Raw genomic sequence first — 86,992 nt, forward strand, 5'->3', positions numbered from 1 at the left:
CGTGCTGCGCCTCGGTCGCCTTCGCACCGGGGCCCGCCAGGGCCTGCGCACGGATCTCCCGGAGTTCCGCCGTACGGTGCGTCATCGCCTCGCCCCTCGCCGCTCGCCCGGCTTCTGGACCACGAGGCACGACCAGGTGAATCCGCCGCCGCCCGTGAGGACGAGGGCGAACTCGCCGGGTTCCAGAAGGTTTTCCCGGTCGATGTCCGCGAGGTTGGCCACGACGTCGCCACAGCCCAGGTGGCCGGTGCGGCTGCCGAAGTGCCGGGGCGCCGCCCGGAGCAGCTGCCGTACGACCGGCAAATACATCAACTCCAGCACCTTGGGCCCCAGTCGGGGCAGCGCGACGCACCGTATCCGCGGATCGTCGGGCGCCAGGCCGCTTTCCTGGAGGGCTCGCAGCAGTACGTCGCGTACGGCCTCGGGTCCGGTCTTGGCGAACCGGTCCATGCCGCCCGCCTCGAGGAAGGCGCGCTTCGTGCGGCGGATGTCGATGGGGCGGCTGTGGGCGAGCGGCGCGGGGCTGAAGGCGTCGTCGCCCCGGTACATGGACTCCATCTCCGGCGCGGCACGCACGGCGTGCGCGACGAGCCGGAGGCCGTGGCCTGACCGGTCGAGGACGGCCGCGGTGGCGCCGTCCCCGTAGGCGACCTGGTAGTCACCTCGCCAGCGGTCGAAACCCTGTGAGGCGAAGCGGTCCGCCGTGGTGACCAGCGCGGTGCCGAGCGAAGGATCGGCGCAGAGCTGCACCGCGGCGGTGTGCAGGGCCATGGCGCCGGCGTGGCACATCTGCTGGACACCGAACGGGACGGCCGCGGTCGCGCCGAGGTTGTCGGCCACGTAGTGGGCCGGGGACCAGAAGTCGTGCCCCTGGTGATAGATCCAGCCGTGCAGCAGAAGGCCGATGTCGGCGGCCTCGACTCCGGTCTGGGACAAGGCCTTTCGTCCGGCCAGCACAGCCATGTCGGGGGCCGACGTGTCGTGCGAGACAGGGACCTCGACCACCCCGGCGGAGGCCGGGTCGTCCGGATCGAGGAGGCCGTCGGCCACCAGGGCGTACGCGCTCTCGGTCGTCTCCGGCAGCCATGTCACCGCCGCCCTGATCGTCAGGCCGTCGCTGAAGCGCATCTCCGGCTCCTGTCCTGGGCATCGCCCGTCGACGAGGCCGGCCCTCGTGGGCCGACGCATCAGGACAGAACCCCGGGCAGGCGGGGGAGATACAGCTGCCGATACGGCTACCGGGGCGGAGCGGGCGTGGCCCGGTCCCCGGGGAGACGGAAACGGTCGCGGCCGGGTGTACGCACGCCGACGCGGCGCGGATCTGTGCGGGCGGCCGGTGGCGTCAGCGTGACCAGTTCTCGACGGGCAGCGCCACGACGCAGGCCTTGGCCCAGGGCTCGTCAAGGCTCCAGAGGTCCATGGCGGCCATGTCGTTCAGCATCATGCCCAGGGACAAGAACTGTTTGACCGTGACGTCGTCCGCGCCCGAATTTTCCTGCACGACATGCCACATTCGACCGAAACCATTTTGTACGGCGGTCCGGATCTTCGGCTCTTCACAGGCGGCGAAACCGTGCAGCTGAATAAGGAGGAACGTTCGGTTGTCGCGCACCAGATTCCGGTACCGGTTACCCATCGAGACCAGCGCGTCCACGCCGCTCAACCCGTCGCTGGCTTGCTGGAACGTGTCGACGATCTTCTCGAAGGAGTCATCGAGGACGGAGATGAACAGACCCCTCTTGGTGCCGAACAACCGGAATACGTACGGCTGGCTGATCTCTGCCTTTCGGGCAATTGTCTCAACCGAAGTCCCGTAGTAGCCGGTGCGCGCAAATTCCTCGGCGGAGATGCGCAGGATTTGGGCTCGGCGATCATCGGCCGTCATTCGTTCCATGTTCACATGTAACCACGCATGCCCCCCGCGCAGTACCCGCCGGGGGCCTTTCAGGGCCGCTTGACTGAGTAGTGACTAACTACTACCTTGAGGTCGTGGCCGCCCCCTGGGTGTGCCGAGGAACGCCGCCTGGGGTCCGAGTCCCCCGCAGGGCCCCAGGCGGTTCGCTCACCCCTCGATCTCCCTTTTTCCGAGTGCGAACCGTAGAGAGGTGTCATCCATGACCGGATCCGCCCAGACCGCACCCAGCGCGACCACCACCACGGACGCGGCGCAGGCCCGCGCCCTGTGGGCCAAGTGGAACGCCCTGTGGAACGGCGAAATCGACCTGTCCCGAGCCGACGAGGTGATCGCGGACAGGTTCACCGTTCACGGCACGAGCCTGGCGGGGCGCATGAAGACGGCCGCCATCGACGAGATCCGCGACCGGGACGGACTCGTCTCGTGGATCGCCCGCACCCGTGCCGCCCTCGAGGAACTGCACTTCACCGACGAGCCCGGCCCCATCGTCGAGGGTGATCTCGTCGCGGGCCGCTACCGCGCCACGGCCGTGCACCGGGGCGGGACCCCCGGCGCCACCGCCCCGATCGGCACGCCGACCGAGCACGTCGGGATGAACATCCTCCGCATCGAGGACGGCCGGTTCACCGAGTACTGGACCGTCGCCGACACCCTCGGCCTGCTCACCCAGCTGGGCCTCATCACTTCCTGACCAGCCGTCACCGTCCTTCTGGAAGGTCTCCCATGACCACGCAACCCGTGACCGGACGCCCGGCCGCCCAGCCCGCGGGTGAGAACGCGCGCCGGGACAGGCGCCGCGCCCTCGCCGCCGGCACGATCTCCGCGGGCATCCTCATCTCGACCCTCGACCTGACCATCGTCAACGTCGCCTTCCCCGCCATCGGCGCGGACTTCAAGGGTGCGTCCGTCGCCGATCTGTCCTGGATCCTCAACGGGTACGCCATCGTCTTCGCGGCCCTGCTCATCCCCGCCGGCCGGTTCGCCGACCGGTTCGGCATGAAGAACGTCTTCCTGGCCGGCCTGGCCGTCTTCACCCTCGCGTCCGGACTCTGCGCCGCCTCGGGCTCGGTGGACGCGCTCAACGCGGCGCGCGTTCTGCAGGCCGTCGGTGCCGCGGCGCTCGGCCCCACGTCGATGGGCCTGCTCATGGTGACCTACGGACCCGATCAGCGGGCCAAGGCCATGCGGGTCTGGGCCACCGCCGCTGGTGTCGCGGCCGCCTCGGGCCCCTTGGTCGGCGGCGTGCTGGTCAACGTCGACTGGCCCTGGATCTTCCTGGTCAACCTGCCGGTCGGCGTCGTCGCGCTGATCGTCGGTGCCAAGGTGCTCGCTCCCGGCCGGGCCGCGGGCGACAAGAAGCCCGCCATGCCCGACCTGCTGGGCTCCGCCCTGCTCGCCGCCGCCATCGGCCTCCTCTCACTGGGCATCGTCAAGGCCCCCGACTGGGGCTGGGGTTCGGGCCGGGTACTGGGCTCGCTCGCCGGGGCCGTGGTGCTGGTCGTGCTGCTGCTGGTCCGCTCCGCCCGGCACACCAGCCCGGTGGTCGACCTCGCGCTGCTGCGGATCCGTGACTTCTCCATCGCGAACATCGCGTCCGCCCTCTACTACATGAGCTTCGCGGCGACCGTGCTCTCGGTCTCCCTGTGGTGCCAGGACATCTGGGGCTGGTCGGCGCTGGCCACCGGTCTGGCGATGGCCCCGGGCAACCTGATGTTGCCCTTCCTCTCGGTGCTCTCCGGCAAGCTCGTGGCCAGGATCGGACAGGTGCTGTCGATCGTGTTCGGATCGACGGTGATCGCACTGGGCGCGGCCTGGTGGGCGCTCGCCGTAGGCGTCCACGCCAACTACGTGGTGGCCATGCTCCCCGGCGTGCTGCTCACCCGTATCGGCATGGGGCTCTCCCTCGCCCCGCTGATGGGTGCCAGCACCCGCGACCTCCCGCCGGCCTCGGTGGCGACCGGTTCCGGGCTCAACAACATGGTGCGCCAGGTCGGCTTCGTGCTCGGCGTCTCGATCCTGGTGGTGCTCATCGGCAGCCCCGGCGGCCCGGACGCGGCCCTGACCGCGTTCCGCCACGGCTGGTGGTTCACCGCGGCGGCCTCGGCGGCCACGGCCCTGACGGCGCTGGCACTGCGCTCCGACCGCCCCCGGAACACCTAGTCGGGTCTCCGCCGGCACCGGCGCGGTGCCCGGCGAAACCAGTTGTCGCCCAGCGGGAGGCCGGGTGGCGCGGCCTCTGTGGTCGCCGCCACCCGGCCTCGTCGTCTTCGGGCGGCGGCACGGTGTATCCGGGACCCTTCGCGCCGCTCTGTACGGATGCACGAACGCACGGATGCACGGATGCACGGATACGAACGCACGGATGCCGGCTCCGCACACGCCGGATGCCGGCTGCACGGACGACCACAACGCGCCCTGGGAGCACGCATGACGGACACCCTGACCGCCGAGGACCTCCGCCCGCAGGCGGTCCTGTGGGAGAAGTGGATGGAGCTCTGGAACGGCAACCGGGACCGGGCCGAGGAGATCCTCGCCGACGAACTGACGGTCCACATACCGCAGTACGGGATGCCCGACCCCGCCGCCCTGCGTACCCCGCGCCAGTTCACCGCCTGGATCGAGGCGTTCCGATCCTCGTACCCGGACGCCCGGATCAGGACCGCGCTCGGCCCCTTCGTGGACGGTGACCATGTCGTCGCCCGATGGATCTTCGAGGGCACCTGGCAGTCGGGCCGCCCCGCCGGAGTCACGGCGGCACCGGGCACCCCGATCACGCTGCGCGGGGCCGACGTGCTGCGGCTGGACGAGCGGGGACGCATCGCCGAGTACTGGCTCTCGGACGACCTGATGGACGTCTACGTGCGCCTCGGCGCCCCGCTTCCCACGCCGTGACCCCCGCGTCCCACGCCGTGACCCCCGCGTCCTGGTCCGTGACCCCCGAACCGCCCGGACGACCCGCTCGCGAAGGAGCCCTCACCATGCACGACGGTCAACGAGGCCATGTCATCGTCACCGGAGGATCGCGCGGTATCGGCCGCGCGATCGCCGTACAACTCGCCGCGGAGGGATACGACATCACCTTCTGCGGCCGGAGCGCCTCCGCCGCGTCGGAGGAGACCGCCGAACTGGTCCGCGCGCAGGGAGCCCGCTGTTTCCACCAGGCCTGCGACGTGGCCGACGGACAGGCCGTGGACACCTTCGTGAAGCGGGCGGAGAGCGAACTCGGGCCGGTGTACGCCCTGGTGAACTCGGCCGGCATCGTCAAGGACAACCATCTGGTGATGATGTCGGTCGAGGACTGGACGTCGGTGATCGACACCAACCTCACCGGCACGTTCAACTTCTGCCGCACGGTCGGGTTCGGCATGCTCAAGCGCCGTACCGGAGTGATCGTCAACGTGTCCTCGGTGGCCGGCGTCTACGGGCACGCGACGCAGGCCAACTACGCCGCCTCGAAAGGCGGAGTGAACAGCCTGAGCCGGACCCTCGCCAAGGAACTGGCCCGGTACGGCATCCGTGTGAACGTCGTGGCACCCGGCTTCATCGAGACGGACATGACCGGTGAACTCGGCGACAAGGCGCGCAAGGAAGCCCTCGCCGCCGTGCCGCTGCGGCGCTTCGGTACCGCCCGGGAAGTCGCGGACCTCACCGCGTTCCTCCTCTCCGACAAGGCCTCCTACATCACCGGCCAGGTCCTCCAGATCGACGGGGGCGTGGCTCTGTGAGCATGCCGCGCCCGCCGGCCGGTCCGGACGAGCTGCACCTCTGGTGGCTCGACGTACCGCCGCCGGGTGCGGCCACGCGGAGCGCCGCCCGGCTGCTCGACGCCGGGCAGCAGGCGCGGGCGGCGCGGCTGCGCAGACCCCTGCACCGGCACCGCAAGGTGATGGCGCACGCGGGTCTGCGCGTCCTGCTCGCGGGCTACACGGGCAGAGATCCGGCGGAGCTGACGATGCGGCGCGCGGCGTGCCCGGCCTGCGGCGGACCGCACGGCCGCCCCCGTACACCGGCCGCTCCGGGCCTCGAGTACTCGATGGCCCACTCGGGCGACGGCGTCCTCTACGCCTTCGCGAACCGGCCCGTGGGCGTGGATCTGGAGACGTCGTCGGTCAGGCCCCGGACCGTGCGCGCTGTCTCCCGATGGCTCTCCGCCGACGAGCGGACACTGCTCGAAGGGCTTCCCGAGGCAGCGGTGCCCGCCGCGTTCGCCCGCTGCTGGGTGCGCAAGGAGGCGTATCTCAAAGGGATCGGGACGGGGCTCGCGCACGGCGTCGACGTGAGTCCGGACCGGAACTTCGGCGCCTGGCGGCTGATCGGCCTCGACCCGCCCGAGGGATACGTCGCCGCGGCGGCCCTGCCCGGCCCACCGGAGGCGGAGGTCCGGGTGTTCAGCGGGACACTGCCTTCGGCACGGATGGCGGAGCTTGCGGATCTTGCGGATCTTGCCGAGCGGACCGAGACCGCGGGAGGTGGGGATGGCGCAGCACGGATCCGGGCGACACGAACCCGATGACGAGGAAGTCCTGCTGGATGACGAGGAAGCCCTGCTGAACGAGGTGCGCGCCGTCGTGGGCGCGCCGCCGTACGCACTGGTGCGAGCCGTGGCGGCCTGGCCGCTGCCGCTGCCGCTGCCGCTGCCGCTGCCGCTGCCGCTGCCTCCGCCGGCCGACGCCGCGGCGGGCGTGGTGGGCGTGGTGGGCGGCCCGGCATCGGACCGGGCGGACGACGGCCCGTCACATCGCGGTGGCGGGCGCGTTCTCGCTCTCGACGATCCGCAGCTGCTCGGCGAGGCGCCGTAGCGCGCGTCCGCGCAGCGGGCCCACGGAGCCGCGGGCGATGCCCAGGCGCCGGCTCACCTCGTCGTATCCCGGCGCGGGGTCGGCGCTGAGCAGCGCGAGCAGCCGCTGGTCCCGGTCCGGCAGCCTGGACAGGGCGGTGAGGACCTCGGCGCCGCGCTCGCGCACCAGGATGCCCTCCTCGGGACCGGATCCCGTCGTCGTGGGCCGGTCGAGGGTTCCGCCGTCGCCCACGGGCACGTAACGCCGGGAGCGCTCGTACTGCTTGAGGCTCTCGCGCCGGGCGCAGGTCGTCAGCCAGGCCGGGAACCGCTCGGGTGTGTGCAACCGGGTCAGGCTCCGGTACACCCGCAGCCAGGTCACCTGGAAGACCTCCTCGCAGTCGGCGTCGGAGAGCCGGTGCGAGCGGGCCACCGTCCACACCACCGGTCCGTACCGTGCCACCAGCGCCGACCAGGCCTCCTGGGACCCGGACAGGCACAGGGCGATCAGCTCGCCGGGGCTCTGGGCCCGGGCGGCGGTTTCCGCGGGATGGGTCCGCGTCGCAGACATGGCTTCCTTCCGGCCGTTTCGCGGGGATGGTCGAAGGGCCGGGGAGCGGGCATCGACGATGCTCCCCGGCCCTCGCTTTCGGGTGGCGGTGCTCCGCGTCAGCCGGCGAGGGAGCCGGCGTCGAGGACGACGCAGCCGACCTGGCCGTCCCTGGACACCGCTGTCACGACCGCGGTCCGCGCGGAGCCCGCGCCCTCCCGCTGCCACAGCCCGAGCAGCCCCGCGATCTGCAGGACCCCGCCGGCGCTGCAGCACTCGCCGACCGATTCCTTGACCCGTACGACCTGATCGGGCAGGCGCCCGCCGAGTGCCGTGCGCAGGGCGCGCTCCTCGACACGGTCCAGGCCGACATGACCCGTGGAGCCCAGTGAGGCCGAGGTGATCCCGGCGGGTGCGGTGCCACTGCGTTCCAGAGCCGAGCCGATCACCGAGGCGAGGCCCTGGGCCAGGCCGCCTCGGCCTGCGTAGCCCGTCTCGCAGGCCAGCACCCGGGCGAGCACGCGGCGCCCGGCGGCGTGTGCCGCCTTCTCGGGCTCGACGACCAGGACGGCCGCGCCCTCGCCCACCGCGGCGTCCGCGGTCAGCGAACCCGACTGGTGCCAGCCCCACGCGCTCTGCGCGCAGAACTCCTCGACCCCGCCGACCAGCAGACGGTCCGCGTGTCCCTGACGCAGGGCGTTGCGGGCGTAGCGCAGCACCTGCACACCGGCCAGGTGGCCGCCGGCCAGTGTGGCGTTGACGCCCTTGAGGCCGTGCCGGATGGCGATCTGGCCGGCCGCGCAGTTCATCACCGTGTTGGGGAACAGGCTCGGGTTCACCAGATAGGGGCGTTCCTGGCGCAGGGTCTCCAAGGAGTACTCGCTGGAACTGCGGATGCTTCCGGTGCTGGTGCCGAGGACCACGCCGGTGCTGCCGCCGCCCACCGGAGCGGGCAGCGAGTCCAGGGCCAGCCGGCAGGCCACGAGGGCGAGTTTGGTCGTGCGGTCCAGGTGCCGGGTGCCCTTTCGGCCGATCAGTTCGGCGACCTTCAGGTCGGGCACCGCGCGGACCGGACGCGGAGGCAGGGTCTCGTCCTCCTGCACGGGCGGCTCGGCATGTCCGGGCAGGCCGGCCGCCACGGCGCGGCCGAGCGCCTCGAGTCCGAGGCCGGCCGGGGTCACCGCGCCCACGGCGGTGATCGCGAGCGGCGACACGGCCGCCGCGGTGTGGATCGCCGGAGCTTCGGCGGTGACGGTGCTCATGCGACCCTCCCGAGAACGGTGATGGCGTTGTTGCCGCCGAAGGCGAAGCCGTGGTTCTGCACGACCTCGGGCCGGGCGGGCCGGGCGGTTCCGGGTACCGGGTCGACGCCGGGGCCGAGCCCCGGGTCGATGTCCTCGACGCCCGCCGTGGGCGGCAGGAACCCCTCGTACAGCGCCTGGCAGCAGATCAGCGCGCCGAACCCGCTGGCCGCGCCCATGGTGTGGCCGATCATCGACTTGATGGAGCTGATCGGCGGGATGCGGTCGCCGAACACCTCGCGGGCGGCGGCCACCTCGGTCGCGTCGTTGGTGCGGGTGCCGGTGCCGTGGGCGCAGATGTAGTCGATCTGCTCGGGTGTCACGCCGGCGCTGCGGTGGGCCGCCCTGATGCAGGCGGCGATGCTGGTCGGGTCCGGGTGCACCATGTGCTCGGCGTCGCAGTTGACGCTGTAGCCGAGCACCTCGGCGTAGATCCGGGCCCCGCGGGCGACGGCGCGGTCGTACGGCTCCAGGAGCAGGGCGACCCCGCCCTCCGCGGTGAGGATGCCGGAGCGGTTCGCGTCGAAGGGGCGGCAGACCTCCTCGGCCAGCGCCCCGAGCCGGTAGAACCCGGCGTGCGCCCAGCGGTTCACCGAGTCGGCGCCTCCGGCGAGCATGTAGTCGGCCTCTCCGCCCGCGACCATGTCGTAGGCGTAGCCGAGCGCGTAGTTGCTCGCCGAGCAGGCGGTGGCCAGCGTCAAGGCCTCGCCGTTCAGGCCGAGTTCGCTGTTGACGGCGGCCGCGATCCGCCCGGCCGGGACGGCTGCCACCCGCCCGGCGTCCAGGGACTTCAGACCGTCGCTCGCCCACTGGGCGACGAGCTGCTCGATGACGGCCGACTCGCCGCTCGTGGTGCCCATGACCGAGCCCGCGCGGGACCCGGCCAGGTCGTTCTCCTGGAGACCGGCGTCCGCGACCGCGAGCCGGGCGGCCGACGCCGCGAACTGGCTGCTGCGTCCCCACCGTCCGGGCTCGATGCGGCGCAGCCACTCCGCGGGGTCGAAGTCGTGGACCTCGCCGGCGTGGACGTGCGGGAAGCCGGTGGTGTCGAAGGAGGCGATGGGAGAGGTGGAACGGAGGCCCTCCCGGATCGAGGCGGTGAACTCGGCCGCGCCGATGCCGGCGCTGCTCACCGCTCCGAGGCCGGTGACCACCACGCGGCGGGTGCCGGACTCAGGCATGCTCACCGCTCCCGAGGTTGCGGACGACGACGGCGCGCACGCCGTCGAGGTTGCTCATCTCGGTCAGGTCGTCCTGCGGGATCGTGACGCCGAGGTCCTTCTCGATGCGGGCCAGGATCTCGATGGCGAGCAGCGAGTCCGCGTCGTGGTCGTCGATGAAGCTGCTGGTGTCGGTCAGTTCGTCCGCCTCCAGCTCCAGGACCTCGATGATGATCTCCCGCAGCTGAGCGTCCTGCTCGGGGGTGAGGGCGGTGGTGGTGTCGGTGCTCATGGGAGGGACCTTTCCGGTGGGTTGCTGCCAGGGACGAGTCGAGTCGGAGGGGCGGCGGTCATGAGCCGGTGTGCCAGGGGCGCGGGTGACGGTCATGAGCCGGTGTGCCAGGGGTGCGCGGGTGACGTCATCAGCCGGTCGGCGAGGCGTGCGCGGCTGACGGTCATGAGCCGGTGTGCAAGGGGCGTGCGGGCGGCCCGGCCACGCCGCGATGGCGGACGTTGACGGCCGAGGCCTTCGCCAGCGCCACCGGGTTGAGGAAGCGCAGCGGGCCGATCAGCCGGGATGCGAACAGATGCATGTGCCGGGCCATCGACTCGTCGCGGGCCGCCGCCGAGAACATCAGCCGTTCGAAGGGGTTGAACGGCCGGGCCTTGGCGTAGTCGGCGGCCAGATGCTGATGTCCGCGCAGGCCACGCCGGTGCCGACGCGCGTACGCCATCAGCGACTTGTCGAGGTCGCCCCGGCCGGTCGCGGCGGCGGCGACCGCCTCGGCCAGCCACTGCGCGGACTGCAGGGCCCAGCCGCAGCCGACGCCCCACAGGGGATCGCCGGTGATGGCCGCGTCGCCGATGAACGCCACGCCCGGCGCGGTCGGCTTCCGGCTGTGCAGCGGGTAGTTGACGGTACCGGTGATCTTCGTGATGCGCTCGGCGGAGTCGATGGGCGGCGCTTCGGGAAGGCTCCGGACGAACTCGAGGAAGCTGCCTTCCAGGTCCTCCCGGAAGTCCGGCAGCCGCTTCTTGTCCGGGATCACCGCGACGACCGTCACCCCGTCGTCGTTCGGCATCGCGTACGCCATGTCGGGTTCGAGGAACCACGAGTGGGTGATCCCGTCCCGCAGTGGGAGATCGCGGAAGTGCGCGAAGTAGCTGAACCGCTCGTTCGCGTGCTGCCGCGCCGGCACTCCCGCGAACTTCGCCACCGAGGAGTCCTTGCCGTCGGCTCCGACCACGAGGCGGGCCCGTATCTCGCGCTCGCCCTCGGGTGCCGACACGCGGACGCCCACGGTCCGCCCGCCCTCCTGCAGCACTCCGGTCACGTTGTGGCCGAGGAGCAGGTCGACGCCCGGGGTCTGCGCCGCGTGGGAGCGGATCATCGGATCGAAGGTGCTGCGCCGGACGTTGTACGCGTACGGCAGCTCCGGGCCCGCGGGCGCGGCCTTCGGCTCGATCCATCCCCAGCGGGTGTACCAGCGCGCCTCGTTGCGGACCGCACCGGCCTTCTCCAGAGCGGGGACGAGTCCCAGCTCGTCGAGCACGGGGTAGGCGCACGGCTGCAGATAGTGGGTGCAGAGCACCTTGTACGCCGAGGGGTCCGAGCGTCGTTCCAGCAGTGCGACGCGGACACCGCGGCGGGCGAGCAGGACCGCCGCCGCGCTGCCGGCCACGCTTGCCCCGCTGATGACGACGTCGTAGTCGTACGCGTCGCTGTCGAGCCTGGTCATGCTTTGGTCGCCTCCTTGGAGGTGTGGTGCGGTTCGTCGGAGTGGTGCAGGCCCACCGTCGTCAGGAAGGCGAGGATCTGCTCGGCCACCTGGTCCGGCTGCTGCATCTGGCAGAAGTGACTGAGGCCCGGATCCTGATGGACCCTCACATCGGGCAGGGAGCACCTGAGTTCGTCGACCGCCGCGGCCGGCGCGGACGGGTCGTGGGTCCCGCTGACGATCAGGACGGGAGCCTCGACGAGAGCCAGCGGGAGGTGCGGAGTGCGACTGAGCGTCGCGTAGAAGTGCAGGAAGCCGTGGGGTTCGACCCGTTCGCGGACCTTGCCGATCATCGATTCCACGATGTCCGGGGGGACCCTGGTGCCCCGCGGGCCCAGCTGGGCGCGCAGGCCGTCGGCGAGCACGCCCCGGAACCGGTCGACGGCCTCGCCGAAGAACCGTGGATCGACGGGTACGTCGTGCGGCCGGTAGACCGGCGCCACCAGGGCGGTGGGGATGGCCGAGAACCGCGTGCGCCGGGTGAGCAGTTCGAGCTGCGTGGTGGCGCCGAACGAGTGGGCCACGATCGCGTCGGGGCGTACGGGCAGGAGTTCAAGAGCGCGTTCGAGCCAGGTGGACGAGGTGCCCGCGTCCGTCCAGCGGTGGCGCGAGCCGCCGCGCCAGGGCAGATCCAGGGCGAACAGCCGGAGTCCGGCCGGCAGTCGGCGGGTGAGCGGCCGCCAGCTCTCCCAGCTCTCCTCGAAGCCGTGGACGAGGACGAGGACCGGCCCTTGCGGGGCGTGTGCGGGGCTCTCCCACACGCGCAGCGGTTCGCCGTCGACCTCCTGGCCGACGATCTGCCGCCACGGGGCACCGTGCAGTGCCTGTCGGTCTGCCAGCAACACTTGTGTCACCTCTCGACTCACCTCGTGGACGCGATCCGGCTGACCGGCCCTGGACGGCCGACCGGATGCCGAGACAGTAGGCACCCGGCCGCCGCGCGGCGGAGGCCGTTCTCGTGGGGTGCGAGGCGTTCTGGAGCCGGAGGGCAGACGGGCTTCAGACGTGGTGCAGACGCCGTCCGTACCGGCTCCGCACCGGCGACAGCGAGAGGGACTGCGGGTACGACGCAAATGTCTTTGACAGAGCTTGACGTATTGCCACTAAACCGGCTCCGACCTGGCCGGTTCTGACGGGATGTGGCCGACGTCAAGTAGTTTGGCGTTGACAAACCGACGGACGGATTTTTATCGTCAGTGACGAGTGACTAACGACTAACTGGGGGTAAGTCGATGGAGATCTCGGTACTGGGTTCGTTCGCCGTTCACATAAATGGCACGAATGTCACGCCGACCGCGGTGAAGCAGGCCAAATTGCTCGCCTTGCTGGCCATGAACCGGGGCACGACCGTTTCGGTCATGGAAGGCATCCAGGAGCTCTGGGACGGGAACGCGCCCCGCAGCGCGGGTGCCGCGATTCACACGTACATCCGGAAGTTGCGGGAGCTCATCGGGACCGCGCAGCCGGGCCTCGATCCCAAGAAGGTCATCTGTACCCGTCCCGGCGGCTACCTGCTCGATCTCGACGCGGGCTCGGTGGACTGCGAGGAGTTCGAGCGCCTGGCCGAGCGTGGGCACCGTGCCGTCGCCGCGGGCGACGACACGCTCGCCGCGTCCCGGTTCCGGCAGGCGCTGGCGCTGTGGCGCGGGCCCGCGCTCGCGGATCTGGCGACGGGTCCGTTGCTGGTGATACGGCAGCTGGAGCTCGAGGAGCGGCGCAGGTCCGCGCTCGACCGGTGCATCAGTGCCGAGCTGCGGCTCGGCCGGCACTTCGAACTGCTGGGAGAACTGGTCGCCCACGCGGCCGGCGACCGCACCCACGAGGCGATGCACGCGCAGCTCATGCTGGCGCTCTACCGTGCGGGCCGCCGCGTCCAGGCCCTCGAGGTCTACCGCGAACTGCGTACGGAGCTGTCGGGACGGCTCGGTCTCGAGCCGTCACCCCGGGTCCAGGCGCTCCACCGGGCGATCCTGTCCTCCGACGGGTCGCTCCACCGGGAGGTGGGTGAGCGCGTGCAGGGCCGCACTGCCTGACATCGCCTCGCGTGGGATCGAGGTGCTGTTCGCGAGGAATCCTCCTGGGACGGGGGGAGAGAGGATGCGTATGAGCAAGCAGGAGCGGGCCGAGCGGACGAGGGCCCGCCTCGTGCGGGCCGCGGCGGAGGTCTTCGACGAGCGCGGCCTGGCCGCGGCGAACATCGAGGCCATCAGCCGGCTCGCCGGGGTGTCCAAGGGGGCTCTCTACTTCCACTTCCCCTCCAAGGAGGGCCTGGCGGCCGCCGTCAGAGGGGCGTGCAGCGATCGGTTCAGCGACGCCGCGGCCCACATGCTCGCGACCGGGCGGCCCGCTGTCCAGGTGCTCAGGGAGTTGTCCCTGCTCATGGTGGAGTGGATCGCCCAGGACGTGATCGTGCGGGCCGGTCTGCGTCTGGGGCGGGAGCAGCAGCATGTACGGCCCGCTGCGGCGGAGCCCGCCCGGGACTTCGGCGGTGAGCTGCAGACGGTCGTGAACCAGTGTCTGCAGGTCGCCGCCGAACGCCGGGAGGTGCGCGAGGGTCTCCCGCTGCAGACCTGCGCCTGGCTGGTGGTCGGCCTGCTGCTGATGGTGGAACGCCGCGCTGCGCCCTGGGCCACCCGGGACGACCTGCTGGAGTTCACCGACGAGGCATGGTCCGTGCTCATGCCCTGCATCACCCCGGATCCGGGTGCCCGGTGGGCGGGCTGACCGCGCGTCGCGGAATTCATCCGGAGCGGGCCGCCGGCGAGCCCCGCCGGAGATTTGTCTCGAGCGGGAGAATTCTCGGTTTCGGCCGATAGGTGGTGGCCGAAATCTTTCCGTGGATGCGCGCGCGGCGTATCGGTGTCGAATTGCTTGAAAATTCTCCCTTTTCTGTGAGGCGTATCACGTTCGCCCGGGTGTCCGTGCCCGGGCGATGACGGGCTCTGTTTCACGGAAGTCGCGGCGACGGACACCGACGAAAGGGCGACCTGAATGCGGTTCGGGAAGGAAATCACGATACGGGCGGTGGCCACCTGGCTGCCGCCGGACCGGCAGACCGCGGAGGCCGCCGTGCTCGCCGGGCTGACGACCGACGCCGACGCCGCGGCGGCCGGGGCCCTCGAGGTCCCGGTCTCCGACGGCCCCTCCGGTCCGGAGATGGCGGTGCGCGCGGCCCACCGGGCCCTGGCCGGGGCCGGGGTGACGCCCGAGGAGATCGATCTGGTCATCCACGCCTGGATCCATCACCAGGGCCACGACTTCTGGTCCCCCGCCCATTACGTCGCCGACCAGCTCGGCGCCTCGGACGCCGTCGCCTTCGGCGTCCAGCAGATGTGCCACGCCGGCGCGATGGCCCTGCACACGGCGGCGGTACGGCTGGAGGCGGACCCGTCCGTGCGCAACGCCCTCGTCACCACGGGGGACCGCTTCGCCGCGCCCGGCTTCGACCGGTGGCGCGGCGACTACGACGCGGTGTTCGGGGACGGCGCCACCGCGGCCGTCGTCGGCCGCTCGGGCCCCGGGCTGCGGATCCTGTCGTACGCCCTCGGCTCCGCACCCGAACTGGAGTCCATGTACCGCGGCCGGGACGAGTTCAGTCCGGCGCCGCTCACCCACTCCGTGCCCATCGACGCACGACGCACCAAGAAGGCCTTCCTCGCGGACGGCGGGATGGCCCGGTTCGCGGAGGTCGGGCCCTCGAAGGTGCGCGCCACGCTGCTGACCGCGCTCGCCGAGGCCGGCCTCGCGCCCGACGACCCGCGCATCCGGCTCGCGACCCTCTCGCGCCTCGGTCCCAAGACGCTCGACCTCCTCTACCTGCCGATCCTGCGGGACGTGCTCAAGGCGGAGGTCCTCGATCTCGGTGGCCGCACCGGACACCTCGGTGGCGGCGACGCGATCGCCAACCTCGCGGACGTCCGGGACCGGCGACTGCTCGCGCCCGGGGAGTTCGCCATCGGCTTCAGCGGGGGCGGGGGCTTCACCTGGTCCTGTCTCGTCGTGCAGTGCGTCACCGGCTGAACGTCTCAGGCCGCGGAGGGCCGGGGGAGAGCAGATGACGGATCGCGAGTTCTTCGAGGAGACCTGAGATGCCCAGACCGCCGCGAGCCGCCCTGCCCAGGAGCACCTCTCCCATTCGCTTCGGTGTGCACGGGCCCTCCACTCTGGCCGAGGGCCTCGCCACCGCCCTCGGGTACGGCAAGGAGGAGATCGAGTACGTGCCGTACGACGTCATGGATCCGTTCCGTCCGCTGCGGGACGGCCGCACGGACCTCATGACCGTCGAGTTCGGCCTCCTGGAGCCGGACATCGTGTCGAGCCGGCCCGTGGCCTTCGACGGACGGGCGGTGCTCGTCTCCGCGCACCATCCTCTCGCCCGCCACGACGAGGTGTCGGTCGAGGACATCGCCGCCTACGACGCCTTCGCGTGCCCCGGGGCCTTCCCACCGTACGTCTGGGACAAAATCGTGCCGCCCGTCACTCCGGGCGGCGTCCCGATCCGGCGGGTGCACCCGATGACCACGCTGCGGGCGATGTCCACGGTCCTCACCCGGACGGACTCCGTGCACCTGTCGTTCCAGTCCCTCGACGCGGTCGTGCCGCCCGGGATCCGGGTGGTGCCCGTCCATGATCTGCCGGCCGCGCCGGTCTCCCTCGCCTGGCTTCGTGAGCGCAGGCCGTCGCCCACGGTGGCCGCGTTCATCTTCGACGCCGAACGAAGGATGGAGCCGTGACCCGCCGTACACGTCGGCCGCTTCCCCGTGGCGTCGGGAAAACCGACGTAAAATCGACGCAAACCACATCGGCGTCAGGACACCGGCCGCCCTTGGGGCAACATCTTGGTGAACGACGGGAACGCCGTCGTCGGCCGGATGGGGTGAGGGACGTTGGTGGAACCGAGGATCGCCGTCGCCGTGGTGACCATGGGCAACCGCCCCGCCGAGGTCGACGCGCTGCTCGAGTCCGTCGCCAAACAGGACCTCGCCCCGGCCCGCATCGTCGTCGTGGGCAACGGCTGCGCGCTGCCCGACCTCACCTCGCGGCTCGCCCTGCCCGGTGAGGTCACCGCCATCGACGTCGACGACAACCTCGGCTGTCCGGGCGGCCGCAATGTCGCCCTCAGCCGCCTGCGCGCGTTCGGTGACATCGACCTCGTGGTGGAACTCGACGACGACGGGCTGCTCGTCGACGTCGACGTGCTGCGCCGCGTCCGCGACCTCTTCATGGCCGATCCGCGCCTGGGCATCGTCGGCTTCCGCATCGCCGACGAGCACGGCGAGACCCAGCAGCGGCACGTGCCCCGGATCGGCGGCTCCGACCCGATGCGCGGGGGGTACGTCACCTCGTTCCTCGGCGGCGGCCACGCCCTGCGTCTGGAGATGCTCGCCGAGACCGGCGACTGGCCCGGCGCCTTCTTCTTCGCGCACGAGGAGACCGACCTCGCCTGGCGCGCCGCCGACGCCGGCTGGCGCATCCTCTACGCACCCGAACTGCTCCTCCGGCACCCGAAGACCTCACCGGCGCGGCACGCCATCTACCACCGGGTCACCGCACGCAACCGCGTCTGGCTGGTCCGCCGACGGCTGCCGCTGCCGCTGATCCCCGTCCACCTCGCCGTCTGGACCCTGCTCACGCTCGCGCGCACCCGCTCGTTCGCCGGACTGCGGGCCTGGTTCGGCGGCTTCGTCGAGGGGGTGCGCGAGCCGGCCGGGGAGCGGCGGCCGATGCGCTGGCGGACGGTCTGGCGGCTCACGCGGCTGGGGCGGCCGCCGATCATCTGAGGGCGACGGCTGTCCGAGAAGCGGCGGTCGTCCGAGGGCCGGCCGTCGTCCGGTGGTCGTCCCACGGCCGGCGGTCGTCCGAGGCCGGCCGTGATCCGGTGGCCGATGGTGGCGTGACCGAGTCGTGCCTCGCGACGAAGGGTCCCGGTCGCACACCTCCGCCGACCGGGACCCTCGCGCACAACGGATCCGGCCGCGGCGGCGTCACTCCCCCGAGGTGCGCGTCCCGCGCGCGCCGTCGGGCCGGCTCCGATGAAGTGATCACATCAGATCGCGCCAACGGATCGCTAACATGTGGCCAGCGTTGGGCGCCGACCGAGGCGTGCCGGGCCGGGAGAGGCGCTCCCGCCCGCAAGGCGCGGTGCGCGCGGCGGCGCGGAAAGGCACGGGCGGTGTGATGCGGCGGCGCGAGCTGCGGTTCGGACTGCTGGGACCGCCGGTTCTGTACGGTCCTTCGTCCCTGGGGGAGGGCGCGGGTACGGATCCCGATTCGGGGGCGGGTGCTGATCCCGATTCGGGGGCGGGTGCGGGTGCGCGTGCGCGTGCGGATTCCGGTTCGGGTACGGATTCGGGGGCGGGTTCCGTCGTACGGACCGTTCGCAGCCCCAAGGCCCGTGCGCTGCTCGCCGCCCTGCTGCTCGAAGCCGGGCGGGTCGTCTCCGTCGAGTCGCTGAAGGACGCACTCTGGGGCGGTGCGCCGCCCGCCTCCGCGCACGCCTCCCTGCACAATCACGTCGCCCGGCTGCGCCGCCTGCTCGACGACCCGGAACGGTTGCGCGCCGTGCCGCCCGGCTATCTGCTGCGGGTCGCCGACGGCGAGCTGGACGTGCACGTCTTCGAGCACCACGTCACCGAGGCGCGGGCCGCGCACACCGCCGGGCGGTGGGAGGCGGTGCTGCGCGCGAGCCGCGCCGCCCTGGCCCTCTGGCGAGGGGCCCCGTTCAGCGGGCTGCCCGCCGAACTCGGCGGCCACGCCTACGTACAGCGTCTGGAGGAGGCCCGCCTGTTCCTCCTCGAATGGCGCTACGACGCCGAACTCGCCCTGGGCGGCGGGCGACTCGCCCGCTGCGTACCGGAGCTGGCGGAACTCGTCGCCGAGCATCCGCTGCGCGAGGCCTTCCACCGGCAGCTGATGCTCGCCCTGCACCGCACCGGCCGGCAGGCCGAGGCGCTCGCCGTCCACCGCGACCTGCGCACCCGTCTCATCGAGGAACTCGGCGTCGAGCCGGGGCCCGCGGTACGGGACGCCCACCTCGAAGTGCTGCGCGATGACCAGGGGGCCGTGGGCCGCCCCGCGGACGGAGGGTCCGCGCAGGGCCGGAGGCCGCGGCAGACGCAGGTGCATGTGCAGGCCCAGGTCCAGGTCCAGGTCGAGGCGCAGGCCCAGGTCGAGGCGCAGGCCCAGCAGCAGGCGCAGGCGCAGGCGCAGGGGCATGAGCGGGAACGGGAGCAGGAGCAGGGAGAGGGGGCCGGGGCAGGGGAGCTCTCGGTCGCGCCCCGGCCCGCCCAACTGCCGCCTCCGCCCGCCCACTTCATCGGCCGCGGCGACGTCCTCGCCGATCTGCTCCGCACCGTGGCCGGTGACGGTGACCCTCGCCGGGGCGGGGGCCGGGCCGCTGACATCGGCGGCGGCACCCCCGTCGCCGTCGTCAGCGGCATGGCAGGCGTCGGCAAGAGCGCGCTCGCCCTGCATGCCGCACACGCCATGAAGGAACGTTTCGCCGATGGGCAGCTCTATGTCCGGCTGCTCGGTGCCACCCCCGGCATGACCCCGCTCACCAGCGCGCAGGCCCTCCGCGCGCTGCTGCGCGACCTCGGCGCCGACCCGCGCCGGATCCCGGAACACCCGGACGCGGCGGCGGCCCTGCTGCGTTCCCTTCTCGCGCCGACCCGCACCCTGCTGGTCCTCGACGACGCCGCCAGCGCCGCGCAGATACGGCCGCTGCTCCCGGCCGGGCCCGGCTGCGCGGTGATCGTCACCAGCCGTTCCCCGCTCGCCGCGCTCGACGGCGCCCGCCGCTTCCCGCTCGCGCCGCTGACCGGCGAGGACAGCGCGGCCCTGCTGCGTGCCGCCTCCGGGCGTACCGGGCTCGACGCCGGTCATCCGCTGGTCCGGCTCACCGGTCGGCTCCCGCTCGCGCTGCGGGTCGTGGCCGCCCGGCTCGCCGCCCGCAGCGCCCTCACCCCGGACGTCCTCGCGGGTCAACTGGCGGCGACGGAAAGCAGGTTGCACCATCTCGAGTACGACGACCTGAGTGTCCGCCGGTCCCTGGCCGTCGCCCACGACGCGCTGGCCGCCTCCGAACGCCGGGCCGACCGCGACGCGGCCCGCGTCCTGTGCCGCATCGGCGGCCTCGACCTGCCCGACTACGGCGCACCCCTCATCGCCCGGCTGGCCGGTGTCGACGAACTCCACGCCGAGGCCGCCCTCGACCGCCTGATCGACGTCGCCCTCCTCCAGGAGACGGCGTACGGCCGCTACACCCCGCACGACCTCGTCCGCGACTTCGCCCGCGAACTGGACACGGCGGCCTGCGGGGGCGACGGCCATGGCCCCGGTGCCGCCGACCCGGCCGACGCCGACCCTCCCGCTACGGCCCCCGGCATCCGTGCCGCCGCCCCCGGCACCCGCGCAACGGCCCCCGGCCTCCTCGCCGCCGCCGACACCCGCGCCCCCGGCACCCGCGCCCCCGACACCCGTGCCGCCCTGATCGCGCTCCGCTGGTACGCCGCCGTCGGCGATCGCGTCCTCACCGCCCTCGTCGAGCCGGGCTTCGACCGGGACGACCGCCGTCGGCCGACCGCCGCCCAGCCCCGCGAGGACCCGGCGTACCTCGCCGCCGTCCCGCCCTTCCCCACCCCGGAGGCCGCCTTCGCCTGGGTCGACGCCGAGCTGGAGAACATCCTCGCGCTGGCCCTGCGGCACGGAGCCGAGGAATCGGGGGAGGTCGCGGGCGCCCGTCCGGAAGCGGGTGCGGAGAGCGCGGACACCCGGCCTCGCGGCACCGCCGGTTCCCTCGCCCGCGTCTCCGTCCTCCTCCGGCTGCTCTTCCCCGCCCTTCAACGCGCCGGCCGCGTCGCCGAGATGGCCGTGCTCGGGCGGGTCGCGCTCGACACCGCCCGGCGCCTCGGCGATTCCGCCGCCGAGGCGTACGCGCTGGGCGACCTCGCCGGGATGCACTTCCTGAACGGCTGCCAGAGCGACGCCCTGCTCCTCAACGACCGGGCCCTGGCGATCTGGCAGCGGCTCGGCGTCGTCTCACGACAGCGGCGCTGCCTCAGCAACCGCGGGCTGCTGCTCGAAGGGCTCGGCCGGCACGAGGAGTCCGCCGACGCGCTGCGCCGCAGCCTCGAACTCTCCCGCAGCCTGGACGACCCCTACGGTGAGGCCGTCACCCACAGCCACCTCGGCAACCTCTACGAGCACACCGACCCGCGGGCCGCCATCGAGCAGCACCGGCGCTCCCTCGCCATCGGCGACCGGCTGGGCGCGGTCCTCGTGCAGCACTCCGCGCACTGCAACATCGGCTACGCCCACCTCACCCTCGGCGAACCGGCCGCCGCGCTCGGCCACTTCGAGGAGAGCCTGCGCATCCTCGGCGGCCAGGCCGACTGGCACGGCGAGTCCCAGACCCGGCTCGGTCTGGTCCGCGCCCTGCGCCTGCTGGGCCGTACCGAGTGCGCGGGCCACGCCTGCGCGGAGCTGTTGCGCCGCGCCGACGCCCGCGCCGACCGCTACATGGGCGCCCTCGCCCGTCACCAGTACGGCCTGCTGCTGCGCGACGAGGGCCGGACCGAGGAGGCGTACGCGCAGTGGCGCACCGCCTTCGTCGCGCTGGACGGCACCGACGAGAAGGCCGTGCTCGCCGAGCTCGGGGAGCTGCTCGACCGGCGCCGCGAACCGCTCGGCGGCCCCGCGTCTCACTTGGCGTCGGCGTAGCACTCCACCACCGCCGTGGTGAACGGGAACCGCACCGGTGTCTCGCCGAACGTCAGCTGCCCCGCCTGCTCCGACGCCTCCCGGATCGCCGCCACCACCGTGTCGGCCTCCTTCTGCGGGCAGTGCACGATCACCTCGTCGTGCTGGAAGAAGACCAGCTCGGCCGCCAGCCCCGCGCAGGCCCTGCGCAGCCCCGCGAGCAGCAGCAGCGCCCAGTCGGCGGCGCTGCCCTGGACGACGAAGTTGCGCGCGAAACGGCCCCGGGCGCGGGAGTCGCTGGACGCGTAGCCCGGCACCCAGCGCTGGTCTTCGGGGTCCCCGGTGGGCCGGGAGCCCGTGGGCTCCTCGGCGACCGGGATCCCGGCCTCCTCGCCGCCGTCGCCCGAACCGGCCGCGGGCGGGCAGGTCCGGCCCAGCCAGGTGCGCACCAGCCGCCCCTCCTCCCCGGCGCGCGCGGCGTCGTCGACGTAGGCCACGGCGCGGGGGAAGCGGCGTCTGAGGGCCGCCAGGTTCTTCAGGCCGTCGCCGGACGTCTGGCCGTAGACCGCCCCGAGCACGGCGAGCTTGGCCTGGGCGCGGTCGCCGGAGAAGGCGCGATCCGACACCGACTGGTAGAGGTCGCTCTCCCGGCCGGCCACCTCCATCAGCCCGGGATCGCGGGAGATCGCCGCCAGCACGCGCGGTTCCATCTGGTCGGCGTCGGCCACCACCAGCCGCCAGCCGGGGTCGGCGACCACGGCGCGGCGGATGACCTTGGGGATCTGGAGCGCGCCCCCGCCGTTGGTCACCCAGCGCCCGGTGACCGTGCCGCCCGCGAGGAACTCCGGCCTGAACCTGCCCTCGCGCACCCAGTCCTGGAGCCAGGACCAGCCGTGCGCGACCCAGATGCGGTACAGCTTCTTGTACTCCACGAGGGGTGCGACCGCGGGATGGTCGACCGACTGGAGCTCCCAGCGGCGGGTCGAGCGGACCTTGATCCCGGCCTGGGCGAAGGCCTTGACCACGTCGGCGGGCAGATCGGGCCGCACCCGGCGCCCGAAGGCCGCCGACACCTCGTCCGCCAGCTCGGCGAGGCGGGTCGGCTCACCGCCGCCCGTGTACCGCTCGCCGAGGAGTTCGTGCAGCACCGCGCGGTGTACGTCGGCGCTCCAGGGCAGGCCCGCGCGGTTCATCTCGGCGGCGACCAGCATCCCCGCCGACTCGGCGGCGGTCAGCAGCCGCATCCGGCCGGGGTGCGCGGTCGCCTGGTGCCGGCGCTGCTGGTCGGCGTAGACCGTGAGCAGGTCGGCGAGCGGCAGGCGCGTGCCGCTCGGCTCGAACAGCGGGGACTGGGCGCCCGGCTCGGCCGAGCGCTGCGGCGGGTCCGGCGGCACCGGGCCGCCGCGCAGCCGGGCCAGGGCCGCGGCCGCCGAGCGGGGTTCGCCGTGCCGTCCCTCGTGGCCGAGCAGAAGGGTCTCGGCGTCCTCGATGTCGTAGCACCGCTCCACGCGCACGCCCGCGGCGAGCAGGTGGGGATAGACCTCGGAGGTGGAGCGCCACACCCATCGCGTCACGTCCGGGCGGTCGCGCACCGCCGCGGCGAGGTCCGGCTCCCGGGTGACCGGTGCGGCGGGCAGCCCGTCCGGACCGAGGGGGGCGACGTCCGCGCCACCGTCCTCGGCCGGAGCGAGCGCCCACCGACCGGTCATGCGTACGAGTCTGGCAGGGGGCACTGACAACGCCTTTGACTTGCGCTTTCATCGCCGCTCGCCGGTCAGCCGCCCTCCGTCCAGGCCCTCACGCTTCGGGTCGGCCCGATTCCGGCGTCCCGTCCTGGAGCACGGCCAGGACCCGCGCCACGAACCGCTCGGTCTCGTCCTTGCGTACGCCGAGGCCGTTGAGGACGCCCTCGCCGTTCTCGTGCTCGAGCAGGGCCAGCAGCAGATGTTCGGTGCCGACGTAGTTGTGGCCGAGGCGCAGTGCCTCGCGGAACGTCAGCTCCAGGACCTTCTTGGCGTCCGGGCCGTACGGCACCAGCTCGGGCGCGTCGGGCACGGCCGGCGGGAGCGCGGCGGTGGCCGCCTCCGCCACCGCGTCCAGGGAGACGCCCTGCTCCCGGATCGCCTTCGCGGCGATGGCCTCGGGCTCGGCGAGCAGGCCGAGGACGAGGTGCTCGGGCAGGCCCTCGGCGGCGCCCGCCTCGACGGCCCGCGCGTGCGCGGCCATGACCACGCTCCGCGCGCGCGTCGTGTAGCGGCCGAAGTTCTGCGCGGGGTCGGCTCCGGCGGTCTCCTTCGGCACGAAGCGCTTCTGGGCCGCCTGGCGGGTGACGCCCATGCTCCTGCCGATGTCCGTCCAGGACGCGCCGGAGCGGCGGGCCTGGTCGACGAAGTGCCCGATCAGATGGTCGGCCACGTCGCCGAGATGGTCGGCGGCGATCACCGCGTCCTGGAGCTGGTCGAGGGGTTCGGAGTGAACCTTCTTGATGGCCGCGATCAGGTCGTCGAGCCGGAGGGATGGCGTGAAGGACGGATCGGTCGTCATGTGTCAACCGTAGGTTGACAGTCAAGGGGTGTCAACCCATGGTTGACACCCCTTCGTCGGGTGACTGTCTGCGGAGCTACGCGGCTACGCGGCTACGCGGCCACGGGGCTACTTCGGGGCGGCCGCGAGCCGTAACGCCAGTCCCGCGAAGACCGTCCCACTGAAGATGTTCAGGCCCCGCGCCACCCGTCGGCTGCGGCGCAGCAGCGCCGCGAGCCGGCCGGAGAGCAGGCCGACCGTGCCGTCCACCGCCAGCCCCATCACGGTGATCGTCAGGCCGAGGAGCAGGAACTGCTCGCGCACGTGCCCGAGGCCCGGGTTCACGAACTGGGGCAGGAAGGAGACGTTGAAGAGGATCACCTTGGGGTTCAGCAGATTGGTGACGGCGCCCCGCCAGAAGGCGCGCCGCCGCCCGGCCCCTGCCGCCCCGCCCTCCTCGACCGGGGCCTCGGCCCGGTCCCGGAACGCCTTCACCGCGAGGACCAGCAGGTAGGCCGCGCCCGCCCAGCGCAGCACGTGATAGAGCGTCGGCAGCGTGAGGAACAGCGCCGACAGACCGAGTGCCGCCGCGACCGAGTGCACGAACATCGCGCAGGCCACCCCGACGGCGGCGGTCAGTCCGGTGCGAGGGCCGCCCCGACCGCCCATCGCCACGATGAACATCATGTCGGGGCCGGGTGTGACGCAGAGCGCGAACGCGGCGACGAGGAAGGCCGCGTAGAGAGAGGTGTCCACCATGACGCCATGCTCGGAGCCCCGCCAAGGGCGGGGGCACAATTCCGGGGAGTGAGACGCGCCCCGGCCCGCGCCGCCGTGACACGATCGACGCGTGAGCAGTACGACCAGCACGGTGGAGCGCGCCTTCGCGGCAGCCCTCTACGACGACTCCGACACCGGCCTCGACACGGGCGCCTCACTGCTCGCGGCCGACCCGGGCGCGGACACCGAACTCGCCCGGCGCGGACGCGAGTTCGTCGCGGCGGCCTGGCGGCGCGGCTGGCAGCCCGCCGACGTCGTACGGCTCGTGCGCCGCGAGCTGGACGCCGTACACGTACGACTTCTCGCGGAGGCGATCCGCGCGCAGGCGCCCGACGACCGGTCGCGGGGCCGGCGCTGGGCGGCCCAGCTCGCGGAGCTGGACGCCGGGCAGGAGCCGCGCGCCGACCGGTTCTCGTACGCCACCGCGGTCCTGGAGCTGTACCGGCTGCTGCTGCGGCTGCCCGCGCTGGAGCCGCTGGAGGAGCCGGTGGCCTCGCGCGCGCCGGAGTCCCGGATGCTCACCCGGATTCGCGCGCTGCTCGCCAAGGCCGAGGCGACCGGTTTTCCGGAGGAGGCGGAGGCGCTCACCGCCAAGGCGCAGGAGCTGATGGCACGGCACAGCGTCGACGACGCGCTGCTCGCCGCCGGGGCACCGGCCGGGGACGCGCCCGGCGCCTGCCGCATCGGGGTCGAGCCGCCGTACGAGCAGGCCAAGGCGGTGCTGCTGAACGCGGTCGCCGACGCCAACCACTGCCGGGCGGTGTGGAACGAGCCCTTCGGCTTCGCCACCGTCGTCGGCTTCGAGGCCGACCTGGAGGTGGTCGAGCTGCTCCACGCCTCGCTCCTCGTGCAGTCCGAGCACGCGATGACCACGGCGGAGGCCGCGCAGCGCGCGGGCGGACGCAAGCGTACGAAGACCTTCCGGCAGTCCTTCCTCGCCGCCTACGCCCACCGGGTCGGCGACCGCCTGGCCGTCGCCGCGCGGACCCAGGTGCCCGGCGATCTGCTGCCCGTCCTGGCCACCCGCGAGGTGGCCGTCACGGACCGGCTGGACCGGATGTTCCCGGAGACGACCACCACACGGCTGCGCGGGGTGACGGACGAGGCGGGCTGGACGGAGGGGGCCCGGGCGGCCGACCGGGCTCAGGTGAGGTCCCGGCGCCGCCTGGACCAGGGGAGCTGACGCGCCTGGACCGGGGGAGCAGGCGCACCTGGGCCAGGGCGGCTGACGGACCCGTCGTCACTGCCGCCGTGCCCCCCGGCGGCCGCCGCGCTCCGGCCTCGGCTCCCGCCGGTCTCCGGCCGATCTCCCGCGTCAGTCGCCCGCCTGGGTGAAGGCGCTGACCGAGGCGTTCGGGGTGGTCGCGCCGCCCTTGCCGGCGACGGGGCCGTACGTCCACGGGTAGGTGCGGGTGTCCGTGCTGCCGGGCAGCCCGATCTTCATGCTCTTGGCCTGGAGCGCGGCGCTGTCGCCGTCCTTGCCGCGCACGTACGAGATGGTGAAGGTGGCCGACTCGCCCTTGGCCAGCGTGAGCTTCTGCGCCTTGGCGCCCTGCTGCGAGGACATCTTGGCGGACGTGCCGCCGGCGATCAGGGTGACGGAGGGGAAGCCGTCCAGGGTGCACTTGGCGCTCTGGTTGGTGAGCGAGACCGTCACCTCGCCGGTGTCCCCGGCGGCCGGCGCGGCACTCGCGGGCCCGACCTGGAGGCCGACCGTGTCGAGTTCGCACCCGGAACCGTGGCTCTTGCTCCCGCCGCCGCCACTGTCGCAGCCGGTGAGAACGAGGGCCGCGGCGAGCGCGGCGACGGTGAGCGGAATGGCGCGCATGAATGTGTCCCTGCTGACGTCGTGGCGTGTCCGACCATCATCACGCCGGCGCGGGACGCCCCTTCGCGCGCCCCACCCCTCGCCGCGCGCGCCGGGAACGAGACGCTGTTCCGGCGCCGCCCCGGTCAGGACCCGGTGGTGGCCGTCGCCAGGCCGGCCGGCAGCTTGCCGCCCTGCGCCTTGGTGTACGTCTCCTTGCCGATCTTGCCGCCCGACCAGGTCACCGTCATCGAGGACTTGCCCAGCGAGTCGACCATGCCGGTCGTACGGTCCTTCGCCGCGTCCCCGGAGCACGTGAGGTGGATCATGCGCATCCCCGCCTCCTCGCCCGCGGTGCCGCTGCACACCGTGCCGCCGGTCGCGAAGAGCCCCGCCTTGGTGCCGGTGACGACCAGGGCCACCGCCTTGCCGTCGGTGGTCGCGAGCCAGCTGCCCTGGAGGCCGGACGCCTTCGTCGACGACGCCGTACCGCCGGAGCCGTCCGAGCCGCCGCCGGTGGCCGTGGCGGAGGTCGCGGACGTGCTCGGCGTGGCGGAGGAGCCGTCGTCGGAGCCGCCGCCGCTGCACGCGGTCAGCGCGAACACGCCCGCCAGGCCCGCGGCCGCGGCCGCGATCCGCACCGTCGTAGTCGCCGAAGTCACTGGACGCTCCCAAGCAGTAGCCGGCCGGTCCGCGCGGACCGGAAGGACATCGGCAAGTTACCAGGGGTACCCGAGAGCCCCCCAGGCCCCGGCCGCCGGGGGCGCCCGGTGCCCCGCACGCTGCCCGTCCGCTGCCGCACGACGCCGGGCGGACGCTCCGCCTCCGCCGGACCGACGCGGATCCGGACGATTCCGCGGACCGGACACTTATCCGGACCCTGGAACAGGAAGGGCGCGGCACGCGTCTGTTCCTAGTGCACGAGGGGTTCGATCCGGACGACCCCGCGCAGCCGACGGCACGGCGGATCATGGACGGGGGGTGGCGGACGCATGTCCTGCGGGCTTCGGGGCAGACGCTGGAACGACTTTGACAAGGCACTCGTTCTGCTGTCGGTGCTCCTTGCGCCTCGTACCGCGTTCGACATCACGTGCAGAGCCGCCTTCGGTAAAGCGGTCGTCAAAGCTGTAACCGGAGGAACACCCCGCGTGCACGTGCATCTGCTCGCGCATCTGCACGTGAACAGGGTTATGATCCGGGTCAGTTGACCATTGCATCTATGGCCTCACCAGCCAGTGCACCACCGGGGAGCGACCTGTGGACCACGACGTGTACGACGTGTACGACGTTGCCGACGCGTCCGGCGTGTACAACGGCATGGCCGCCGCGCAGTTGCACGGGGTGGCCTGGCAGAAGAGCCGGCACAGCAACTCGCAGGGATCCTGCGTGGAGTTCGCCCGGCTCCCCGGCGGTGATGTCGCCGTACGCAACTCCCGCTTCCCGGACGGTCCCGCGCTCGTGTACACCCGAGCGGAGATCGAGGCCATGCTGCTGGGCATCAAGGACGGCGAGTTCGACCACCTGATCGTGGGCTGATCCCCGGGACATCCGGGGATGAATCTCGTATTGCGGGCCGTAACGCGCGTAGAATCGCGGCGCCAGAAGGCGCCGCGATCCGTCACGAGGTGGGGGGCAGCCGGAACAGTGCCCAGACCACCTTGCCGTGCAGGGTGCCGGCCAGCGGGTGCCAGCCCCATCCGTCGCTGAAGGAGTCGACGAGGAACAGGCCGCGGCCCGACTCCGCCGCGAAGTCCTCCGAGTCGCACGCGACCGGGCTGTCGTGGCTGGGGTCCCGCACCGCGCACACCAGTCGCTCGGTCCAGCGCATCAGGTGCAGCCGCACGGGCGGGGCCTGCTCCGGGTTCCGGGGCGCACCGGCCGGCAGCGCGTGGCGCAGGGCGTTGGTGACGAGTTCGGAGACCACCAGACAGACATCGTCGAAGCGCTCGCCTATCGACCACTGGTCGAGGGTCTTGCGGGTGAACACCCTTGCCTCGCGCACCGCTTCGAGGCGGGCGGGCAGGGCGCACGATGCGGCGCTGGACACGGCCGCGGGATCGAGCGGCGGAAGGCCCTGCCGTAACGGCTCGAGCATGGTCGATCCATTCGTCCCCATGCGAGGCACTCCCGGGAATTCGCGGTCGTTGCTCAGCGGTCGTTGCGATGCAGCGGTGGCGCGAGACCATGGTTTCGGAAGCGCACATCAGATGCAAGGGCAGATGCACGTGCAGCTGACCGAATTGGACGCTCCCGTACCGCTTGTTGGCCATTTTTTCCGCCAACTTCCCGTGTCCCCCTTGCCCTCTGCTCGCGTAGTTCTGCACGAAACCTTTGGCTGCTTTCCGTTTCCGTAACCGAGCGAGTACTGCTCGAAGTGTTTTAGTGGCAGACTGCGGCCCCTGAAGACGTTGGGGAGGCTGGCGAACGTGAGCGCGGGAGAGCCCGGATCGGTGGTGCGGCGGATGCTGCTCGGCTCGCAACTCAGGAGACTGCGAGAGGCACGGGGGATCACGCGAGAGGCGGCGGGCTACTCGATCCGCGCCTCCGAGTCGAAGATCAGCCGGATGGAGCTGGGCCGGGTGAGCTTCAAGACGCGGGACGTGGAAGACCTCCTGACGCTCTACGGCATCACGGACGAGATGGAACGCACCTCCCTCCTCTCCCTCGCGCGCGAGGCCAATGTCGCCGGCTGGTGGCACAGCTACTCCGACGTCCTGCCCACCTGGTTCCCCACCTACGTGGGCCTCGAAGGCGCCGCGTCCCTCATCCGCGCCTACGAGGTCCAGTTCGTCCACGGACTGCTCCAGACCGAGGCCTACGCCCGCGCCGTCGTCCGGCGCGGCATGAAGGGCGCCAGCGAGGCGGACGTCGAGCGGCGCGTGGCGCTGCGCCTGGAGCGCCAGAAGTACCTCGTCGCCGAGAACGCCCCCGAGTTCCACATCGTCCTGGACGAGGCCGCCCTGCGCCGCCCCTACGGTGACCGAGAGGTCATGCGCGGCCAGCTCCAGCACCTCATCGACATCTCCGAACGCTCCAATGTGCGGCTCCAGATCATGCCGTTCAGCTTCGGCGGGCACTCGGGCGAGAGCGGCGCCTTCACCATCCTGAGCTTCCCCGAGTCCGACCTCTCGGACGTCGTCTATCTGGAGCAGCTCACCAGCGCGCTCTATCTCGACAAGCGCGAGGACGTCGCCCAGTACGAGAAGGCGATCAAGGAACTCCAGCAGGACAGCCCCGGCCCCGACGAGAGCCGCGACCTGCTGCGCGGACTGCTCCAGCTGTCCTAGGGCGTGTTGCGAAAGTCCCGCGGCAGGAGACGGCACCGGTTCCGCCCGCTTCGCGACCCGGAGGGAAAACCCTCGGTTTTCCTGTGGATGTCGCGGGGGTTGGCCGATGAGCACCCTCAACTCCCCTATGACGCAAGTACGATGACGTGTGATCAGACCGGGAAGTTGATCAGGTGTCTGCTGCGACTGCGCCGACCGCCTCGGCAGCAGGGGATTGAGGGATCACATGTCGTCGTCCTATTTCACCGACCTGGCCCAGCAGTACATCGACGGTGAGTGGCGCCCGGGAACCGGCTCCTGGGACATCATCGACTTCAACCCGTACGACGGCGAGAAGCTGGCCTCGATCACGATAGCCACCGTCGACGAGGTCGACGAGGCCTACCAGGCCGCCGCGCGCGCCCAGAAGGAATGGGCCCGCACCAACCCCTACGCCCGCCGTGCCGTGTTCGAGAAGGCGTTGCGCGTCATCGAGGACCGCGAGCCCGAGATCACCGAGGCGATCATCGCCGAACTCGGCGGCACGCACCTGAAGGCCGCGTTCGAGCTGCACCTCGCCAAGGAGTTCCTGCGCGAGTCGATCCACCTGTCGCTGCGCCCCGAGGGCAAGATCCTGCCGTCGCCGACCGACGGCAAGGAGAACCGCCTCTACCGCGTGCCGGTGGGCGTCGTCGGCGTGATCAGCCCCTTCAACTTCCCCTTCCTGCTGTCGATCAAGTCCGTGGCCCCCGCGCTCGCGCTCGGCAACGCCGTGGTCCTCAAGCCGCACCAGAACACGCCCATCACCGGCGGCTCCCTCGTCGCGAAGATCTTCGAGGACGCCGGTCTGCCGGGCGGTCTGCTGAACGTCGTCATCACGGACATCGCCGAGATCGGTGACGCCTTCATCGAGCACCCCATTCCCAAGGTCATCTCCTTCACCGGCTCCGACAAGGTCGGCCGCCACGTCGCCACCGTCTGCGCCTCGCAATTCAAGCGCTCGGTGCTCGAACTCGGCGGCAACAGCGCGATCGTGGTGCTCGACGACGCCGACATCGACTACGCCGTCGACGCCGCGGTCTTCAGCCGCTACGTCCACCAGGGCCAGGTCTGCATGGCCGCGAACCGCGTCCTCGTCGACCGCTCCATCGCCGACGAGTTCACCGAGAAGTTCGTCGCCAAGGTCAAGACCCTGAAGACCGGCGACCCGCGCGACCCGCAGACCGTCATCGGCCCGCTGATCAACTCCTCGCAGGCGGACTCCGTCTCCGGCACCGTCGAGCAGGCCATCGCCGACGGCGCCACCGCGCTGGTGCACGGCGCCACCACCGACAACCTCGTGGAGCCGTCGGTCCTCACCGGCGTCCCCGCCGACTCCGCCCTGCTGCGGCAGGAGGTGTTCGGCCCGGTCGCCTTCCTCATCCCCTTCGACGGCGAGGAGGAGGCGGTCCGCATCGTCAACGACACGCCCTACGGGCTGAGCGGCGCCGTCCACACCGGTGACATCGAGCGGGGCGTGGCCTTCGCCAAGCAGATCGACACCGGCATGTTCCACGTGAACGACGGCACCGTCCACGACGAGCCCCTCGTACCCTTCGGCGGGGAGAAGAGCTCTGGCGTCGGCCGCCTCAACGGCGAGACCACGCAGGACTCCTTCACCACCCTGAAGTGGATCTCGGTGCAGCACGGCCGCAGCGGCTTCCCGTTCTAGCCTCCCTCCCCTCCTATGGGTGATGACGTGTCTTACGGGTGATGGCGAGTCGATCTCCCGCCACGGGCCATTGAGGACAGAATCTGTCCTCAATGGCCCGTAGCTTCGTCGGTACCGGACGGGGACGAGCCCCGGCCGGGAACCGACGAAAGGCGGCTGCCATGGTCATGCACGTACCTGCCGAGGCCCCGGGCGACGAGCGCGGTGCCCTTCTGTCCTTCATCGCCGAGCAGCGCGGCGGCATCCGGCGGGCGGTGCTCGGCCTCACGGACGAGCAGGCCTCGTCCCGGCCCACCGCCGGTGAGCTGTCCCTGGCCGGCCTGGTCAAGCATGTCGCCGAGGTCGAGCAGAGCTGGCTGGCCCGGGCCCGCCAGGAGCCGCCCGCGGTCCAGCGCGACCAGTCCAACTGGCACGAGACCTTCCAGCTGATCGGTGACGAGACCCTCCAGTCGCAGCTCGCCCACTGGGAGAAGATCGCCGCCGAGACGGAGGCGTTCATCCGCTCCGTCCCCAGTCTCGACGACACCTTCCCGCTGCCCGATCAGCCCTGGTTCCCGCCGGAGGGCCGGGTCTCGATGCGCTGGCTCTGTCTGCACCTGATCCGCGAGACGGCCCGGCACGCCGGCCACGCCGACATCATCCGCGAGTCGATCGACGGCAAGACCGCCTTCGAACTCGTGGCGCTGGAGCAGGGCACCTCCTGGGGGTGAGGCCGGGCTCAGTGGTGGAAGCTGGTCGCCACCGCCGCGTCCTGGCTCAGCGGATGGGCCTGCTTGCGCAGCTCCGGCAGGAGGCGGGTCAGATCGTCGACGAACATGTCGGCCAGGTCGGACGAGAAGCCGTTGCGGCACACCACCCGGACCACCGAGAGGTCCTCGCGGTTGGCCGGGAAGGTGTACGCCGGTACCAGCCAGCCGTTCTCCCGCAGCCGCCGGGAGACGTCGAAGACGTCGTACCGCGTGACGTCCGGGCCCGTGGTGAAGGCGAACACCGGCAGTTCGTCGCCACGGGTCAGCAGCCGGAAGTCGCCCAGGGCCTCGATCCGGTCGGCGAGGCTCATGGCCACGTCCCGGGTGGACTGCTGGACCGCCCGGTAGCCCTCACGGCCCAGCCGGAGGAAGGTGTAGTACTGCGCGACGACCTGCGCGCCCGGCCGGGAGAAGTTGAGGGCGAAGGTCGGCATGTCGCCGCCCAGGTAGTTGACGCGGAAGACGAGCTCCTCCGGCAGGGACTCCTTGTCCCGCCACAGCGCCCAGCCGACACCCGGGTACACCAGGCCGTACTTGTGGCCCGAGGTGTTGATGGAGGCGACCCGCGGCAGCCGGAAGTCCCACACCAGGTCCTCGTCGACGAACGGGGCGACCATCGCGCCGGAGGCGCCGTCCACGTGCACCGGGATGTCCAGGCCGGTCCGCTCCTGAAGGGCGTCCAGCGCGGCGCACAGATCCGCGATCGGCTCGTAGGACCCGTCGAAGGTGGAGCCCAGGATGCCGACCACGCCGATGGTGTTCTCGTCGCACATCGCGGCCGCGGCCCGCGGGTCCAGGTGGTAGCGGTCGCCCTCCATGGGGACCTGGCGGGCCTCCACCTCCCAGAAGTTGCAGAACTTGTCCCAGCAGACCTGGACGTTGACCCCCATCACCAGGTTCGGCCGGACCGTACGGCCGGGGTAGCGGTCCGCGTTGCGCTGCGCCCAGCGCCGCTTCAGCGCCATCCCGGCGAGCATGCACGCCTCGCTGGAGCCCGTCGTCGAACATCCCACGGCCGCCGACGGGTCCGGCGCGTTCCACAGGTCGGCGAGCATCGCCACGCAGCGGCGCTCCAGTTCCGCCGTGCGCGGGTACTCGTCCTTGTCGATCATGTTCTTGTCGCGGCACTCCGCCATCAGCACCCCGGCCTCGGGCTCCATCCACGTGGTGACGAACGTGGCGAGGTTCAGCCGGGAGTTGCCGTCGAGCATCAGCTCGTCGTGCACGATCTGTGCCGCCGTCATCGGGGGCAGGGGCGAGTCCGGCAACCGGTGCTTGGGCGGCGCCTCGATCATGCCGGCCACCGGGTTGGCCTCCCCGATGAAGGGATTCACGGCCATCGGGCGTTCGTCGGGCTTCTTGTCGCCCTTGTGCAGCGGCATGGAAACTCCCCTGGGTGGGTGTGCTGTGGATGGATCGCGCGGTCGGGTCCTGCTGCCTCGGTCTTGTCTTGCTCTCGCCTGCTCTCGCCTGTACTTGTTCTGCTCTTGTTCTGTTCTCTTCGGCTCTCGCCTGTTCTCTTCGGCTCTCGTTGGCTCTCGTCCGTTCCCGTCCTGGGCCCGTTACCTCCTCATCGGATCGGCACGGCCGAGCGGTTCACGGATCGCCGCTTTTTCTTCCCCGCCGTCGAACCCAGGCGAGGCCGTCGTCGCACCGCCGTCCGGGCCGGTCGTCGTACCGCCGTCCCCGCGGGTCATCGCACCGCCGTCCCGTCCGGCCGCAGCTGCATCTGCGGCCGCCCGGTCACCAGCAGCCAGGCCGGCAGGGAGGCGATGCACAGCAGGGCCAGGATGCTGGTCGACGACACCAGCACCGCGGCCGTGAAGAGGCTGATCCAGCCCTGCCGGGTGATCGCCAGCAGCACGCCCAGGACACCCGCGCTCACCGCGACGGCGGGCGGGACGTCGGGGACCAGGGCGTGGGCGCACAGGCCGAGGGCGGTCCCCACGAACACCGAGGGGAAGATCCGGCCGCCCCGGAAGCCGCTCGACGCGGCGATCAGCAGCGCCGCCAGCTTGACCACCGCCATCGTGGCGAACTGCCCGGCCGACCAGCCGTCGGGGTCGTGGGCCAGCACCCCGACCTCGTGCAGCCCCTTGAACAGGGTCAGATGCCCGCCCACCGCCGCCAGCCCCCCGAGCACGACGCCGCCGAGCGGGAGCATCAGCAGGGGATGGCGCAGCCGCTGGAAGGCCCGGTGTACATAGGGGAAGGCGTACACCGCGCACAGGCCGAGCAGCGCGCCCGCCGCCGCGATGACGACGGCCGCGAGCAGGTTGCGGCCGTCGGGCTGGTCGACGGGCGGCAGGTGCAGGTCGAAGCTGGGATGGGCCACCAGCGTGGTGGTCGTGGCGCCGACCGCGGCGGCGGCCAGCGGCGCGAAGAGGTTGTCCCACAGCAGCCCCCTGGTCTTCCGCCCGGCCAGCGCCTCGGAGATGACCAGGGCCGCCGCCACCGGGGTGCCGAACAGCGCACCGATCGTGGCCGCCTCCGCCAGCGCCGCCCACAGGTTGTCGGGTACCCGGGGGATGAACCGGCCGCCCAGCCAGATCGCGACCCCGACGTTCACGGCGATGATCGGGTTCTCCGGTCCGAGGCTCGGCCCGCCGGCCAGCATCAGGCAGGTCGCCAGCACCAGCCCCGGCAGCACCGTGGGCGGCAGCGCGGGCGCGTCCAGCCCGAGGGTGGCGGGGTCGGGGCCCGCATGGCCCGGCACCTTCCACACCACGAGCCCGACCGCGACGCCGGTCGCCGTGAGCATGATGAGCATCCACAGGTCCGAGTAGGCGCCGATCCCGAGTGCCTGCGGCAGGACGTTCCACAGCACGTGCTGGAGTTCCTCGGCCGCCTTGCTCACGCCCACGAACAGCAGGCTCGCGACCACGCCCACCACGACCGAGGGCAGGATCAGCGGCAGCAGGATCCGGGCGGGCGTCGCCGGGGAGGTCGTCGGCGCCTGCGGCGCGGTGTCCTGAGCCACGGGCTCACGATAAGCGGGCAAAAGGTACGGAACATCCCGGGAGGGGCCGGACGAACCGGCTTGCACCTCACGCAGCGGGAGGCGGCAGCGTGGACGCATACCGAGAAAGGAGGCGGAAGTGAGCTACTCCGTGGGTCAGGTCGCCGGGTTCGCCGGGATCACGGTGCGTGCGCTGCACCACTACGACGCCATCGGCCTGCTGGTCCCGAGCGAGCGCAGCCACGCGGGCCACCGGCGCTACGCCGAGGCCGATCTCGACCGGCTCCAGCAGATCCTCTTCTACAGAGAGCTCGGCTTCCCCCTCGAAGAGGTCGCCGTCCTGCTCGACGACCCGGACGCGGACCCGCGCGCGCATCTGCGCCGCCGGCACGAACTGCTGTCCGCCCGGATCGAACAGCTCAGGAAGATGGCGGCGGCCGTGGAGCACGCCATGGAGGCACGCAGGATGGGCATCAACCTCACGCCCGAGGAACGGTTCGAGGTCTTCGGGGACAAGGACCCGGGACAGTACGACGAGGAGGCCGAGCAGCGCTGGGGCGGCACGCGGGAGTACGCCGAGTCGCAGCGCAGGGTCGCCCGCTACACGAAAGAGGACTGGCGGCGCATCCAGGCCGAGGTCACGGACTGGACGGAGCGCTACGGCGCCCTCATGGCGGCGGACGAGCCGCCCGCGGGCGAGGCGGCCATGGACCTGGCGGAGGAGCACCGGCGGCACATCAGCACGTACTACTACGAGTGCTCGTACGAGATGCACCGCCGCCTCGGCGACACGTACGTCGCCGACGAGCGCTTCAAGGCGTTCTACGACTCCACGCGCGCGGGTCTGGCCGAGCACCTCAAGGAGGCGATCGCCGCCAACGCGACCCGGCACGGCGGGTGAGCGGCGCGGGCGCACACGAGGCGATCGGTGCGCCCGCGTGCCGGACGCCGTGGTCCGCGCGGTGCGCGCTCACTCCTCCGCGAGGACGACCGCGGTGCCGTAGGCGCACACCTCGGTGCCGACGTCCGCGGCCTCCGACACGTCGAAGCGGAACGCGAGCACCGCGTTCGCCCCACGCGCGCGTGCCTGCTCCACGAGACGTTCCATGGCCTGGTTGCGGGTCTGCACCAGGGTCTTGGTGAGGCCCTTGAGCTCACCGCCGATCATCGACTTCAGGCCCGCCCCGATCTGGCTGCCGAGATGCCGGGAACGCACGGTCAGCCCGAAGACCTCGCCGATCACGCTCTGCACGCGGCGGCCGGGCACGTCGTTGGTGGTGACGACCAGGACGTCCGGGTGGGGGCCCTGGCCGCCGCCGTAATCATCGATGCTCATGGCTCACAGCTTTGTCCCAGCGAAGGCACAGTGCATCCTGGGAGCAGCCCTGGAACCTGCTCCTGTGGCGCCGCGTTGTAGCTTTGGGCGGTCCTTCCGCCGCACCGATCGCCCTCACCCCTCAGGAGCCCGGAACTCGTGACTACCACCCTCGCCCTAGGCCCCGAGTGGATTACGCCGGACTATCTGATCTCGACCTTCGGCCTGATCGGCATCCTGGTGATCGTCTTCGCCGAGTCGGGCCTGTTCGCCTTCCTTCCGGGTGACTCGCTGCTGTTCACGGCGGGCCTGCTGGTGGCCGACGGCAAGTGGATCCATCAGCCCCTGTGGCTGGTGTGCACCCTGATCGTGGCCGCGGCCGTCCTCGGTGACCAGGTCGGCTTCCTGATCGGCAAGTTCTTCGGGCCGAAACTCTTCAACCGCCCGAACTCCAAGCTGTTCAAGAAGGAGAACCTCGACAAGGCGCACGAGTTCGTCGAGAACTACGGCCCCAAGGCGATCGTCCTGGCCCGCTTCGTGCCGATCGTGCGCACCTTCGCGCCGATCATCGCGGGCGCCGGCCGCATGAAGTACCGCACGTTCCTGACGTACAACGTGGTCGGGGGCGCCCTGTGGGGCACCATCGTGACCGTCGCGGGCTACTTCCTCGGCCAGATCACCGTCATCAAGAACAACGTCGAGGCCATCCTGGTCCTGATCGTCGTCATCTCGCTCGTCCCGGTGATCATCGAGTACATGAAGGCCCGCAAGGAGGGCCGCGAGGCCTCCCAGGAGAGCGACGGCCAGGACGCCGAGGCCCACGGGCACGGGCAGGACCCGTTCCCGCCGCACCAGCCGCTCATGGACGACGCCACCACGCGCCTGCGCCCCGTCCCGGCGGCGGACCAGCCGTACGGCCACCAGGGCCACCGGAGCCACCAGGGCCACCAAGGTCACCAGGGATACGACGAGCAGCCGTACGACCAGCAGGGTCACCGGCAGCAGGGTCACCACCAGCAGGGGCACCAGCAGGGCTACGACCACCGGAACCACGCGCACCAGGGATACGGCCAGGACGGATACGCCCAGGACGGTTACGCCCAGCAGAACCAGCAGGCGTACGGCCGTCAGGACCCCGACCCGCAGGACTACGCCCGGCAGCTCGACCAGGCCTACGCCCAGCAGCCCCAGCCCCAGCAGCACCAGCCGTACGCCCAGCAGCAGCCGTACCAGCAGCAGCCGCATCCGCAGCACCAGCAGCAGCCGCAGCAACCGTACGGCGCCCGCCAGGGACACCCGCAGCAGAACGGCCAGTACCCCTACGACGAGGGCTACTGAGCCGTCCCGCGCGCCCGCCCGCGACAGCGGGCCGGGCGGGCGCTCAGAAGCCCCTGGTCCGCTTGGCGGCCCGCCGCCCCGCCGCGCGCCCGGCTCCCGGGACGCGCAGGAACAGCCGCGAGATCTCCGAGCCGAGGTTCACGCCGATGGCGATCGCCATGGCCAGCGCCGCGGCCTTGGACAGCGACACCAGCCCCTTGTCGATGTCGTTCTGGGCGATCGCCAGCAGCCCGAAGTAGGTCGCGGAGCCAGGCAGCAGCGGTCCGATCGCGGCCGTCGTGTACGGCAGCGCCGACGCGAACCGGTAGCGCGAGAGCAGCTGTCCGAACAGGCCCACCAGGCCGGCCGCCACGGCGGTGGAGGCGACCGGTGAGAAGTTGCCGGCGTAGTGCATGGCGCCGTACACCGACCACGCGACACCGCCGTTGAGGGTCACCGCCACCACGGTGGATCGTTCCTGCTGGAGCAGGACGGCGAAGGTCAGCGACAGCAGCATCGACGCGCCGATCTGCCACAGCGGCCGCTCGCTGCTGCCCAGCGCCACGTCGGGGTTGAGCTGGGCGCCCACATACACGCCGAAGTACAGCACCACGAGCACGCCGACGACGATGCCGACGAACAGGTACATGACCTCCAGCAGGCGCGCGGACGCGGTGATGTAGAAACCGGTGAGGCCGTCCTGCACACCCGCGACCAGCGCCCGCCCCGGCAGCAGCGCGAACAGCCCACCGGTGATCACCGCGGACGCCTTCACGTCCACGTCGGCGAGGGTGAGCGCGATCCCTATCACCGCGGGCGGCATCGCGGCCACCGTGAACTGGTAGAACTCCGGCAGCCCGCGCCCCGCGCACAGCCAGGCCAGCCGGTCGCCGAGCATCGCGCCGAGCGCGGCGGCGACGAACACCACCGGGTCGCCGCCGACGAGCACGGAGGCGGCGCCGGCGAGCAGCCCGGCGGCCGCGGTGAGCACCCAGGTGGGGTACGGGTGCCGGTTGCGCCGGATCTCCACCAGGCGCCGGTAGGCCTCCTCCAGGGAGACGTGGGTCTCCGGGTCGCTCAGATCGGCGACGAGGGCGTAGACGGCCGCCAGGCGCGTGTAGTCGGTGCCCCGGCGGCGGACCGTGCGGGACGCGGAGACCGGGTCGTCGACCAGCGAGGGCTGGTGGGAGATCGCCAGCAGCGTGAAGGTGACGTTCGGCTCGCAGCGGTCCAGGCCGTAGGAGCGGCACACCGACAGCATCGCCGCCTCGACGTCCTCGGCGCCCTCGCCGCCCGCCAGCAGCAACTCTCCGATGCGCAGCGTCAGGTCGAGCACGCGCGGGACGGCCGGACCGCCCTCCTCGGCCTTCTGCACCGGTTCGGGCGCGGGCCGGTCGGTCACCGGCATGCGCAGCATGGTGCGCATCCGGTCCTGCCAGGGCGCGTCCTTGGTCAGGCTGACCAGGGGCATCCCGGTCGCCGGGGTGAAGGCGGGCGGGGCCTGTCCGCTGTTGTAGGTGCTCGGCAGGCTGAACGCCGACCCCTCGGGCTCACCGGCCGCCGCCGGGGCCTCCAGGCCCCGCGGGAGGGCGAACTCCGACGTCGTCTCGGACTCGCTCGGCCCCTTGGGGACGTCCAGCCCCTCGGGGAGGGCGAACTCCGACGTCGCCTCGTCCGACTGCGGCTTGCGGTCCTCCGCCTCCGTCACTGCGAAAACGCTCCCTGGAACGACACCTTCCGTGAGCATCAGTATGCGCATCCGTACCCCGGGCCGGGCGAACGGGCCACCCGTAGCGCGCGCGGACGCGAGAACGGGCCGCACGCGTGCGCGTGCGGCCCGTTCTCGGGAGTTCCGGGGCGAGGGACCTCGCGGGGGAGGCGTGCCCCTGGAGGGCTCAGTGGCCGCCCGTCTCCTTGAAGCGCTTGTACGACCGCTCGATCTCGATCTCGGCGTCGACGCGGCCGACCCAGTTGGCGCCCTCGACGGACTTGCCGGGCTCCAGGTCCTTGTAGACCTCGAAGAAGTGCTGGATCTCCAGGCGGTCGAACTCCGACACGTGGTGGATGTCGCGCAGGTGCTCCACGCGCGGGTCCGTCGCCGGGACGCACAGCAGCTTGTCGTCGCCGCCGGCCTCGTCCGTCATGCGGAACATGCCGATCGCGCGGCACTTGATGAGGCAGCCCGGGAAGGTCGGCTCGTCAAGGATGACCAGCGCGTCCAGCGGGTCGCCGTCCTCGCCGAGGGTGTTCTCGACGAATCCGTAGTCGGTCGGGTAGGCGGTCGAGGTGAAGAGTCGACGGTCGAGGCGGATCCGACCGGTCTCGTGGTCCACCTCGTACTTGTTCCGCGAACCCTTCGGGATCTCGATCGTGACGTCGAACTCCACCGGTGGCTCCTCCATGATCAGCACATAGTTCTGGTGATTAAGTGTCCCTCACGCAGGTGGGTGATCGCGAAAGGGGCTGGTGGTCGTGCCAGAGCTGAGGCCTTGGCGAGCCGCGAGACCGCACGTGGTGCGGGCCGCGAACGCCGTACGACCGCGTCTGGCGAAGGCCGCGGACGTCGTACGACCGCGCCTCGGACGTGCCACGGCAGCCGTGCGACCGCGGGTCGCGCGGCTGGCGAAGGCCGTGAAACCGCAGGTCGCGCGGGTCACGCGGCCCAGGCCCGGCAAGACCTGGCAGTACACCGCGGGCGCCGCAGGCGCCGGACTGGCGCTGGCCTTCGTCGTGGTGAACGCCGCCGGCCCCTGGGATGCCACCGGTCAGCGTACGGCCGAGCGGGACTGGGCGGCCGCCCGGGAACGGACGGGTGGCGCAGATCACGGAGACGGGGCCGCGACGGCCTCCAGGCCCCGGACGCCGAAGCCCGCGCCGAGCGCGGCGACCGTCCTCGCCGGCCTGGGCGGCGAGGACGGCACCACGAAGGCCGCCGGATCCGCCGCCGGGGCACCGACCTCCCAGGCGCTCACAAACGTCCTGCGCCCGCTCCTCGGCGACTCGGCGCTCGGCGCCGGCCACGCCGCCGCCGTCGTCGACGTGGCGACCGGGAAGCGGCTCTACGGCAGCGGCGCGGACGACGCCCTCACCCCCGCCTCCACCACCAAGATCGCCACTGCGGTCGCCGCGCTGTCCGCGCTGGGCGCCGACCACCGCTTCACCACGCGCGCCGCCCTCGAACCCGACACCCAGGAACTCGTCCTGGTCGGCGGCGGCGACCCCACCCTCACCGCCCGCGCCAAGAGCGACGGCTGGGCCAGCCTGCGCACCCTCGCCGCCGACACCGCGAGCGCCCTGAAGAAGCGCGGCGTGCACAAGGTGACGCTGTCGTACGACACCACCCTGTACGCGGGCCCCGAGGTCCATCCCATCGGCGTCAACCCCAACCTCGCGCCGGTGAGCGCCCTGACGGCCGACGAGGGCCGCACCGACGACTCGGTCAGCGGACCGGTGACCCGGGTGAGCGACCCGGCCGCCGACGCGGCGCGGAAGTTCGCCGGCTTCCTCGCCTCCCACGGCGTCACGACGACCTCCCCCGGTCCCTCCAAGGCCACCGGCCGCGCCACCACCCTCGCCACGGTCTCCTCGCCCCCGCTGTCCACCGTCGTCGAGCGGATGCTCACCAACAGCGACAACGACATCGCCGAGGCGCTCGCCCGCCAGACCGCCGTCGCCACCGGCGAACGCGCCTCGTTCGAGGGCGGGGCCACCGCGATCGCCGCCCAGCTGAAGAAGCTCGGACTCCCGCTCCAGGGCGCCCGGTTCAACGACGGCAGCGGGCTCAACCGCAACGACCGGCTCACCGCCGACCTCCTCACCGCGCTGCTCGTCAAGGCCGGCGCCGCCGACCACCCCGAACTCCGCCCGGTCCTCACCGGCCTGCCCGTCGCCGGCTTCACCGGCACCCTGAGCAGCCGTTACACCGACGGCGCCGCGGGTGTCGTACGCGCCAAGACGGGCACCCTGACCGGCGTGAACACGCTGGCGGGCACGGTCGTCGACCAGGACGGGCGGCTGCTGGCCTTCGCCTTCCTGGCGTCCGGCACCACCGACCCGGCGGCGGCGCAGTCCGCCCTGGACCGGACGGCGACGGCGCTCGCGGGGTGCGGCTGCCACTGAGCCGACGCCTGGTCAGCGGCCACCCCCTGCGCCCACCCCCTGCGCACGCCCCTGCCCACCCGCCTCTGCTCAGCGGCCTCCGCCCACCGGCTCCTGGCTCGCGGCTTCGTCCCTGGCCTGCGGTCCCGGCTGTCCCGCTCCCCGGCCCGCGGGTCCCGGCTGTCCCGCTCGCCGGCCTCCGGCTCCCGGCTGCCGCCCTCACCGGACTCGGCGCCGCCCGAAGGCCCCCGCAGCCCCGTCCGTCACCCGCGGCACGCCGTCGGAGGCACCCGCCTCCGCGGCCTGCCCCAAGCGGCGGCGCTCACGTACCGTTGACGCATGACGAGCATCGGTGGTGCGGAGATGGTCGACTGGAATCTCGCGGTGGCGACCGCGACCCGACTCCTGCGGCCGGGCCCCGAGGTGAGCCGCGACGAGGCCCGCGCCGTCGTCGCCGAGCTGCGCCGGCACGCCAAGGCATCCGAGGAACACGTCCGCGGCTTCACCGGAATGGGCACCGAGGAGACCCACGACACGCCCGTCCTCGTCGTCGACCGACCCGGCTGGGTCCGGGCCAACGTCGCCGGGTTCCGGGAGATCCTCAAGCCCCTCCTCGACAAGATGCAGGAACGCCGCGGCAGCAGCACCGGCGGTGCCGTCCTCGGCGCCGTCGGCGGCAAGGTCACCGGCGTCGAACTGGGCATGCTGCTGTCCTTCCTGGCCTCCCGCGTCCTCGGCCAGTACGAGACCTTCGCCCCCGCCACCCGCGACCTGCCCGCGGGCGCGAACGGCGCCGGACGGCTGCTTCTCGTCGCGCCCAACATCGTCCACGTCGAGCGCGAACTCGACGTCCAGCCCCACGACTTCCGGCTCTGGGTGTGCCTCCACGAGGAGACCCACCGCACCCAGTTCACCGCCGTGCCCTGGCTGCGCGCCCACCTGGAGGGCGAAATCCAGTCGTTCCTCGGGGAGACCGACGTCGACCCCATGACCGTCCTGGAACGCATGAGGGAGGCCGCCCAGTCGCTCGCCGGCGGCCGCCCCGAGGGCGAGGAGGACGACGGCGGCCGCTCCTTCGTGGAGATCGTGCAGACCCCCGTCCAGCGCGAGATCCTCGGCCGGCTCACCGCCGTCATGTCGCTCCTGGAGGGCCACGCCGACTACGTCATGGACGGAGTCGGCCCCCAGGTCGTGCCGAGCGTCTCCGAGATCCGCGAGAAGTTCCAGCAGCGCCGCGCCAAGGGCGCCTCCCGCCTCGACATGGCGCTGCGCAAGCTCCTCGGCCTCGACGCCAAGCTCCGGCAGTACCGCGACGGCGAACGCTTCGTGCGCGCCGTCGTGGAGGAGGTCGGCATGGACGGCTTCAACCGCGTGTGGACCTCGCCCAACACCCTCCCGACCAAGTCGGAGATCGCCAAACCGGCGGACTGGGTCGCGCGGGTGCACCGCAGGGCCGAGCCGTGACACCCGTCCGAGCGGCGTGAATCGGATCCGGCCTACGGCGGACGAACGCCCCTTCAATCACCCGTCCGAGGGACCGTGAGCCATGGGTGGGCGTGCAATGCTCGGGACACCGCCCGTTTCTGTCACCATCGACACACTCTGAGTGACCGGTCTCGGGTTCACCCCCCGACAACTTCATGAAGGGAACCGGACATGGGTCCCCATCCTGCGGTCGCGGCGATACGCCTGGCGGTCCGCCGCGTACTCCACGACATCCTCACCGACCACCACGCCACCCCGGCCCACGCCGCCCCGGCCCCGGCCGGACACGGGCGCGCGCCCGCGCCGCTCGTGCTCGTGGCCTGCTCCGGCGGTGCCGACTCCATGGCGCTCGCCTCCGCCCTCGCCTTCGAGGCGCCCAAAGTCGGCGTCCGCGCCGGCGGCATCACCGTCGACCACGGCCTCCAGCACGGTTCCGACCTGCGCGCCGAGGAAGTCGTCCTCAGGCTGCGCGGACTCGGCCTCGACCCCGTCGAGTCCATCGCCGTGACCGTCGGCCGTGACGGCGGCCCCGAGGCCGCCGCCCGCGACGCCCGCTACGCCGCCCTCGACGCCCTCGCCGAGGACCACGGCGCCGCCGCCGTCCTGCTCGGCCACACCCGCGACGACCAGGCCGAGACCGTGCTGCTCGGGCTCGCCCGCGGCTCCGGCATCCGCTCCCTGTCCGGGATGGCCGCGGTCTCGGGGGCCGACGGCCGTTACCGCCGCCCCTTCCTGCACCTCGACCGGCAGACCGCCCGCAGGGCCTGCATGGCGCAGTCCCTCACGGTCTGGGACGACCCGCACAACACCGATCCGGCCTACACCCGCTCCCGGCTGCGCCACGAGGGCCTGCCCGCCCTGGAGAAGGCGCTCGGCAAGGGAGTCGTCGAGGCGCTCGCCCGGACGGCCCAGCTCTCCCGCGACGACGCCGACGCGCTCGACGCCTGGGCCAGCCAGGCCGAATCCACCGTCCGTGACGCCACCGGACTGCTGGAGTGCGCCAAGCTCTACGCCCTGCCGCCCGCCGTACGCCGCCGCATCCTGCGCCGCGCCGCCATCGAGGCGGGCGCGCCGGCCGGTTCGCTGTTCGCCCGGCACATCGAGGAAGTCGACCGGCTGATCACCGGATGGCGTGGCCAGGGAGCGATCAATCTCCCGGGCAAAGTCGTCGCTCAGCGGCAGGGTGGCAGACTGGTGATCCGGCAAGGCTGAGAGCCGGCCCTCTCTCCGGAGGACCCCGGACGGGCCGGAGCCGTCAGTGCGGGACGACCGAAAGTGATGCGGGTGGACGCGAAAGACATGGGTGCCGACCTCAAGACGGTGCTCATCACCAAGGAAGAGATCGACGCGAAGCTGGTCGATCTGGCCGCGGAGATCGACGCGGAGTACGCGGGCAAGGACCTGCTGATCGTCGGCGTCCTCAAGGGTGCCGTGATGGTCATGGCCGACCTCGCGCGAGCGCTGTCCACCCCCGTCACCATGGACTGGATGGCCGTGTCGTCGTACGGCGCGGGCACCCAGTCCTCCGGGGTCGTGCGGATCCTGAAGGACCTCGACACCGACATCAAGGGCAAGCACGTCCTGATCGTCGAGGACATCATCGACTCCGGCCTGACCCTGTCGTGGCTGATCTCCAACCTCGGCTCCCGCGAGCCCGCCTCCCTCAAGGTGTGCACGCTGCTGCGCAAGCCCGAGGCCGCCAAGGTCGCCATCGACGTCGAGTGGGTCGGCTTCGACATCCCCAACGAGTTCGTCGTCGGTTACGGCCTCGACTACGCCGAGAAGTACCGCAACCTCCCGTTCGTCGGTACGCTCGCGCCTCACGTCTACGGCGGCTGAACCCGCCTGCCGACGTCGGCGGTCGGCGGCCTCGGCTGCCGACCGGGCGAGGGCCTTCGAAGGGCCCGAGCTTCGCAGGACCGTCGGGAACCCCAGCGGGGTTCGCGCCGTTGGAGCATGCAGAGGACGGGAACCCCGGCCCTCGGAGCGGCCAGGTGCGGCTTCGGGCAACAATGCTGGGGTACCGTCAGAAGAACTGTCTTATCAAACTCACTATGGCAGGAGGGACGGGGCGGCATCGCTCCGTATGGATGGACGTGAAGCGATACTTCCGTGGGCCGGTCATGTGGATCGTGCTGGCCGTCCTTGCCGTGGTCGTGTTGATGCAGGTCGTCGGCTCGTCCGGCGGCTACAAGACGGTGGACACAGGCCAGGTCGTAGCAGCGATCAACGACAACAAGGTGCAGTCGGCAAAGCTGACCACCGGTGACGAGCAGACCATCAAGGTCACGCTCAAGGACGGCGTCAAGGTCGACGGCAGCTCGAAGATCGAGGCGAGCTACATCGGCGACCAGGGCGTGACCATCGCCGGCACGCTGCAGACCAAGTACCAGGACAAGCAGATCCCGGACGGCTACACCGTCTCGCCGTCCAAGCAGAACCCGTTCCTCAGCGTTCTGCTCTCCCTGCTCCCCTTCGTCCTCATCGTGGTCGTCTTCCTGTTCCTGATGAATCAGATGCAGGGTGGCGGCTCCCGGGTCATGAACTTCGGCAAGTCCAAGGCCAAGCTCATCACCAAGGACACGCCGAAGACGACCTTCTCCGATGTCGCGGGTTGCGACGAGGCGGTCGAGGAGCTCCAGGAGATCAAGGAGTTCCTCCAGGAGCCGGCCAAGTTCCAGGCCGTCGGCGCCAAGATCCCCAAGGGCGTGCTGCTGTACGGCCGCCCGGGTACCGGCAAGACGCTCCTCGCGCGCGCCGTCGCCGGCGAGGCCGGGGTGCCCTTCTACTCGATCTCCGGCTCCGACTTCGTCGAGATGTTCGTCGGTGTCGGTGCCTCCCGGGTCCGTGACCTGTTCGAGCAGGCCAAGGCGAACGCCCCGGCGATCGTCTTCGTCGACGAGATCGACGCGGTCGGCCGCCACCGCGGCGCCGGCCTCGGCGGTGGGCACGACGAGCGCGAGCAGACCCTGAACCAGCTGCTCGTCGAGATGGACGGCTTCGACGTCAAGGGCGGCGTGATCCTCATCGCCGCGACGAACCGGCCCGACATCCTCGACCCGGCGTTGCTGCGTCCCGGCCGATTCGACCGCCAGATCGCGGTCGACCCGCCGGACCTCCTGGGCCGTCTGGAGATCCTCAAGGTCCACCAGAAGGGCAAGCCGGTCGCGCCGGACGTCGACCTCGCGGCCGTCGCCCGTCGCACGCCGGGCTTCACCGGCGCGGACCTGAGCAACGTCCTCAACGAGGCCGCCCTGCTCACCGCGCGCAGCGACCGCAAGCTGATCGACAACTCCATGCTCGACGAGGCCATCGACCGCGTCGTGGCGGGACCGCAGAAGCGGACCCGGATCATGTCGGACAAGGAGAAGAAGATCACCGCGTACCACGAGGGCGGACACGCCCTGGTCGCGGCGGCCTCGCCGAACTCCGACCCGGTCCACAAGATCACGATCCTGTCGCGCGGCCGTGCCCTCGGCTACACGATGGTGCTGCCGGACGAGGACAAGTACTCGACCACGCGCAACGAGATGCTGGACCAGCTGGCCTACATGCTGGGCGGCCGCGCGGCCGAGGAGCTCGTCTTCCACGACCCGACCACGGGCGCGGCCAACGACATCGAGAAGGCCACGACCACCGCTCGCGCGATGGTCACGCAGTACGGCATGACCGAGCGTCTGGGCGCGATCAAGTTCGGCGGCGACAACACCGAGCCGTTCCTCGGCCGCGAGATGGCCCACCAGCGCGACTACTCGGAAGAGGTCGCCGCCCTGGTGGACGAGGAAGTCAAGAAGCTCATCGAGAACGCGCACAACGAGGCCTGGGAGATCCTGGTCGAGAACCGCGACGTCCTCGACAACCTGGTGCTCCAGCTGCTGGAGCGGGAGACGCTCGGCAAGGAGGAGATCGCCGAGATCTTCGCCCCGATCGTCAAGCGCCCGCCGCGGCCCGCGTGGACCGGTTCCTCGCGCCGCACGCCGTCCACCCGTCCGCCGGTGCTCTCCCCCAAGGAGCTCGCACTGACGAACGGCGCCAACGGCGCGACGCCCGCGATCAGCACGGTCAAGTCGACGGCCACGGAGTCCGCCCCGGTCACGGAGCAGGCCCCCGAGGACCGCACCGACGGCTGACGGCCTCACCAGGCCCGGAATGCACGCCGCGCCCCCCAGGTTCTAGCCTGGGGGGCGCGGCGTTTTCGTATGTCCGCGCTGCACGACACAGGGACGTACAGAAACGAGGCACCACATGACCGACCCCGTGACGCTCGACGGCGAGGCCATCATCGGCGAGTTCGACGAGAAGCGCGCCGAGAACGCCGTCCGCGAACTGCTGATCGCGGTCGGCGAGGACCCGGACCGCGAGGGCCTGAGGGAGACTCCCGCACGGGTGGCGCGGGCCTATCGGGAGATATTCGCCGGTCTGCGGCAGCAGCCCGAGGACGTGCTCACGACGACCTTCGATCTCGGGCACGACGAAATGGTGCTGGTCAAGGACATCGAGGTGTTCTCGACGTGTGAACACCATCTGGTGCCCTTCCGCGGTGTCGCGCACGTCGGATACATCCCTGCGACGTCCGGGAAGATCACGGGCCTGTCCAAGCTGGCCCGGCTCGTGGACGTCTTCGCCCGCCGTCCGCAGGTGCAGGAACGACTCACCACGCAGATCGCCGACTCGCTGATGGAGATTCTGGAGCCGCGCGGAGTCATCGTCGTGGTGGAGTGCGAGCACATGTGCATGTCGATGCGGGGCATCCGCAAGCCCGGGGCCAAGACCCTCACCTCGGCCGTGCGGGGGCAGTTGCGGGACGCGGCGACGCGCAACGAGGCGATGAGCCTGATCATGGCGCGTTGAGGCGTTGAGGCGTTGATGCTTTGAACCGTTGAGGTGGGCGCCCGGTGTCGTGGCAGCTGTTCAGGACACCGGTGCCGCGCCCGGGTGGTTCTCGTCGTCGTCCTCGGGGAGCTTGCAGACGCGTTCCAGGAACAGGGCGGCCGCTATCACGCCGATGCCCGCGACGACGGAGAAGCCGGCGTAGAAGGCCTGGTCCCGGCGGGCGGGGATGTCCAGGAGCTGGAGCAGGAAGACGCAGGTGCCGCCGTACATGCCGGCCACCAGGGCGGCGACCAGCGCGCTGGCCTGGCCGAAGACGACCGCGCGGGCGGCCATCAGCGGGTCGACGCCCTTCGCGCCGGGGCGGCGCTCACGCTGGGCCTTCAGACGGGCGCGCAGCGAGAGCGCCGTGGACAGCAGCACCACGGCGATCAGGGCGAGGACGATCGGTGCGGCCAGGGGCACGCTGGGCAGGGTCCCGACCGCGTTCCACAGGCGGGCGCCCGCCCAGGACAGCACTCCGGCCACGACGAACACGCCGACCAGCACCCTGATGCGCAGCTCTCTCACGGTGTTCCTTCAGCTCCCCCGGGACTGGGTCCGGCCGGCCGGTGCGGCCCGGACCTTCGCGGCCTGTGACGCCACTGACCTTAACGACTACTCGGGCAGCCGGAGTTCCAGGTCCTGGCGGGCCGCGACACCGTCGCGCGTCACGGCGCCCAGGAGATCGGCCACCGCGCCGCGGCCGGGCAGCTGCGCCTCGGGGTCGAGGTCGTGCCAGGGGGCGAGGACGAAGGCGCGCTCGTGGGCGCGTGGGTGGGGCAGGGTGAGCTGCGGGTCCCCGGAGACGACATCGGCGTAGGCAACGATGTCGACGTCGAGCGTGCGGGCGCCCCAGCGTTCGTCGCGGACGCGGTGGAAGGCCTCCTCCACGGCGTGCGCCCGCTCCAGCAGGGAGGACGGGGGGAGCGTGGTCTTGAGGACGATCACGGCGTTGAAGTACGACGGCTGGCTGCCGGGCTCGACGCCCCACGGCTCGGTCTCGTAGACGGGGGAGACGGCTTTGACGCGGACGCCGGGGGTGTCCTCCAGGGCGTCCACGGCGCCCTGGAGGGTCTCCAGGCGGTTGCCGAGGTTGGAGCCGAGGGAGAGCACGGCGCGCCGGGGGTTGCTGAGCGTCGTGTCGGCGGCGTCCACCGTCTCGACGACGGAGGCCGGCACGGGCTGTACGGTCGGGTCGCTGGGGCCCGGCATGAAGGACGCGGTCATACTCGGCTCCGGGTGATCGTGACGGTCACGTCGTCGAAGGGCACGGTGATCGGCGCGTCCGGCTTGTGGACGCAGACTTCGATCTCCTGTACCCCTTCGTGCTTCAGACAGGTCTGGGCGATCCGTTCGGCGAGCGTCTCGATGAGGTTGACGGGCTCGCCCTCGACGACGGCCACGACCTCCTCGGCGACGATGCCGTAGTGCACGGTCTTCGTGAGGTCGTCGTCCGCCGCGGCCGGACGGGTGTCCAGTCCCAGGACGAGGTCCACGAGGAAGGTCTGGCCCTCCTCGCGCTCCTTGGGGAAGACACCGTGGTGCCCGCGGGCCTTGAGGCCCCGCAGCGCGACACGATCCACGCGAATCACTCCTGAAGTCGTCGGTGGCGGCCGGTCCGTGCCGTGTGCGGGCGGCACACCGGTCATGACCGAATCTACCTGCGGGCACTGACAGGGCCGGGCCGCCGGGGGTGGGCCCCGAGGCCGGGTCCGGGAGGATTCATCACGCGTTTCCCTTGGGGCGCCCGGCGGCTCATGGGTTGGTAGCCGCACATACCCGGGGGGTGGTGATCCCAACCACTTCTTGGTCCCTGCGGGGTTCCTACCCGTTCAGGACGGGGTGTCGTCCTCCTGCTCCTCACCGTTCTCGGCGAGGACCGGGGAGGCGTGGTGGGACCAGAGCTTCCAGCCCTCGGAGGTGCGGCGGAAGACGTTCGTCGCGACGACGAGCTGGCCGACCAGGGGGCCGAGCTCGTCGTTCCCCTCGGGTGCGGGGCCGCCGCTGAGGATGTTCTCGGTGCAGTTCACCAGGGCGGTGTCGCCGGTGACGGAGACGTGCACGTCCGTGAGGAAGAACTGTATGTAGTCGGTGTTCGCCATGATCAGGGCGTACGACCGCAGGACCTCGGCGCGTCCGGTGAGGACCGGCCAGCCGGGGTGCACGCAGGAGATCACCCCGGTGTCGGCCGGGTCGTGGTACGACTCGTCGACGCCGAGGTCGGCGGGGGTGAGCCAGAGGGCGGACAGCTCGTCGAAGTCGCCTCGCTCGAGTGCCTCGTAGAAGGCCGTGTTCGCGGCCTCGACCTGTTCGACGTCGGTGTGTGCGGTGCTCACCGGGCTCCTTCGGGGCGGTCCGCGCCCGGCGCGTTCCCTCCGGCGCGCGCTCCTTCCACGGCGCGCGCGACCCGTACGGCGTCCGCTGTAGCGCGCACCTCGTGCACGCGCACCGCCCACGCGCCGTTGTGCGCCGCGATCGCCGACACCGCCGCCGTGGCCGCGTCGCGTTCGCGCGCGGGCGGCGGGGCGGCCTGCGGGCCGGCCAGGACGCGGCCGAGGAACCGCTTGCGGGAGGCGGCGACGAGGACCGGGTGGCCGAGGGCGAGCAGCCGGTCGAGGTGGGCGAGGAGGATCAGGTCGTGTTCGGCCTCCTTGGAGAAGCCGAGGCCGGGGTCGACGACGATCCGGTCGGGGGCGATGCCGCCCGCCAGGACGGCCTCCACGCGCCCGTGGAGCTCCGCGACCACTTCGGCGACGACGTCGTCGTACGTCCCCTGGACGTTGCCGCCCTGGAGGAAGCCGCGCCAGTGCATGACGACGAAGGGGGCGCCGGAGTCGGCGACGACCGGGATCATCGCAGGGTCGGCGAGGCCGCCGCTGACGTCGTTGACGAGGGCCGCGCCGGCGGCGAGGGACTGCTCGGCGACGGAGGCGCGCATGGTGTCGACGGAGACGGTGACGCCCTCGGAGGCCAGCCCCCGGACCACCGGGATGACCCGCCGGAGTTCCTCGGCCTCGTCGACGCGGGTCGCGCCGGGCCGGGTGGACTCGCCGCCGACGTCGACCAGGTCGGCGCCCTCGGCAACCAGTTCGAGGCCGTGTTTGACCGCGGCGGTCGTGTCGAACCAGCGGCCGCCGTCCGAGAAGGAGTCGGGGGTCACGTTGATGACGCCCATCACCGCGCAGCGGTCCCACTCGGGAAGCCCTGTGACGCGCCCGCGCCCGTGCACCGTACTCATGGCTCCAGCCTAGGCCCCCTGTGGTCGCAGCCCTTTCCCGCGCGGGCGGGAGCACCGGGGACGGCGGTGGCCCGAGCGGGGCCCCAGGGCTGGAGGGGTGGGGCGTCCGCTCGGGCCGGTCCGGTCAGGCCGCTCGTATGTCGCGCTCCGCGCGGCTGTGGGCGCACGCGCGGGGAGCGGTGGTGCGGCGGCGCAGGAAGCGGGGGAGCGGCAGCGCGAGGTTCACGAAGCCCTCGGCCTGCATCGCGGCGAAGCCGATGCGCGGCAGGTCCCCGGAGGCGCGGTAGACCACGAAGCGGGGCTCCCAGCGGGGCTGGAACTTCGCGTTGAACTTGTACAGCGACTCGATCTGGAACCAGCGCGAGAGGAAGACCAGCAGTCCGCGCCAGGCGCGCAGCACCGGGCCCGCCCCGATCTTCTCCCCGCGCGCGAGGGCCGCGCGGAACATCGCGAAGTTCAGGGAGATCCGGGCGATGCCGAGCTTCGGGGCCGCCTGGAGGGCGGCGACGATCAGCAGTTCGTTCATGCCCGGGTCGGCGGCCCGGTCGCGGCGCATGAGGTCGAGGGAGACTCCGTCCGCGCCCCAGGGGACGAAGTGCAGGATGGCCTTCAGGTCGCCGTAGGGGCCGGGGACCTCGTCGGTCTTGTGGGCGGTGGCGATGAGGCAGTCGCCGTCGGAGGCGTCGCCGATGCGGCCGAGTGCCATGGAGAAGCCGCGCTCGGTGTCGGTGCCGCGCCAGTCCTCCGCGGCCCGCCGGATCCGGTCGAGTTCGGCCTCGCCGAGGTCACGGATGCGCCGTACCCGGGTTTCGTAACCGGCTCGCTCGATGCGCTTGACCATCTGGCGCACGTTGCGCATCGCACGGCCGGCGAGCGAGAAATCCGCGACGTCCACCACCGCCTCGTCGCCGAGTTCGAGGGCGTCCAGGCCCGTCTCGCGGGTCCACACCTCGCCGCCGGTCTCGGAGCAGCCCATGACGGCCGGGGTCCAGGAGTGGGCCTTGGCCTCGTCCATGAACCGCTCGATGGCGCCGGGCCAGGCCTCGACGTCGCCGATCGGGTCGCCGCTGGCGAGCATCACGCCGGAGACCACCCGGTAGGTGACGGCGGCCTTGCCGCTGGGCGAGAAGACGACGCCCTTGTCGCGGCGCAGCGCGAAGTGACCGAGGGAGTCGCGCCCGCCGTGCTTGTCGAGGAGGGCGCGCAGCTGTGACTCGTCCTCAGGCGTCAGCCGTGCGGCGGGGTGTTCGGGGCGGAAGGCGAGGTAGACCGTGGTGACCGCGGTGAGCCAGCCGAGGGCGCCCAGCGAGAAGGCCACCGTCCAGGAGGTGTTGCCCTGGTAGTCCAGTGGGCCCTCGAAGCCGAAGAGGCCGTAGACGACGTGCGTCAGCCGGTCGGCCAGGCTCGGGTCGCCGACCATGCGGTGCGGGTGGACGCTGACGATCACCAGCCCCAACGCGAGGGAACCCGCGCCCATGAGGACGAAGTTGGCCAGTGCCCGCCACCGGCTGCGCGGGTCGGGCAGGGCCGCGAACTCGTCGCGGTGGCGCAGCAGCGGCAGGAGCAGCGCCGCCGAGATGAGCGCGCCGGTGATCGAGTGCCGGTACACGAACTGGGCCGCGGCGCCCGCCGGCAGCAGCACCACGGCCGACCGCCAGGCCCGCCGCTTGCGCCGCTTGAGCCCGTGCGCCAGCACCAGCAGCAGCACGCCCACGCTGAGCGAGAGGGCCGCGGCGAAGGGGCCGAACGAGCCCGGCAGCACCTCGGCCATGGCGTGCATACGGCTGTGACGGAAGCGCGGGAACACGCCCGCGGCAATGTCGAGGACGCCCACGAGGGCGCACGCCTTGCCGATGAAGGCGGGAACGGCCTCGGGGCGGGGGCCGCGCACTATGCGCAGCGCCCGGTGCGATCGGCCCGGAACCCCGCCCGACAATTCCCCATCTATCCTGACAGACATCGCATCCCGTAGTTCTGCGAGAGACCTTGGACCCGGTGCCCGATTCGGGCATCCGGCGACATTGCGCCCTCTAGGACGGTGTCTCGGGGAGAGAGGTTCACTCCCTTTCGGAAAGCCGGTTCAAAGGCCAAGGAAAGCCCGGGGCAAGGCCACACGACAGTTGTGTCGTCCGTCCCGTGCGCGGAACGCAGGACGGATTGGGCTCATGAGTCTCACGAGCAACACAGTGCTGGTGGTGATGGTCTCGCTCGCCGTGCTGCTGTTCGCCGGCACGGTCTGGCTGTGGCCGCGGCTCGCCCGGTGCGGCTGGCGGTCCGTCGGCGGGCGGATCGGTCTGCTGCTGTGCACCCAGGTCGTCCTGTTCGCCTCGGTGGGGCTGGCGGCCAATCAGGAGTTCGGCTTCTACGCCAGTTGGGCCGACCTGCTCGGGAAGGAGACCGCGCAGGGCGTCGTCGTGGAGCAGGCCGCGCGCGGGGCGCACGGCGCGCCGGGCGGCGGGCCGCTCGAAGTGCTCGACACCGCGCGCGTGGCGGGCGTGGACGGGTCGCGTCCCCAGGTGGACGGCCAGATCCAGAAGGTCGACATCGTCGGGCGTACGACCCGTGTCGCCACGCCCGCCTACGTGTATCTGCCGCCGGAGTACTTCCAGCCGCGGTACCGCACCCGTACGTTCCCCGCGGCCGTCGTCCTCACGGGCTACCCCGGCACCGCCCAGGCGCTGGTGACCAAACTGCACTACCCGCGCACGGCGCTGGAGCTCGCCAAGAACGGCCGCATGCAGCCGATGATCCTCGTGATGCTGCGGCCCACGGTGGCGCCGCCGCGCGACACCGAGTGCGTGGACGTACCCGGCGGTCCCCGGACGGAGTCGTTCTTCACCAGGGATCTGCCGGACGCGGTGGCCGCGCACTACAGAGTGGGCCGGAAAGCGGGCAACTGGGGTGTCATCGGTGATTCCACGGGCGGCTACTGCGCTTTGAAGTTCGCCATGCACCGTCCCGGCGCGTTCGCGGCGGCCGCAGGACTCTCGCCGTACTACAAAGCGCCGATCGACCCCACGACCGGAGATCTCTTCCATGGGGACGGGAATCTGCGCGATCACGCCGATCTGTGGTGGTTGCTCGATCACGAGGCCGCACCCGACACCTCATTGCTCGTCAGCAGCAGCAAGGTCGGTGAGGCGAACTACCGGGCGACGCTCAGGTTCGTGGAGCGGGTCAGGGCCAAGGGGACGACCCGGATCGCGTCGATCATCCTCGAGAGCGGCGGGCACAACTTCAACACCTGGCGCCGGGAGATCCCGGCGGCTCTGCAATGGATGAGCGGGAAGCTCAGCGGCCGTTGATGAGGACGGTTCCGGGGCGGTTCGGGGAACGGAGAAGGGGCCATTGATAAACCCGGGTTTGCCGGGGCCCGGCCAAAGCAACGGTATGGCTGTGTTTTTACGGGGCGGGGCGCCACGATTCGCCTACGCGCGGTAAGTTTCTGGCCATGCCACGTGGACGTCATCGCCATTCCCCGCCTCTGCACAGGCTGCTGCCCCCCTCGGTGATCGCAGGCGTCTCTCTGATCTGCGCTTTCGGCCCTTGGGCGTTCGACGATCCGGCCGTGCTCCGGATGTTCGCCGCGGTGGCCGCCGCCACGGCGGTCGTCGGAGCAGCCGTCATGCGCCGCTGGGACGCGCAGGCGGGCAAACAGGTCGCCGACCTCGAGCGCGCGCGGGCGAGCGACGAGTGGCGGCACGACGAGAAGGTCGCCGAACTGGAGACCGACCTCGAGGAATCCCGTGAGCTGCGCGCCAAGCTGGAGCAGCGGCTGCGTGCCAAGCGCGCCGAGCTCGCCGGCCTGCGCAACGAGCACGCCTCGCTGCTGCGCCGCTACGCGACCGCGGAGACCGAGCGGGCCACCGCGCTCGAGGGCCGCCGCCTGCTGGAGATAGAGGCGACCACGCCGGCCCGCGAGCTGACCGCGGGACCGTCGGCCGGCACCTCCGACGAGACCGCCGGGGCCCACGAGGGCGACGAGCGGGACGCGTACGGCGAGCACGACGACGTGTACGAGGACGCCGAGGACTTCGACGACCTCGAACTGCTGGCGGACGACGAGACGGACGACGAGGCGGACGACGAACTCGACGCGGCCGGGCAGGCCGACGCCGAGCCGACGGATGCCGAGCACGGCGATGCCGAGCGGGCCGACGCCGCGCACGAGGACGAGGGCGAGCAGGAGGAGGCGCCCGCGGTGTTCTCCCCGGCGGGCTCCCAGCTGTTCCTGCGGGCCAAGGCCGCGCTCTCCCGCTTCGACGACGAGCCCCGGACCACGACGGCCGCCGGTGCGGCCGACGAGGCCGTAGAGGCCGTAGACGCCGTGGCGCAGGAGTCCGCGTCCGAGCCGGACGCGGAGACCGAGGCGGCTGCCGAGACCGACGAGACCCGTGAGTCCGACGAGACCGGCGAGACCGGCGAGTCCGATGGGACGGCCGCCTCTGCCGAGACGCCCGGGGCTCCCGAGTCCGCGGAGGCTTCCGGGGCCGACGAGGCTCCCGAGACCGCGGTGCCCGCACAGCGGTCCGGCGACGCGACGGGTGACGCAGCGGGCGACGCGGCGGAGTCCGCGAAGCCTTCGGTGCCCGCGCAGGCCACGGAGACCGCACAGGTCACGGAGACCGCACAGACCGCGGAGGCCACCGAGCGCGCGGAACCCTCCGTGCCGTCGCAGGCGGCGCGGGCTTCCGAGCCGGCCGGGTCCGTCGAGTCCGTCGAGGCGTCGGAGCAGGCGGAGTCCGATGCGGTCGCCAAAGGGGACGTGACGCGGCAGACCGCCGACGCCCCGCGGGAGGACGACGCGGAGGGGCAGCCCGAGGCGGCCGACGAGCACGCCCACGCGGCCGCCGCCACCCCGGCGCGGACCGGTAAGCCGGTCCAGCAGCCCACCGGGCACTTCACCGTGCCGACCGCCGTCGCCGTCGTACCGGCAGCGCCCGTACGACGTCCGGCGGTCCAGGGCGGCTTCGACTTCTTCGGCACGCAGAAGGGGGCCGAGCCCGGCTCCCTGGAGCACGCGCACAACGAGGACCTCGCCGATGTCGCCGGACAGGAGGCCCTCGCCGTCCACAAGGCGGAGGCCGAGTCCGAGTTCAAGCCCGCCCACGAGAGCACGCGCGCGGTGGGTCAGGTCATCGACCTGACCGCGCACGACGAGACCGAGCAGATCGACCTCGACGGTCTGCGCAGCAGGGTCTCCTGAACAACCGTCGGAGGCGGGGCGGGTCATCGGCAACGGCCGAGGACCCGCCCCGTTCCGGTTCCCGGCGGTCCGGCGCCGCGGCGATCAGGCGGCTCGGGCGGCCGGGTGATCCGGCGGCCCGGTGGCCCGGCGATCGTTCGGCTCGGCGGTCGGGTGATCCGGCGGCCCGGCGAGCGCCGGGGGTCTCGTCCGTCTTCCGTCCCCGCCGCTCAGCTCATCCAGCGGTCCGGGCGGGCGGTCCCGCGGCCGGTCCGTGAGCGTTCCGCCTGACCGTGCATCAGCTCAGCGGCCTCCTGGGCGTCCCGCAGCCGTGCGCTGACCGTCTTGTTCGCCCCCGTGTCCACGTGCACGTCCGCGAGCCGCCAGAGCCGCTTCCAGGGCCCCTGGGTGAGCCGGACGCTCTGCACCTTGGCGTGCGGCACCAGCGTCACCTTCCGGCGCAGCAGCCCGCGCCGTGTCACGAACACCGCCTCGGTGACCGCCACCCCGTTCCCGCGCCACCACACCGGAGCGCACCAGGCCGCCCGCCGGGGCGGCCGTGCCGACTCCACCGGCACCCGTACGCCGGGCAGTACGCGCGCCACGACCTCCTCCGCGACCGCGCGGGGCGCGACCGGCACGAGCACCGAGTTCGACGACCCGGCCACGTGCAGCTCGACCCGCACCCAGCCGCCCCCGCCCCCGCCCCCGGCCGCGCCGGAGCGGCGGGACCCGACCCACCGCCACAGCAGCGGCTGCACGATCCGGACCGTCTGCACCCGTCCCGGCGGCACGGTCTCGTGCGTGCGGTCGAGCAGCCCGTGGTCGATGCGCAGGCCGTCCGGGGACTCGCTCACCGTCCAGTCGTACTCCGCCACGTACCGGCCGAAGCTGCTCGCGGCCGCCGCGCCCAGCAGCGGCAGGCCGCCCGCGAGGACCGGCACCGGGCTGTGCGTGGCGAACCACAGGAGCGGCAGGACGACCAGCGCGGCGCCCAGCGACCCCCAGGTGCGCCCGGTCAGCGCCAGCGCCCCGGCCAGCACGCCCGGCGGGACCCGCAGCAGCCGCCGGGCCGGGGCCTCGCCGACCTCGTGGGCCGTCTCGGGGGCGAAACCAGCCGCACGGGCGAGCAGTTCGGCCCGCAGCGCCCGCGCGTCGCCCTCGCCGAGGAACGCGAGCTCGTCCTTCTTGTCGGTGCCCACGACGTCTATGCGCAGCTTCGCGACGCCCGCGACCCGCGCGAGCAGCGGCCGGCCCACGTCGATCGCCTGGATCCGCTCCAGGCGGATGTGGGCGGTGCGCCGGAACACCAGCCCGGTGCGGATGCGCAACTCCGCGTCCGTCACCGCGAAGTGGGTGAACCACCAGGTCAGGAAGCCATAGAGGGCGGCGGCCGGCACGAACACCGCGACCGCGACCAGCAGCGTCGTGGCGGTCAGCCGGGTCAGCTGCCGCTGCGCCTGGTCGGGGTCGTGCACGGCCCATCCGATCAGCACCGCGACGGGCGCCCAGGCCCGCCGCAACGGCGTCACGGGATGCAGCCGCCGCTCACCGTGCCGTACGTCCGCACGGGCGCGTACGGGGTCCTGGCCGCGTACGCCCTCCTCGGCGCCCGGCGCCGTCACAGTCCCGCCGATCGGGCCTCGCCGAGCTCGGTGAGCCGGTCGCGGAGCCGCTCCGCCTCGGCGGGGTCGAGGCCGGGGATCGCCGCGTCCGTGGCGGCGGCCGCGGTGTGCAGCTGCACGCGCGCCAGCCCGAAGTACCGCTCGACCGGCCCGGAGGTGACCTCGACCAACTGCATCCGGCCGTACGGCACGACCGTCTCCTGGCGCCACAGCACACCCCGGCTGAGCAGCAGGTCGTCGGCGCGCTCCGCGTAGCGCCAGCTGCGCCAGTTGCGGCCGAGCAGCACCCAGCCCCACGCCGCCGCCGCGAGCGGCAGCAGCCCGGACGCCGCCCAGAGCGGCCCGGCGAACAGCCCCGCCGGCACCGCCAGCAGCACCGCGGCCGCCCCCAGCCACACGACCAGCAGCAGCCGCCGCATCCGCAGCAGCCCCGGTGGCAGGCCGGTCCACACGGGCTCGCCCGCCGCCGCCGCGATGCCGCCCCCTGCGCTCCCCGTCTCCATGCAGTCAGCGTACGTAGGAGAGACTGTGCCCATGACTCCCATGACGGAGACCACGGTCGGCATCGGCGGCGCCGCCGAGAGCACCGACATGGTGCTCAACATCGGCCCGCAGCATCCGTCGACGCACGGTGTGCTCCGGCTGCGCCTCGTGCTGGACGGTGAGCGCATCAGGCACGCTGAACCGGTCATCGGCTACATGCACCGGGGCGCGGAGAAGCTCTTCGAGGCGCGCGACTACCGGCAGATCATCATGCTGGCCAACCGCCACGACTGGCTGTCCGCCTTCTCGAACGAGCTGGGCGTGGTCCTCGCGGTGGAGCGGATGCTCGGCATGGAGGTGCCCGAGCGCGCGGTGTGGCTGCGCACGCTGCTCGCCGAGCTGAACCGGGTGCTCAACCACCTGATGTTCCTCGGGTCCTATCCGCTGGAGCTCGGCGGCATCACGCCGGTCTTCTACGCCTTCCGCGAGCGCGAGGTCCTCCAGAACGTCATGGAGGAGGTCTCCGGCGGTCGGATGCACTACATGTTCAACCGTGTCGGCGGCCTCAAGGAGGACCTGCCGGCCGGCTGGACCACGCGCGCGCGTGCCGCCGTCGCGGCCGTCCGCTCGCGTACGGACGTCTTCGACGACCTGGTCCTCGGCAACGAGATCTTCCGCGGGCGCACGCGGGACGTGGGGGTGCTCACGCCGGAGGCCGTGCACGCGTACGGCGTGAGCGGGCCGATCGCGCGCGCCTCGGGCGTCGACTTCGACCTGCGGCGCGACGAGCCCTACCTCGCCTATGGAGAGCTCCAGGACACCCTGAAGGTGGTGACGCGTCAGGAGGGCGACTGCCTCGCCCGGTTCGAGTGCCTGCTGGAACAGACGCATGTCGCCCTCGACCTCGCCGACGCCTGCCTCGACCGGCTGGCGGAGCTGCCGCCCGGCCCGGTCAACCAGCGCCTTCCCAAGGTGCTCAAGGCCCCCGAGGGCCACACCTACGCCTGGACCGAGAACCCGCTCGGCATCAACGGCTACTACCTCGTCAGCAAGGGCGAGAAGACCCCGTACCGGCTGAAGCTGCGTTCCGCGTCGTACAACAACATCCAGGCCCTCACGGAACTCCTGCCGGGCACGCTGGTGGCGGACATGGTGGCGATCCTGGGGTCGATGTTCTTCGTGGTGGGAGACATCGACAAGTAGGCGGCGGGCGGGGTCAGCCGGCCAGCACGTCCGGGATGCCCACCGGCTGCGTCAGCCAGCCGAAGCCGCCCAGGCCGCCGGGGTCGGTGAGTTCGGCGGCCTCGCCGGCGCTCGCGAGGGCGCGTACGTACTCCGCGGGGTGTGTGGAGGCCAGCGCGAGCGGGGGGCGTGCGCCGGTGATGCCGAGGGCGCTGAGGGCGGCGCGTTGTGAGCGGATGAGCGCGTGGTGCGTTGCGCGCGCCCCGCGTGCGCGCTGATGCTCCACGCCTGCGGCGCACGCGTCCAGGGCCACGTGCGCCGTGATGTCGCACGACCCGTCCGGTACGGGCGCCGTCTCGCGCCCCCCGCGGAAGCCGGTGAGCGTGCCGAAAGGGGGGCGCGCGTCCGCCGCGTGCGCGTAGTCCACGGCGACCGCGAGCCCTCGCGCGACGCGCGCGACGGCGGAGGCCCACGCCGCGTCGCGGGGCAGCCCGATCTCCGCGCGGCAGCCCGCCTCGGCGGGCAGCGGCCACCACCGCGCGAGCCACCGCGCCTCCGCCCCGGCGACCGGCGCGCCGAGCCGCTCGGTGCCGTCGCGCCGGACGAGCACCAGCCGGGGTACGCCCGCCGGGTCCACCTCCGCCACCTCCACGGGCACGTTGTCGAGCCATTCGTTGGCGAACAGCAGCCCGGTGACGTCCCGCGGCGGTTCGGCGAGCCACTCGATGCGGTCGTCGAGTCCCGCGGGGCGCGCGGCGAGTTCGACGGCGTACGCCCGGGTGCGGGAGGCCACGTCGGCGGGGAGCGCGGCCAGCACCCCGGTGACGAGTTCGCCGCGTCCCGCGGCCATGTCGACGAAGTCCAGGGCGGCGGGCCGGCCGAGTGCCGCGTCGACGCGGCACAGCAGTTCCGCCACCGCGCGGGCGAAGAGGGGCGAGGCGTGCACGGACGTACGGAAGTGTCCGGCGGGGCCCTCGGGCCGCCGGTAGAAACCGTCCGGTCCGTAGAGGGCCGCCCGCGCGGCCGCCCGCCAGCCGAGCCACTCGTCCGCCGGGCCGTTCCCCGAACCGTCCCCCGAGCCGTCACCCGGACCGTCCGCGGCGCCGCCCGCCGAGTCGTCCGTCGGGCCGCCCGTGGTGTCTTCCGTCACTCCGCAAGACTAGGCGCACAGGTGATCACGGCATCCACCTTGCGGAGTACGCGCGCGGAGTGCGGATCGGCCCTCCGGTTGACCCGGCCGGACGTCACGCTTCCCTACGCTGGGTTACGTGCAGCGCCTCTATGACTTTCTCCGCAGACACCCGACCGGGGTCGACACCTTCTGGGCCGTCGTCCTGTTCGGGATCGCCGGCGCGAGCATCTCGCGCGTCGGCGGGGCGCAGGACCACCACGGGACGACGGCACAGGGCCTGGCGGTGTGCGTCCTCATGAGCCTGGTCGTCGCCCTGCGTCGCCGCATGCCCGAGAGGATGCTGCTGCTGGCCGTCGCGACCGGGGTGGCCCAGCTGCTGCTCGACGTCGAGACGACCGTCGCCAACTTCGCGATGCTCGTGATCATCTACACGGTCGCCGCGACGGGTGCCCGCTGGGCCTCCCGTACCGCCCTGATCGGCGGGCTGACCGCGGCGGTCATCGCGCAGCTGCGCTGGCCGCAGCCCGAGGCGAGCCCCGCGGGCCGGGTGGCGCTGACCGTCTTCCAGACGGTGCCGTTCGTGCTCGCCTGGGTGCTCGGCGACTCCATGCGCACCCGCCGGGCCTACTTCGAACAGCTGGAGGAGCGCGCGGCCCGGCTGGAGAAGGAGCGCGAGGCGCAGGCGAAGGTCGCGGTGGCCGCGGAGCGCGCCCGGATCGCGCGTGAACTGCACGACGTGGTCGCGCACAACGTGTCGGTGATGGTCGTGCAGGCCGACGGCGCCGCGTACGTCCTGGACGCCACGCCCGACCAGGCGAAGAAGGCCCTGGAGACGATCTCCTCCACCGGCCGGCAGGCCCTTGCCGAGATGCGCCGCCTGCTGGGCGTGCTGCGCACCGGCGAGCACCAGGAGGGCGGCGAGTACGTCCCGCAGCCGGACGTCGAGCAGATAGAGGATCTGGTCGAGCAGTGCCGCGGCTCCGGACTGCCCGTCGACTTCAAGGTGGAGGGCACCCCGCGCCCGCTGCCCAGCGGTGTCGAACTCACGGCGTACCGGATCGTGCAGGAGGCGCTGACCAACACCCGCAAGCACGGCGGGCCGAACGCCGGGGCCAGCGTGCGCCTGGTCTACTTCGACGACGGCCTCGGCCTGCTGGTGGAGGACGACGGCATGGGCGCGCCGCACGAGCTCTACGAGGAGGGCGGCGTGGACGGCCACGGCCACGGTCTGATCGGGATGCGGGAGCGCGTCGGAATGGTCGGCGGCACCCTGGACGCGGGCCCGCGCCCCGGCGGAGGATTCCGCATCAGCGCCCTGCTGCCGCTCAAACCAGCGCATTGACGTCGACGCGCGCCCCCGTGTTGACACCTGTCACGCCCCCGCATTCCACTCCGCAACAGAACGGAAGAGGCTCCCGATGACGATCCGCGTGATGCTCGTCGACGACCAGGTGCTGCTGCGCACCGGGTTCCGGATGGTGCTCGCGGCCCAGCCGGACATGGAGGTCGTCGCCGAGGCGGGGGACGGCGTCGAGGCGCTTCAGGTGCTGAGCGCGACGGCCGTGGACGTGGTCCTGATGGACGTCCGGATGCCGAAGCTGGACGGGGTGGAGGCCACCCGGCGTATCTGCGCCCAGCCCGACCCGCCGAAGGTGCTGATCCTGACCACCTTCGACCTCGACGAGTACGCCTTCTCCGGGCTGAAGGCGGGTGCGTCCGGCTTCATGCTCAAGGACGTGCCGCCGGGCGAACTGCTCGCCGCGATCCGCTCGGTGCACAGCGGCGACGCCGTGGTGGCGCCGTCCACGACCCGGCGTCTGCTGGACCGGTTCGCGCCGATGCTGCCCACCGCCGGCAGGCAGCCGGAGCACAAGGAGCTGGAACGCCTCACGGAGCGTGAGCGGGAGGTCATGGTGCTGGTCGCGCAGGGTCTGTCGAACGGGGAGATCGCGGCCCGGCTGGTGCTGTCCGAGGCGACCGTGAAGACCCATGTCGGCCGCATCCTGACCAAGCTGGGGCTGCGCGACCGGGTGCAGGTCGTGGTGCTGGCGTACGAGACGGGGCTGGTCCGGGCAGGCGGCCAGGGCTAGGCGGCCAGGGCTAGGCGGCCGGGGACGAGGGGCCAGGGTCCGAGCGATCAGGGTCCGAGCGCTCGGGAGCTCAAGGGCAGGGGCAGGGGCTATCGGAGCAGCCCCTCCAGGAACTCGGTGCCCAGTCGGGCCACCACCGCGACGTCCAGCTGGTGCAGCACGTACCGGCCGCGGCGCCGCGTGGTGATCAGGCCCGCCTTCTTCAGGACGCTCAGGTGCCGGGATATCTCCGGCGCCGTCATCCCGTGGATCTGCGCCAGTTCGGTCGTCGTGTACGCGCTGCGGGCGAGGTGGCGGCACAGGCGCATGCGCACGGGGTGCGACAGGGCCGTCATCCGCAGCGTCAACTGCTCCACCGAGGCCGGGGGAGTCGGCTCCGGCGCGCCCACGGGGTAGTGCAGCAGCGGCTGCCAGCCGAAGCGGTGCAGCACATTCAGGTGGGGGCGGCCGAGGCTGGTCGGGACCAGTACCAGGCAGCCGCCCGCCGTGACGGCGCGTCCCCGGATCAGCTTGTCGACGACGATGTTCGCGCCGGTCCCGTCCAGGGTCACGGCGGGGGAGACCGCGGCCAGCGCCTCGGCGAGGCCCTTGCGGCGCAGCAGTTCCGTCTTGTGCCGGGCGTCCGCGGCCAGTTGGTGGCGCAGCCCGGACCAGGTCTCCGCGAAGAAGACCTCGTCGCAGTCCTCCAGGAACCGCCGCAGCCACGCCCGCACGCTCGGCGGGTCGTCGAGCAGCCGCTGGGTGAAGCGCACCTGCTGCGGGCCCCGGGAGGCGGCCACCTCGAGGGCCCGGCGGCGTCCCGTCGGGCTGGAGAGGATGGCGGGGACCCGGGTGTCGTACAGGAGCAGGGAAGTGAACTCCAGCGCCGCGTCCACGAACTGTTCGTCCGTCAGCTTGTCCATGAGGTCGAGGTCCTCGGCGAGCGTGGCGCCCGGGAGGCCGAGGCTGCCCGGGAGGCCGGCGAACGGCAGGAAGAGGTCGGAGAACGTCGTCCGCCACAGGAAGTCCGCCTCGCACATCCGGTCGGCGAGGTGCGGGTCGAGCCGGGCGGTCACCCCGGCCGCCCAGCCCTGGAGACCGGCGTGGTGCCCCGGCTCGCTGAGCGTGTGCAGCGCCATGCCCAGCTCGGCCAGCGGAGACGGCACGAAGGAGATCCGCTCCGCGGGCAGGCCGCTGATGTCGATGGTCACGCTCATACGGCCATGGTGCACCCGACCACCGACAACGCCGCACGCCGTCCGGGCCGGGCCGTCCGGGAGGCGAGCCGGGCGGGGCCGGGCCGGTGCACCGCACCTGGCACCGGCCCGCCGAGCCATCGCCCGCCGAGCCATCGCCCGCCGAGCCATCGCCCGCCGAGCCCGCGCCTGCCGCGCCCGCTGAGCCCGCGCCTGCCGCGCCCGCTGAGCCCGTGCCCGCTAAGGCCGCGGCAGCCGCTCGGCGAACTCGCGAACCGCCGTCCGCACGTCCTCCGCCGTCCATTCCAGGCCCGCCGCGCTCACGGTGACCTCGGTGTACGAGAGGCCCGGTCCCGAGTCGGCCCAGGCGCCCGAGAACAGCGCCGTGCCGGTCTCCTCGGTGGTGCGCACCGCGGCCTCCCCGGCCGTGTCGGCGTCGTACGGCAGCCAGACCTGGAACTGGTGGGTGTGCGGCGCCTCGGGGTGCACCCGCGCCCAGGGCAGGCCCGCCTCGGCGAAGCCCTCACGCAGCGCGTCCGCGACCACGCGCGCGTGCCGCACGTACTCGGGCAGCCGGGGCAGCTCGTGCTCCAGGCCCGCGAGGGCCGACAGCGCGGTCGGGAACTGCTGGAACATCATGCCGCCGTACCGGTGGCGCCAGGTCTTCGCCTCGTCGACGAGCGTCCGCGGGCCGGCCAGTGCGGCGCCCGCGAAGCCTTCGAGGGACTTGTAGAACGACACGTAGACGCTGTCCGCGAGGTCCGCGATCTCGTCCAGCGGGCGCCCGAAGTGGACGGTGGTCTCCCACAGCCGCGCGCCGTCGAAGTGCACCACGGCGTCCCGCGCGCGTGCCGCGTCCACGACCTCGCACAGCTCGTCCCAGGTGGGCAGCACGAAACCGGCGTCCCGCAGGGGGAGCTCGACCATGATCGCCCCGAAGGGCTCGTCGAATTCGCGCACCTCCTCGGCCGTGGGAAGCCGGGGCGCGCTCGTGATCCGCACCGGGCGCAGGCCGCTGACCTGGCTGAAGGCGTTCCGCTCGTGCATCTCGGGGTGGGAGAGCGCGTGCAGCGCCACGGTGGCGGAGCCGGTACGGCCCGCCCAGCAGCGCAGCGCGACCTGCTGCGCCATGGTGCCGGTCGGGAAGAACGCCGCGGCCTCCTTGCCGAGCAGCCCGGCGACCTTCTCCTCCAGGGCCTCGACGACGCCGTTGCCGTAGATGTCGGCGCGCTCGTCGAGGTCGTACAGCTCGGCCGCGCCGTCGAGCGTCGCCAGGCGCTCCCGGAGAGTGCGCAGGACGCCGGAGCGCGCGAGGATGCGCCGCGCGCCCTTGAGCGCGCTGACGCGCCGTTCGCGCAGGCGCGCACGGCGCTCGTCGTCCGTGAGCCCCTCGGCCGGGCCCGTCTCCTCGGCCTGACCTGCCCCCTCGGCCGGTTCCGCCGCCCCGGTTGCCTCGGTCGCCCCGGCCCGCTCGGCCGGTTCCGTGCTCTGCTGTCGCGTTTCACCCATGCCCTGGATCATGCCGTGCGCGGGTCGCGGCGGGCACACGCATTACGTCCGGCCCGCCCGAACGTTCCCTCCACGGCCGCCCGTGCGCAGCGTGTGGAGAAACCCACAGCCTGTGGACAACTGGTGGGCCTTCAGGCCGATCGCGTTAACATGACGAGAAATCGTCCGGTACCCAGAGCGGACTGGAACGGGAAGGCCTCCGTCGCGTGAGTACAGTCCACCAGCCAGACCCCAAGGACCGCCCCGCGCGGCTCACCGTCGGCGTCGTCGGCGCCGGCCGGGTGGGTCCCGCGCTGGCCGTGTCGCTCCAGCTCGCCGGACACCGTCCGGTGGCCGTCTCGGGTGTCTCCGACGCCTCGCGGCGGCGGGCCGCGCTGATGCTGCCCGACGTGCCGCTCGTCCCGCCCGCCGAGGTCCTCGAGCGCGCCGACCTGGTGCTGCTGACCGTCCCCGACGACACCCTGCCCGGCCTGGTCCAGGGACTCGCCGAGACCGGCGCCGTCCGGCCGGGTCAGCTGATCGCGCACACCTCCGGGCGCTACGGCGCCCGTGTGCTCGACCCCGCCCTGCGCGCGGGCGCGCTGCCGCTCGCGCTGCACCCGGCGATGACCTTCACCGGCACCCAGGTCGACGTCCAGCGCCTGGCCGGCTGCTCCTTCGGCGTCACCGCCCCCGACGAGCTGCGGCTGGCCGCCGAGGCGCTCGTCATCGAGATGGGCGGCGAGCCGGAGTGGATCTCCGAGGAGAAGCGGCCGCTCTACCACGCGGCCCTCGCACTGGGCGCCAACCACCTGGTGACGCTCGTGGCGCAGTCGATGGAGCTGCTGCGCGCCGCCGGTGTCGAGGCGCCCGACCGGATGCTCGGGCCGCTGCTCGGCGCCGCCCTGGACAACGCGCTGCGCTCGGGCGACGCGGCCCTCACCGGACCGGTCGCGCGCGGGGACGCGGGCACCGTCGCCGCACACATCGGCGAGCTGCGCCGGCACGCCCCGCAGACCGTGGCGGGCTACCTGGCCATGGCGCGGGCGACCGCCGACCGCGCGCTCGCCCACGGGCTGCTGAAGCCCGAACTCGCCGAGGACCTGCTCGGGGTCCTCGCCGACGGGACCGACCGGACCGACGGGACCGAAGGGAACGCCCGATGACCATCGCCCTGCTGCACACCGCGGACGACCTGCACGCACGCGCGCGTGCGGGTCGCCGCGCCGTCGTCATGACGATGGGCGCGCTGCACGAGGGGCACGCCACGCTGATCCGCACCGCCCGCGGGATCGCGGGGGCCGACGGCGAGGTCGTCGTCACCGTCTTCGTCAACCCGCTCCAGTTCGGCGCGGGGGAGGACCTAGACCGCTACCCGCGCACCCTGGAGGCCGACGTCAAGGTCGCCGAGGCGGCCGGGGCCGACGTGGTGTTCGCGCCCTCCGTGGACGAGGTCTACCCCGGCGGCGACCCTCAGGTGCGGATCTCCGCGGGCCCCATGGGGGAGCGCCTGGAGGGCGCCGTGCGCCCCGGGCACTTCGACGGGATGCTCACCGTAGTGGGCAAGCTGCTCCACCTCACCCGCCCCGACGCCGCCCTGTTCGGCCAGAAGGACGCCCAGCAGCTCGCCCTGATTCGGCGCATGGTGCGGGACCTGAACTTCGGCATGGAGATCGTCGGCGTGCCCACGGTGCGCGAGGACGACGGCCTCGCCCTGTCGAGCCGCAACCGCTACCTCTCCGACCGGGAGCGGCGCACCGCGCTCGCCCTGTCCCAGGCGCTGTTCGCGGGCCGCGACCGGCACGCCGCCCAGGAGGCGCTGCGCGCCCGCGCGCGTGAGGTGCCCACCTCCCGCGCGCGGGCCGAGGCGCTCAGCGCCATCGGGGAGTCCCGCGCGGCCGCCGATGCCGCCGCGGTGGCCAAGGTCGCCCCGGGCGGCCCGGCGGGCGTCCTGGCCGCCGCCCGCACCGTCCTCGACGAGGCCGTACGCCTCGATCCGCCGCTGGAACTGGACTACCTGGCGCTGGTCGACCCGTCGGACTTCACCGGGGTGACCGAAGACTTCGCCGGCGAGGCCGTCCTCGCCGTCGCCGCCCGGGTCGGGACGACCCGGCTGATCGACAACCTTCCTCTCACCTTCGGAGCCGCCTCGTGACCAGCACAGGCATACGACTGCACGCACCCGCCCCCGGATGGTCGATCTCCGCGGACGTGGTGGTGGTCGGCTCCGGCGTGGCCGGTCTGACCACGGCCCTGCGCTGCGAGGCGGCCGGTCTGAACACGGTCGTCGTCACCAAGGCCCGCCTCGACGACGGTTCGACCCGCTGGGCGCAGGGCGGCATCGCCGCGGCCCTGGGCGAGGGCGACACGCCCGAGCAGCACCTGGACGACACGCTGGTCGCCGGCGTGGGCCTGTGCGACGAGGAGTCCGTGCGGATCCTGGTCACCGAGGGCCCCGGCGCCGTCCACCGGCTGATCTCCACGGGCGCCCACTTCGACACCGACGACGAGGGCGACATCGAGCTGACCCGCGAGGGCGGCCACCACCGGCGCCGTATCGCGCACGCGGGCGGGGACGCGACCGGCGCGGAGATCTCCCGCGCGCTCGTCGAGGCCGTCCGCGCGCGGGGCCTCCGCACGATCGAGAACGCGCTCGTCCTGGACCTGCTGACGGACGCCGACGGGCGGACCGCCGGGGTGAGCCTGCACGTCATGGGCGAGGGCCAGCACGACGGCGTGGGCGCCGTGCACGCCCCCGCGGTGGTCCTCGCGACCGGCGGCATGGGCCAGGTGTTCTCGGCGACGACGAACCCGTCCGTGTCCACCGGCGACGGCGTGGCGCTCGCCCTGCGCGCGGGCGCGGAGGTCTCCGACCTGGAGTTCGTGCAGTTCCACCCGACGGTGCTGTTCCTCGGCGCGGACGCGGAGGGCCAGCAGCCGCTCGTCTCCGAGGCCGTGCGCGGCGAGGGCGCCCATCTCGTCGACGCCGACGGGGTGCGGTTCATGGTGGGCCAGCACGAGCTGGCCGAGCTCGCGCCGCGCGACATCGTCGCCAAGGGCATCACGCGGCGGATGCAGGAGCAGGACGCCGAGCACATGTTCCTCGACGCCCGGCACTTCGGCGCCGAGATGTGGGAGCACCGCTTCCCGACGATCCTGGCCGCCTGCCGGGCGCACGGCATCGACCCGGTGCACGAGCCCATCCCGATCGCCCCGGCGGCCCACTACGCCTCCGGCGGCGTGCGCACCGACTCCCGCGGCCGTACGACCGTCCCCGGCCTGTACGCGTGCGGCGAGGTCGCCTGCACCGGCGTGCACGGCGCGAACCGGCTCGCCTCCAACTCGCTCCTCGAAGGCCTCGTCTACGCCGAGCGCATCTCCGCCGACATCGCGGCGCGCCACGCCGCGGACGGCCTGCACGCGCGCGTGCCCGCGCCCGTGGAGCACCCCGAGAAGCCCGCGTATCCGCTGCTCGCCCCGGAGACCCGGTTCGCGATCCAGCGGATCATGACCCGTGGCGCGGGCGTCCTCAGGTCGGCCGGGTCCCTCGCCCAGGCCGCCGACGCGCTCCAGCAGCTGCACACCGACGCGCGGGGCGCCCTGGAGGAGAACGGCAAGACGGCCGAGCCCGGCGTCGACACCTGGGAGGCCACCAACCTCCTGTGCGTGGCCCGCGTCCTGGTCGCCGCCGCCCTGCGCCGCGAGGAGACCCGCGGCTGCCACTGGCGCGAGGACCACCCCGAGCGCGACGACGCCGCCTGGCGCCGCCACATCGTCGTACGGCTGAATCCGGACCGCGCGCTGGCCGTCGCCACGACGGACACCGCAGACTTCCCCCCTACCCTCACCCAGTCCCAGGAGCAGTGAACAAGTGAGCACCCCCGACCTTCCCCTCGCCTCGAACGGTGGCTGCGGCGACGGCTGTGCCTGCGGTGCCGGGGCCGACGAGGAGTACCTGGAGTGCGGGCTCGACCCCGCGCTCGCCCAGCTCCTGGCCGACGCCGGCCTCGACCCCGTCGAGGTCGAGGACATCGCCAACGTGGCGATCCAGGAGGACCTCGACCACGGCGTCGACGTGACGACCGTCGCCACCATCCCCGAGGACGCGGTGGCCACCGGCGACTTCACCGCCCGTGAGGACGGCGTCGCGGCGGGCCTCAGGGTCGCCGAGGCCGTGCTCTCCGTGGTGTGCACCGACGAGTTCGAGGTCGAGCGGCACGTGGAGGACGGCGACCGGGTGGAGGCCGGGCAGAAGCTGCTGTCGGTCACCACGCGCACCCGCGACCTGCTCACCGCCGAGCGCAGCGCGCTGAACATCCTGTGCCGTCTCTCCGGCATCGCGACCGCCACGCGCGCGTGGGCGGACGTGCTGGAGGGCAGCAAGGCCGAGGTGCGCGACACGCGCAAGACGACCCCGGGGCTGCGCGCCCTGGAGAAGTTCGCGGTCCGCTGCGGCGGCGGCGTCAACCACCGCATGTCGCTGTCGGACGCGGCCCTGGTGAAGGACAACCACGTGGTGGCCGCCGGCGGCGTCGCCGAGGCGTTCACGGCCGTACGGGACGCGTTCCCGGAGCTGCCCATCGAGGTCGAGGTCGACACGCTGCACCAGCTGCGCGAGGTCGTCGACGCGGGCGCCGACCTGATCCTGCTCGACAACTTCACCCCGAGCGAGTGCGCGGAGGCCGTGGGCATCGTCGACGGGCGCGCGCTCCTGGAGGCGTCGGGCCGGCTGACGCTGGAGAACGCCAAGGCGTACGCCGACACCGGTGTCGACTTCCTCGCCGTGGGCGCGCTGACCCACTCCTCGCCGATCCTGGACATCGGCCTGGACCTGCGCGAAGCGGAGTAGGCGCGATGCTCCTCACGATCGACGTCGGCAACACGCACACCGTCCTCGGCCTCTTCGACGGCGAGGAGATCGTCGAGCACTGGCGCATCTCCACCGACGCCCGCCGCACGGCCGACGAGCTCGCGGTGCTGCTCCAGGGGCTCATGGGCATGCACCCCCTGCTGGGGGAGGAGCTCGGCGACGGCATCGACGGCATCGCCATCTGCGCGACCGTGCCGTCGGTGCTGCACGAGCTGCGCGAGGTCACGCGGCGCTACTACGGCGACGTGCCCGCCGTCCTGGTGGAGCCCGGTGTGAAGACGGGCGTGCCGATCCTCACGGACAACCCCAAGGAGGTCGGCGCGGACCGCATCATCAACGCGGTCGCCGCGGTCGAGCTCTACGGCGGTCCGGCGATCGTGGTGGACTTCGGCACCGCGACGACGTTCGACGCCGTCAGCGCGCGCGGGGAGTACGTCGGCGGGGTGATCGCGCCCGGCATCGAGATCTCGGTGGAGGCGCTCGGCGTGCGGGGCGCGCAGCTGCGCAAGATCGAGGTGGCGCGGCCGCGCAGCGTGATCGGCAAGAACACGGTCGAGGCCATGCAGGCGGGCATCGTGTTCGGCTTCGCCGGGCAGGTCGACGGCGTGGTCGGCCGGATGGCCCGGGAACTGGCCGACGACCCGGACGACGTGACGGTGATCGCGACGGGCGGTCTGGCGCCGATGGTGCTGGGCGAGTCGTCGGTGATCGACGAGCACGAGCCGTGGCTGACGCTGATCGGCCTGCGGTTGGTCTACGAGCGCAACGTCTCGAGGATGTGAGCGAGGGGGCCCCTCTCGCCGGGTCCGGGCGCATCGCCGGGTGCGGGCGCGCCGGTCTCCCGCCCGCCACCCGGCGGAGCGGCTCCGCGCAGCTCCAGGTGGGTGGGTTCCGCGCCGCGCCAAGATCGTTAGGTCGGTTTTGTCTGATTAGCGCGTATCGTCGCCGCATGCCCACGCCATACGGATCCCGCGGCGGCATGGCGTTCGGCGTGGAGGAGCTGCGTGTGCTCCGCCGTGCCCTCGCCCTTGCCCTCCACCCCGAACCCGCCTCGGCCGAGGACGTCCAGGACTGTCGCAGGCTCGCCGAGTCGCTCGACGAGGCGATGCGCGAGGGCGCCCGGCTGCGCGCCTTCCTTGTGGCGGACCTCGCTCGCTACCGCGCCGCCCTGCCCGGCACCGCCGCCGGCTACTTCGCGCTCCTGGAGGAGACCCTCGCGTCCGGGTACCGGCCCGTCCCCGACGACCTCGCCGCGCTCCGCGCGCTGCGCGGGAACCCGGTCGCCGCCGGGCTGCTCGCGCGCTGCCAGGTCATGGCCGAGGAGGACGTGCGCGGCCGTCTCGCGCGCGGACAGCGCAGCCGTGGCCTTCCGGGCGCGCCGGCCGTTCCCGCCTCCCGTACGCGCCTTCTGGCGCTCCCGGGCGGCCGGGAGCCCGTGCCGGCCGAGTCGGTCCCCGCCGAGCCGGACGCGCGGGTGTCCGCGGCCGGACCCGCCCGCGACCCGGAGGAGCGGCCCGCCCCGAAGCCCGGGGAGCGCCCGGCCGAACGGCCCGCCCCGCCGTCCCCGCAGCCGGCGCAGCCGTCCCGGCCCGTCCCGACCCCGGGCGAGGTGTTCCCGCGCCGCAGACCCGGCTCACCGCCCTCGCAGCGGCTGGCCGCGGGCTGACCCGCCACGCCCGTCCCGACCCCGGCCCCGCCCGCGGTTGCCCCGTGGCTACCCTGGACGCATGGACTACGTCTCCGCGCTCGTGCCCCCGGTCGTCATGGCCGTGTTCTTCATCGGTGTGATCCGGGTGATCGTGAAGACCCAGGGCGGGGCCGCCAAGGCCAAGGAGGACGCGGCCGTGGACGCCGCCCTCGCGCGCGCGGAGGCCGCCCGGCAGCCCGCGGCCCCGGACGCCTGAGCACCGGACGGTCGTACTCGGGGCGCCTGGACAACCGGGCGCTCGAACCCCGGACGGCTGAACACGGGGCGCCCGACGAGCATCGGCCGCCCCTGTCTTCGTATCTGAAGCCGTCGCGCCCCCTCGTGGGCGTACGGCCGCGCCCCCGGCGCACGGCTCCGCGCGGACGCCCTCCGCGTACCCGGGCCGTGCGCCCTTTTTGTTCCTTTCGCGGCTGTAGTGCCCGTCCGCCACGTCATAGGCAAGATCTCCAAGATCTCCCACTATTGTTCTGAGCTGTGCCTCGCCCATTGGGAGAACTCGAAGACGCGGTCATGACGCGGGTGTGGAAGTGGAACCGCCCGGTGACCGTTCGGGAAGTCCTGGAAGACCTTCAGCAGGAACGGTCCATCGCCTACACCACGGTGATGACCGTTTTGGACAATCTCCATCAGAAGGGCTGGGTCCGCCGTGAGGCGGAAGGCCGGGCCTATCGCTATGAGGCGGTCTCGACTCGCGCCGCCTACGCGGCGGCACTCATGAACGACGCCTGGTCCCAGAGCGACAACCCCGCGGCCGCTCTCGTCGCCTTCTTCGGGATGATGAGCGACGAACAGCGCCGCGCCCTCAGTGACGCCGTTCGCATGGTCCAGGGACCGGAAACCCGGGAACCGGCGGAACCGGAGAACCCCGGCTCCCCGGTGGACGACAGCGGGCGATAGCGTCCGCTCATGTCAGCGATGCACCCCGAAGTCACCGCAAAAGCCATCACGGTCCGCCGTGCCCGGACCAGCGATGTCCCCGCCGTGCGGAGCCTCCTCGACGCCTACGTCCGCGAGCGCATCCTGCTCGACAAAGCCACGGTGACGCTTTACGAGGACATCCAGGAGTTCTGGGTCGCGGAACGTGACGACAACGCCGAGGTGGTCGGCTGCGGCGCACTGCACGTGATGTGGGAAGACCTCGCGGAAGTCCGCACTCTCGCCATCCAGCCGGGTCTGAAGGGCGCCGGCGTCGGCCACCGGGTGCTGGAGAAGTTGCTGGACACCGCGCGCTGGCTCGGTGTTCGCCGGGTTTTCTGCCTGACCTTCGAAGTCGAGTTCTTCGGCAGGCACGGCTTCGTCGAGATCGGCGAGACACCCGTGGACACCGACGTCTACGCGGAGCTGATGCGTTCCTATGACGAGGGCGTCGCGGAGTTCCTCGGTCTCGAACGAGTGAAACCGAACACCTTGGGCAACAGCCGGATGCTTCTGCATCTGTGATCTCCCGGACGATCCGGTATTCCACGCCGCCCTGCCCAGGTTCCCTATGTCCGAAACGCGCATGTTTCCGGTCCTGAGCAGTCCCTGAGCCTCTGCCAGGGGTTTGTGTTTTTCCAGCAAAAGCGGTTTGCTTTCCGACGTAGTGCAGTACTGCATATAACAGGGGGCGGTGAAACGGCGGACGCCGCGGACCCCCGGTCCTGAAGTGATGAATGAAAGGAAATCCGGTGGCACAGAAGGTTCAGGTCCTTCTTGTCGACGACCTCGACGGCGGCGAGGCGGACGAGACCGTCACGTTCGCGCTGGACGGCAAGACGTACGAGATCGATCTCACGACTTCCAATGCGGACAAGCTGCGCGGCCTTCTCGACCCCTATGTCAAGGGTGGTCGTCGCACCGGTGCGGGACGCTCTTCGGGCGGCCGTGGAAAGGCGCGCCCCGCTTCCGGCGTCAGTGGCAACCAGCTCACCGCGCAGATCCGCGCCTGGGCAAAGGAGAACGGCCACGAGGTCAATGACCGCGGCCGCGTTCCCGCGAAAATTCGCGAGGCCTACGAGAAGGCCAACGGCTGAGCCTGCGTGACGGCCGGCGGGCCGCCGTGCGGGCGCCGCAGCAGGATCCGGTGGCACTGTGTCGCCACCGTGTCCACCAGCCGTACGAGATCGGGGGCGCCTTCGCCGCCCCCCAGCGCCGACAGTGTCGGCAGCGAGGGTTCGACCTCGCGTCCCGGCCCGGGGGGCCGCAGCCAGACGGCGGCCCCCTGCACGGAAGCCGTCCGCCAGGGCGACGGCGCGTCGATGTGCCCGCCCGCGCCCAGCGCCACGAGGTCGAGACCCGCGGCCAGCGGACCCCACTCCAGCCAGTCCAGGACCCCCGGCAGCTCCTCCGCGCTGCCCGCGGCCACCAGGAAGCGCATCCGGCCGCCCTGTAGCGCCACCGGAGAGCCGGGGCCCAGATGCCTGAGCGCAGGGCCGCCCGCCCGCGCCGGCACCTCCAGCACGTCGAACCGGGCCCCCGTGACCAGCCGCGGCAGCGAGCCCGGCGCCGGACCGGGGGCGGTCGCCCACCCCAGCCTCTTCTCGTACCAGTCGCGGACCGCGGACGGGTCGATCGCGCGCCTGGGCTGGGGCACCGCCAGCGGGGTCATGCCAACCATGCCAAGTGCAACCCCCGAGGACCCCCGCAAGTTACGCTGAGTGCCGGGAAGATCGCCCGCAGTGTATGTCCGGGGGGCGTGCGGGGGCGTGGGGAGGCGCAAGGTTGTTCGCCCGTAGCGGAGGGAACGGGCGCGCACGGCATGGAGTGTCAGTCCGTACGGGTAAGACATCCCTAGTGGGAGGGGGCGACACGCAGGAAAGGCCGTCTCACGTTCGCCATCGGCGTACTGATGGTGGGGGTAACTGTCTGGCCTGCGGGAACATCGTCTCGCACCATCGGGTTGGAGCAGATGTCGGCGTTCGGGGTCAGGAGGCAGTGCTGGTTCTCGGTCCGGTGTCGGCAGTTGGAATGAGCGGTCCCCGCTTGCGGGACTAAGCTGCGGAAGGACAGGGAGGGGAAGTTCCCCTCCACTGCCTGACCGCTCTGAGGAGCGATTAACGATGTTCGAGAGGTTCACCGACCGCGCGCGGCGGGTTGTCGTCCTGGCTCAGGAAGAAGCCCGGATGCTCAACCACAACTACATCGGCACCGAGCACATCCTCCTGGGCTTGATCCACGAGGGTGAGGGTGTCGCCGCCAAGGCCCTTGAGAGCCTCGGGATTTCGCTCGAGGCGGTCCGCCAGCAGGTGGAGGAGATCATCGGCCAGGGCCAGCAGGCCCCGTCCGGGCACATCCCCTTCACCCCCCGTGCCAAGAAGGTCCTGGAGCTGTCGCTCCGCGAGGCCCTTCAGCTGGGCCACAACTACATCGGCACGGAGCACATCCTGCTCGGCCTGATCCGCGAGGGCGAGGGCGTCGCCGCCCAGGTCCTGGTCAAGCTGGGCGCCGATCTCAACCGGGTGCGGCAGCAGGTCATCCAGCTGCTCTCCGGCTACCAGGGCAAGGAGACCGCCACCGCCGGCGGGCCTGCCGAGGGCACCCCCTCGACGTCCCTGGTCCTCGACCAGTTCGGCCGGAACCTCACCCAGGCCGCTCGTGAGTCCAAGCTCGACCCGGTCATCGGGCGCGAGAAGGAGATCGAGCGGGTCATGCAGGTGCTGTCCCGCCGTACCAAGAACAACCCGGTGCTGATCGGTGAGCCCGGCGTCGGCAAGACCGCCGTCGTCGAGGGCCTCGCCCAGGCCATCGTCAAGGGCGAGGTGCCCGAGACCCTCAAGGACAAGCACCTCTACACCCTCGACCTCGGTGCCCTGGTCGCCGGCTCCCGCTACCGCGGTGACTTCGAGGAGCGCCTGAAGAAGGTCCTCAAGGAGATCCGCACCCGCGGCGACATCATCCTGTTCATCGACGAGCTGCACACGCTGGTCGGTGCGGGTGCCGCCGAGGGCGCCATCGACGCCGCGTCGATCCTGAAGCCGATGCTGGCCCGAGGTGAGCTCCAGACCATCGGTGCGACCACGCTGGACGAGTACCGCAAGCACCTGGAGAAGGACGCGGCCCTCGAGCGCCGCTTCCAGCCCATCCAGGTCGCCGAGCCGTCCCTGCCGCACACGATCGAGATCCTCAAGGGTCTGCGCGACCGGTACGAGGCCCACCACCGGGTCTCCATCACCGACGAGGCGCTGGTCCAGGCCGCCACCCTGGCCGACCGCTACATCTCCGACCGCTTCCTGCCGGACAAGGCGATCGACCTGATCGACGAGGCCGGTTCCCGGATGCGCATCCGCCGGATGACCGCGCCGCCGGACCTGCGCGAGTTCGACGAGAAGATCGCCGCCGTCCGCCGGGACAAGGAGTCCGCGATCGACTCGCAGGACTTCGAGAAGGCCGCCTCCCTGCGCGACAAGGAGAAGCAGCTCCTCGCCGCGAAGGCCAAGCGCGAGAAGGAGTGGAAGGCCGGCGACATGGACGTCGTCGCCGAGGTCGACGGCGAGCTGATCGCCGAGGTCCTCGCGACCGCCACCGGCATCCCGGTCTTCAAGCTGACCGAGGAGGAGTCCTCCCGCCTGCTGCGCATGGAGGACGAGCTCCACAAGCGGGTCATCGGCCAGGTCGACGCCGTCAAGGCGCTGTCGAAGGCGATCCGCCGTACGCGCGCCGGTCTGAAGGACCCGAAGCGCCCCGGTGGCTCGTTCATCTTCGCCGGCCCGTCCGGTGTCGGTAAGACCGAGCTGTCCAAGGCGCTCGCCGAGTTCCTCTTCGGCGACGAGGACGCGCTGATCTCCCTCGACATGTCGGAGTTCAGCGAGAAGCACACGGTCTCGCGTCTCTTCGGTTCGCCCCCCGGCTACGTGGGCTACGAAGAGGGCGGTCAGCTGACCGAGAAGGTGCGCCGCAAGCCGTTCTCCGTCGTCCTCTTCGACGAGGTCGAGAAGGCCCACCCGGACATCTTCAACTCGCTGCTGCAGATCCTGGAGGACGGTCGCCTGACCGACTCCCAGGGCCGGGTCGTGGACTTCAAGAACACGGTCATCATCATGACGACCAACCTCGGCACGCGGGACATCTCGAAGGGCTTCAACCTGGGCTTCGCGGCCACGGGTGACACGAAGTCCAACTACGAGCGCATGAAGAACAAGGTGTCGGACGAGCTCAAGCAGCACTTCCGCCCCGAGTTCCTCAACCGCGTCGACGACGTCGTCGTCTTCCCGCAGCTGACGCAGGAGGACATCCTGCGGATCGTCGACCTGATGATCAGCAAGGTCGACGAGCGCCTGAAGGACCGGGACATGGGCATCGAGCTCTCCCAGTCCGCCAAGGAGCTGCTGTCCAAGAAGGGCTACGACCCGGTGCTGGGCGCGCGTCCGCTGCGTCGCACGATCCAGCGCGAGATCGAGGACACCCTGTCGGAGAAGATCCTCTTCGGCGAGCTGCGCCCCGGTCACATCGTGGTCGTCGACACGGAGGGTGAGGGCGACACCAAGACCTTCACCTTCCGCGGTGAGGAGAAGTCCGCACTGCCGGACGTCCCGCCGATCGAGCAGGCGGCCGGCGGAGCCGGGCCGAACCTGAGCAAGGAGGCGTAAGCCTCACGGCCCCCGGGCCGACCGAGAGGGGCCGGTGCTGCGACAGCACCGGCCCCTCTCGCGTGCCCGCGGCGCCCGCCGGCGCCCGTGGCGCGGCCGGCTACGACAGCTGGCCGTCGTAGTCCGGGAGCTTGAAGGTCTTCTCGGCGTGCCCGCCCGACAGGTCGGTGGCGCTGTTGCCGATGTTCGCGATGATCGTGTAGCCCTTGTTCTCGATGTCCACGCGCTGGGCCGTCTTGTAGGCGGCGACGTCCTTGAAGAGGTCGAGCAGGCCGCGGACGTAGAGGCCGGAGACGTCGTAGCCGTCGTGTTCCAGGTTGTACTCGGTGGGCCAGGCGATGATGCCGGGGCGCGCGGTCACGAAGAACAGCGCGACGCCGTGCTCCTGGGCGTACTCGGCGACGTTCAGGACCGGCTTGTTGGCCGGCTGGGGGTAGCTGAAGCCGAAGTCGGTCTCCAGCGTGGTGTTGTCGACGTCGAAGACGATCGCCTGCTTCTCGCCCGGCTCAGCGGCGGCGATCCGGTCCTTCAGGTACGGCAGCGCCTGGTCCATCACGCTCTGGCAGTCCTGCTGCCAGGTGCCGTAGTCGACCGCGGTGGACGCCGTCGCCACGGAGGTGCTCACCGCGGCGGTCCGTGCCGTGGCCGTGCCGGTGGTGGCCGCGGTGGCGGCCTGGGCTCCGGCCGGGACGGCCAGCGCCGTGAGAGCGGCGGTGGTGACGGCCGTCAGGGCGGTACGGCGGGTCCAGGTGCCTCTGGTCATGGGTGGGGGGTCCTCTCGCGTCCGAGCACGGCTCTGGTCAGATCTTGTCAGGGTCATGCTGGAGGGCGGGAGTGGCAAGAGGGGAACCGGGGGGTTACCGGACGGTAGCTCACTCCAACACGGGCTTTGCACAAGCCGGTTCCTGTCGTGGCGGGGGTCACAACAGGGGGGTGGTGCCGGTGGCCTCCATCACGAGTGGTGCGTCACGTACTACGGCGATTAGTAGGCGTCCGGAGGGCGTTGAGCGGGGGTTTGGTCGATTTGGGGGTGTTTGGTTTGAGATGGACTACTACGGTCTGCCGTAGATGACCGGTTTGTCCTCAGGGGTCCCGGCGGGCTACCAAGGGATAGTCCATTCGGCGGAAGTTCGAACGCCAGATGGTTTCTCTGTCCCCCACCCCATGAGGTTTCGATGTTCCCGCGTTCCACGGTCCGTTCTTCCCGTTCGTCCTCCAAGCTCCGCAAGCGTGTGGCCGTCGTGGCCGCCGGTGTGGGCGTGTCGGTCGCGCTGGGAGCCGGAGCCGCAGGTGCTGCCACGGCCAAGTCCGCCAGCACCTGGGTGGACCCGGTGAAGAAGTACACGCTGTCCGCCTCGTTCAACCAGGCCGGCAGCCACTGGGTCGCCAAGCACAGCGGTCAGGACTTCGCTGTGCCGATCGGTACCAACGTCGTCGCCGCCCACTCCGGAACGGTCGTCAAGGCCGGCTCCCACGGCGCCGGTGACGGATCCGCGTACGGCAACGCCATCGTGATCAAGCACAGCAACGGCACCTACTCGCAGTACGCGCACCTCTCCCGCATCGACGTGAAGGTCGGTCAGCACGTGAAGACGGGCCAGCACATAGCCCGCTCCGGCAACACCGGTAACTCCACCGGCCCGCACCTGCACTTCGAGATCCGCACGACGCCGAACTACGGCTCCGCGGTCAACCCCGTCACGTTCCTGCGCTCGCACGGCGTGCACGTCTGACAGATGGTGTGAGCCGCCTCCGCGGCGCACCGGCAGCACACAAAGCGCGCGTCCACCTCCGGATTCCCGGAGAGTCGACGCGCGCTGACGTGCGTTCAGGGGCGGTTACGAGCGCCCCGCGCTGCCCCGGTCCGCCTGGGTCACCAGGTCCAGGGCGACGTCCATGACGGCCTGCCGCTTCTTGTCGGGGTCGCCCTCCAGATCCTGGAGGACGAACATCCCGGCGTGCAGGGTGAAGATGGCGCTCACGCAGCGGACCTGGTCGACCAACTCGGCGTCCGGGTCTATCAGGACGTCGCGCAGGCCCTTCATCCGGTCCTTGAAGGTGTCGCCGATGCGCAGCTCCCGGACCGTCGCCTGGTTCTCCTGCATGAAGCGGAAGAGCGGGGTCGCGCTCGCGAGGGCCTCGCTGTAGCGCCGTACGATCTCCCGCTTGGTCTCCAGCGTGTGCGGCTGCTGCTGGCCCCACTCGATGAGCTCCTCGATCGGCCTGGTCAGGTCGTCGAAGACGCTCGCGAGGATCTCTTCCTTGGTCTTGAAGTGGTAGTAGAGAGCCGCTTTGGTGACATCCAGGCGCTCGGCGATCTCGCGCAGGGATGTCTTCTCGTAGCCCTGCTCCGCGAAGAGCTCGAGCGCCACGTCCTGGATGCGCTGGCGGGTGTTGCCGCGGCGCTGATGCCTGGTGCCGTCCATCGTGACGTCCATCTTGGTACTCCTTGCGCTCCCACGGAAACTTGCTTGCCGCCCGGCTAGCTAACTTACTTGACGCCCGGCTAGTTAAGGTCTACCTTCCCAGTGTAGACAGCTAGCCGGTCGGCAAGTAAGTAGCTGGCCCTGGGGGAATGGGAAAACCATGGCGGACACCGCGCAGACCGGGGCCGACCCGGTGACCTCGGAGAAACGGCCAAAGCCGGAGAAGCAGCCCAAGAGCGTGCGGGTGGTCCTGCTCGCGCTCATGATCGCGATGATGCTCGCGATGCTGGACAACATGATCGTGGGCACGGCGATGCCGACGATCGTGGGCGAGCTCGGCGGCCTGGAGCACCTGTCGTGGGTGGTGACCGGATACACCCTGGCCACCGCGGCGGCCACGCCCGTCTGGGGCAAGCTCGGCGACATGTACGGCCGCAAGGCCACCTTCCTCACCTCGATCGTGATCTTCCTGATCGGCTCGGCGCTCAGCGGCATGGCCCAGGACATGGGTCAGCTGATCGGCTTCCGCGCGGTGCAGGGTCTCGGCGCCGGCGGTCTGATGGTCGGCGTCATGGCGATCATCGGCGACCTGATCCCGCCGCGCGAGCGGGGCAAGTACCAGGGCATGATGGCCGGCGTCATGGCGCTGGCGATGATCGGCGGCCCGCTGGTCGGCGGCACCATCACCGACAACTGGGGCTGGCGCTGGTCCTTCTACATCAACCTGCCGCTCGGCGCCGTCGCGCTGGTGCTGGTCACCGCGGTGCTCCACCTGCCGAAGAAGCGCTCCCAGGCGGGCATCGACTACCTCGGCGTCACCCTGCTGACCGTCGGCATCACCTCCATCGTGCTCGTGACGACCTGGGGCGGCTCGGAGTACGCCTGGACCTCCGCGCGGATCATGGAGCTCATCGGCATCGGCGTCTCCTCGCTGATCGGGTTCGTGTTCTGGCAGACCAAGGCCAAGGAGCCGGTCGTCCCGCTGCACATCTTCCGCAGCCGCAACTTCACCCTGATGTCGATCATCGGCTTCATCACCGGCTTCGTGATGTTCGGCGCGACGCTCTTCCTGCCGCTGTACCAGCAGTCGGTGCAGGGCGCCTCGGCCACCAACTCGGGCCTGCTGCTGCTCCCGATGCTCGGCGCGATGCTCGTCACCTCGCTGGTCGCCGGCCGGGTCACCACCAACTCCGGCCGCTACAAGGTGTTCCCGATCGCCGGCGGCGTGCTGATGATCACCGGCCTGTACCTGCTGTCCACGATGGACACCGGCACCACCCGGCTCACCTCCGGCATCTTCATGGCCGTGCTCGGCGCGGGCATGGGCTGCCTGATGCAGATCACCATGCTGGTCGCGCAGAACAGCGTGCAGATGCAGGACATGGGTGTCGCGTCCTCGTCGACCACCCTGTTCCGCACCCTCGGTTCCTCCTTCGGTGTCGCCATCATGGGCGCCCTGTTCAACCACCGGGTCCAGGACGTCATGGCCGAGCGGGCCGGGGCGCTGGGCTCGAAGGTCACCGAGCAGTCCGCGCAGCTGGACGCGGCCAGCCTGGCCAAGCTCCCGGCGGCGGCCCGCGAGGCCTATCAGTACGCGGTGTCCAGCGGCACCCACACGGCGTTCCTCCTCGGCTCCGTCGTCGCGGTGATCGTCCTGGTGGCCTCCCTGTTCGTGAAGGAGGTGCCGCTCAAGGGCGGCCCGCAGAAGCCGGACGCGCAGCAGGGCGAGGCCGACGCCGCCCCGATGCCGATCGTCGAGGCCGTCTGACCGACCACGGCCGCGCCACGCGGCTGACCGAAGGCTCCCGGCAGGTGTCCGCCCCGGGGGCCTTCGGCCTGTCCGGCGGCGGCGACGGCGGTGGCTTTGCCGGTGCGGGGCGGGCTCGGTACGGCGTACGCCGTCGAGTCGGTCGGCTCCGCGCCCGTCACGCGGGCAGCATCGGATAGCTGCCGGTGTCGGTCGGGGCGTGTTCCGGGAGCCAGAGGACCGCGACCGCGCCCTCCGCGGCTATGTGCTCCGGGGCACCGGCCGGGCGGACGTTGCGGAAGGTGAGCCGGGCGCCGAGGACACGGGCCTGCCCGGCCGCGATGGTCAGGCCGAGGCCGTGGCCGTGCCCGGCGCGGTCCTTGCTGCCCGTGCGGAAGCGGCTGGGCCCGTCGGCGAGCAGGTCCTCGGGGAATCCCGGGCCGTGGTCGCGGACCCGGATGACCCGGCCCTCGACGGTGACCTCGATGGGCGGCTTGCCGTGCCGCGCGGCGTTGGCCAGCAGGTTGAACAGCACGCGCTCCAGACGCCGGGGGTCGGTGGTGACCTCCGACTCGTGCACCACGCGCACCTCGATGGCGGGGTCCCGCGCCGCCACCCGCCGGGACACGAAGTCGCCCAGCAGGATGTCCTGCAGCTCGGCCCGCTCCGAGGCGCCGTCCAGCCGGGCCACCTCCAGGACGTCCTCGACCAGCGTGCGCATGGCCTTCGCGCGGTCCAGGACCAGCTCCGTCGGCCGGCCCGGCGGCAGCAGTTCGGCGGCCGTCAGCAGGCCCGTCACCGGGGTGCGCAGCTCGTGGGCGATGTCGGCGGTGACCCGGCGCTCGGCCTCCAGCCGCTGCCGCAGCGCGTCCGCCATGGCGTCCACGGCGCTCGCGAGGTCGTCGGTCTCGTCCCAGACGACACCGCCGATGGCGTCCCGCACCCGTACGTCCGTCTCGCCCTTGGCAACCTGGTGGGCCGCGGCGGCCGCCTTGCGGAGCCGGCGGGAGAACTGGCCGCCGATCAGCACCCCGAGCGCGCTGCCGCCGAGGACGACCGCGATGGAGCCGATGACCAGGGCCTGGTCGAGGTCCTTCATCACGTCCGTGCTGCGGTCGGTGAGGTGGGTGTGCAGCGACAGCACGTGCCCGTCCTTCATCGGCACCGCCGCCCAGATGTCCGGCACGTCGCCGTGTTCGCCGACGTACGTCGCCATGCGGCCCTCGTCGACCTTGTCGCGCAGCCTGGAGGGCAGGTCCGGGTCGTCGCGCTCGATCTTCGGGAAGTTCGGCCGCTTGGACAGCTCGTAGTTGCGCTGCCCGATCTGGAGCCGCTCGACCGCGAGTTCGCGCGCGTTGTCCAGCATGGAGACCCGGGCGGCGTTGTGCACGACCAGGCTCAGCGCCACCGCGACCAGCGCGCCGACCAGCGCGATGGCGGCGCTGAGTTTCCACCGCAGCCCCGTGCGGAGCCCCCCGTGCGCCAGGCGCTCGGGCATCAGCTGCCCCCTCGTCCCCCTCATGCCCCGCCCCCGCTCAGGCCTTCAACTTGTAGCCGAATCCGCGGACCGTCTCGATCCGGTCCTGGCCGATCTTGGCGCGCAGCCGCTGCACATGGACGTCGACGACCCGGGTGTCCCCGCCCCAGCCGTAGTCCCAGACCCGCTCCAGGAGCTTGTCGCGGGAGAGCACCGTGCCCGGCGCGGAGGAGAACTCCAGCAGCAGGCGCATCTCGGTGGGGGTGAGCGCCACCGGCTGCCCGGACCGGCGCACCTCCATGCCCTCGGTGTCGATCTCCAGCTCGCCGAAGGTCAGCACCCCGTCGGCGGCCGGGGCGGCGGGCTCCTCCCCGCGGTCCGCGCCGCCCGCGTGCCCGAAGCGGCGCAGCACCGCGCGGATGCGGGCGACCAGGACGGCGCCGTCGAACGGCTTGGTCACGTAGTCGTCGGCGCCCGCCTCCAGGCCCAGCACCACGTCGATGGAGTCGGCGCGCGCCGACAGCATGATCACCGGGACCGTCGACTCGTCGCGGATGCGGCGGCACAGGCTGACGCCGTCGAGGCCGGGGACCATGACGTCCAGGAGCGCGATGTCCGGGCGGTCGGCCCGGAACGCCTCGAGGCCCGACAGGCCGTCGGGCATCGCGGTGACCGCGAAGCCGTCCCGCTCCAGGGCGAGCTGGGTGGCCTCACGGATGACGTCGTCGTCCTCGACGAACAGGACGTGGGTCTGCTCTGCCATCCCGGTGCTCTCAGTCCTTCTGTGGGTCGCTCGGCAGGGACGCCCGCTGCCGTCCCCGTGGAGGTGAGCCGGCATCGTCCCACCCCTTCGTCCTCTTCATCGGACGGCGGTACCCGTTCGGTTCACTTCCCGGGCGATCGAATCATCACTTGTCCGTGTCGGACGACCCGTCGCCCCCCACGGCGTTGCTGTAGTCCGTGTGATGGAAGTCGCGCTGCACGAAGTGGCCGCCGGCCGCCGTCGACCAGGCGTACGTGATCACGTTCTCGCCGGAGGGGTTCGACACCGCGTCGCCCTTCTCGTACACCTGCTTGGTCACCACCAGGTCGCCGCGGTCCATCTCCGCGTAGACGGGGGACTCCTCGGCCTTGAAGACGTCCACGAACCGGCCGTTCTCCTCGCGGTACACGTACGAGCCGACCCCCACCGCGTCGCCGCAGGTCAGCACGTTCACCACGACGTCCTCCGAGGTGCCGCCGGTGAGCCTGCCGTAGGAGACGTCGACCGGGTACTCGTCGCCCACACAGGGCTTCAGATCGTGCTTGACCGCGGCGGAGACCACCGCGTCGTCCTTCACGAGCGCGACGGCGTCGACGCGCCGGTACGTGTCCGCGGGGCTCGGGGAGTACGACACCGGGGAGGGGGCGGCGCCCCCCGCCGAGTCGGCGCGCGCCGGGCCCTCGTCGCGGGCGCCGGTGCCGCCGGTGGCGCAGGCGGACGCGAGCAGGGCGAGGGCGGCGACGGTGGCCCCCGCGGCGAACGCCGCCTGGAGACTGGTCGGGTGACGTGCCCGGTGGTCCGTGGAACGGTTCGTGGAACGGTTCGTGGATCGGTCCGTGGATCGGTCCGTGGATGTGGACTTCGTGCCGGTCAGGCCGCGCACCGCTCCCGCTCCTCACGCTCCAGCGCGCGTGCGTCCAGGTCCCGCGCCTCCAGCTCCTCGCGGAGCCGGGCGAGCGCCCGGTGCAGCGTGCTCTTGACCGTACCGGCCGACATGCCGAGGGCGGCGGCCGTCTCCTCCGTGGACATCTGCTCCCAGTGTCGCAGCACGACGACGCTGCGTTGCTTCGGTGCGAGGACTTTCATGACGTCCATCAGCAGGGCGCGGTCCGCGTGCTGCTCGGTGGAGTCGTCCACGCAGGCCTCCGGCAGCTGCTCGGTGGGGACCTCCTCCAGCTTGCGGGCGCGCCACCACTCCGTACGCGTGTTGATCATCACGCGGCGGAGGTAGGCGTCCGCGAGCCGCTTGTCCGCGATGCCGTCCCAGCGGCCGTAGGTCCGGGCGAGCGCCGTCTGGAGCAGGTCCTGGGCGTCGACCGGGTCGGGCACCAGGCGGCGGGCGCTGCGCAGCAACGCGTCCTGCCGCGTGCGGACGTACTCCTCGAACTCCAGCACCTCGCCCTGCTCCACCATCGCAACCGCCTCCGTTCCCCGTTTTTCTCCGGTCGACCCCGTGTCGTCCCGGTGGTCCGCCGGGCACGGGAACGAAGCTACGGAGGGGTTGTCACGGCGCTGTCCGAAGCAGACTGCGAGAAACGCTCGGCTGTCCGTCGGTTGTGTAACGGAAGTAGGTTCGGGGTAAGGGCGTACGCCTAGTCGTGGTGGTATGGGGTGATATGTCCGCGCGATGGAGTGGAGGAAACCCTCCGACGGGCCCGCCCGCACTGTGACATGGCTGTGCGTCAGCTCAGCGGCAGCCGATAGAGCCCTTCCGGCAGCGGCTCCACCAGACCGTCCGAGACGAGCCCGTCGAGCGCGCGCGCCCGCTGCACCGGCTCGTGCCAGACCCGGTCCAGCGCCGACTGCGGCACCGGCACGTGCGCCTCGCGCAGGACGGCGAGCAGCTTGCCGCGCACCTGGCGGTCGGTACCGGCGTACGTCTGCCCGCGGCGCGGGGGCCCGTCGTGCTCCGGCTTGCCCGCGAGCCGCCACGCGCACAGCGCGGCGATCGGGCAGCGGTGGCAGCCCTCGTTCTTCGCCGTGCAGATCAGCGCGCCGAGCTCCATGGAGGCGGCGGCCCACCGGGACGCGGTGTGCTCGTCGTCGGGCAGCAGGGCGCGCGCGAGCTTGCGCTCGGCGGCGGTGGTGGCGTTCGGCGGGTACTGCACGCCGGTGACCGCGCGCGCGAAGACCCGGCGGACGTTGGTGTCGAGCACCGGGTGCCGCTGGCCGTAGGCGAACGACGCCACGGCCGCGGCCGTGTACTCGCCGATCCCGGGCAGGGCGAGCAGGTGCGCGTGGTCGGTGGGTACGTCGCCGCCGTGCCGTTCCGTTATCGCGGCGGCGGCGCCGTGCAGCCGCAGGGCGCGGCGCGGGTAGCCGAGCCGGCCCCAGGCGCGGACCGCCTCGCCGGGTGCCTCGGCGGCGAGGTCCGCGGGGCGGGGCCAGCGGGCGAGCCACTGCTCGTAGACGGGCAGCACGCGGCTGACGGGCGTCTGCTGGAGCATGAACTCGCTGACCATCACGCCCCACGGCCCGGCCTCCGGGCGCCGCCAGGGCAGGTCGCGCGCGTTCTCGGCGAACCAGTCGATGACGGGGGCGTGCAGGGCGTCGCCGGGGTCGGTGTCGTGGGCGGCGGAGGAACTGTGGTGCGGGGGCTTCGTGGGCGCAGTCATGGCATGACCGATCCTGCCACGGGGGAGCGGGGCGCGGGCCGTGGCGTGGCCGGTACGGGGTCGCCTGGCGGCGCGGCCTGGCGGGGGACCGGGCGGTCGGCTGCGTTGTCCGGGAGCGGGGCCGGGTGGTCGACGGCGCGCTCCGGGCGCGGGTGGGTGGGG

The 86,992-nt window shown here is 72.0% G+C and carries 81 protein-coding genes; 43 read left to right on the forward strand and 38 right to left on the reverse strand.

Annotated elements, in window-relative coordinates; all coding sequences use genetic code 11:
* Positions 1 to 81: 81 nt before the first annotated feature.
* Together WN71_RS21340 and WN71_RS21345 are read right to left on the reverse strand one after the other, a co-directional pair.
* A complete protein-coding gene (locus WN71_RS21340; protein ID WP_046589121.1) occupies positions 82 to 1,128 on the reverse strand; it encodes a ketoacyl-ACP synthase III family protein in 1,047 nt (348 codons plus the stop codon).
* A 214-nt stretch (positions 1,129 to 1,342) separates the two neighbouring features.
* Positions 1,343 to 1,894: a TetR/AcrR family transcriptional regulator gene (locus WN71_RS21345; protein WP_079178001.1), complete on the reverse strand. Its 552-nt coding sequence runs from the start codon at positions 1,892 to 1,894 to the stop codon at positions 1,343 to 1,345.
* A gap of 220 nt (positions 1,895 to 2,114) precedes the next feature.
* On the opposite strand from WN71_RS21345, the gene WN71_RS21350 reads away from it, so the two are divergent.
* The 6 genes from WN71_RS21350 to WN71_RS21375 all read left to right on the forward strand — a co-directional run bounded on the left by WN71_RS21350 (position 2,115) and on the right by WN71_RS21375 (position 6,714).
* Entirely contained in the window at positions 2,115 to 2,606 is a 492-nt protein-coding gene (locus WN71_RS21350) for an ester cyclase (protein ID WP_046589116.1), read from the forward strand.
* Between the two features lie 32 nt (positions 2,607 to 2,638).
* A complete protein-coding gene (locus WN71_RS21355) occupies positions 2,639 to 4,075 on the forward strand; it encodes an MFS transporter (RefSeq protein WP_046589114.1) in 1,437 nt (478 codons plus the stop codon).
* 267 nt (positions 4,076 to 4,342) lie between these two features.
* A complete protein-coding gene (locus WN71_RS21360) occupies positions 4,343 to 4,807 on the forward strand; it encodes an ester cyclase (protein WP_052743126.1) in 465 nt (154 codons plus the stop codon).
* An 86-nt stretch (positions 4,808 to 4,893) separates the two neighbouring features.
* Positions 4,894 to 5,640, forward strand: a complete 747-nt coding sequence (fabG, locus tag WN71_RS21365) for a 3-oxoacyl-[acyl-carrier-protein] reductase (protein WP_046589112.1) — start codon at positions 4,894 to 4,896, stop codon at positions 5,638 to 5,640.
* 2 nt (positions 5,641 to 5,642) lie between these two features.
* Positions 5,643 to 6,428 carry a 4'-phosphopantetheinyl transferase family protein gene (locus WN71_RS21370; protein WP_052743125.1) on the forward strand — a complete coding sequence of 262 codons (786 nt, stop codon included), beginning with the start codon at positions 5,643 to 5,645 and terminating at the stop codon, positions 6,426 to 6,428.
* Positions 6,391 to 6,714 carry a hypothetical protein gene (locus tag WN71_RS21375; RefSeq protein ID WP_046589110.1) on the forward strand — a complete coding sequence of 108 codons (324 nt, stop codon included), beginning with the start codon at positions 6,391 to 6,393 and terminating at the stop codon, positions 6,712 to 6,714. Before WN71_RS21370 ends, WN71_RS21375 begins: the two co-directional genes overlap by 38 nt.
* On the opposite strand, the gene WN71_RS21380 is transcribed toward WN71_RS21375, so the two are convergent.
* The 6 genes from WN71_RS21380 to WN71_RS21405 form a co-directional block, all read right to left on the reverse strand.
* Complete coding sequence (locus WN71_RS21380) at positions 6,649 to 7,263, reverse strand: RNA polymerase sigma factor (RefSeq protein WP_052743124.1); 615 nt, start codon at positions 7,261 to 7,263, stop codon at positions 6,649 to 6,651. The two genes, WN71_RS21375 and WN71_RS21380, sit on opposite strands and share 66 nt — an antisense overlap.
* 98 nt (positions 7,264 to 7,361) lie before the next feature.
* Positions 7,362 to 8,504 carry a beta-ketoacyl synthase N-terminal-like domain-containing protein gene (locus tag WN71_RS21385; RefSeq protein ID WP_052743123.1) on the reverse strand — a complete coding sequence of 381 codons (1,143 nt, stop codon included), beginning with the start codon at positions 8,502 to 8,504 and terminating at the stop codon, positions 7,362 to 7,364.
* Entirely contained in the window at positions 8,501 to 9,724 is a 1,224-nt protein-coding gene (locus tag WN71_RS21390; RefSeq protein ID WP_046589108.1) for a beta-ketoacyl-[acyl-carrier-protein] synthase family protein, read from the reverse strand. Before WN71_RS21390 ends, WN71_RS21385 begins: the two co-directional genes overlap by 4 nt.
* Positions 9,717 to 9,995, reverse strand: a complete 279-nt coding sequence (locus WN71_RS21395; protein ID WP_046589106.1) for an acyl carrier protein — start codon at positions 9,993 to 9,995, stop codon at positions 9,717 to 9,719. The genes WN71_RS21390 and WN71_RS21395 overlap by 8 nt, the downstream gene beginning before the upstream one ends.
* 163 nt (positions 9,996 to 10,158) lie before the next feature.
* Complete coding sequence (locus WN71_RS21400) at positions 10,159 to 11,442, reverse strand: NAD(P)/FAD-dependent oxidoreductase (protein WP_046589104.1); 1,284 nt, start codon at positions 11,440 to 11,442, stop codon at positions 10,159 to 10,161.
* Entirely contained in the window at positions 11,439 to 12,326 is an 888-nt protein-coding gene (locus WN71_RS21405) for an alpha/beta fold hydrolase (RefSeq protein ID WP_052743122.1), read from the reverse strand. The genes WN71_RS21400 and WN71_RS21405 overlap by 4 nt, the downstream gene beginning before the upstream one ends.
* 387 nt (positions 12,327 to 12,713) lie before the next feature.
* On the opposite strand from WN71_RS21405, the gene WN71_RS21410 reads away from it, so the two are divergent.
* From WN71_RS21410 to WN71_RS21435, 6 genes are all read left to right on the forward strand, one after another.
* Entirely contained in the window at positions 12,714 to 13,514 is an 801-nt protein-coding gene (locus WN71_RS21410; RefSeq protein ID WP_046589101.1) for an AfsR/SARP family transcriptional regulator, read from the forward strand.
* A 70-nt stretch (positions 13,515 to 13,584) separates the two neighbouring features.
* Complete coding sequence (locus tag WN71_RS21415; protein ID WP_052743120.1) at positions 13,585 to 14,205, forward strand: TetR/AcrR family transcriptional regulator; 621 nt, start codon at positions 13,585 to 13,587, stop codon at positions 14,203 to 14,205.
* A gap of 300 nt (positions 14,206 to 14,505) precedes the next feature.
* Complete coding sequence (locus tag WN71_RS21420; protein ID WP_240529712.1) at positions 14,506 to 15,501, forward strand: ketoacyl-ACP synthase III family protein; 996 nt, start codon at positions 14,506 to 14,508, stop codon at positions 15,499 to 15,501.
* A 68-nt stretch (positions 15,502 to 15,569) separates the two neighbouring features.
* The gene (locus WN71_RS21425) at positions 15,570 to 16,214 is read left to right on the forward strand and encodes a LysR substrate-binding domain-containing protein (protein WP_046589098.1); all 645 of its coding nucleotides are present in this window, start codon (positions 15,570 to 15,572) and stop codon (positions 16,212 to 16,214) included.
* 153 nt (positions 16,215 to 16,367) lie between these two features.
* Complete coding sequence (locus WN71_RS21430) at positions 16,368 to 17,261, forward strand: glycosyltransferase family 2 protein (protein WP_052743119.1); 894 nt, start codon at positions 16,368 to 16,370, stop codon at positions 17,259 to 17,261.
* A gap of 397 nt (positions 17,262 to 17,658) precedes the next feature.
* Entirely contained in the window at positions 17,659 to 21,201 is a 3,543-nt protein-coding gene (locus tag WN71_RS21435; protein WP_046589096.1) for an AfsR/SARP family transcriptional regulator, read from the forward strand.
* Here the strand turns inward: WN71_RS21435 and WN71_RS21440 are convergent.
* From WN71_RS21440 to WN71_RS21450, 3 genes are all read right to left on the reverse strand, one after another.
* Positions 21,183 to 22,889: a bifunctional 3'-5' exonuclease/DNA polymerase gene (locus WN71_RS21440; protein WP_046589094.1), complete on the reverse strand. Its 1,707-nt coding sequence runs from the start codon at positions 22,887 to 22,889 to the stop codon at positions 21,183 to 21,185. The two genes, WN71_RS21435 and WN71_RS21440, sit on opposite strands and share 19 nt — an antisense overlap.
* An 88-nt stretch (positions 22,890 to 22,977) precedes the next feature.
* On the reverse strand, positions 22,978 to 23,724 hold the full coding sequence (locus tag WN71_RS21445) for a Clp protease N-terminal domain-containing protein (protein WP_046589092.1): 747 nt from the start codon (positions 23,722 to 23,724) through the stop codon (positions 22,978 to 22,980).
* Positions 23,725 to 23,832: 108 nt separating this feature from the next.
* Positions 23,833 to 24,462 carry a LysE family translocator gene (locus WN71_RS21450; RefSeq protein ID WP_046589090.1) on the reverse strand — a complete coding sequence of 210 codons (630 nt, stop codon included), beginning with the start codon at positions 24,460 to 24,462 and terminating at the stop codon, positions 23,833 to 23,835.
* 91 nt (positions 24,463 to 24,553) lie between these two features.
* On the opposite strand from WN71_RS21450, the gene WN71_RS21455 reads away from it, so the two are divergent.
* Entirely contained in the window at positions 24,554 to 25,666 is a 1,113-nt protein-coding gene (locus WN71_RS21455) for a DUF2786 domain-containing protein (RefSeq protein WP_046589087.1), read from the forward strand.
* A 132-nt stretch (positions 25,667 to 25,798) separates the two neighbouring features.
* Here WN71_RS21455 and WN71_RS21460 read toward each other — a convergent pair whose 3' ends face one another.
* Together WN71_RS21460 and WN71_RS21465 are read right to left on the reverse strand one after the other, a co-directional pair.
* Positions 25,799 to 26,311, reverse strand: coding sequence for a DUF4232 domain-containing protein (locus WN71_RS21460; protein WP_046589085.1), 513 nt, complete (start codon positions 26,309 to 26,311; stop codon positions 25,799 to 25,801).
* A 125-nt stretch (positions 26,312 to 26,436) separates the two neighbouring features.
* Positions 26,437 to 26,952, reverse strand: a complete 516-nt coding sequence (locus WN71_RS21465; RefSeq protein WP_240529713.1) for a hypothetical protein — start codon at positions 26,950 to 26,952, stop codon at positions 26,437 to 26,439.
* Positions 26,953 to 27,547: 595 nt separating this feature from the next.
* Between WN71_RS21465 and WN71_RS21470 the strand changes: the two genes are divergently transcribed.
* A complete protein-coding gene (locus WN71_RS21470) occupies positions 27,548 to 27,826 on the forward strand; it encodes a DUF397 domain-containing protein (protein WP_046589081.1) in 279 nt (92 codons plus the stop codon).
* 82 nt (positions 27,827 to 27,908) lie between these two features.
* Here WN71_RS21470 and WN71_RS21475 read toward each other — a convergent pair whose 3' ends face one another.
* Entirely contained in the window at positions 27,909 to 28,385 is a 477-nt protein-coding gene (locus WN71_RS21475; protein WP_046589079.1) for an ATP-binding protein, read from the reverse strand.
* Between the two features lie 367 nt (positions 28,386 to 28,752).
* Between WN71_RS21475 and WN71_RS21480 the strand changes: the two genes are divergently transcribed.
* From WN71_RS21480 to WN71_RS21490, 3 genes are all read left to right on the forward strand, one after another.
* Positions 28,753 to 29,577 carry a helix-turn-helix domain-containing protein gene (locus WN71_RS21480; RefSeq protein ID WP_046589136.1) on the forward strand — a complete coding sequence of 275 codons (825 nt, stop codon included), beginning with the start codon at positions 28,753 to 28,755 and terminating at the stop codon, positions 29,575 to 29,577.
* A 226-nt stretch (positions 29,578 to 29,803) separates the two neighbouring features.
* The gene (locus tag WN71_RS21485; protein WP_046589076.1) at positions 29,804 to 31,267 is read left to right on the forward strand and encodes an aldehyde dehydrogenase family protein; all 1,464 of its coding nucleotides are present in this window, start codon (positions 29,804 to 29,806) and stop codon (positions 31,265 to 31,267) included.
* Between the two features lie 161 nt (positions 31,268 to 31,428).
* Complete coding sequence (locus WN71_RS21490) at positions 31,429 to 31,977, forward strand: DinB family protein (protein WP_046589074.1); 549 nt, start codon at positions 31,429 to 31,431, stop codon at positions 31,975 to 31,977.
* Positions 31,978 to 31,985: 8 nt separating this feature from the next.
* Here WN71_RS21490 and gad read toward each other — a convergent pair whose 3' ends face one another.
* Complete coding sequence (gene gad, locus WN71_RS21495) at positions 31,986 to 33,398, reverse strand: glutamate decarboxylase (RefSeq protein ID WP_046589072.1); 1,413 nt, start codon at positions 33,396 to 33,398, stop codon at positions 31,986 to 31,988.
* Between the two features lie 311 nt (positions 33,399 to 33,709).
* Positions 33,710 to 34,996: an ion channel protein gene (locus tag WN71_RS21500; protein WP_046589070.1), complete on the reverse strand. Its 1,287-nt coding sequence runs from the start codon at positions 34,994 to 34,996 to the stop codon at positions 33,710 to 33,712.
* A gap of 118 nt (positions 34,997 to 35,114) precedes the next feature.
* Here WN71_RS21500 and WN71_RS21505 point away from each other — a divergent pair, with 118 nt between their 5' ends.
* A complete protein-coding gene (locus WN71_RS21505) occupies positions 35,115 to 35,876 on the forward strand; it encodes a MerR family transcriptional regulator (RefSeq protein ID WP_046589068.1) in 762 nt (253 codons plus the stop codon).
* 69 nt (positions 35,877 to 35,945) lie between these two features.
* On the opposite strand, the gene WN71_RS21510 is transcribed toward WN71_RS21505, so the two are convergent.
* Positions 35,946 to 36,311: a YbjQ family protein gene (locus tag WN71_RS21510; RefSeq protein WP_046589066.1), complete on the reverse strand. Its 366-nt coding sequence runs from the start codon at positions 36,309 to 36,311 to the stop codon at positions 35,946 to 35,948.
* Positions 36,312 to 36,449: 138 nt separating this feature from the next.
* Here WN71_RS21510 and WN71_RS21515 point away from each other — a divergent pair, with 138 nt between their 5' ends.
* Positions 36,450 to 37,628: a DedA family protein gene (locus WN71_RS21515; protein WP_046589064.1), complete on the forward strand. Its 1,179-nt coding sequence runs from the start codon at positions 36,450 to 36,452 to the stop codon at positions 37,626 to 37,628.
* Positions 37,629 to 37,671: 43 nt separating this feature from the next.
* Here the strand turns inward: WN71_RS21515 and WN71_RS21520 are convergent, their stop codons facing one another.
* Complete coding sequence (locus WN71_RS21520; RefSeq protein ID WP_046589062.1) at positions 37,672 to 39,315, reverse strand: threonine/serine exporter family protein; 1,644 nt, start codon at positions 39,313 to 39,315, stop codon at positions 37,672 to 37,674.
* A 187-nt stretch (positions 39,316 to 39,502) separates the two neighbouring features.
* Entirely contained in the window at positions 39,503 to 39,994 is a 492-nt protein-coding gene (locus tag WN71_RS21525; RefSeq protein ID WP_046589060.1) for an inorganic diphosphatase, read from the reverse strand.
* Positions 39,995 to 40,073: 79 nt separating this feature from the next.
* On the opposite strand from WN71_RS21525, the gene dacB reads away from it, so the two are divergent.
* The 6 genes from dacB (at position 40,074) to folE (ending at position 48,041) form a co-directional block, all read left to right on the forward strand.
* A complete protein-coding gene (gene dacB, locus WN71_RS21530) occupies positions 40,074 to 41,726 on the forward strand; it encodes a D-alanyl-D-alanine carboxypeptidase/D-alanyl-D-alanine endopeptidase (protein WP_079178007.1) in 1,653 nt (550 codons plus the stop codon).
* Positions 41,727 to 42,044: 318 nt separating this feature from the next.
* Positions 42,045 to 43,169 (forward strand): zinc-dependent metalloprotease, encoded by a 1,125-nt coding sequence (locus tag WN71_RS21535; protein WP_046589057.1) that lies wholly within the window; start codon positions 42,045 to 42,047, stop codon positions 43,167 to 43,169.
* Between the two features lie 192 nt (positions 43,170 to 43,361).
* Entirely contained in the window at positions 43,362 to 44,402 is a 1,041-nt protein-coding gene (gene tilS, locus WN71_RS21540) for a tRNA lysidine(34) synthetase TilS (RefSeq protein WP_046589055.1), read from the forward strand.
* A gap of 66 nt (positions 44,403 to 44,468) precedes the next feature.
* Positions 44,469 to 45,029, forward strand: coding sequence for a hypoxanthine phosphoribosyltransferase (gene hpt / locus WN71_RS21545; RefSeq protein ID WP_046589053.1), 561 nt, complete (start codon positions 44,469 to 44,471; stop codon positions 45,027 to 45,029).
* A 251-nt stretch (positions 45,030 to 45,280) separates the two neighbouring features.
* The gene (ftsH, locus tag WN71_RS21550; RefSeq protein ID WP_046589051.1) at positions 45,281 to 47,320 is read left to right on the forward strand and encodes an ATP-dependent zinc metalloprotease FtsH; all 2,040 of its coding nucleotides are present in this window, start codon (positions 45,281 to 45,283) and stop codon (positions 47,318 to 47,320) included.
* 115 nt (positions 47,321 to 47,435) lie between these two features.
* Positions 47,436 to 48,041, forward strand: a complete 606-nt coding sequence (gene folE, locus WN71_RS21555; RefSeq protein WP_046589046.1) for a GTP cyclohydrolase I FolE — start codon at positions 47,436 to 47,438, stop codon at positions 48,039 to 48,041.
* 60 nt (positions 48,042 to 48,101) lie between these two features.
* Here the strand turns inward: folE and WN71_RS21560 are convergent, their stop codons facing one another.
* From WN71_RS21560 to WN71_RS21585, 6 genes are all read right to left on the reverse strand, one after another.
* The gene (locus WN71_RS21560) at positions 48,102 to 48,590 is read right to left on the reverse strand and encodes a DUF3180 domain-containing protein (protein ID WP_046589044.1); all 489 of its coding nucleotides are present in this window, start codon (positions 48,588 to 48,590) and stop codon (positions 48,102 to 48,104) included.
* 87 nt (positions 48,591 to 48,677) lie between these two features.
* Entirely contained in the window at positions 48,678 to 49,289 is a 612-nt protein-coding gene (folK, locus tag WN71_RS21565; RefSeq protein WP_046589041.1) for a 2-amino-4-hydroxy-6-hydroxymethyldihydropteridine diphosphokinase, read from the reverse strand.
* Complete coding sequence (folB, locus tag WN71_RS21570; protein WP_046589039.1) at positions 49,286 to 49,645, reverse strand: dihydroneopterin aldolase; 360 nt, start codon at positions 49,643 to 49,645, stop codon at positions 49,286 to 49,288. Before folB ends, folK begins: the two co-directional genes overlap by 4 nt.
* A 249-nt stretch (positions 49,646 to 49,894) precedes the next feature.
* Positions 49,895 to 50,398 carry a nuclear transport factor 2 family protein gene (locus WN71_RS21575; RefSeq protein ID WP_046589035.1) on the reverse strand — a complete coding sequence of 168 codons (504 nt, stop codon included), beginning with the start codon at positions 50,396 to 50,398 and terminating at the stop codon, positions 49,895 to 49,897.
* A complete protein-coding gene (gene folP / locus WN71_RS21580; RefSeq protein ID WP_079178008.1) occupies positions 50,395 to 51,300 on the reverse strand; it encodes a dihydropteroate synthase in 906 nt (301 codons plus the stop codon). Before folP ends, WN71_RS21575 begins: the two co-directional genes overlap by 4 nt.
* Positions 51,301 to 51,424: 124 nt before the next feature.
* A complete protein-coding gene (locus tag WN71_RS21585; RefSeq protein WP_046589031.1) occupies positions 51,425 to 53,236 on the reverse strand; it encodes a phosphatidylglycerol lysyltransferase domain-containing protein in 1,812 nt (603 codons plus the stop codon).
* Positions 53,237 to 53,465: 229 nt separating this feature from the next.
* Here WN71_RS21585 and WN71_RS21590 point away from each other — a divergent pair, with 229 nt between their 5' ends.
* Both WN71_RS21590 and WN71_RS21595 read left to right on the forward strand, forming a co-directional pair.
* Positions 53,466 to 54,605: an alpha/beta hydrolase gene (locus WN71_RS21590; protein WP_046589028.1), complete on the forward strand. Its 1,140-nt coding sequence runs from the start codon at positions 53,466 to 53,468 to the stop codon at positions 54,603 to 54,605.
* Positions 54,606 to 54,877: 272 nt separating this feature from the next.
* Complete coding sequence (locus WN71_RS21595) at positions 54,878 to 56,506, forward strand: hypothetical protein (RefSeq protein ID WP_046589134.1); 1,629 nt, start codon at positions 54,878 to 54,880, stop codon at positions 56,504 to 56,506.
* Between the two features lie 209 nt (positions 56,507 to 56,715).
* On the opposite strand, the gene WN71_RS21600 is transcribed toward WN71_RS21595, so the two are convergent.
* Positions 56,716 to 58,110, reverse strand: a complete 1,395-nt coding sequence (locus WN71_RS21600; protein ID WP_046589027.1) for a PH domain-containing protein — start codon at positions 58,108 to 58,110, stop codon at positions 56,716 to 56,718.
* Positions 58,107 to 58,613: a PH domain-containing protein gene (locus WN71_RS21605; protein WP_046589025.1), complete on the reverse strand. Its 507-nt coding sequence runs from the start codon at positions 58,611 to 58,613 to the stop codon at positions 58,107 to 58,109. Before WN71_RS21605 ends, WN71_RS21600 begins: the two co-directional genes overlap by 4 nt.
* 31 nt (positions 58,614 to 58,644) lie before the next feature.
* Here WN71_RS21605 and WN71_RS21610 point away from each other — a divergent pair, with 31 nt between their 5' ends.
* Entirely contained in the window at positions 58,645 to 59,796 is a 1,152-nt protein-coding gene (locus tag WN71_RS21610; RefSeq protein WP_046589023.1) for an NADH-quinone oxidoreductase subunit D, read from the forward strand.
* 13 nt (positions 59,797 to 59,809) lie between these two features.
* On the opposite strand, the gene WN71_RS21615 is transcribed toward WN71_RS21610, so the two are convergent.
* Positions 59,810 to 60,925 carry an SAM-dependent methyltransferase gene (locus WN71_RS21615; RefSeq protein WP_079178009.1) on the reverse strand — a complete coding sequence of 372 codons (1,116 nt, stop codon included), beginning with the start codon at positions 60,923 to 60,925 and terminating at the stop codon, positions 59,810 to 59,812.
* Positions 60,926 to 61,043: 118 nt separating this feature from the next.
* On the opposite strand from WN71_RS21615, the gene WN71_RS21620 reads away from it, so the two are divergent.
* Entirely contained in the window at positions 61,044 to 62,249 is a 1,206-nt protein-coding gene (locus tag WN71_RS21620; RefSeq protein ID WP_046589021.1) for a sensor histidine kinase, read from the forward strand.
* Positions 62,250 to 62,325: 76 nt separating this feature from the next.
* Positions 62,326 to 62,997: a response regulator gene (locus WN71_RS21625; RefSeq protein WP_046589019.1), complete on the forward strand. Its 672-nt coding sequence runs from the start codon at positions 62,326 to 62,328 to the stop codon at positions 62,995 to 62,997.
* A gap of 89 nt (positions 62,998 to 63,086) precedes the next feature.
* Here the strand turns inward: WN71_RS21625 and WN71_RS21630 are convergent, their stop codons facing one another.
* Both WN71_RS21630 and WN71_RS21635 read right to left on the reverse strand, forming a co-directional pair.
* Positions 63,087 to 64,193, reverse strand: coding sequence for a DUF5937 family protein (locus WN71_RS21630; protein ID WP_046589017.1), 1,107 nt, complete (start codon positions 64,191 to 64,193; stop codon positions 63,087 to 63,089).
* A gap of 219 nt (positions 64,194 to 64,412) precedes the next feature.
* Positions 64,413 to 65,681 carry a threonine aldolase family protein gene (locus WN71_RS21635; RefSeq protein WP_046589014.1) on the reverse strand — a complete coding sequence of 423 codons (1,269 nt, stop codon included), beginning with the start codon at positions 65,679 to 65,681 and terminating at the stop codon, positions 64,413 to 64,415.
* A gap of 206 nt (positions 65,682 to 65,887) precedes the next feature.
* On the opposite strand from WN71_RS21635, the gene WN71_RS21640 reads away from it, so the two are divergent.
* The 10 genes from WN71_RS21640 to WN71_RS21680 all read left to right on the forward strand — a co-directional run bounded on the left by WN71_RS21640 (position 65,888) and on the right by WN71_RS21680 (position 74,250).
* Positions 65,888 to 66,826: a Rossmann-like and DUF2520 domain-containing protein gene (locus WN71_RS21640; RefSeq protein WP_046589012.1), complete on the forward strand. Its 939-nt coding sequence runs from the start codon at positions 65,888 to 65,890 to the stop codon at positions 66,824 to 66,826.
* Positions 66,823 to 67,815, forward strand: a complete 993-nt coding sequence (panC, locus tag WN71_RS21645; protein WP_046589010.1) for a pantoate--beta-alanine ligase — start codon at positions 66,823 to 66,825, stop codon at positions 67,813 to 67,815. The genes WN71_RS21640 and panC overlap by 4 nt, the downstream gene beginning before the upstream one ends.
* Complete coding sequence (locus tag WN71_RS21650) at positions 67,812 to 69,527, forward strand: L-aspartate oxidase (protein ID WP_046589008.1); 1,716 nt, start codon at positions 67,812 to 67,814, stop codon at positions 69,525 to 69,527. The genes panC and WN71_RS21650 overlap by 4 nt, the downstream gene beginning before the upstream one ends.
* 4 nt (positions 69,528 to 69,531) lie before the next feature.
* A complete protein-coding gene (nadC, locus tag WN71_RS21655) occupies positions 69,532 to 70,509 on the forward strand; it encodes a carboxylating nicotinate-nucleotide diphosphorylase (RefSeq protein ID WP_046589006.1) in 978 nt (325 codons plus the stop codon).
* A 5-nt stretch (positions 70,510 to 70,514) separates the two neighbouring features.
* Entirely contained in the window at positions 70,515 to 71,312 is a 798-nt protein-coding gene (locus WN71_RS21660; RefSeq protein WP_046589005.1) for a type III pantothenate kinase, read from the forward strand.
* A 197-nt stretch (positions 71,313 to 71,509) separates the two neighbouring features.
* Positions 71,510 to 72,196, forward strand: a complete 687-nt coding sequence (locus WN71_RS21665) for a hypothetical protein (RefSeq protein WP_046589003.1) — start codon at positions 71,510 to 71,512, stop codon at positions 72,194 to 72,196.
* 61 nt (positions 72,197 to 72,257) lie between these two features.
* A complete protein-coding gene (locus tag WN71_RS41985; RefSeq protein ID WP_046589001.1) occupies positions 72,258 to 72,434 on the forward strand; it encodes a hypothetical protein in 177 nt (58 codons plus the stop codon).
* Between the two features lie 314 nt (positions 72,435 to 72,748).
* The gene (locus WN71_RS21670) at positions 72,749 to 73,135 is read left to right on the forward strand and encodes a BlaI/MecI/CopY family transcriptional regulator (RefSeq protein ID WP_046588997.1); all 387 of its coding nucleotides are present in this window, start codon (positions 72,749 to 72,751) and stop codon (positions 73,133 to 73,135) included.
* Between the two features lie 9 nt (positions 73,136 to 73,144).
* Complete coding sequence (locus WN71_RS21675; RefSeq protein WP_046588996.1) at positions 73,145 to 73,678, forward strand: amino-acid N-acetyltransferase; 534 nt, start codon at positions 73,145 to 73,147, stop codon at positions 73,676 to 73,678.
* A 227-nt stretch (positions 73,679 to 73,905) separates the two neighbouring features.
* Positions 73,906 to 74,250 (forward strand): histone-like nucleoid-structuring protein Lsr2, encoded by a 345-nt coding sequence (locus WN71_RS21680; RefSeq protein ID WP_046588993.1) that lies wholly within the window; start codon positions 73,906 to 73,908, stop codon positions 74,248 to 74,250.
* Here the strand turns inward: WN71_RS21680 and WN71_RS21685 are convergent.
* Positions 74,229 to 74,834, reverse strand: a complete 606-nt coding sequence (locus WN71_RS21685) for an SCO3374 family protein (protein WP_046588992.1) — start codon at positions 74,832 to 74,834, stop codon at positions 74,229 to 74,231. The two genes, WN71_RS21680 and WN71_RS21685, sit on opposite strands and share 22 nt — an antisense overlap.
* Before the next feature lie 442 nt (positions 74,835 to 75,276).
* On the opposite strand from WN71_RS21685, the gene WN71_RS21690 reads away from it, so the two are divergent.
* The gene (locus tag WN71_RS21690; protein WP_046588990.1) at positions 75,277 to 77,802 is read left to right on the forward strand and encodes an ATP-dependent Clp protease ATP-binding subunit; all 2,526 of its coding nucleotides are present in this window, start codon (positions 75,277 to 75,279) and stop codon (positions 77,800 to 77,802) included.
* Between the two features lie 100 nt (positions 77,803 to 77,902).
* Here the strand turns inward: WN71_RS21690 and WN71_RS21695 are convergent, their stop codons facing one another.
* Positions 77,903 to 78,565: an HAD family acid phosphatase gene (locus tag WN71_RS21695; protein WP_046588988.1), complete on the reverse strand. Its 663-nt coding sequence runs from the start codon at positions 78,563 to 78,565 to the stop codon at positions 77,903 to 77,905.
* A gap of 412 nt (positions 78,566 to 78,977) precedes the next feature.
* Here WN71_RS21695 and WN71_RS21700 point away from each other — a divergent pair, with 412 nt between their 5' ends.
* Complete coding sequence (locus WN71_RS21700) at positions 78,978 to 79,535, forward strand: M23 family metallopeptidase (RefSeq protein WP_046588982.1); 558 nt, start codon at positions 78,978 to 78,980, stop codon at positions 79,533 to 79,535.
* A 105-nt stretch (positions 79,536 to 79,640) separates the two neighbouring features.
* On the opposite strand, the gene WN71_RS21705 is transcribed toward WN71_RS21700, so the two are convergent.
* The gene (locus WN71_RS21705; protein ID WP_046588979.1) at positions 79,641 to 80,240 is read right to left on the reverse strand and encodes a TetR/AcrR family transcriptional regulator; all 600 of its coding nucleotides are present in this window, start codon (positions 80,238 to 80,240) and stop codon (positions 79,641 to 79,643) included.
* A gap of 148 nt (positions 80,241 to 80,388) precedes the next feature.
* On the opposite strand from WN71_RS21705, the gene WN71_RS21710 reads away from it, so the two are divergent.
* A complete protein-coding gene (locus WN71_RS21710; protein WP_206300115.1) occupies positions 80,389 to 81,996 on the forward strand; it encodes an MDR family MFS transporter in 1,608 nt (535 codons plus the stop codon).
* Between the two features lie 157 nt (positions 81,997 to 82,153).
* On the opposite strand, the gene cseC is transcribed toward WN71_RS21710, so the two are convergent.
* From cseC to WN71_RS21735, 5 genes are all read right to left on the reverse strand, one after another.
* On the reverse strand, positions 82,154 to 83,497 hold the full coding sequence (gene cseC / locus WN71_RS21715; RefSeq protein ID WP_046588978.1) for a two-component system sensor histidine kinase CseC: 1,344 nt from the start codon (positions 83,495 to 83,497) through the stop codon (positions 82,154 to 82,156).
* Between the two features lie 13 nt (positions 83,498 to 83,510).
* Positions 83,511 to 84,215, reverse strand: a complete 705-nt coding sequence (gene cseB, locus WN71_RS21720) for a two-component system response regulator CseB (RefSeq protein WP_046588977.1) — start codon at positions 84,213 to 84,215, stop codon at positions 83,511 to 83,513.
* Between the two features lie 145 nt (positions 84,216 to 84,360).
* Positions 84,361 to 85,098 carry a hypothetical protein gene (locus tag WN71_RS21725; RefSeq protein ID WP_420856515.1) on the reverse strand — a complete coding sequence of 246 codons (738 nt, stop codon included), beginning with the start codon at positions 85,096 to 85,098 and terminating at the stop codon, positions 84,361 to 84,363.
* Positions 85,086 to 85,625 carry a SigE family RNA polymerase sigma factor gene (locus WN71_RS21730; RefSeq protein ID WP_046589125.1) on the reverse strand — a complete coding sequence of 180 codons (540 nt, stop codon included), beginning with the start codon at positions 85,623 to 85,625 and terminating at the stop codon, positions 85,086 to 85,088. Before WN71_RS21730 ends, WN71_RS21725 begins: the two co-directional genes overlap by 13 nt.
* Before the next feature lie 272 nt (positions 85,626 to 85,897).
* Complete coding sequence (locus WN71_RS21735; RefSeq protein ID WP_046588976.1) at positions 85,898 to 86,830, reverse strand: HhH-GPD family protein; 933 nt, start codon at positions 86,828 to 86,830, stop codon at positions 85,898 to 85,900.
* Between the last annotated feature and the right edge of the window lie 162 nt (positions 86,831 to 86,992).

It is taken from the genome of Streptomyces mangrovisoli (assembly GCF_000974985.2).
Taxonomy (GTDB): domain Bacteria; phylum Actinomycetota; class Actinomycetes; order Streptomycetales; family Streptomycetaceae; genus Streptomyces; species Streptomyces mangrovisoli.

Bases quoted from the DNA above. Each gene is read 5' to 3' on its own strand.
- WN71_RS21610 (WP_046589023.1), top strand. From the start codon at position 58,645: ATGACTCCCATGACGGAGACCACGGTCGGCATCGGCGGCGCCGCCGAG.
- WN71_RS21460 (WP_046589085.1), bottom strand. From the start codon at position 26,311: ATGCGCGCCATTCCGCTCACCGTCGCCGCGCTCGCCGCGGCCCTCGTT.
- WN71_RS21445 (WP_046589092.1), bottom strand. From the start codon at position 23,724: ATGACGACCGATCCGTCCTTCACGCCATCCCTCCGGCTCGACGACCTG.
- WN71_RS21595 (WP_046589134.1), top strand. From the start codon at position 54,878: ATGTTCGCCGCGGTGGCCGCCGCCACGGCGGTCGTCGGAGCAGCCGTC.
- WN71_RS21490 (WP_046589074.1), top strand. From the start codon at position 31,429: ATGGTCATGCACGTACCTGCCGAGGCCCCGGGCGACGAGCGCGGTGCC.
- WN71_RS21705 (WP_046588979.1), bottom strand. From the start codon at position 80,240: ATGGACGTCACGATGGACGGCACCAGGCATCAGCGCCGCGGCAACACC.
- WN71_RS21670 (WP_046588997.1), top strand. From the start codon at position 72,749: ATGACGCGGGTGTGGAAGTGGAACCGCCCGGTGACCGTTCGGGAAGTC.
- WN71_RS21415 (WP_052743120.1), top strand. From the start codon at position 13,585: ATGAGCAAGCAGGAGCGGGCCGAGCGGACGAGGGCCCGCCTCGTGCGG.
- WN71_RS21350 (WP_046589116.1), top strand. From the start codon at position 2,115: ATGACCGGATCCGCCCAGACCGCACCCAGCGCGACCACCACCACGGAC.
- WN71_RS21485 (WP_046589076.1), top strand. From the start codon at position 29,804: ATGTCGTCGTCCTATTTCACCGACCTGGCCCAGCAGTACATCGACGGT.
- WN71_RS21375 (WP_046589110.1), top strand. From the start codon at position 6,391: ATGGCGCAGCACGGATCCGGGCGACACGAACCCGATGACGAGGAAGTC.
- WN71_RS21635 (WP_046589014.1), bottom strand. From the start codon at position 65,681: ATGGGTGAAACGCGACAGCAGAGCACGGAACCGGCCGAGCGGGCCGGG.
- ftsH (WP_046589051.1), top strand. From the start codon at position 45,281: ATGGACGTGAAGCGATACTTCCGTGGGCCGGTCATGTGGATCGTGCTG.
- WN71_RS21435 (WP_046589096.1), top strand. From the start codon at position 17,659: ATGCGGCGGCGCGAGCTGCGGTTCGGACTGCTGGGACCGCCGGTTCTG.
- tilS (WP_046589055.1), top strand. From the start codon at position 43,362: ATGGGTCCCCATCCTGCGGTCGCGGCGATACGCCTGGCGGTCCGCCGC.
- WN71_RS21625 (WP_046589019.1), top strand. From the start codon at position 62,326: ATGACGATCCGCGTGATGCTCGTCGACGACCAGGTGCTGCTGCGCACC.
- WN71_RS21660 (WP_046589005.1), top strand. From the start codon at position 70,515: ATGCTCCTCACGATCGACGTCGGCAACACGCACACCGTCCTCGGCCTC.
- WN71_RS21385 (WP_052743123.1), bottom strand. From the start codon at position 8,504: ATGAGCACCGTCACCGCCGAAGCTCCGGCGATCCACACCGCGGCGGCC.
- WN71_RS21510 (WP_046589066.1), bottom strand. From the start codon at position 36,311: ATGAGCATCGATGATTACGGCGGCGGCCAGGGCCCCCACCCGGACGTC.
- WN71_RS21395 (WP_046589106.1), bottom strand. From the start codon at position 9,995: ATGAGCACCGACACCACCACCGCCCTCACCCCCGAGCAGGACGCTCAG.
- cseC (WP_046588978.1), bottom strand. From the start codon at position 83,497: ATGAGGGGGACGAGGGGGCAGCTGATGCCCGAGCGCCTGGCGCACGGG.
- WN71_RS21735 (WP_046588976.1), bottom strand. From the start codon at position 86,830: ATGACTGCGCCCACGAAGCCCCCGCACCACAGTTCCTCCGCCGCCCAC.
- WN71_RS21355 (WP_046589114.1), top strand. From the start codon at position 2,639: ATGACCACGCAACCCGTGACCGGACGCCCGGCCGCCCAGCCCGCGGGT.
- WN71_RS21535 (WP_046589057.1), top strand. From the start codon at position 42,045: ATGACGAGCATCGGTGGTGCGGAGATGGTCGACTGGAATCTCGCGGTG.
- WN71_RS21400 (WP_046589104.1), bottom strand. From the start codon at position 11,442: ATGACCAGGCTCGACAGCGACGCGTACGACTACGACGTCGTCATCAGC.
- WN71_RS21665 (WP_046589003.1), top strand. From the start codon at position 71,510: ATGGCGTTCGGCGTGGAGGAGCTGCGTGTGCTCCGCCGTGCCCTCGCC.
- WN71_RS21480 (WP_046589136.1), top strand. From the start codon at position 28,753: ATGCTGCTCGGCTCGCAACTCAGGAGACTGCGAGAGGCACGGGGGATC.
- WN71_RS21675 (WP_046588996.1), top strand. From the start codon at position 73,145: ATGTCAGCGATGCACCCCGAAGTCACCGCAAAAGCCATCACGGTCCGC.
- WN71_RS21380 (WP_052743124.1), bottom strand. From the start codon at position 7,263: ATGTCTGCGACGCGGACCCATCCCGCGGAAACCGCCGCCCGGGCCCAG.
- WN71_RS21700 (WP_046588982.1), top strand. From the start codon at position 78,978: ATGTTCCCGCGTTCCACGGTCCGTTCTTCCCGTTCGTCCTCCAAGCTC.
- folP (WP_079178008.1), bottom strand. From the start codon at position 51,300: ATGAGTACGGTGCACGGGCGCGGGCGCGTCACAGGGCTTCCCGAGTGG.
- WN71_RS41985 (WP_046589001.1), top strand. From the start codon at position 72,258: ATGGACTACGTCTCCGCGCTCGTGCCCCCGGTCGTCATGGCCGTGTTC.
- WN71_RS21370 (WP_052743125.1), top strand. From the start codon at position 5,643: ATGCCGCGCCCGCCGGCCGGTCCGGACGAGCTGCACCTCTGGTGGCTC.
- WN71_RS21450 (WP_046589090.1), bottom strand. From the start codon at position 24,462: ATGGTGGACACCTCTCTCTACGCGGCCTTCCTCGTCGCCGCGTTCGCG.
- WN71_RS21690 (WP_046588990.1), top strand. From the start codon at position 75,277: ATGTTCGAGAGGTTCACCGACCGCGCGCGGCGGGTTGTCGTCCTGGCT.
- fabG (WP_046589112.1), top strand. From the start codon at position 4,894: ATGCACGACGGTCAACGAGGCCATGTCATCGTCACCGGAGGATCGCGC.
- WN71_RS21710 (WP_206300115.1), top strand. From the start codon at position 80,389: ATGGCGGACACCGCGCAGACCGGGGCCGACCCGGTGACCTCGGAGAAA.
- folK (WP_046589041.1), bottom strand. From the start codon at position 49,289: ATGACCGCGTCCTTCATGCCGGGCCCCAGCGACCCGACCGTACAGCCC.
- WN71_RS21605 (WP_046589025.1), bottom strand. From the start codon at position 58,613: ATGGAGACGGGGAGCGCAGGGGGCGGCATCGCGGCGGCGGCGGGCGAG.
- WN71_RS21410 (WP_046589101.1), top strand. From the start codon at position 12,714: ATGGAGATCTCGGTACTGGGTTCGTTCGCCGTTCACATAAATGGCACG.
- WN71_RS21630 (WP_046589017.1), bottom strand. From the start codon at position 64,193: ATGAGCGTGACCATCGACATCAGCGGCCTGCCCGCGGAGCGGATCTCC.
- WN71_RS21360 (WP_052743126.1), top strand. From the start codon at position 4,343: ATGACGGACACCCTGACCGCCGAGGACCTCCGCCCGCAGGCGGTCCTG.
- WN71_RS21390 (WP_046589108.1), bottom strand. From the start codon at position 9,724: ATGCCTGAGTCCGGCACCCGCCGCGTGGTGGTCACCGGCCTCGGAGCG.
- WN71_RS21685 (WP_046588992.1), bottom strand. From the start codon at position 74,834: ATGGTTGGCATGACCCCGCTGGCGGTGCCCCAGCCCAGGCGCGCGATC.
- cseB (WP_046588977.1), bottom strand. From the start codon at position 84,215: ATGGCAGAGCAGACCCACGTCCTGTTCGTCGAGGACGACGACGTCATC.
- WN71_RS21695 (WP_046588988.1), bottom strand. From the start codon at position 78,565: ATGACCAGAGGCACCTGGACCCGCCGTACCGCCCTGACGGCCGTCACC.
- panC (WP_046589010.1), top strand. From the start codon at position 66,823: ATGACCATCGCCCTGCTGCACACCGCGGACGACCTGCACGCACGCGCG.
- WN71_RS21440 (WP_046589094.1), bottom strand. From the start codon at position 22,889: ATGACCGGTCGGTGGGCGCTCGCTCCGGCCGAGGACGGTGGCGCGGAC.
- folE (WP_046589046.1), top strand. From the start codon at position 47,436: ATGACCGACCCCGTGACGCTCGACGGCGAGGCCATCATCGGCGAGTTC.
- WN71_RS21345 (WP_079178001.1), bottom strand. From the start codon at position 1,894: ATGGAACGAATGACGGCCGATGATCGCCGAGCCCAAATCCTGCGCATC.
- WN71_RS21475 (WP_046589079.1), bottom strand. From the start codon at position 28,385: ATGCTCGAGCCGTTACGGCAGGGCCTTCCGCCGCTCGATCCCGCGGCC.
- hpt (WP_046589053.1), top strand. From the start codon at position 44,469: ATGCGGGTGGACGCGAAAGACATGGGTGCCGACCTCAAGACGGTGCTC.
- gad (WP_046589072.1), bottom strand. From the start codon at position 33,398: ATGCCGCTGCACAAGGGCGACAAGAAGCCCGACGAACGCCCGATGGCC.
- WN71_RS21425 (WP_046589098.1), top strand. From the start codon at position 15,570: ATGCCCAGACCGCCGCGAGCCGCCCTGCCCAGGAGCACCTCTCCCATT.
- WN71_RS21340 (WP_046589121.1), bottom strand. From the start codon at position 1,128: ATGCGCTTCAGCGACGGCCTGACGATCAGGGCGGCGGTGACATGGCTG.
- WN71_RS21590 (WP_046589028.1), top strand. From the start codon at position 53,466: ATGAGTCTCACGAGCAACACAGTGCTGGTGGTGATGGTCTCGCTCGCC.